119 protein-coding genes and 1 pseudogene (2 of these 120 running past the window's edge) are annotated in these 108,079 nt (G+C 67.7%); 57 read left to right on the top strand and 63 right to left on the bottom strand.

Annotated elements, in window-relative coordinates; translation table 11 throughout:
- The 5 genes from ACSQ89_RS27340 to ACSQ89_RS27320 form a co-directional block, all read left to right on the top strand.
- Nucleotides 1-276 carry the final stretch of a thiol:disulfide interchange protein DsbA/DsbL gene (locus tag ACSQ89_RS27340; RefSeq protein WP_436292171.1) on the top strand. The gene continues 369 nt to the left of window position 1, outside the view, so the window shows 276 of its 645 coding nt (coding positions 370-645); the start codon falls outside the window, past its left edge; its stop codon occupies nt 274-276.
- Nucleotides 277-402: 126 nt separating this feature from the next.
- Nucleotides 403-1,095, top strand: coding sequence for a lipopolysaccharide transport periplasmic protein LptA (gene lptA / locus ACSQ89_RS27335; RefSeq protein ID WP_436292172.1), 693 nt, complete (start codon nt 403-405; stop codon nt 1,093-1,095).
- On the top strand, nt 1,092-1,868 hold the full coding sequence (gene lptB, locus ACSQ89_RS27330; protein ID WP_093109992.1) for an LPS export ABC transporter ATP-binding protein: 777 nt from the start codon (nt 1,092-1,094) through the stop codon (nt 1,866-1,868). The genes lptA and lptB overlap by 4 nt, the downstream gene beginning before the upstream one ends.
- Before the next feature lie 14 nt (nt 1,869-1,882).
- The gene (locus tag ACSQ89_RS27325; RefSeq protein WP_093109993.1) at nt 1,883-3,463 is read left to right on the top strand and encodes an RNA polymerase factor sigma-54; all 1,581 of its coding nucleotides are present in this window, start codon (nt 1,883-1,885) and stop codon (nt 3,461-3,463) included.
- Nucleotides 3,464-3,465: 2 nt separating this feature from the next.
- A complete protein-coding gene (locus tag ACSQ89_RS27320) occupies nt 3,466-5,070 on the top strand; it encodes a phospholipase D family protein (RefSeq protein WP_436292173.1) in 1,605 nt (534 codons plus the stop codon).
- A gap of 6 nt (nt 5,071-5,076) precedes the next feature.
- Here ACSQ89_RS27320 and ACSQ89_RS27315 read toward each other — a convergent pair whose 3' ends face one another.
- Entirely contained in the window at nt 5,077-5,430 is a 354-nt protein-coding gene (locus tag ACSQ89_RS27315; RefSeq protein ID WP_436292174.1) for a hypothetical protein, read from the bottom strand.
- Nucleotides 5,431-5,623: 193 nt separating this feature from the next.
- Here ACSQ89_RS27315 and ACSQ89_RS27310 point away from each other — a divergent pair, with 193 nt between their 5' ends.
- The gene (locus ACSQ89_RS27310) at nt 5,624-6,667 is read left to right on the top strand and encodes a GSU2403 family nucleotidyltransferase fold protein (RefSeq protein WP_436296584.1); all 1,044 of its coding nucleotides are present in this window, start codon (nt 5,624-5,626) and stop codon (nt 6,665-6,667) included.
- Here the strand turns inward: ACSQ89_RS27310 and ACSQ89_RS27305 are convergent.
- The 7 genes from ACSQ89_RS27305 to ACSQ89_RS27275 all read right to left on the bottom strand — a co-directional run bounded on the left by ACSQ89_RS27305 (nt 6,648) and on the right by ACSQ89_RS27275 (nt 11,614).
- Nucleotides 6,648-7,274, bottom strand: coding sequence for a YceI family protein (locus tag ACSQ89_RS27305; RefSeq protein ID WP_436292207.1), 627 nt, complete (start codon nt 7,272-7,274; stop codon nt 6,648-6,650). The genes ACSQ89_RS27310 and ACSQ89_RS27305 overlap by 20 nt on opposite strands.
- 49 nt (nt 7,275-7,323) lie before the next feature.
- Nucleotides 7,324-7,911, bottom strand: a complete 588-nt coding sequence (locus tag ACSQ89_RS27300; protein ID WP_436292176.1) for a YceI family protein — start codon at nt 7,909-7,911, stop codon at nt 7,324-7,326.
- Nucleotides 7,908-8,516: a cytochrome b gene (locus ACSQ89_RS27295; protein WP_436292177.1), complete on the bottom strand. Its 609-nt coding sequence runs from the start codon at nt 8,514-8,516 to the stop codon at nt 7,908-7,910. Before ACSQ89_RS27295 ends, ACSQ89_RS27300 begins: the two co-directional genes overlap by 4 nt.
- 28 nt (nt 8,517-8,544) lie before the next feature.
- Entirely contained in the window at nt 8,545-8,667 is a 123-nt protein-coding gene (locus tag ACSQ89_RS27290; RefSeq protein WP_280142663.1) for a hypothetical protein, read from the bottom strand.
- A 2-nt stretch (nt 8,668-8,669) separates the two neighbouring features.
- Nucleotides 8,670-8,963 (bottom strand): hypothetical protein, encoded by a 294-nt coding sequence (locus tag ACSQ89_RS27285; protein ID WP_436292178.1) that lies wholly within the window; start codon nt 8,961-8,963, stop codon nt 8,670-8,672.
- 132 nt (nt 8,964-9,095) lie between these two features.
- On the bottom strand, nt 9,096-10,955 hold the full coding sequence (locus ACSQ89_RS27280) for an ATP-binding protein (RefSeq protein ID WP_436292179.1): 1,860 nt from the start codon (nt 10,953-10,955) through the stop codon (nt 9,096-9,098).
- Nucleotides 10,955-11,614 (bottom strand): response regulator, encoded by a 660-nt coding sequence (locus ACSQ89_RS27275; RefSeq protein WP_093110001.1) that lies wholly within the window; start codon nt 11,612-11,614, stop codon nt 10,955-10,957. Before ACSQ89_RS27275 ends, ACSQ89_RS27280 begins: the two co-directional genes overlap by 1 nt.
- A 105-nt stretch (nt 11,615-11,719) precedes the next feature.
- Between ACSQ89_RS27275 and ACSQ89_RS27270 the strand changes: the two genes are divergently transcribed.
- A complete protein-coding gene (locus ACSQ89_RS27270) occupies nt 11,720-12,952 on the top strand; it encodes a THUMP domain-containing class I SAM-dependent RNA methyltransferase (RefSeq protein WP_093110002.1) in 1,233 nt (410 codons plus the stop codon).
- 13 nt (nt 12,953-12,965) lie between these two features.
- On the opposite strand, the gene ACSQ89_RS27265 is transcribed toward ACSQ89_RS27270, so the two are convergent.
- Nucleotides 12,966-13,916, bottom strand: coding sequence for an alpha/beta fold hydrolase (locus ACSQ89_RS27265; RefSeq protein ID WP_436296583.1), 951 nt, complete (start codon nt 13,914-13,916; stop codon nt 12,966-12,968).
- Nucleotides 13,917-13,927: 11 nt separating this feature from the next.
- A complete protein-coding gene (locus ACSQ89_RS27260; RefSeq protein WP_093110004.1) occupies nt 13,928-14,125 on the bottom strand; it encodes a hypothetical protein in 198 nt (65 codons plus the stop codon).
- Between the two features lie 291 nt (nt 14,126-14,416).
- Between ACSQ89_RS27260 and ACSQ89_RS27255 the strand changes: the two genes are divergently transcribed.
- Complete coding sequence (locus ACSQ89_RS27255; RefSeq protein WP_436292181.1) at nt 14,417-14,680, top strand: hypothetical protein; 264 nt, start codon at nt 14,417-14,419, stop codon at nt 14,678-14,680.
- Here the strand turns inward: ACSQ89_RS27255 and ACSQ89_RS27250 are convergent.
- Both ACSQ89_RS27250 and ACSQ89_RS27245 read right to left on the bottom strand, forming a co-directional pair.
- On the bottom strand, nt 14,677-15,003 hold the full coding sequence (locus tag ACSQ89_RS27250; protein WP_093110006.1) for a hypothetical protein: 327 nt from the start codon (nt 15,001-15,003) through the stop codon (nt 14,677-14,679). The two genes, ACSQ89_RS27255 and ACSQ89_RS27250, sit on opposite strands and share 4 nt — an antisense overlap.
- 90 nt (nt 15,004-15,093) lie before the next feature.
- Nucleotides 15,094-15,522: a CBS domain-containing protein gene (locus tag ACSQ89_RS27245; RefSeq protein ID WP_093110007.1), complete on the bottom strand. Its 429-nt coding sequence runs from the start codon at nt 15,520-15,522 to the stop codon at nt 15,094-15,096.
- A gap of 208 nt (nt 15,523-15,730) precedes the next feature.
- Between ACSQ89_RS27245 and ACSQ89_RS27240 the strand changes: the two genes are divergently transcribed.
- The 5 genes from ACSQ89_RS27240 (at nt 15,731) to ACSQ89_RS27220 (ending at nt 18,336) form a co-directional block, all read left to right on the top strand.
- On the top strand, nt 15,731-16,141 hold the full coding sequence (locus ACSQ89_RS27240) for a hypothetical protein (RefSeq protein ID WP_436292182.1): 411 nt from the start codon (nt 15,731-15,733) through the stop codon (nt 16,139-16,141).
- 11 nt (nt 16,142-16,152) lie between these two features.
- Nucleotides 16,153-17,046, top strand: a complete 894-nt coding sequence (locus tag ACSQ89_RS27235; RefSeq protein ID WP_436292183.1) for a C1 family peptidase — start codon at nt 16,153-16,155, stop codon at nt 17,044-17,046.
- Between the two features lie 40 nt (nt 17,047-17,086).
- The gene (locus ACSQ89_RS27230; protein WP_093110009.1) at nt 17,087-17,488 is read left to right on the top strand and encodes a PIN domain-containing protein; all 402 of its coding nucleotides are present in this window, start codon (nt 17,087-17,089) and stop codon (nt 17,486-17,488) included.
- 218 nt (nt 17,489-17,706) lie between these two features.
- The gene (locus ACSQ89_RS27225; RefSeq protein WP_436292184.1) at nt 17,707-18,027 is read left to right on the top strand and encodes a calcium-binding protein; all 321 of its coding nucleotides are present in this window, start codon (nt 17,707-17,709) and stop codon (nt 18,025-18,027) included.
- An 84-nt stretch (nt 18,028-18,111) separates the two neighbouring features.
- Nucleotides 18,112-18,336, top strand: a complete 225-nt coding sequence (locus tag ACSQ89_RS27220) for a hypothetical protein (RefSeq protein ID WP_436296582.1) — start codon at nt 18,112-18,114, stop codon at nt 18,334-18,336.
- A 25-nt stretch (nt 18,337-18,361) separates the two neighbouring features.
- Here the strand turns inward: ACSQ89_RS27220 and ACSQ89_RS27215 are convergent, their stop codons facing one another.
- Together ACSQ89_RS27215 and ACSQ89_RS27210 are read right to left on the bottom strand one after the other, a co-directional pair.
- Nucleotides 18,362-19,279: a hypothetical protein gene (locus ACSQ89_RS27215; RefSeq protein WP_436292186.1), complete on the bottom strand. Its 918-nt coding sequence runs from the start codon at nt 19,277-19,279 to the stop codon at nt 18,362-18,364.
- Nucleotides 19,276-19,422, bottom strand: coding sequence for a hypothetical protein (locus ACSQ89_RS27210; RefSeq protein WP_436292187.1), 147 nt, complete (start codon nt 19,420-19,422; stop codon nt 19,276-19,278). The genes ACSQ89_RS27215 and ACSQ89_RS27210 overlap by 4 nt, the downstream gene beginning before the upstream one ends.
- On the opposite strand from ACSQ89_RS27210, the gene ACSQ89_RS27205 reads away from it, so the two are divergent.
- Nucleotides 19,421-20,206 carry a UPF0149 family protein gene (locus ACSQ89_RS27205; RefSeq protein WP_436292188.1) on the top strand — a complete coding sequence of 262 codons (786 nt, stop codon included), beginning with the start codon at nt 19,421-19,423 and terminating at the stop codon, nt 20,204-20,206. The two genes, ACSQ89_RS27210 and ACSQ89_RS27205, sit on opposite strands and share 2 nt — an antisense overlap.
- Before the next feature lie 25 nt (nt 20,207-20,231).
- Entirely contained in the window at nt 20,232-21,416 is a 1,185-nt protein-coding gene (locus tag ACSQ89_RS27200; RefSeq protein WP_436292208.1) for an MFS transporter, read from the top strand.
- On the opposite strand, the gene ACSQ89_RS27195 is transcribed toward ACSQ89_RS27200, so the two are convergent.
- The 5 genes from ACSQ89_RS27195 to ACSQ89_RS27175 form a co-directional block, all read right to left on the bottom strand.
- Nucleotides 21,406-21,714, bottom strand: a complete 309-nt coding sequence (locus ACSQ89_RS27195; protein ID WP_436292189.1) for a GNAT family N-acetyltransferase — start codon at nt 21,712-21,714, stop codon at nt 21,406-21,408. The genes ACSQ89_RS27200 and ACSQ89_RS27195 overlap by 11 nt on opposite strands.
- The gene (locus ACSQ89_RS27190) at nt 21,711-22,196 is read right to left on the bottom strand and encodes a nuclear transport factor 2 family protein (protein ID WP_436292190.1); all 486 of its coding nucleotides are present in this window, start codon (nt 22,194-22,196) and stop codon (nt 21,711-21,713) included. The genes ACSQ89_RS27195 and ACSQ89_RS27190 overlap by 4 nt, the downstream gene beginning before the upstream one ends.
- A 16-nt stretch (nt 22,197-22,212) precedes the next feature.
- Nucleotides 22,213-22,710 (bottom strand): CinA family protein, encoded by a 498-nt coding sequence (locus ACSQ89_RS27185; protein WP_436292191.1) that lies wholly within the window; start codon nt 22,708-22,710, stop codon nt 22,213-22,215.
- A gap of 8 nt (nt 22,711-22,718) precedes the next feature.
- A complete protein-coding gene (locus tag ACSQ89_RS27180; protein ID WP_436292192.1) occupies nt 22,719-23,252 on the bottom strand; it encodes a phosphatidylglycerophosphatase A family protein in 534 nt (177 codons plus the stop codon).
- Between the two features lie 104 nt (nt 23,253-23,356).
- A complete protein-coding gene (locus ACSQ89_RS27175) occupies nt 23,357-23,632 on the bottom strand; it encodes a hypothetical protein (protein WP_093110019.1) in 276 nt (91 codons plus the stop codon).
- Nucleotides 23,633-23,780: 148 nt separating this feature from the next.
- Between ACSQ89_RS27175 and ACSQ89_RS27170 the strand changes: the two genes are divergently transcribed.
- Both ACSQ89_RS27170 and ACSQ89_RS27165 read left to right on the top strand, forming a co-directional pair.
- On the top strand, nt 23,781-24,404 hold the full coding sequence (locus ACSQ89_RS27170; RefSeq protein WP_436292193.1) for a response regulator: 624 nt from the start codon (nt 23,781-23,783) through the stop codon (nt 24,402-24,404).
- Nucleotides 24,404-26,209 carry an ATP-binding response regulator gene (locus tag ACSQ89_RS27165; RefSeq protein ID WP_436292194.1) on the top strand — a complete coding sequence of 602 codons (1,806 nt, stop codon included), beginning with the start codon at nt 24,404-24,406 and terminating at the stop codon, nt 26,207-26,209. Before ACSQ89_RS27170 ends, ACSQ89_RS27165 begins: the two co-directional genes overlap by 1 nt.
- A 48-nt stretch (nt 26,210-26,257) precedes the next feature.
- Here the strand turns inward: ACSQ89_RS27165 and ACSQ89_RS27160 are convergent, their stop codons facing one another.
- The 6 genes from ACSQ89_RS27160 to apaG form a co-directional block, all read right to left on the bottom strand.
- Entirely contained in the window at nt 26,258-27,130 is an 873-nt protein-coding gene (locus ACSQ89_RS27160) for an HDOD domain-containing protein (protein ID WP_436292195.1), read from the bottom strand.
- A 73-nt stretch (nt 27,131-27,203) separates the two neighbouring features.
- Nucleotides 27,204-28,121, bottom strand: a complete 918-nt coding sequence (locus tag ACSQ89_RS27155) for an aspartyl/asparaginyl beta-hydroxylase domain-containing protein (protein WP_436292196.1) — start codon at nt 28,119-28,121, stop codon at nt 27,204-27,206.
- Between the two features lie 119 nt (nt 28,122-28,240).
- Nucleotides 28,241-29,221, bottom strand: a complete 981-nt coding sequence (thiL, locus tag ACSQ89_RS27150) for a thiamine-phosphate kinase (RefSeq protein WP_436292197.1) — start codon at nt 29,219-29,221, stop codon at nt 28,241-28,243.
- 7 nt (nt 29,222-29,228) lie between these two features.
- Nucleotides 29,229-30,353, bottom strand: coding sequence for a YbdK family carboxylate-amine ligase (locus tag ACSQ89_RS27145; RefSeq protein ID WP_093110042.1), 1,125 nt, complete (start codon nt 30,351-30,353; stop codon nt 29,229-29,231).
- A 74-nt stretch (nt 30,354-30,427) separates the two neighbouring features.
- Entirely contained in the window at nt 30,428-31,696 is a 1,269-nt protein-coding gene (locus tag ACSQ89_RS27140) for a cation:proton antiporter (protein ID WP_436292198.1), read from the bottom strand.
- A gap of 64 nt (nt 31,697-31,760) precedes the next feature.
- Nucleotides 31,761-32,156 (bottom strand): Co2+/Mg2+ efflux protein ApaG, encoded by a 396-nt coding sequence (gene apaG, locus ACSQ89_RS27135; RefSeq protein WP_093110026.1) that lies wholly within the window; start codon nt 32,154-32,156, stop codon nt 31,761-31,763.
- A 156-nt stretch (nt 32,157-32,312) separates the two neighbouring features.
- Between apaG and rpe the strand changes: the two genes are divergently transcribed.
- On the top strand, nt 32,313-33,008 hold the full coding sequence (rpe, locus tag ACSQ89_RS27130; RefSeq protein ID WP_436292199.1) for a ribulose-phosphate 3-epimerase: 696 nt from the start codon (nt 32,313-32,315) through the stop codon (nt 33,006-33,008).
- Here the strand turns inward: rpe and ACSQ89_RS27125 are convergent.
- Nucleotides 32,998-33,261, bottom strand: a complete 264-nt coding sequence (locus ACSQ89_RS27125) for a hypothetical protein (RefSeq protein WP_093110028.1) — start codon at nt 33,259-33,261, stop codon at nt 32,998-33,000. The genes rpe and ACSQ89_RS27125 overlap by 11 nt on opposite strands.
- Before the next feature lie 92 nt (nt 33,262-33,353).
- Between ACSQ89_RS27125 and ACSQ89_RS27120 the strand changes: the two genes are divergently transcribed.
- The 3 genes from ACSQ89_RS27120 (at nt 33,354) to ACSQ89_RS27110 (ending at nt 35,327) form a co-directional block, all read left to right on the top strand.
- Entirely contained in the window at nt 33,354-34,343 is a 990-nt protein-coding gene (locus ACSQ89_RS27120) for a succinylglutamate desuccinylase (RefSeq protein WP_436292200.1), read from the top strand.
- An 85-nt stretch (nt 34,344-34,428) separates the two neighbouring features.
- Nucleotides 34,429-35,055: a sensor histidine kinase gene (locus tag ACSQ89_RS27115; protein ID WP_093110030.1), complete on the top strand. Its 627-nt coding sequence runs from the start codon at nt 34,429-34,431 to the stop codon at nt 35,053-35,055.
- Nucleotides 35,056-35,078: 23 nt separating this feature from the next.
- On the top strand, nt 35,079-35,327 hold the full coding sequence (locus ACSQ89_RS27110; protein WP_139191740.1) for a hypothetical protein: 249 nt from the start codon (nt 35,079-35,081) through the stop codon (nt 35,325-35,327).
- On the opposite strand, the gene ACSQ89_RS27105 is transcribed toward ACSQ89_RS27110, so the two are convergent.
- Both ACSQ89_RS27105 and bamA read right to left on the bottom strand, forming a co-directional pair.
- Entirely contained in the window at nt 35,305-36,126 is an 822-nt protein-coding gene (locus ACSQ89_RS27105; RefSeq protein WP_436292201.1) for an intradiol ring-cleavage dioxygenase, read from the bottom strand. The two genes, ACSQ89_RS27110 and ACSQ89_RS27105, sit on opposite strands and share 23 nt — an antisense overlap.
- 29 nt (nt 36,127-36,155) lie before the next feature.
- Nucleotides 36,156-38,525, bottom strand: a complete 2,370-nt coding sequence (gene bamA, locus ACSQ89_RS27100; protein ID WP_436296633.1) for an outer membrane protein assembly factor BamA — start codon at nt 38,523-38,525, stop codon at nt 36,156-36,158.
- A gap of 356 nt (nt 38,526-38,881) precedes the next feature.
- Between bamA and pilQ the strand changes: the two genes are divergently transcribed.
- Entirely contained in the window at nt 38,882-40,984 is a 2,103-nt protein-coding gene (gene pilQ, locus ACSQ89_RS27095) for a type IV pilus secretin PilQ (RefSeq protein WP_436296581.1), read from the top strand.
- A gap of 154 nt (nt 40,985-41,138) precedes the next feature.
- Here the strand turns inward: pilQ and ACSQ89_RS27090 are convergent, their stop codons facing one another.
- Nucleotides 41,139-42,296 (bottom strand): porin, encoded by a 1,158-nt coding sequence (locus ACSQ89_RS27090; RefSeq protein ID WP_436293947.1) that lies wholly within the window; start codon nt 42,294-42,296, stop codon nt 41,139-41,141.
- A 344-nt stretch (nt 42,297-42,640) separates the two neighbouring features.
- Between ACSQ89_RS27090 and ACSQ89_RS27085 the strand changes: the two genes are divergently transcribed.
- The 13 genes and pseudogenes from ACSQ89_RS27085 to ligD all read left to right on the top strand — a co-directional run bounded on the left by ACSQ89_RS27085 (nt 42,641) and on the right by ligD (nt 57,485).
- Entirely contained in the window at nt 42,641-43,765 is a 1,125-nt protein-coding gene (locus ACSQ89_RS27085) for a hypothetical protein (RefSeq protein ID WP_436293948.1), read from the top strand.
- Nucleotides 43,766-44,518 carry a nuclease-related domain-containing protein gene (locus ACSQ89_RS27080; protein ID WP_436293949.1) on the top strand — a complete coding sequence of 251 codons (753 nt, stop codon included), beginning with the start codon at nt 43,766-43,768 and terminating at the stop codon, nt 44,516-44,518.
- A 19-nt stretch (nt 44,519-44,537) separates the two neighbouring features.
- Nucleotides 44,538-45,278 (top strand): response regulator, encoded by a 741-nt coding sequence (locus ACSQ89_RS27075; protein WP_436293950.1) that lies wholly within the window; start codon nt 44,538-44,540, stop codon nt 45,276-45,278.
- Between the two features lie 57 nt (nt 45,279-45,335).
- On the top strand, nt 45,336-46,883 hold the full coding sequence (locus tag ACSQ89_RS27070; RefSeq protein WP_436293951.1) for an ATP-binding protein: 1,548 nt from the start codon (nt 45,336-45,338) through the stop codon (nt 46,881-46,883).
- Complete coding sequence (locus ACSQ89_RS27065; RefSeq protein WP_436293952.1) at nt 46,880-47,560, top strand: response regulator; 681 nt, start codon at nt 46,880-46,882, stop codon at nt 47,558-47,560. The genes ACSQ89_RS27070 and ACSQ89_RS27065 overlap by 4 nt, the downstream gene beginning before the upstream one ends.
- 74 nt (nt 47,561-47,634) lie before the next feature.
- Complete coding sequence (locus ACSQ89_RS27060; protein WP_436296580.1) at nt 47,635-47,937, top strand: hypothetical protein; 303 nt, start codon at nt 47,635-47,637, stop codon at nt 47,935-47,937.
- A 128-nt stretch (nt 47,938-48,065) separates the two neighbouring features.
- Complete coding sequence (locus ACSQ89_RS27055; RefSeq protein ID WP_436293954.1) at nt 48,066-49,094, top strand: TRAP transporter substrate-binding protein; 1,029 nt, start codon at nt 48,066-48,068, stop codon at nt 49,092-49,094.
- 4 nt (nt 49,095-49,098) lie between these two features.
- Nucleotides 49,099-50,970, top strand: coding sequence for a TRAP transporter large permease (locus ACSQ89_RS27050; protein WP_436296579.1), 1,872 nt, complete (start codon nt 49,099-49,101; stop codon nt 50,968-50,970).
- A gap of 17 nt (nt 50,971-50,987) precedes the next feature.
- Entirely contained in the window at nt 50,988-52,085 is a 1,098-nt protein-coding gene (locus ACSQ89_RS27045) for a LacI family DNA-binding transcriptional regulator (RefSeq protein WP_436293956.1), read from the top strand.
- Nucleotides 52,082-53,080, top strand: coding sequence for a hydroxyacid dehydrogenase (locus ACSQ89_RS27040; RefSeq protein WP_436293957.1), 999 nt, complete (start codon nt 52,082-52,084; stop codon nt 53,078-53,080). Before ACSQ89_RS27045 ends, ACSQ89_RS27040 begins: the two co-directional genes overlap by 4 nt.
- On the top strand, nt 53,077-53,901 hold the full coding sequence (locus ACSQ89_RS27035) for an amidohydrolase family protein (RefSeq protein ID WP_436293958.1): 825 nt from the start codon (nt 53,077-53,079) through the stop codon (nt 53,899-53,901). Before ACSQ89_RS27040 ends, ACSQ89_RS27035 begins: the two co-directional genes overlap by 4 nt.
- Before the next feature lie 80 nt (nt 53,902-53,981).
- Complete coding sequence (locus tag ACSQ89_RS27030) at nt 53,982-54,935, top strand: Ku protein (protein ID WP_436293959.1); 954 nt, start codon at nt 53,982-53,984, stop codon at nt 54,933-54,935.
- An 8-nt stretch (nt 54,936-54,943) separates the two neighbouring features.
- Nucleotides 54,944-57,485 (top strand): annotated as a pseudogene (ligD, locus tag ACSQ89_RS27025) (DNA ligase D).
- Between the two features lie 4 nt (nt 57,486-57,489).
- On the opposite strand, the gene ACSQ89_RS27020 reads toward ligD, so the two are convergent.
- On the bottom strand, nt 57,490-58,305 hold the full coding sequence (locus ACSQ89_RS27020; RefSeq protein WP_436293960.1) for a transglutaminase-like domain-containing protein: 816 nt from the start codon (nt 58,303-58,305) through the stop codon (nt 57,490-57,492).
- 303 nt (nt 58,306-58,608) lie between these two features.
- Between ACSQ89_RS27020 and ACSQ89_RS27015 the strand changes: the two genes are divergently transcribed.
- Both ACSQ89_RS27015 and katE read left to right on the top strand, forming a co-directional pair.
- Complete coding sequence (locus ACSQ89_RS27015; RefSeq protein ID WP_436293961.1) at nt 58,609-58,755, top strand: hypothetical protein; 147 nt, start codon at nt 58,609-58,611, stop codon at nt 58,753-58,755.
- 49 nt (nt 58,756-58,804) lie between these two features.
- The gene (gene katE, locus ACSQ89_RS27010; RefSeq protein ID WP_436293962.1) at nt 58,805-60,985 is read left to right on the top strand and encodes a catalase HPII; all 2,181 of its coding nucleotides are present in this window, start codon (nt 58,805-58,807) and stop codon (nt 60,983-60,985) included.
- On the opposite strand, the gene ACSQ89_RS27005 is transcribed toward katE, so the two are convergent.
- Nucleotides 60,982-61,902 (bottom strand): LysR family transcriptional regulator, encoded by a 921-nt coding sequence (locus ACSQ89_RS27005; protein WP_436293963.1) that lies wholly within the window; start codon nt 61,900-61,902, stop codon nt 60,982-60,984. The genes katE and ACSQ89_RS27005 overlap by 4 nt on opposite strands.
- Before the next feature lie 129 nt (nt 61,903-62,031).
- Here ACSQ89_RS27005 and ACSQ89_RS27000 point away from each other — a divergent pair, with 129 nt between their 5' ends.
- From ACSQ89_RS27000 to ACSQ89_RS26985, 4 genes are all read left to right on the top strand, one after another.
- Nucleotides 62,032-62,409: a DoxX family protein gene (locus ACSQ89_RS27000; protein WP_436293964.1), complete on the top strand. Its 378-nt coding sequence runs from the start codon at nt 62,032-62,034 to the stop codon at nt 62,407-62,409.
- 38 nt (nt 62,410-62,447) lie between these two features.
- Nucleotides 62,448-63,035 (top strand): NADPH-dependent FMN reductase, encoded by a 588-nt coding sequence (locus tag ACSQ89_RS26995; RefSeq protein ID WP_436293965.1) that lies wholly within the window; start codon nt 62,448-62,450, stop codon nt 63,033-63,035.
- The gene (locus ACSQ89_RS26990; RefSeq protein ID WP_436293966.1) at nt 63,032-63,871 is read left to right on the top strand and encodes a pirin family protein; all 840 of its coding nucleotides are present in this window, start codon (nt 63,032-63,034) and stop codon (nt 63,869-63,871) included. Before ACSQ89_RS26995 ends, ACSQ89_RS26990 begins: the two co-directional genes overlap by 4 nt.
- 63 nt (nt 63,872-63,934) lie before the next feature.
- Nucleotides 63,935-64,936, top strand: a complete 1,002-nt coding sequence (locus ACSQ89_RS26985; protein WP_436296578.1) for a S1C family serine protease — start codon at nt 63,935-63,937, stop codon at nt 64,934-64,936.
- Between the two features lie 6 nt (nt 64,937-64,942).
- Here the strand turns inward: ACSQ89_RS26985 and ACSQ89_RS26980 are convergent, their stop codons facing one another.
- The 10 genes from ACSQ89_RS26980 to ACSQ89_RS26935 all read right to left on the bottom strand — a co-directional run bounded on the left by ACSQ89_RS26980 (nt 64,943) and on the right by ACSQ89_RS26935 (nt 73,995).
- Nucleotides 64,943-65,191: a hypothetical protein gene (locus ACSQ89_RS26980; protein WP_436293967.1), complete on the bottom strand. Its 249-nt coding sequence runs from the start codon at nt 65,189-65,191 to the stop codon at nt 64,943-64,945.
- Nucleotides 65,192-65,199: 8 nt separating this feature from the next.
- Entirely contained in the window at nt 65,200-65,502 is a 303-nt protein-coding gene (locus ACSQ89_RS26975; protein ID WP_436296577.1) for a hypothetical protein, read from the bottom strand.
- 91 nt (nt 65,503-65,593) lie between these two features.
- Entirely contained in the window at nt 65,594-66,646 is a 1,053-nt protein-coding gene (locus tag ACSQ89_RS26970) for an SMP-30/gluconolactonase/LRE family protein (RefSeq protein ID WP_436296576.1), read from the bottom strand.
- Between the two features lie 46 nt (nt 66,647-66,692).
- Nucleotides 66,693-67,577 (bottom strand): 2-hydroxy-3-oxopropionate reductase, encoded by an 885-nt coding sequence (locus ACSQ89_RS26965; protein ID WP_436293970.1) that lies wholly within the window; start codon nt 67,575-67,577, stop codon nt 66,693-66,695.
- Nucleotides 67,578-67,592: 15 nt separating this feature from the next.
- Nucleotides 67,593-68,384: an HpcH/HpaI aldolase family protein gene (locus tag ACSQ89_RS26960; RefSeq protein WP_436293971.1), complete on the bottom strand. Its 792-nt coding sequence runs from the start codon at nt 68,382-68,384 to the stop codon at nt 67,593-67,595.
- Between the two features lie 25 nt (nt 68,385-68,409).
- Nucleotides 68,410-69,744, bottom strand: a complete 1,335-nt coding sequence (gene gudD, locus ACSQ89_RS26955) for a glucarate dehydratase (RefSeq protein WP_436293972.1) — start codon at nt 69,742-69,744, stop codon at nt 68,410-68,412.
- Between the two features lie 8 nt (nt 69,745-69,752).
- Nucleotides 69,753-70,739, bottom strand: a complete 987-nt coding sequence (locus ACSQ89_RS26950; protein WP_436293973.1) for a Bug family tripartite tricarboxylate transporter substrate binding protein — start codon at nt 70,737-70,739, stop codon at nt 69,753-69,755.
- A 120-nt stretch (nt 70,740-70,859) separates the two neighbouring features.
- On the bottom strand, nt 70,860-71,891 hold the full coding sequence (locus tag ACSQ89_RS26945; RefSeq protein WP_436293974.1) for a LacI family DNA-binding transcriptional regulator: 1,032 nt from the start codon (nt 71,889-71,891) through the stop codon (nt 70,860-70,862).
- A 27-nt stretch (nt 71,892-71,918) separates the two neighbouring features.
- A complete protein-coding gene (gene dhaK, locus ACSQ89_RS26940) occupies nt 71,919-72,905 on the bottom strand; it encodes a dihydroxyacetone kinase subunit DhaK (RefSeq protein WP_436293975.1) in 987 nt (328 codons plus the stop codon).
- A gap of 58 nt (nt 72,906-72,963) precedes the next feature.
- Nucleotides 72,964-73,995 (bottom strand): LacI family DNA-binding transcriptional regulator, encoded by a 1,032-nt coding sequence (locus tag ACSQ89_RS26935; RefSeq protein WP_436293976.1) that lies wholly within the window; start codon nt 73,993-73,995, stop codon nt 72,964-72,966.
- Nucleotides 73,996-74,159: 164 nt separating this feature from the next.
- Between ACSQ89_RS26935 and ACSQ89_RS26930 the strand changes: the two genes are divergently transcribed.
- Genes ACSQ89_RS26930 through ACSQ89_RS26890 form a run of 9 tightly spaced genes read left to right on the top strand, consistent with a single transcriptional unit; the run spans nt 74,160 to nt 82,115 of the window.
- Nucleotides 74,160-75,500: an ABC transporter substrate-binding protein gene (locus ACSQ89_RS26930; RefSeq protein WP_436293977.1), complete on the top strand. Its 1,341-nt coding sequence runs from the start codon at nt 74,160-74,162 to the stop codon at nt 75,498-75,500.
- A gap of 23 nt (nt 75,501-75,523) precedes the next feature.
- Nucleotides 75,524-76,474 (top strand): carbohydrate ABC transporter permease, encoded by a 951-nt coding sequence (locus ACSQ89_RS26925; protein ID WP_093108492.1) that lies wholly within the window; start codon nt 75,524-75,526, stop codon nt 76,472-76,474.
- Nucleotides 76,471-77,418, top strand: a complete 948-nt coding sequence (locus ACSQ89_RS26920; protein WP_436293978.1) for a carbohydrate ABC transporter permease — start codon at nt 76,471-76,473, stop codon at nt 77,416-77,418. The genes ACSQ89_RS26925 and ACSQ89_RS26920 overlap by 4 nt, the downstream gene beginning before the upstream one ends.
- On the top strand, nt 77,415-77,585 hold the full coding sequence (locus ACSQ89_RS26915; RefSeq protein WP_170855626.1) for a hypothetical protein: 171 nt from the start codon (nt 77,415-77,417) through the stop codon (nt 77,583-77,585). The genes ACSQ89_RS26920 and ACSQ89_RS26915 overlap by 4 nt, the downstream gene beginning before the upstream one ends.
- A 1-nt stretch (nt 77,586) precedes the next feature.
- A complete protein-coding gene (locus ACSQ89_RS26910; RefSeq protein WP_436293979.1) occupies nt 77,587-78,699 on the top strand; it encodes an ABC transporter ATP-binding protein in 1,113 nt (370 codons plus the stop codon).
- Nucleotides 78,686-79,717 (top strand): ABC transporter ATP-binding protein, encoded by a 1,032-nt coding sequence (locus tag ACSQ89_RS26905; RefSeq protein ID WP_436293980.1) that lies wholly within the window; start codon nt 78,686-78,688, stop codon nt 79,715-79,717. Before ACSQ89_RS26910 ends, ACSQ89_RS26905 begins: the two co-directional genes overlap by 14 nt.
- Nucleotides 79,714-80,346 (top strand): dihydroxyacetone kinase subunit DhaL, encoded by a 633-nt coding sequence (gene dhaL / locus ACSQ89_RS26900; protein WP_093108330.1) that lies wholly within the window; start codon nt 79,714-79,716, stop codon nt 80,344-80,346. Before ACSQ89_RS26905 ends, dhaL begins: the two co-directional genes overlap by 4 nt.
- The gene (dhaK, locus tag ACSQ89_RS26895) at nt 80,343-81,326 is read left to right on the top strand and encodes a dihydroxyacetone kinase subunit DhaK (protein ID WP_436293981.1); all 984 of its coding nucleotides are present in this window, start codon (nt 80,343-80,345) and stop codon (nt 81,324-81,326) included. The genes dhaL and dhaK (ACSQ89_RS26895) overlap by 4 nt, the downstream gene beginning before the upstream one ends.
- A gap of 45 nt (nt 81,327-81,371) precedes the next feature.
- A complete protein-coding gene (locus ACSQ89_RS26890; protein WP_436296575.1) occupies nt 81,372-82,115 on the top strand; it encodes an alpha/beta hydrolase family protein in 744 nt (247 codons plus the stop codon).
- Here the strand turns inward: ACSQ89_RS26890 and ACSQ89_RS26885 are convergent.
- A complete protein-coding gene (locus ACSQ89_RS26885) occupies nt 82,052-83,188 on the bottom strand; it encodes a saccharopine dehydrogenase family protein (protein ID WP_436294114.1) in 1,137 nt (378 codons plus the stop codon). The genes ACSQ89_RS26890 and ACSQ89_RS26885 overlap by 64 nt on opposite strands.
- A 175-nt stretch (nt 83,189-83,363) precedes the next feature.
- Nucleotides 83,364-84,311, bottom strand: coding sequence for a LysR family transcriptional regulator (locus tag ACSQ89_RS26880; protein ID WP_436294115.1), 948 nt, complete (start codon nt 84,309-84,311; stop codon nt 83,364-83,366).
- Nucleotides 84,312-84,508: 197 nt separating this feature from the next.
- On the opposite strand from ACSQ89_RS26880, the gene hglS reads away from it, so the two are divergent.
- Nucleotides 84,509-85,897 carry a 2-oxoadipate dioxygenase/decarboxylase HglS gene (hglS, locus tag ACSQ89_RS26875; protein WP_436293983.1) on the top strand — a complete coding sequence of 463 codons (1,389 nt, stop codon included), beginning with the start codon at nt 84,509-84,511 and terminating at the stop codon, nt 85,895-85,897.
- On the opposite strand, the gene ACSQ89_RS26870 is transcribed toward hglS, so the two are convergent.
- Nucleotides 85,881-86,006: a hypothetical protein gene (locus ACSQ89_RS26870; protein ID WP_436294121.1), complete on the bottom strand. Its 126-nt coding sequence runs from the start codon at nt 86,004-86,006 to the stop codon at nt 85,881-85,883. The two genes, hglS and ACSQ89_RS26870, sit on opposite strands and share 17 nt — an antisense overlap.
- Here ACSQ89_RS26870 and ACSQ89_RS26865 point away from each other — a divergent pair.
- Nucleotides 86,005-86,466 (top strand): Lrp/AsnC family transcriptional regulator, encoded by a 462-nt coding sequence (locus ACSQ89_RS26865; protein ID WP_093108345.1) that lies wholly within the window; start codon nt 86,005-86,007, stop codon nt 86,464-86,466. The genes ACSQ89_RS26870 and ACSQ89_RS26865 overlap by 2 nt on opposite strands.
- A gap of 15 nt (nt 86,467-86,481) precedes the next feature.
- Nucleotides 86,482-87,162, top strand: coding sequence for an aspartate/glutamate racemase family protein (locus ACSQ89_RS26860; RefSeq protein ID WP_436293984.1), 681 nt, complete (start codon nt 86,482-86,484; stop codon nt 87,160-87,162).
- A 53-nt stretch (nt 87,163-87,215) separates the two neighbouring features.
- On the opposite strand, the gene ACSQ89_RS26855 is transcribed toward ACSQ89_RS26860, so the two are convergent.
- From ACSQ89_RS26855 to ACSQ89_RS26795, 13 genes are all read right to left on the bottom strand, one after another.
- Nucleotides 87,216-87,500 carry a hypothetical protein gene (locus ACSQ89_RS26855; RefSeq protein ID WP_436293985.1) on the bottom strand — a complete coding sequence of 95 codons (285 nt, stop codon included), beginning with the start codon at nt 87,498-87,500 and terminating at the stop codon, nt 87,216-87,218.
- A 111-nt stretch (nt 87,501-87,611) separates the two neighbouring features.
- Nucleotides 87,612-88,256 carry an EamA family transporter gene (locus ACSQ89_RS26850; RefSeq protein ID WP_436296574.1) on the bottom strand — a complete coding sequence of 215 codons (645 nt, stop codon included), beginning with the start codon at nt 88,254-88,256 and terminating at the stop codon, nt 87,612-87,614.
- Entirely contained in the window at nt 88,244-88,549 is a 306-nt protein-coding gene (locus ACSQ89_RS26845; protein WP_436296573.1) for a hypothetical protein, read from the bottom strand. The genes ACSQ89_RS26850 and ACSQ89_RS26845 overlap by 13 nt, the downstream gene beginning before the upstream one ends.
- Nucleotides 88,550-88,589: 40 nt before the next feature.
- Nucleotides 88,590-89,195 (bottom strand): helix-turn-helix transcriptional regulator, encoded by a 606-nt coding sequence (locus ACSQ89_RS26840; RefSeq protein ID WP_436293989.1) that lies wholly within the window; start codon nt 89,193-89,195, stop codon nt 88,590-88,592.
- A gap of 218 nt (nt 89,196-89,413) precedes the next feature.
- Nucleotides 89,414-89,887 carry a ferritin-like domain-containing protein gene (locus tag ACSQ89_RS26835; protein WP_436293990.1) on the bottom strand — a complete coding sequence of 158 codons (474 nt, stop codon included), beginning with the start codon at nt 89,885-89,887 and terminating at the stop codon, nt 89,414-89,416.
- A 133-nt stretch (nt 89,888-90,020) separates the two neighbouring features.
- The gene (locus ACSQ89_RS26830) at nt 90,021-91,358 is read right to left on the bottom strand and encodes a cytosine deaminase (protein ID WP_436293991.1); all 1,338 of its coding nucleotides are present in this window, start codon (nt 91,356-91,358) and stop codon (nt 90,021-90,023) included.
- 112 nt (nt 91,359-91,470) lie between these two features.
- Nucleotides 91,471-92,718, bottom strand: a complete 1,248-nt coding sequence (locus tag ACSQ89_RS26825; protein WP_436293992.1) for a phenylacetate--CoA ligase family protein — start codon at nt 92,716-92,718, stop codon at nt 91,471-91,473.
- Complete coding sequence (locus tag ACSQ89_RS26820; RefSeq protein WP_436293993.1) at nt 92,715-93,527, bottom strand: ABC transporter ATP-binding protein; 813 nt, start codon at nt 93,525-93,527, stop codon at nt 92,715-92,717. Before ACSQ89_RS26820 ends, ACSQ89_RS26825 begins: the two co-directional genes overlap by 4 nt.
- A 13-nt stretch (nt 93,528-93,540) precedes the next feature.
- Nucleotides 93,541-94,869 (bottom strand): ABC transporter substrate-binding protein, encoded by a 1,329-nt coding sequence (locus ACSQ89_RS26815; protein ID WP_436293994.1) that lies wholly within the window; start codon nt 94,867-94,869, stop codon nt 93,541-93,543.
- 67 nt (nt 94,870-94,936) lie between these two features.
- On the bottom strand, nt 94,937-96,013 hold the full coding sequence (locus tag ACSQ89_RS26810; RefSeq protein WP_436293995.1) for a branched-chain amino acid ABC transporter permease: 1,077 nt from the start codon (nt 96,011-96,013) through the stop codon (nt 94,937-94,939).
- 16 nt (nt 96,014-96,029) lie between these two features.
- The gene (locus ACSQ89_RS26805; RefSeq protein WP_436293996.1) at nt 96,030-96,959 is read right to left on the bottom strand and encodes a branched-chain amino acid ABC transporter permease; all 930 of its coding nucleotides are present in this window, start codon (nt 96,957-96,959) and stop codon (nt 96,030-96,032) included.
- 1 nt (nt 96,960) lies between these two features.
- Complete coding sequence (locus ACSQ89_RS26800; RefSeq protein WP_093108356.1) at nt 96,961-97,749, bottom strand: ABC transporter ATP-binding protein; 789 nt, start codon at nt 97,747-97,749, stop codon at nt 96,961-96,963.
- The gene (locus tag ACSQ89_RS26795) at nt 97,746-99,698 is read right to left on the bottom strand and encodes an AMP-dependent synthetase/ligase (RefSeq protein WP_436293997.1); all 1,953 of its coding nucleotides are present in this window, start codon (nt 99,696-99,698) and stop codon (nt 97,746-97,748) included. Before ACSQ89_RS26795 ends, ACSQ89_RS26800 begins: the two co-directional genes overlap by 4 nt.
- Before the next feature lie 85 nt (nt 99,699-99,783).
- On the opposite strand from ACSQ89_RS26795, the gene ACSQ89_RS26790 reads away from it, so the two are divergent.
- Nucleotides 99,784-100,524 (top strand): Crp/Fnr family transcriptional regulator, encoded by a 741-nt coding sequence (locus ACSQ89_RS26790; protein ID WP_436293998.1) that lies wholly within the window; start codon nt 99,784-99,786, stop codon nt 100,522-100,524.
- A 4-nt stretch (nt 100,525-100,528) separates the two neighbouring features.
- On the opposite strand, the gene ACSQ89_RS26785 is transcribed toward ACSQ89_RS26790, so the two are convergent.
- Nucleotides 100,529-101,176 carry an SOS response-associated peptidase family protein gene (locus tag ACSQ89_RS26785; RefSeq protein WP_436293999.1) on the bottom strand — a complete coding sequence of 216 codons (648 nt, stop codon included), beginning with the start codon at nt 101,174-101,176 and terminating at the stop codon, nt 100,529-100,531.
- A 97-nt stretch (nt 101,177-101,273) separates the two neighbouring features.
- Here ACSQ89_RS26785 and ACSQ89_RS26780 point away from each other — a divergent pair, with 97 nt between their 5' ends.
- A complete protein-coding gene (locus tag ACSQ89_RS26780; protein WP_436294000.1) occupies nt 101,274-102,038 on the top strand; it encodes an SDR family NAD(P)-dependent oxidoreductase in 765 nt (254 codons plus the stop codon).
- Between the two features lie 17 nt (nt 102,039-102,055).
- Here the strand turns inward: ACSQ89_RS26780 and ACSQ89_RS26775 are convergent, their stop codons facing one another.
- The 5 genes from ACSQ89_RS26775 to ACSQ89_RS26755 all read right to left on the bottom strand — a co-directional run bounded on the left by ACSQ89_RS26775 (nt 102,056) and on the right by ACSQ89_RS26755 (nt 107,017).
- Complete coding sequence (locus ACSQ89_RS26775) at nt 102,056-102,760, bottom strand: B3/B4 domain-containing protein (RefSeq protein ID WP_436294001.1); 705 nt, start codon at nt 102,758-102,760, stop codon at nt 102,056-102,058.
- A gap of 64 nt (nt 102,761-102,824) precedes the next feature.
- Nucleotides 102,825-103,676, bottom strand: a complete 852-nt coding sequence (locus ACSQ89_RS26770) for a helix-turn-helix domain-containing protein (protein ID WP_436294002.1) — start codon at nt 103,674-103,676, stop codon at nt 102,825-102,827.
- Nucleotides 103,677-103,678: 2 nt separating this feature from the next.
- Nucleotides 103,679-104,641: a Bug family tripartite tricarboxylate transporter substrate binding protein gene (locus ACSQ89_RS26765; protein ID WP_436294003.1), complete on the bottom strand. Its 963-nt coding sequence runs from the start codon at nt 104,639-104,641 to the stop codon at nt 103,679-103,681.
- 150 nt (nt 104,642-104,791) lie between these two features.
- Entirely contained in the window at nt 104,792-105,004 is a 213-nt protein-coding gene (locus ACSQ89_RS26760; protein ID WP_436294004.1) for a hypothetical protein, read from the bottom strand.
- Between the two features lie 138 nt (nt 105,005-105,142).
- Nucleotides 105,143-107,017 (bottom strand): potassium transporter Kup, encoded by a 1,875-nt coding sequence (locus ACSQ89_RS26755; RefSeq protein WP_093108365.1) that lies wholly within the window; start codon nt 107,015-107,017, stop codon nt 105,143-105,145.
- A 272-nt stretch (nt 107,018-107,289) separates the two neighbouring features.
- Between ACSQ89_RS26755 and kdpF the strand changes: the two genes are divergently transcribed.
- Both kdpF and kdpA read left to right on the top strand, forming a co-directional pair.
- The gene (gene kdpF, locus ACSQ89_RS26750) at nt 107,290-107,388 is read left to right on the top strand and encodes a K(+)-transporting ATPase subunit F (RefSeq protein ID WP_436294005.1); all 99 of its coding nucleotides are present in this window, start codon (nt 107,290-107,292) and stop codon (nt 107,386-107,388) included.
- Nucleotide 107,389: 1 nt separating this feature from the next.
- On the top strand, nt 107,390-108,079 hold the start of the coding sequence (kdpA, locus tag ACSQ89_RS26745) for a potassium-transporting ATPase subunit KdpA (protein WP_436294006.1). 1,113 nt of this gene lie beyond the right edge of the window; only the first 690 of its 1,803 coding nucleotides appear in the window; the start codon lies at nt 107,390-107,392; its stop codon lies off the right edge, out of view.

Here is a 108,079-nt window from a genome sequence, read left to right as displayed (position 1 = left end):
CAGCAGCGCCAGAACCTCTCGGGCGAGCAGCAGATCATCGACTGGGCCGCGGCCAACGGCCTCGACAAGGCCAAGTTCACCGAGAACTTCAAGTCCTTCAGCGTGGCGAGCAAGATCCAGCGCGCCAAGCAGCTGCAGGATGCTTACCAAGTGGCCGGCGTGCCCGCGATGGGCATCGCGGGCAGGTGGTATACGGACGGCGAACTCGCGCGCAGCATGGACCGCGCGCTGCAGGTCACTGACTTCCTGGTCGGCGAAGCGCGCAAGAGCGCGTAAAAAAGCGCCTCCCGCCGCTCGTCGCGGCAACCAGCAGGAAGCCCGCTTCGGCGGGCTTTTTCATCCGCCGGCGGAAACCGGATCCATGAGGCCGCATACAATCGCCCAGCAAGTTTCGTGCCTTTTATGACATCGTTACATTCCTCCTCCGTTTCTCGCCACCTTTGTCGCGCTTTCGTATTCGCCTTGGGCGTGGCCGGCTTCGTGTCGGCGGCGCAGGCCGAGAAGGCGGACCGCACCAAGCCGATGAACATCGAGGCCGACGCCATGCGCTACGACGACCTCAAGCAGACCAGCGTCTTCACCGGCAACGTGGTGGTGACCAAGGGCACCATCATCATCCGCGGCATCCGCATCGACGTGCGGCAGGATCCCGAGGGCTACCAGTACGGCATCGTCACGGCCGCGCCCGGCAAGCTGGCCTATTTCAAGCAGAAGCGCGACGCCGGCCCCGACGAGTGGATCGAGGGCGAGTCGGAAGTCATCGAGTACGACAGCCGCGCCGACAACGTGAAGTTCATCCGCCGTGCGGTGATGCGTCGCCTGGTCGGCGCGACACCCAACGACGAAAGCAGCGGACCCTTGATCGTCTACGACCAGAGCAACGACACCTTCACCGTCAACGGCTCGCCGCTGCCGCCCAATGCGGGCGTGGCGACCCAGCCCGGCGGCCGCGTCAAGGCCATCCTCACGCCCAAGGCGGCCGCCTCCGCGCCCGCTGCCGGGTCCGCCAGGCCGGCGGCGCCGGCCGCCTCCGCGCCGGCGTCCGGAACGGGCCTGCGCTCGACCACCACGCTCGGCGGAGAGCAGCGCAAGTGAGCGGCGGCAACGAAGTCCTGGGCAGCCGCCTCGAGGCGCGCGGCCTGCAGAAGAGCTACGGCAGCCGCAAGGTCGTCAAGGACGTCTCGCTCGGCGTGCAAAAGGGCGAGGTGGTCGGCCTGCTGGGGCCCAACGGCGCGGGCAAGACCACCTCCTTCTACATGATCGTCGGGCTGGTGCGGGCGGATGCGGGCGAAATCAGCATCGACGGCGAACCGATCGCGCACATGCCGATCCACCGCCGCGCCCGCATGGGCTTGAGCTACCTGCCGCAGGAAGCTTCGATCTTCCGCAAGCTCACGGTCGAGGAGAACGTGCGCGCCGTGCTCGAGCTGCAGCGCGAACTCGACGACGCGGGCCGGCCGGTGCCGCTGTCGAAGCAGCGCATCGAGGAACGCCTCGGCGAACTGCTGCACGACCTGCGCGTCGACCATCTGCGCGATTCGCCCGCGCTGGCGCTGTCGGGCGGCGAGCGCCGCCGCGTCGAGATCGCGCGGGCGCTGGCCACGCAGCCGCGCTTCATCCTGCTGGACGAGCCCTTCGCCGGCATCGATCCGATCGCGGTGATCGAGATCCAGCGGATCATCAGTTTCCTGAAGGAACGCGGCATCGGCGTGCTCATCACCGACCACAACGTGCGCGAGACGCTGGGCATCTGCGATCACGCCTTCATCATCAGCGACGGGCATGTGCTGGCACAAGGCACGCCTTCGGAGATCGTCGACAACGCCGAGGTACGACGCGTGTACCTGGGCGAGCATTTCCGGATGTAGGGGACCGTACTTCGATGAAGCAAGGGCTCTCGCTTCGCGTTTCCCAGCACCTGGCGCTCACGCCGCAGCTCCAGCAGTCGATCCGGCTGCTGCAGCTCTCCACGCTCGAATTGAGCCAGGAAGTGGAGCAGATGCTCGACGAGAACCCGTTCCTCGAACGCACGGCCGAAGAGGCGCCGCGCGAGGAGTTCGGTCTCGAGGCGGCCGATGCGCCGGTGCGCGACGAAGACCGCCAGGCCGAGGGCGAGGCTGACTTCGTCCCCGGCCCGGCCGCGGCGCCGGCCGAGGTGGCGGTCGCCGCCAACGGCGATGCCGAAGCGGCTGCGCCCGCCGACAGCGAACCCGACTGGGAGGGCGACGGTACGGTCGACCTCGCGCCCGACGACAGCGAATGGGGCGGCGATGCGCCCGCGCGCGCCAACAACCTCGGCGACGACGAGCGCACCGATGCGACCGAGCTCGCGCGCAGCCAGGAATCGCTGCAGTCCTTCTTGCACCGGCAGGCGCTGTCGCTGCGCCTGGACGAGAACGACTGCGCCGCGCTGCGCTTCCTGATCGAATCGCTCAACGACGACGGCTACCTCGAGGATTCGCTGCCGGCGCTGGCCTCGGGCCTCGCGGGCGACGACAACGACCAGTTCGACGAACTGGTGCATCACTTCCAGGTCGCGCTGGGCCTGCTGCAGAGTTTGGAGCCGGCCGGCGTCGGCGCCCGCAGCCTCGGCGAATGCCTGACCATCCAGCTGCGCCAGCTGGCGAGCGCCAAGGAGAGCGAGGAGGAGGCCCAGGTGCGCAAGACCGCCATCGCGATCTGCAAGCAGCCGATGGAGCTGCTCGCGCGGCGCGACTTCAAGCGCCTGGCCACGCTCACGCGCAGCAACGAAGACGAGGTGCGCGCCGCACTGCAGCTGATCGCCAGGCTCGAGCCCAAGCCGGGGCGCCGCTTCGTCGACGTCGAGCGCAACATCGTCGTGCCCGACGTGATCGTCACGCGCATCGGCCACGGCACCAACGCGAAGTTCCGCGTCATGCTCAATCCCGAGGTCATGCCGCGGCTGCGCGTGCACGACATCTATGCCGGCGCGCTCAAGCAGCACAAGGGCGAGGGCAGCCAGGCGCTGTCGCAGCGGCTGCAGGAAGCGCGCTGGTTCATCAAGAACATCCAGCAGCGCTTCGACACCATCCTCAGGGTCTCCAACGCGATCGTCGAGCGGCAGAAGAGCTACTTCGTGCACGGCGAGCTCGCGATGCGGCCGCTGGTGCTGCGCGAGATCGCCGACGAGCTGGGCCTGCACGAATCCACCATCAGCCGCGTGACCACCGCCAAGTACATGGCCACGCCCTATGGCACCGTCGAGCTCAAGTACTTCTTCGGCTCGGCGCTCGGCACCGAAACCGGCGGCAACGCCTCCAGCACCGCGGTGCGCGCGCTGATCAAGCAGTTCGTGAGCGCCGAGGACGTGAGGAAGCCGCTGTCCGACAGCCAGGTGTCCGAGATGCTCAAGGAGCAGGGCATCGAGTGCGCGCGCCGCACGGTGGCCAAGTACCGCGAGGCACTGCGCATCGCGCCTGCGAACCTGCGCAAGGCACTCTAGCGATGAGTCGCCGTCCGAGTCCGCTCCCAAGCTGGATTCGCCTCGGCCTGGTCTTGATGGCGGTGCTTCTTCTCGCCAGCGGCTGCGCGATGCTGCCGGCCGAATTCGAGCGCACGCCGTCCAAGGCGATGCCCTTGTCCACCGGCACCGTGCTGGGCCGCATCGCCAAGGCCTCGCAGCCGGATGCGGACTTGAGCGGCTTCCGGCTCATGCCCAGCGGCGACTTCGCGCTCAACACGCGGCTCGAGCTCGCGCGCCGCGCCGAGCGCACGCTCGACGTCCAGTACTACCAGATCGACAACGACGAGACCGGCCGCTACCTGCTGCGCACACTGCGCGACGCGGCCCAGCGCGGCGTGCGCGTGCGGCTCCTGATGGACGATCTCTACACCGCGGGCGAGGACGAGCTGCTGCTCGCGCTGGCCGCCACACCCAACCTCGAGCTGCGGCTCTTCAACCCGTTTCCGGCCGGGCGCGGCAGCATGCTCAGGCGCTTCTCGGCCTCGCTCTTCGACTTCAGCCGCGTCAACCGGCGCATGCACAACAAGCTCTTCATCGCCGACGGCGCGATGGCGGTGGCCGGCGGGCGCAACATCGGCAACCCGTACTTCACGCAGACGGCCGGCGCGAACTTCATCGACCTCGACACCTTCGTCGCCGGCGCCCTGATCCCGCGCCTTTCCAGCCTGTTCGACCTGTACTGGAACAGCGAGCACGTGCGGCCGATCGAAACCGTGGTCGCGCCCACGCTCGCGCGGGAGGAACGGCAGCGGCGCTTCGAGGAGCTGACTGCCCCGGCCACCACCCCGGCACCACGTCCGCCGGCGCCCAATGACCTGCTGGGCTACAGCCCGATCGTCGAGAACCTCAACGCCGGCAAGCTCGACCTCATCTGGACCACCGCCGAGGCGTATGCCGATTCGCCCGAGCGCGTGATCGGCAAACAGGTCACTTACGGCGGCGTGCCGCTGCTCGACGTCGACAGCGTGCGCTACAACGTGGTCGAGCAGATGCGGCGCGGGCGTTCCGACGTGACGCTGGTGTCGCCCTACCTGATCCCCGGCAAGGAGGGGCTGGAGGTGCTGCGCGAGATCCGCCGGCGCGGCATGAAGATCAGCGTGGTCACCAACTCGCTGGCCGCCACCGACGAGCCCGTGGTCCACACCGGCTACCGCCGCTACCGGGCCGACATGCTGCGGCTCGGCGCCGAGATCCACGAGCTGAGCTCGGTGCGCACGCGGCGCAGCGTGCGCCTGGGCCTGTTCGGCACGCAGATCGGACGCCTGCACGCCAAGTCGGCCGTGATCGACGGGCGCACGCTCTTCGTCGGCTCGATGAATTTCGACCCGCGCTCGGAAGTGCACAACACCGAGATCGGCCTCTTCATCTTCAGCCGCGAGATGGCGCAGCAGGTGCTGAAGCTGGTCGAGGTGCTCAAGCAGCAGGGCGCCTACAAGGTGCGCTTCGCGCCCGGCACCGAGAAAATGGAATGGGTGAGCGAGGAGGCCGGCGTCGAACAGGTGCTCACCAGCGAGCCCGATGCGGGCTTCTGGGACCACCTGATGCTTGAGCTGCTGGCGCCGCTGGCGCCGGAGAGCCTGCTCTAGACCTCATTAGTAGCGATAACGGTCATGACGGTCATAACGGTCATGACGGTCATGACGGTAGTGATGGCGATCACCGTGCCGGTACTCGTCGCGGTATTCATGGCGGTAGAAGTGCCGCGGCGGCGGGCGGTGGTAGTCATACACGGGAGCCGGACGGTAGTGCCGCGGCGGCGGGTCGTAGTAGACCGGCGCCGGGGCATAGTGGACCGGGCTGGCAATGCCGACGGCGACCCCTGGCACATGGATGCCCACCGACACGGCCAGGTCCCTGGCGCTGGCGGACGTGGCGCCCAGCACGGCTGCGGCGGAGAAGGCGCCGGCGGCGATCCACTTGAAGAAACGGGTGTGCGCGATGTTCATGAAGAAACTCCTGAAGGCATGAAGTGCCGTTGGGGTCATTGCACCTGGCCCGCGTAAAGCAGGACCCGCCTGTTCCGTGAAGCTTGTTGCTGAATGTTGCAGCGCGGACGTACAGCTCAGGATCGGACTTACCACATAAAATGCAGTTTTGTGGGGTAAGAAATCCATGCCTGTCCAGCACGCCCTGTACCGCATGCATGAGCTGGCTTTCCGCACGCAGTACGCCGAGCTCAAGGAACGCACTGCGTCTGCGGGCCGCCTTCTTCAAGGAACGCCCGGGAGCCTTCAGTTGCGCCGGGGGACAGGCTATGCCTACTGGTATCGGGTCTTCTATCCGGCGCCTGGCAAGAAGGCCGAGCAGATCGTCTGCAAAGACGGGGACACCGCGGCACTCGACGAAGTGTCCCGCGAGATCGAGTTCGCCCAATGGACAAGCGCCCAGGTGAGAAATCTCAGGAAGCTCGATTTCCAGGTGGCGGACAAAGGCGTGGCGAGCGTGCTGGTCGAGCTTCACAACGCGGGCATCCTGGGCGCGTGCCTCGCACTGGTCGGAACCTTGGGCTTCATGGCCTGGTTGAACGAACTCGGAGCGATGGCGGTATCGGCCCGCACGCAGGACGTCGACATTGCCGCCCGGCAAAAGCTGAGGCTTGCAGCGCCGGCGTCCTTTCTTGAAGCGATGGAAGCCACCAGGCTTGGTTTTCATCCTGTTCCCGGGATTCCAAGCCAGGCGCCCTCGACTTCCGTGAAGCTCAAGGGCAGGGATGGATTGCGAGTCGACGTTCTGACGCATGGCGAGGAGCTTGGAAAGACCGTTCCCCTGCCGCAGCTGAAATGGCATGCCGAGACCGTGCCCCACTATGACTATCTGCTCGCGGAGCCAAGTCGCGCCGCATCGCTTGCCGGCGGCCATTGCATCCCTTTGACGTTGCCGCAGCCGGAGCGCTTCGTCTGGCAAAAGCTCTACGCGAGCGCCGAGCGCAAGGCCAAGCCCGAGAAAGCCGAAAAGGACCTGCTGCAGGCAGCGACCCTGGGAGCCGTCCTGGCCGAGCAGCAAGACGAGCTTCTGTCCGATTCGTTTCGGGATGCGCCAGCCGCACTCAAGGAAGTGGCGAGAACCCGCCTGCCTGCTTTGCGCAGGGCCTTGAGTGGGCATCCTCAAGCGCTCGAACAGTTCGAGCTCGCCCTCGGACCGGCAGCGAGGAAGCGATCGCGCCCTAGCTCGGCCGGTCCGTGATGTTGACCGCCTCGACCTGCACCAGGAGCCGCACCTTGTTCTCGAAGCCGAAGTTGATGCCCCAGGTGATGCCCCAGTCGCTGCGCTCCACGATGGTCTCGAAGTCGCCGCCGCAGACCTGGCGCTTGATCAGCGGGCTGAGGTAGCAGCCGAAGCGGCTGGCCTTGAGCTTGATGGGCCGCGTCTGGCCCATCAGCGTGAGCGTGCCGTCGACTTCGGCGACCTTGTCGCCGTTGAAATCGATCTTGTCGGCCACGAAGCGGCCGGTCGGAAATTCCGCGACGTTGAAGAAGTCCTTGCTCAGCACGTGGCGGTTGAGCAGGTCGACGCCGGTGTTGATGGAGCCGATGTCCATCGTGATGTCGATCTTGCCGTTCTTGCCCGTGGTATCGATCTTGACCGTGCCGTCCTTGGTGCTGAAGCGGCCGCGGTTGGTGGTGGTGCCGTAGTGGCCCATCTCGTACATCACGAAAGTGTGGGTCGGGTCGACCACGTAGCTGGCGCCCTTGACCGGACCTCCTGCCGGCAAGGCGGCCATTTCCGGTGCCTGCTGTGCGGCGGCGAGGGTCGCTGCGGCCGCGAGCGCAGCGACGGCAATGGACTTCATCATGACGAGCTTTCGAATGGGGCGATGCAAAGAATGAACGAAGGTCAGGTCAAATCGGACGCAGGCCGGCGAGCACGAGCTTGAAGCGCACCTGCACGTCGTCGCCGACCATCGAGGTGTCGGTCCATTCGCCCTCGCCGATCTTGAAGGCGAGGCGCTGGATCGTAAAGCTTCCAGTCGCCACCGACTGCCCCGAGGCTTGCGTGATGGTCACCGGCACCATGACGTACTGCGTGGTGCCCTTGATCGTCAGCTTGCCCGCGACCTCGAAGTGCCCGCTACCGAGGCTCTTGATGGCGCTCGACTGGAAGCTGGCCTTCGGAAATCGCGCGGTGTCGAACCACGGCGCCTTGGGCAGTTCGGCGTCGCTTTGCGGCACGCCGAGGGTGGCGCTGCCCATGTCGATCTGCATAGAGACCGTGCCGCCCTCGGGCTTCTGCGGGTCGAAGGCGATCTGGGCGTCGAACTTCTTGAACGCGCCTTCGACCGGCACGCCCATCTGCTTGGTGACGAAGACGATCTGGCCGTAGCCGGGGACCAGCTTCGCCATCGGTTCTGCGGCGCTCGCCGGCCCCGCCGTCGCGAGCGCCGCAGCGGCGGCCCAGAGTGCCCGCCAGGCGATTGGAAGTCTTGTCATCTTGGGTGTCCCTGGTGCGAAAAAGGCCACATGCGATCGAGCAGGCCGTCGCGGTCGGCGAAGTGATGCTTGAGCGCCGCCGCCGCGTGCAGCAGCACCACGGCGGCCAGCGTGAAGGCGCTGCCTTTGTGCATCGGCTTCAGCACCGCCTCGGCGAAGTCCTTGTCCACCGGCACGAAGTCCGGCAGCGGCACGAGGCCGAACCAGACGATCGGAATGCCCAGTCCCGAGCTGTAGGCCCAGCCGAACAGGGGGACGGCGAAGAACAGCAAATACAGCAGCAGATGCGTGCCGCGGTGCGCGACGAGCTGCCAGCCCGGCATCGCCTCCACGATGCAGGCTGGCAGCGGCGGCGGCGGGTGTGACAGGCGCCACAGCAGGCGCAAGGCCGAAAGCGTCAGGATCGTGATGCCGGCCCACTTGTGCCAGTTGATGAGCTTGAGCCGCATCGGCGAGAAGGGCAGGCCGGCCATGTAGAGGCCGACGCTGAAGGAGGCGACGATCAGCAGCGCGAGCAGCCAGTGCAGCCCCATGGCGACCGCGCCGTAGCGTGGGGCGTCGGCACGATCGTGGGCAAGCGCGGGATGGAGCGGCTCGGCGGGCATGCACAGAGCATATCGCCCCGCAAGCCGCCTATCCGATGCTCCAGCGCGCGATCAGCAGCAGGCCGAGGCCCAGCACCAGCATCAGCACGAAGGGCACCACGAGCCAGGGCGCGTCGTGCTCTTCTTTGTCGGAGGCGAGCTGGTTGTTCATGATCAGAAGGTCGGAACGTGATCGGCCTGTTCGGGCGTGCGGTCGGTCAGCACCTCGCTCGCGGCGGGAACCGAGGGATCGCTGCTGCGATAGGCGGCCGCAGGCGGGGCCTGGCGCTGCGCCGCGGCGCCGCTGGCCTCGGCTTGCCAGTGGCCGAGCAGGGCCAGGCCGACGAGCAGGATGGCGGCCAGGGCCACCGAACCGAGCAGCAGCCGGGGCATGCGGCTTTCTTTCCGGCTTTTTCCGGCGAGCGCCGAGAGCCGGTATCTGGACGCTGCGTGGGATTGGAACTGCATGCGGGGCCTTCCTTCCTTCGGATGACACGCGATGAAGGCGTGTGCATGCAATCTAGGCAGGAAGCCGTGCGCGGAAAATGCCGCCTTCGCGTTCGGGATCCCGCGTTCGCGGGAGGGGCCGCGCGACAGCGCTCAGGCGACCGGCGCCGTCATCGGCAGGCGCAGCACGACGCAGGTGCCGGTCGGACCCGAGCGCACTTCGAGCGCACCGCCGAGCCGCTGGGCCCGCGAGCGCATGTTGCCGAGGCCGTGGCCCTGGCGCCGGGGTTCGCCGACCAGGCCATGGCCGTCGTCTTCGACTTCCATTTCGAGCATGTCGCCGAGCTGGCGCAGCCGCACCTCGACCCGCGTGGCCCGCGCATGCTTGAGCACATTGGTCAGCGCCTCCTGCGCCACGCGCAGCAGCTGCAGCGCGGCGTGCGGCGCCAGGGGCATCGCATCGTCGGGCAGGTCGATGTCCCAGCGCGGGCGTACGCCGGCCGCGATCAGCTGCGCCTCCCAGCGGAACATGAAGTTGCCGAGCGCGGCGCCGAGGTTGTGCTCGTCGGAGGCCAGCGCATCGAGCGCGAGCCGCATGTCGGCGATGCAGCTGCGCAGCGCGGTGGCGATCTGGCCGTCGTCCATGTCGCCGCGCTCCACGCGCGACAGCGAGGTGAAGAGCTGCGAGCCCAGGCCGTCGTGCAGGTCGCGCATGATCAGCTGGCGCTCTTCCGATGCGGCATGCTCGCGCTCCAGTGCGGCCAGCCGCTCGTAGTTGGCCGCCAGCGCTCGCTCGCGGTCGGCGACGCGCGTTTCCAGCGTGCGGTTCAGGTCCTCCAGCGAGTGCAGCGTGCGCAGGAAGCGCGCCGTCAGAAGGGCTGCCATCGCCAGCAGCAGCATGTTCGAGCCGAAATGCAGCAGGTGGATGCGATGCCCGACCCATTCCGGCAGGAAGCGCCCGAGCAGGCGCGGGTCCCAGGTGATCAGGTAGTCGTGCACGCCCACCAGCACCGCAAAGGCCATCACGGCGGACAGTGCCGCAGAGGTCAGGGTGCCGCGGCGGCGCGCATAACCGATCGAGGTCGCGATGATCAGCAGGCCGACCCCCATCATGCCGCCCAGCCAGTAGCGCGCCACGAACGGCTCCGCCGCGAAGCCGCCGAGCGCGAAGCTGAGCGGGCCCAGCAGCCAGTAAGCCACCAGGCCGCGCTCCAGTCCGGGCCGATGGACGCCGGCATAGCGCAACGTGAACACCGCCATCACGATCACGAAGCCGCCCGTGGCGCTGTTGTAGATCACGCGCCACCACTGCCATTGGGCCATGGGCATCGCATCGATCAGGAAGGTCATGGTGCGGGTGGCCCACAGCGCGGCCGCAAGGCCGAAGAGCCCATAGAGCACCTCGCTGCGGCGGCGCCACCAGATGAACACCACGAAGCCGGCGACCAGCACGGAGACGAGCACCGTGAGCTCGGGCACGGTGCGGGTCCAGAACAGGCGCCGGTCGTGCAGCGGCTGGAGCTCGGTTTGCGGCCCGACGGCGACGCGCGGGAAGCGCAGCGGGTAGCCCTTGGGGGCCGCGACGCGGATCGCCAGCTCGTTGCGGTCGGGGCGCAGCAGCGGTGCCGGAAACACCGTCATCTGCGGCCGGTAGGTGCGCGCGTAGACCTGCTCGGTGTTCTCGGGCACGCTCGCGACCAGGGTGCCGTTGAGCCAAAGGTCGCCGCCGTCGTAGAAGTAGGGCACGTAAGCGGCCCACTGCGCCTGCCGGGCCGGATCGTCGGGATAGTCGAAGCCGACGCGGTACCAGGCGGGCGCTTTTGCGCGGTCCGGGCGCGAATACCCGGCGTCGTCGGGCAGCGTCACCGTTTCCCATGCCGCGTCGGCCGGCGGTGGGGTTCTAGTGACGAGCGGCGCCGCAAACACCGAGGCCTGGCGCGGCTCCTGCAATGCCGCATGGGCGATGCCCGCGATGCAGGCCGCCATCAGCACGGCGACCGCGAGCCGGTGCATCACAGCAATCCCATCTGGCTCGCTTCGTAGACCGCTTCGCCGCGCGAGTGGACGGCGAGCTTGCGGTAGATCTTCTTCACGTGCGCGACCACGGTGTGCGGCGAGATGTCGATCAGCTCCCCGATGGTGTCGAAGCTCAGGCCCTTGGCCGTGAGGCGCAGGATCTCGGTCTCGCGTTCGGTCAGGGGCGAGGGCGCTTCGGGCGTGGGCGGCTGCGTCGCGGGCGCCGGCTGGGCGCTGACGCGGAAGCGCGCCAGCACGCGACGCGCGATGCTCGGGCTGATGGGCGAGCCGCCGGCGCGCACTTCGTGGATGCTGGCGGCAATGCGGTCGGCCCCGGCGTCCTTGAGCAGGTAGCCGGTGGCGCCGGCCTCGATCGAGGACAGCACGTGCTGGTCGTCGCCGAACATCGTGACCACCAGCACGTCGCACTGCGGACGATGGCGGGCCGCGTGGCGGATCACCTCGACGCCGTCGATGTCGGGCAGCCCGAGATCGACCAGCATGACGTCGGGCGCTTGCGCGTCCAGCATCGCCAGCGCCGCGCGCCCGGTGGCCACCGCCGCGATGAGCTGCAGGCCGGGGTCCGCCAGCACCGCGTCCGAAAAACGGCGCATGAACTCCGGTTCGTCTTCGACAATCAGCACGCTGGTGGTCATGTGAGCCCTTCGCGACGCGGTCCGGCGATTTTCGCACCGGGGACTTGCATGGCGATAGCGCAAACGCGGTAGGGCCACATGGGATACTGGCCTTCGAATCCCGCCATGAACGACCTCTCCCTTTTCCTGCCCTGCGCCGCTGGCGTCGAAGACTTTCTCGCGCAAGAGGTGCATGCGCTGACCGGCCGCGTCGGCCAGGACCTGCTGACCCTGCGCGGCGGTGTGCGCGTACGTGCCGACTGGCGCGAAGCCATGAAGCTCAACCTGCACAGCCGCCTCGCGCAGCGCGTGCTGATCGAACTGGCCCACGCGCCGTACCGCAACGAGAACGACCTCTACGCCATCGCGAGCGGCGTGGCCTGGGAGATCTGGTTCACGCCCAAACAGACCTTCAAGATCGAGACCACGGCGCAGCACAGCCCGCTCACCAGCCTCAACTTCGCCACGCTGCGTATCAAGGACGCGATCGCCGACCGCTTCCGCGCCAAGGCGAACGGCGTGCGCCCCAGCATCGAGACCCAGTGGCCCGACGCGCGCGTGTTCGCGCACCTGGCCACCGACCAGTGCACGCTCTACATCGACACCTCGGGCGAGCCGCTCTTCAAGCGCGGCTGGCGGCAGGACAAGGGCGATGCGCCGCTGAAGGAAACCCTGGCCGCCGCCATGCTGGCCGCCAGCGGCTGGTGGAACCCGGAAACCGGCGAAGTCGCCGGGGAGCCGCTCTACGACCCCTGCTGCGGCAGCGGCACGATCGCGATCGAGGCGGCGCAGATCGCGCGCGGCATCGCCGCCGGGTCGCTCAGGCGCTTCGGCTTCGAGAAGCTGCTGCCCTTCCAGGCCCACGTGTGGTCGGGGCTCAAGGCCGAGGCGCAGCGTGCCGCGGCACCTGGGGTCGCGATCTTCGGCTCGGACGTGTCGCACCGCATGGTCGACTTCGCCGAGCGCAATGCCGAGCGCGCCGGCGTGGCCGAAGCGGTGCAGTTCAGGGGCGGCGACGCGCTGCAGCGCATGCCGCCGGCCGAGTCGGGCGTGATCGTGCTGAATCCGCCCTACGGCGAGCGCATCGAGGTCGGCGGCGTCGCGGCGGCAGGCGGCGGCAAGGGCGGCGGCCGCGAAGAGGCGCAGACCGAAGACGGCGGCGAGTTCTTCGTGCAGCTCGCCAGCCACTGGAAGAAGAACTACGCCGGCTGGACCGCCTGGGTGCTGACGCCCGACCTCCAGCTGCCCAAGCGCATGCGCCTGAAGGAATCGCGCCGCGTGCCGATGTGGAACGGGCCGATCGAGTGCCGGCTGTTCCGCTTCGACATGGTGGCGGGTTCGGCGCGCAACCGGGTCTGAGGGCGCCCTTCGATCAGGGAGGGTCGGGGTGCAGCAGCGGCCCGGCCGGATGGTTCGAAACCGGCACCGAGAAGAAGCGGGTCAAGGCTTCGGCTGTGGGCCCTGGCGCTTCCTCCGGGAAGAAATGGCCGGCATCGATGGCGTGGCCCTGCACGTCACCGGCCCATGCGCGCCAGAGCGCGAGCGGCCCGCCCGCTTCGGGATACCAGGTGTCGAGCGCTCCCTGCGCGCCCCAGAGCGCGAGCACGGGGCAGTCCATGCGCCGCCTGCCGGCGACGTCGGCCTGGTCGTGCGTGCGATCGAGGCTCGCGGCCGCGCGGTATTCCTCGCAGATGGCATGGACGCGCTCGGGATCCTGCAGCGTCTCCAGATAGGCCGAGCGCACCGCCGGCGGGAACACCTCCGCGGGAGAGCCCCACTCGCCGAGCGCGGCGTCGAGGATGGCCTCGGGTGCCGCGGCCAGCAGACGCTCCGGCAGCGGCTCGGGCTGGGCCAACAGCGACCAGGGCCAGTAGCCGAGCGCGAAGCGGGCATCGGCGCGGGCCCACACCGTTTCCGTCGGCAGGATGTCGAGGACGGCAAGCCGGTCGATGCGGGTCGGATGGTCGAGTGCCATGCGGTAGGCGACACGGCCGCCGCGGTCATGTCCGGCAACCGAGAAGTGCGGGTACCCCAGCCGCTCCATGACGATCGCCATGTCGCGCGCCATGGCGCGCTTCGAGTACGTCGCGTGGTCGGGCGCGGAGGCCGGGCAGCCGCTTCGCCCATAGCCGCGAAGATCGGCGCAGACGACGGTGAAGTTGCGGGCCAGCAACGGCGCCACGCTGCGCCACATCAGGTGTGTCTGCGGAAAACCGTGCAACAGCAGGATCGGCGGGCCGGAGCCGGACCAGCGCGCAAAGATATGGGTTTCGCCCGTCTGGATCTCGGCGGTCTCGAAGTCGTCAATCGCGGCGGGGCCCATGGGGACAGGCCCTAGCGTCCCTGGCTCAACCGGCTGAGGCCCTGGTCGGTCAGGAAAATGGTGCCCCGCTGGTCCGAGGCGACGAAGCCGTTGGACCGCAGGCGGCTGGAAACCTTGATCGAATCGGTGGGGGATCGCTTGGCAGCGGCCTCGCGCAGCGCCTGAAGCGTTCTCCACTGTTCGTCATTGAGCTGGATTTTCTTTGTCACGGCAACTTCCTTCCATCCCGGCAGTGTGGCAAGGCAGACGTTCTCGCACCTCCTCCAAAGGTGCTCTTGTCAGAAGACCTGTTTCGGACTAGGAGCCGCCGCCGATTGAACTGCGAATGCGGCCTCGTGCCAAGAGGGCTTGCCGCATCAGGCCTGGGCCAAGCCGGTTTCTTGGCCGGCGCCGGACCCATGCTCCGGTTCGACATGACGGTTGTGTGACATCCGCGCGCCCGGCGACCCTGCGCCGGGCAGCGTTATGGCAGCGTCACACGGCTTTTTGAGAATCCGCGGATGGCGCGTCAACTTCTTTCCATCGCCCTTACCGTCGACCAGCACGACGATGGCGATTTCTATTGGATGCTCCTCGAGTCCTTCGACAACTCGATGGAGTTCGAGTCCCTCATGGAATCCGCGAGCGGGTTCGAAACCTATATCGAAGCGCTCGACGCGGGCTACCTCATGCTCAAGCGGCTCTCGGACGATCTGGCCATCGGGCCCCAGGACGAGTTCGACGATCCCGGCGACCCCGCAAATAGCGTTAACAGGCCCTTCTAGCGCAAGAGCGCCGGCGTCGCTGCAGGGTCAGCGTCCTCCCGCGCCCGCTCGGCGCCTGCCTGGCGCGCCACATGCCACCAGAGCAGCATCCGCTCGAAACTGCCTTCGAAGCCGCGGTCGCGCAGCGCGTCGGCCACCAGCGAGCACTGCGCCGCGGTGCCGCGGTCCAGCACTTCGTTCGACGATGTCTCGGCGCACCGGAGGTAGACGTACTTGAGCTGCTGGATCGATGCGGCTGCAATGAAGCTCGGCGCATCGGCGTGGACGACATGCGCGTTGAATGCCAGCGCGAACGCCAGCACCTGGATCGGCAGAATCTTCATGAAGGGCCCCTTCTTCGCGGACCTTCCGCGCAGAAGAATCGTCCCGCGCACGGGGGCGTCCTTCAATCCCGCGAATGCGTAACGGGGCGCTCAGCTCTGGATGTAGGTGCGCAGCTGCTCGATGGTCTGTTCATGGTCGGCGATGATGTCGTCCATCAGGTCGCGGATCGAGATCATGCCGACCACCCTGTCGCCATCGACCACCGGCAAGTGGCGGATACGCTTCTGGCTCATCAGCGTCATGCACTCGCGCGTGCGGGTGGCCGGCGTCACGGTCAGCACGTCGGGCGTCATGAGCTCGGCGACCAGCACCTCTTTGGAGTTCCGGCCCTGCAGCGCCACCTTGCGCGTGTAGTCGCGTTCGGAGATCACGCCGACCAGCTTGTCGTGCGACATCACCATGAGCGCGCCGACCTCGTGACGGGCCAGCGCCTCCAGCGCGTCGAACATCGTGGCGCCCGGTTCGATGCGCCAGACAGCCGAGTCGCGACGCTTGAGCAGTTCGGAGACAGGTTTCATGGAAGGCCCTCCAGGAGAAACGTTTGCGTGCAACCCACGCAAGGGCCGCGCCAGCGCAAATCATAGGCGGCGCGCGCAACAGTCCCAAGGCTAAGCGGAAGGTCTACTCTTTGACCGAAGGTCTACCCATTTCGTGAGATGGACACCCGCATCCGCGCGCATCACCATGCGACGCGCGGCTGCCACTGCCGCCCGAGGAGGAGCTGCGATGCACATCCTGATGAGCAAGGGAAGCGTTGGCGACGATGTGGAGCGGCTGCGCCGCGCACTCGCGAATGCGCTGGGCGGCGACGCGGAGCTCTTCCCTTCGCTGAAGAAGGCGAACACGCCGATCCTGGGCTTGGACCGCATCCACGACGAGGCCTACTCCGGCTGGGACGGCTCCTGCGACACGGGCGAAGCGCTCGCGCTCTGGCGCCAGGCCGCCAGGCTCGACAGCCGCACCAGGCGGGTCAAGGACGAGCGCGTCCAGGTCGCGAAGGATGCGGCGGGCCGGCCCGTGCTGCAAGCTGCGGCACATGGCGGCTTCGACAACGACATCGACGTCGTCACGCGCACCCTCAAGCGCATCACGGGCGCCGAGCTCGCGCTGCCGGTGGACGATCTGCGGGGCTTCTGAGCGCTCGAGGCATGGCCACCTCCAAGCCGACACCCCCGGAAGCCAAGGACGCGCCTGCATATTCGAGTGCGGCACTGGAATGGGCCAGGCTTTTGCTGCCAGTGCTCGTTTCCTGGCCGCTGGTCGTGCTGGTCGTTGCCTATCTTTTCCATGACACGCTGGGCGGGCTCATCACCCGCTTCGCGCAGTCCACCGAGGGCAAGGCCGAACTGGGGCCGTTCAAGATGGAACTCGGCAAGCCGGTACTGCCGCCGCAATACCGGCCGCAAACCGCCGATCCGCGGCAGGACGAGATCGATCTTTCGTCCGCCATCGGCAAGATCGGCGACACGGGCCCCGAAGGCACGACCGTCGGCTTCTCGGTGGCCTATGCCATCCAGGCGGCGGCCAGCGAGGCCGGCAAGGAGGTGGTCGTCTCGCCGCGCGGCATCTATGTGCTGTCGAAGAAATACGACGAGTGGCCCGGCGAGAACTATGAAGGCTCGTCCTTGCTCGGTGCCGTGAAGGCCGCCAAGGAGGAGGGGGTCTACCTCGAGAAGGACTGGCCTTACGATCAGAAAACCGTGCCCGTCGGCAAGAAGCCTGCCTTCAAGCTCAAGAGCTATGCGCAGGCAAAGTCCATCACGGCCATCCTGAACGCGCTGCGCGAGAAGAAGGTCGTCGCGCTGACCGTGCAGGTGACGGAGGACTTCGATCACGTGTCCAAAGAAGGTCGGGTAACCATCAAGCTGCCGCTGCGCGACCTTGGGAGAAAGACGATCACCATCGTCGGCTATGACGCGAAGACCGCGGAGTTCAAGTTCGCCAACGACTGGGGAACGGGATGGGGATCGGGCGGCTTCGGCTGGATCAAGGACACCGACCTGGCCCGCATACTGGACGACGGCTATACGGTCGAACTCTAGTGACTGACGACAGAATGGAAGAAGAAGCAGCAGCGAGCACATGAGCATCGTGATCGACACCAACATCGCCCTCGACCTGCTGGTCTTCGACGACCCCGCCTGCCTGCCGCTCGCCGCGGCCCTCGATGCCGGCGAGCTGCGCTGGCTCGCCACCGCGGCGATGCGCGACGAGTTCGCGCGCGTGCTCGGCTATCGCCTGATCGCCGCGCGCCTGGCGCAGAACGGCCGCGATGCCGAAAGCGTGCTGGCGGCCTTCGACCGCCGGGTGGGGCCGGTGAGCGAGGCGCCGGCGCGCGCGCCCTGCACCTGCAGCGACCCCGACGACCAGATCTTCATTGACCTTGCGGTGGCGCATCGCGCGCGGCTCCTGAGCAAGGACCGGGCGGTGCTCGCGATGCGCAGGCGGCTGGCGGCGCTGGGTGTTGCAGTCTCGGGGATCTAGGGCAGGCCCACTACCCGCTCGACGCGCGCAGCGCGGCGGCCGGCGACGAAGCGGCTCCGACATGACGGCGTTGCCAGGGCAAAAGTACTGCTTTCATCTGAACCGTTCCGGTGCTTGTCGACGAGGAAAGGAGGACATCCATCCCATGCGCTTGAGAGCGATGACCTTGATGATGGTCTTCATATCGCCGGCATTCCCGGTGCTCTTCAAGGAAAAACATGGCGACCATGACCGGGTCCAACGGAGACGACAACCTCACAGGCACCGTCGGCAACGACACCATCAACAGCGGCAACGGCGATGACAGCGTCGATGGCGGTAGCGGGAATGATTCGCTGAATGGTGGAGCGGGATCCGACACCCTCGACGGCGGCAGCGGCAGCGACCAGCTCAACGGGGGCTCGGGGAGCGACACGCTGATCTACAACGTGAGCGAAAACCTCGCGGCGGGCACGAAGGACGTGTACACGGGCGGGTCGGGTGTCGATACGCTTGAACTCCAACTCACTAGGGCGCAGTGGCTGGAGTCTTCCACCTAGACACAAATTGCCGCCTACCTGGCGCATCTTTCCGCTGTCACCAACGCCAGGACGTACCGCACCACGCAGCTGGTGCGTGGCAAGGTGGTCTACGTTTCGGCCGACCGTCTGATCGATCGCGCGACCAATGCCCCTTACTACTCGGTGCTGGTCGAGGCCGACCCGGCTTCATTGGCGACGGCAGGGGACCTGAAACTGCTGGCCGGCATGCCGGCCGAGATCTACGTCAAGGGAGACGAGCGCACGCCACTTCAATACCTGGTGGAGCCGGTCACGCAGGTGCTGCGCCGCGCCGTGCGGGAGCGTTGATGAAGAATTGCCGGCTGCCGGCGGCTTAGTTCGTCGTCGGCGGCGCGGGCAGCTCATGGCCGTACCAGCGCGCCAGCAGCCGCGCCACCGCGCGCGAACGCTGCGTGTCCCGGCCCCAGCGTCGGCCGGCCGGCAGATGCCGCAGCCAGCGCATGCGGCGTGCCGCCAGGGCTAGCCGCTCGCGCACCTCGTCGCTTTCATCTGCCATCGCCGCGTGCCAGCGCGCACCGGCCGCCTGCGGCGAAGCCGCGCGCACCAGCATGGCGGTGGAATGCAGGTAGCTGAGCCAGTCGCGCACCTGGCATTCGGCCAGCGGCAAGGTCTCGCCCGGATCGTCCTCGAAATCGATGTAGCCGATGACGCCGTCCGGGCATCGCACGAGGTTGCGATCGAAGGCCTGGCTCAGGTAGGCGCCGTGCGCATGGACGGTGGCGATGGCGGCCAGGCCTTCGCGCCAGACCGAGAGCAGTGCGACCGGGCCCGCAGCCGCGGCCTGGTCGAGCCGTTCCTGCAGCACCACCGGCGGCCGGCCGCTCCCGCCGAGGTCGGAGATCAGCAGGCCGTCGGGCTGCTGGGCCAGCACCGCCGGCACGCGCAGGCCCGCGGCGCCCAGCGCACGCAGGCGCCGCGCCTCGGTGGCGATGGCCGCCTCGCCGCCCGGATTGGGCACCGGCGTCAGCACGTCCAGCCGCAGCAGGCCGGCAACCGCCGCCATCAGGTGGTAGCCCAGCTTGCCGTGGGGCGGGCCGGCCTTCTTGAGCCAGACGCGCTCGCTGCCGAGACGATGGCTGGCCACCGCCTTCTGCTGCTGCGGCAGCATGGTGCGCAGGAATTCCGCGTAATCGCCGGGTTCCAGCGGCGGCGTGCTCGCCTCCAGCGGCGCCGGCGCCGAAGCCTGGCCCTTGCGCGTCTGCACGCGCGTACCTCGTTTGACAGGGTTCATGAGGCTGGCAGGCTGGCGATCAGGCCGAGCGCGCACAGCGCAAAGGCGCTGTAACGCGTCGGAAACGACGGAATCGTCGGTGTTGAAATGGTGAGTCCCCCAAAGCCTTGCTGCATCATAGAGGGCTGCAGCCGCAACGCCATGACGACCATCGACTCCCCGACGCCCGCCTCCTCGCCCGACAACGCACCCCTCGGCCCCGACGATTTCGACGCCCTCGACCAGGCGCTCGACGCCATGCGCGAGCACGACGACGAGACTCCGCAATGGGAGTTCTGCGAGGGCTTCATGGCCGCGCTGGTGTGCACGCGCCGGCCCATCGAGCCGGCCGAATACTGGCCGGTTCTGCTGGGCGAGAGCTTCGTGCCGGCGCAGCACATGGAATTCGTCTGGCGCTGGAAGCGGCGCTGGCGCGAGATCGAAACCGGGCTCGACGCCGACGTGCAGTCGCTCGACGACGAACGCACCTGGCAGCCCGAAGTGCTGGATACGCGCGGCGCGATTGCGGCGCTGCCCGAGGAGGAGCGCACCGGGATGGAGGGCGAGGCCATCCCGTCCTTTGCGCAGGTCTGGGCGCTCGGCTTCATGTTCGCGGTCGAGAACTGGCCCGAGGACTGGGCGCCGCCGCGCGACAAGGAGGCGGCGCAGATGCTCGACGAGGCGCTCGACACCATCGTCACCCTGACCGAGGACGACCGCGCGAAACCCGAGGTTTCGATGTACAGCGAAGACGGCCCGCCGAGCGTGAGCCAGCAGCGCGTGGACGATTTCGGTGCCGCGATCTGGGCCGTGTACGACCTGCGCCAGCTCTGGCGCAGCATGGGCCCGCGCGTGGAGACGATCCGCAAGGAAGCGACTCCTGGTCGGAACGACCCCTGCCCCTGCGGGAGCGGAAAAAAATACAAGAAATGCCACGGTGCCAGTTGAGCTGACCTCGCGCCGCGCCTGGGGCATGGTGCTGGCGCTGTGCACCGCCTTCGCCTTGAGCCAGGCCTTCCGCACGGTGGGCGCGATCATGGCCGTGCAGCTGCAGGCGGATTTCAAGCTCTCGGCGCAGGCGCTGGGCGTATTTTCGGGCTCTTTCCACTTTGCCTTCGGCGCGATGCAGCTCTTGATGGGCATCGGCATCGATCTGTACGGCGTGCGCCGCACGGTCTTGACGGCCTTTCCGCTCGCCATCGTCGGCGCGGTGGTCTCGGCGCTGTCCGCCGACTACCTCGTGCTGGTGGCCGGCCAGGTGCTGATCGGCGTCGGCTGCGCGCCGGCCTTCCTGGTGTGCACGGTGTTCATCGCGCGGCACTTTCCGGCCGCGCGCTTCGCCTCGGTTTCGGGGCTAGTGCTTGGCATCGGCGGCGTGGGCATGCTCGCGACCGGCACGCCGCTCGCGTGGCTGGTGCAGGCGCATTCGTGGCGCGCGGGCTTCGTCGTGCTCGGCGCGGCTTCGGTGCTGGCCTGGCTGGCGATCCTGCTGTGGGTGCGCGAGCCGGCACGCGAAGGCTCGCAGCCGAAGGAATCGGTGCCGGCGGCGCTGCGCCAGTTCGGCACGCTGTTCGCGATGCCGCACACGCTGGGCATCCTGCTGCTCGGCGCCGTGACCTATGCCGCCTTCATCTCGCTGCGCGGGCTGTGGCTCGGGCCGCTGCTGGTCGAGCGCCATGGCTACTCGCTGGTGCAGAGCGGCAACGTGGCGTTGATCGTTTCCGTCATTTCGCTCGTCGGTCCGCCGCTGTTCGGCCGGTTGGACCGCGACGGCCCGGCACGGCGGCGCCGGATCGTGGCGTGCAGCCTCGCGTATGCGGGCTTGTTCGCCGTCATCGCCTTCCTGAACGCGGCCTGGATCGACATCGCGGCCACCATGCTGATCGGCCTCATTTCCGGCTTCATCGTCTGGCAATACGCCGACGTGCGGGTCGCCTACCCAACGGCGCTCACCGGCCGCGCGATGGCGGTGTTCACGATGGCGATGTTCCTCGGCGTGGCGCTGATGCAGTGGCTCACCGGCGTGGCGGCCTCGGTGGCCGCGGCCTATGGCATCGAGACCTTCAAGGTGGTGCTGGCCACCATCGCGGTCCTGCTGGTGGCCGGGGCGGCGGCCTTCGCCTGGCTGCCGAAACCTGGCGCGGCGCTCAGATCTTGAAGGCGCGCTGAACGTCGGGCCGCACCAGCTCGGCGTACTCGCGGTGCTTGCGGATCCAGCCCGCGATGAACTGGCACACCGGGATCACCTGCTTGCAATGGGCCCGCGCCTCGTCGAGCACGTGCCTGGCGATGGCCGAGCCCACGCCCTTGCCTTCGTGCTCGGGCATGACCTCGGTGTGGGTGAACATCACCGCTTCGCTGAGCAGGTTGTATTCGCAATAGCCGGCGAGCTGGCCGTCGATGTGGGCCTCGTAGCGGTGCCGCTCGGGTTGGTTGGTGATCGTGATGTCGGTCATGGATTGCGGGCCATGTAGGCGGCCAGGTTCTTCGCGGCGCCGGCGCGCACCTTGTTCTTGAGCATCGGCGTCCAGCCGAGCAGCAGGCCCGGCGTGCCGAGCGCCTGGCGCGACCAGGTCCAGAAATCGAAGCGGTCGCGCTGGGTGGCGATCAGGCCTTCGGGCGTGAAGGTGAAGCTGGAGTCGATCGAGTTGTCGACGATGCGGCCGGTGGTGCTGAAGCGGTAGTGCGCATCCCAGTGCGCGCTGCCGGTGGAGGCGTCGGCCTTCACGTCGCGCCAGCTGAGCTTCCAGACATCGGCGCCCTTGGCGCGCGTGGCCTCGCAGAGCATCTTCCACATGCCGCCGACCTCGCGCGCGCCCTTGAGCGAGAAGGCCTCGTCGTCGAAGCGCGCATCCGGCGCGTAGCAGGCGGCCATCGTCTCGGCATCGAGCTTCGCGAAGGCCTGGTAGAGGCGCTGGATGGCTTCTTCGTTGTGCATGGGCGGGCATCGTAGCCTAGGCTGCGCGAACCAGGTTCACCAGCGTCTGCAGCGCATGCCGCACGGTGGCGGCGCGCACCGCGGCGCGATCGCCATCGAAGCGGCGGTGTTCGGTGTGCACGCGGCCCGCCACCGACCAGCCGAACCAGACCGTGCCGACCGGCTTCTCGGCCGTGCCGCCGGTGGGGCCGGCCACGCCGGTCACCGACACCGCGGCCTGCGCCTGCGAGCGCGTCAGCGCACCCTCGGCCATCGCGCGCACGACCGGCTCGCTGACCGCGCCGTGCGCCGCGATCAGCGCCGCGTCGACGCCCAGCAGCTCGGTCTTCGCCGCATTGGAATATGTGACGAAGCCGCGCTCGAACCAGAGGCTGGAGCCCGACAGTTCGGTGCAGGCGCCGGCGATCAGCCCGCCGGTGCAGCTTTCGGCAGTGGCGAGCATCCAGCCCTTCTGCTGCAGCAGCTCGGCCAGGAGGCCCGCCAGCGCAGGCGTGTCGTGTTCGGATTCGTTCATCGTGTAGCTCACCATGCGCGCCAGGCCGCGATCACCAGCAGGGTGCAGAAGGCGGCCACCAGGTCGTCGAAGAGGATGCCGAAGCCCGCCGCGCCCCAGCGCACCGCGCCCGGTGCGCTGTCGCGCTGCTTGAACAGCTTGTCGGCCCAGCCCACCGGCCCGGGCTTGGCGGCATCGAAGAAGCGGAACAGCGCGAACGCGATGGCCTGCGCCAGCAGGCCGGCCGGCATCACCAGCCACAAGATCAGCCAGAAGGCGACCACCTCGTCCCACACGATGCTGCCCGGGTCGGCGATGTTCATGTGGCGCGCGGTCACCGTGCAGGCCCACCAGCCGATCGGCAGCGAAACGAGGATCACCCAGCCGATCGCCGGCGTCGACAGCCAGCGCTGCATGACCAGGAAGGCGACCCAGGCCCACAGCGTGCCCACCGTGCCCGGCGCGCGCCGCGGCAGGCCGGCACCGAAGCCCAGCGCGATCAGGTGCGCGGGGTGTGCGAACAGGAAGCGCAGCGTCGGGCGCTGCAGCGAAGGAACGGGCATGGCACCGGAAGTGGAAGCGGACTGCATCGACCGACAGTGTCGCGCATCTGCGGCTGCAGGAGCGCCCACTACGGCCGCCGGACTCGGCGCTGAAAGAGAGTTGATCAGGCCGGCTGGAAGTGCTGCCGGATGCGCTGGGCCACGCCCTTGGGATTGCGGCGCAGCGTGTCGGTGGAACAGGAGCCCAGGAACATGCCCTCGAGATTGAGTTCCACGCGTGAGAAATAGGTGCCCAGCGAGGCGCCGGCATCGAACAGGCAGTGCTCCAGCGAATCGAAGGCGCCGCTGCCGCTCTTGTCCTGCCCATCGGTGCCTAGAGCACTGATGCGGTAGCCATAGGCGTCCGTTCCGATGCGGTGGATTTCGATGAGGGGCTTCATTCGACAGGGGAAAAGGGCGGGGTTAGTGAACTTTTGGTTACTCGATGGTCGTCGCAACGCGCTGGTGGGTAAATAGTCCATTTGGACCGGGCGCCGGCCCGCCGTACTGACGCAGAATGATCGCGCTTTTCGAGATCGCTTCGCCCTCATGCTGCCACCCAGAATTCTTCTCATCGACGACCACGCGCTGTTCCGCTGCGGGCTGCGCATGGTGCTTGCCGCGGGCATCGCCGATCTGGAGGTGGCGGAGGCGGCTTCGCTCGAGGAGGCCATGCGCTCGCCGATGGAGGGCCCGGCGCTGGTCCTGCTGGACATCCAGCTGCATGGGCTCAACGGCCTGGAAGGCATCGCGCTGGTCAAGCGCAAGTGGCCGGAGGCGGCGGTGGTCATCCTCTCCTCCGACGTCGCGCACCACAACGTCCGGCTCGCCCTGGAGCGCGGCGCGCTCGCCTTCGTGTCCAAGGCCGAGCCGGCCGACAAGATCCTCGCCGTGATCGATCAGCTGCGGCGCGGCCTGCCGGTCGTGCCCGCATCGTCCTCGATGCTCGTGCCGGCAGGCGAAGCCGATGCCTCACGGCAGCTTCTGACGCCGCGCCAGAGCGAGGTGCTCGACCTGATGTGCCAGGGGCTTTCGAACAAGGTGATCGGGCGCCGGCTCAATCTCTCGGAGAACACGGTGCGCGGCCACGTGCAGGCGGTGCTCGCGGCGCTGCAGGTGTCGAGCCGCTCGGAAGCCGGCTTCGCCGCGCGGCGCAGGGGCCTGGTTTCCTAATGGGAGAACCGTCGCGGCTGCCTGAAGAGCGCATGCTGGTCGAGCAGCTGCGGCTGCAGCTGGGCAATATCGGCAGCTCGGTCATTCCGACCATCCTGGTCGCGCTGCTGCTGGTGTGGGTGCTCTCCAACGAGCGCAACGCAGTGGCGCTGCGCGCCTGGTGCGCTGCCATCGTGGTGCTGAAGCTGTACCTGGCGTGGGAGGCGCGGCGCTGGCTGGCTTCCGAGATCAGTCCCGAGCGTGCACGCCGGCTGCTGCGGCACAAGATGGTGCTCAATGCGATCGACGGCGTGGTCTGGGGCGCGCTGGCCTGGGCCGCGCTGGGCACCACCACCGTCGCCGGCAGCATCCTGGTGGTGGCCGTGCTCGCGGGCGTCGCGGGCAGCTCGATGTCCTCCCTGGCGCCGATACTGCCGGTCTTCATCGTCTTCGGCGCCGCCGAGCTGATCGTGCTGGGGGCGAAGCTGTGGACCATGGACGACCCGGCGTACGACGCGCTGGGCGTGGCCGCGATCCTCTACACCGCAGCACTGCTGGGACAGGCACGCAATGGCTCGCGGGCGGCGCGCGCGGCGATCGGGCTGCGCTTCGAGAACCTCGAGCTGATCGAGCGCCTGCGCGTCGAGACCGAGCATGCGCAGGCGGCGCACCGCGCGGCCGAAGAAGCCAATCTCGCCAAGTCCAGATTTCTCGCCGCGGCCAGCCACGACCTGCGCCAGCCGATCCATGCGCAGGGCCTGTTCCTCGAAGTGCTGGCGCGCAGCAAGCTCTCGGCCGGCCAGTACGACGCGCTGGCCAACGCGCGCGCCACATGGCAGGCCTCGGCCGAGATGCTCGACACCCTGCTCGACTTCTCGCGCATCGAGGCCGGCGTGGTCGAGCCGCAGATGCAGTCCTTCCACCTGCAGCCCCTGCTCAACAAGATCGAGAACGAACTCGCGCCCCAGGCCGACGCCAAGGGCATCGTCTACCGTTCGCGCGAAACCGATGCGGCCGTGCACTCGGACCCGGCGCTGGTGGGCCTGATCCTGCGCAACCTGGTGTCGAACGCGATCCGCTACACCGAGCGCGGCGGCGTGCTGGTGGGCTGCCGCGCGCGCGGCGACCTGTTGCTCGTCGAGGTGTGGGACACCGGCATCGGCATCGAGCCCACGCAGCACCAGGCGATCTTTCGCGAGTTCCATCAGCTCGGCAATGCGGAGCGCGACCGCCGCAAGGGCCTGGGACTGGGCCTGGCCATCGCCCAGGGACTGGCACGCGCACTCGGGCAGCAGCTCTCGCTGGTCTCGAAGCCGGGGCGCGGCACCGTCTTCAGGCTCAGCCTGCCCGTGGCGCTGATCGGCGTGGTGGCCGGCAGCGCCGACACCGCGCCCAGCGCCGCGCGCGTGTTTGACGTGCGCGTGCTGGTGATCGACGATGACGAGTCGGTGCGCACCGGCATGAGGCAACTGCTCGGCGCCTGGGGCTGCGCATGCGATGTGGCCGATTCCATCGAGGAGGCGCAGGCGCTTGCGCGCGCCCATCCGCCGGGCCTGGTCATCAGCGACTACCGCCTGCGCGAGCTGCGCACCGGTGCGGAGGCGATCGCGGCGCTGCGCGCGGAGTTCGGCGCCGAACTGCCGGCGCTCCTGATCACCGGCGACACCGCGCCGCAGCGGCTGCGCGAAGCGCGCGCCACCGGCGTGCCGCTCTTGCACAAGCCGGTGCTGCCGAGCGAGCTCTACCGCGCGATGACCTTCGTGCTGAACGGACGCGAGCTCGATTCCTCGTTCGCGGGGCTAGATACGTCGCCGCTGGCGCTTTAGAGCCTGTGAACAGGCCCCAGCCGCGCTGAGCGGCGAGCCTCGACAAGATCAGGCGATCATGACCTCGAGGTCGGCGGCGAGTTCGGCCGGCGCCGGCATCTCCTGGAACATCTCGCGCGACACCTCCGCGGCCTCCGCGACCTCCGACGGCCAGCCCTCGAGCGCCTCGATCGCCGCCGGGCCTTCGCGATCCAGCGCCACCCGCCAGACGGCCAGGTGCACGATGCCGGCGAGCGGATCGAAGGGCTGCACGTCCATGGGCCGCGCGAAGCCGGCGAGGGCCGTGATGAACTCGTCGGAGAAATTCCAGCGCGAAGCCAGCTTGGCGCTGACGTCGCCGAAGTGGTAGCCGAAAGCCTGCTCCTCGGCCTGGATCCGGTTCATGGCATCGATCGGACAGGAGGCGTTGAGCGGGGCCATCTCTTCGGGCATGACGATGGACATGATCAGATGGCCGATCGCGTGCATGCTGCCCACGGTGAAAGCGAGGTTCGGGTCGACGGCGCGCGTTGTGCCGGCCAGGTGGCGCGCGACGGAAGCGACGCGCAGGCTGTGGCGCCAGAACGTCGGCAGATCGACGTTGGGGATCCGCTTGAAAGCGCCTGCGAGGTTCGAGCTGACCACCAGCGTCCGGATCGAGGACAGGCCGAGCATGCGGATGGCTTCCTCGATCGTCGAGATCTTCTTGCGCACGCCGTAGTACGGCGAGTTGGCCAGGCGCAGCATCTTGGCCGTGAGCACCTGGTCGACGTCGATCTTGCGAGCCACCTGCGACAGCGTGGCGTTGTCGTTCTGCAGAACCTCGATCAGATCGCGCACCACCCTCGGCACCGTGGGCAGCGAGTGATTCTCGGCAAACAGCTCGTCAAGGGTTGTCGCGTGCATGCTCGGCGGCACCTGGATGATTTTGAGGGGCTCCATTTTCCAATGATTTCAGGCCCCGGCCCGCTCGCGCACGCGTAACAACGCACACTTGGGTGCGCCGCGCCGGCGCTCAGAAGAAGAGCAGGTAGAACAGCCCGCCGAAGATCAGCCACTTGACGGCGTAGTAGCTCGGCTTGTTCCAGGCCTTCAGGCGCTTGCCCAGCACGCGGATCTTGTAGATCTGGGCGAAAGCCTTGTTCAGGCCGCCGATCGGCTCGCCGTCCACGTTCTGCGTGGCCGCGGCCTTGATCATGCGCCAGCCGATCTCGCGATTGATCCAGCGCGCCAGCGGATTGTTGAGCGGCCGTTCGATGTCGCAGAACAGGATCAGCCGCGTTTCATCAGTGAGGTTCTCGGCGTAGTGGATGTAGGTCTCGTCGAACATCACGGCCTCGCCGTCCTTCCAGTGGTAGGACTGGCCGTCGACGAAGATGCGGCAGCTCGGCGCATCCTGCGGCACCTTGAGACCCAGGTGGTAGCGCAGCGAACCCGCGAAGGGGTCGCGATGCCGCACCAGCTTGCTGCCCGGCGGGAGGATGGCGAACATCGCCGCGCGCACCGAGGGAATGCCGGCGAGAAGGTCGGTGGTCTTCGGGCACAGGCCGCGGGCCGAAGGCAGGAAGTCGCCGTACCAGTTGAGGTAGAAGCGCTTCCAGCCGGTGCGGAAGAAGGAGTTGAAGCCGATGTCGGTGTAGCCGGCCGCAGCGCGGATATGGCCTTCGTCAAACAGGCTCAGGCCCTCGTCGCGGATGGTCTGCCAGTTGTTCTTCAGGACGTCGAGTTCGGGGAACTGCTTGAGGTCGATGTAGGGCTTCGCCGGCACCGACGAGAACCAGTACATCAGCACGTTGAGAGGGGCCAGGAAGGTCGAGTGGTCGCTCAGCTGGCGGCCGATGCGGTGCCGCACCTGGCCGCGGAAGTGCACGTAAAGGCCCGCGCTCAGGAAGGCCAGGGGAATCAGAAGTTTGTAGGAGAGGAAACTGGGCATGGGAGGGGACGCAAGAAGATGCGTCGAAAGTCGGCGGCCGGCAGGCGGGCCGGGCGCCAGCATACCTGCTGCGGCCGGTTTTCGCACGCGAGCCGCCGCCGCTCTTGCCTGGAGCGCGCTCAGGCGAAGTGGTCGAAGGCGCTGAAGCGCTGCGCGATCGCCGTGCCCTGCGCATCGACGATGCGCAGGCCCGGCGCGGCCTCGATGCGGCCGATGCGCGCGACCGGGGTCGCGCTGCGGCGGGCGGCTTCGAGCACCGCGGCGCTCGCGTCCTGCGGCGCGCTGAAGAGGAGTTCGTAGTCGTCGCCGCCGGCGAGCGCGCAGGCTCGCCGCAGTTCCGGGCTGAGCACCGCCGCATTCGCCGGATCGGCGCAGACGGCGATCAACGCGGCCGCGGCGTCGGCGTCGAGCGTCGCGCCCACGCCGCTGGCCGCCAGGATGTGGCCGAGATCGCCGACCAGCCCGTCGCTGAGATCGACCGCCGCCGTCGCGATGCCGCGCAGCGCCTGCCCGAGTGCCACGCGCGGCTCGGGTTGCTCCATGCGCGCGCGCGCCAGTTCGAAGAGCGCGGCTGGCAAGGCGAGCGTGCCGCGGAAGACCTCGAGCGCGAGCCGCGCATCGCCGAGCGTGCCGCTGACCCAGAGTTCGTCGCCGGGTTTTGCACCCGAGCGCAGCAGCGCCGCCCCGGCCGGCACCTCGCCGAAGGCGGTGATGCAGAGATTGAGCGGGCCGCGCGTGGTGTCGCCGCCGACCAGTTCGCAGTCGTGCGCATCGGCCAGCGCGTACATGCCGCGCGAGAAGGCTTCGAGCCAGGCCTCGTCGACCGCCGGCAGCGAGAGCGCCAGCGTGAAGGCCAGCGGCTTCGCGCCGCAGGCCGCGAGGTCGCTCAGGTTGACCGCCAGCGCCTTGTGGCCGAGCCGCGCCGGGTCGACGGTCGAGAGGAAGTGGCGGCCTTCCACCAGCATGTCGGACGACACCGCGAGCTGCATGCCCGCAGCCGGCGCGAGCAGCGCGCAGTCGTCGCCCACGCCGAGCGGGGAGCGCTTCGCGGGGCGCTTGAAGTAGCGTGCGATGAGATCGAATTCGCCGAGGCTGCTCATGCCGATCTCACTCGGCTCCGCCGCGAAAACGCAGGGCCGCTTGTCGCACGACTTCGGCCAGCAGGCGCTCCTTGCCCTGCCGTTCGCGCAACCAGCGCGCGTCGTTGCGATTGGCCTCGACGCTGGTGCGCAGCTCGCCCAGCGCTTGCGTGGCGTCGAGCGCCTCGCTGTGCCATTCGAGCTGCGTCATGGTCATGAGGATGTGGTCGCGCAGCGGCATGTGCTCGCCGCTCGCGGGGTCGACGTAGAGCGCGTCGAGCCCGAAGCGGCAGGCCTGGAAGCGGTTGTAGGTATAGACCAGGTAGTCGTCCTCGGTCGGCGTGAAGGGCTGCTCCTGCAGGAACCAGGCGGCCAGCGACTGCACGTAGCCGGCCAGCGCCGCGGCGCGCTCGACCGTGAGCGGCGTGTCGAACACGCGGATCTCGATGGTGCCGAACTCGGGCTTGGGCCGGATGTCCCAGTAGAAGTCCTTCATGCTGCGCACGACGCCGGTGCGGGTCATGCGCTCGAAGTAGTTGCCGAACTCCTTCCACGACAAGGTGAAGGGCGCGCGGCCAGACAAAGGAAAGGCGAACACCGAGTTGAGCCGCGCCGAGTCGAACTGCGTGTCCTGCCCCTGCACGAAGGGCGAGGAGGCCGACAGCGCGATGAAGTGCGGGATGTAGCGCGACATGCGGTGCAGCATCAGCAGCGCGCCGTCGGCATCGGGGCAGCCGATGTGCACGTGCTGGCCGAAGATGGTGAACTGCTTCGACAGGTAGCCGTAGAGCTCGGACAGCTCGCGAAAGCGCGGCTTGTCGTAGATGCGCCGCTCGTGCCACTGCTGGAAGGCATGGGTGCCGCCGCCGACCACCGCGATGTTGAGCTTGTCGGCGTTCTTCACCAGCGCGTCGCGGATCGGCGTGAGCTGGGCGATCACGTCCTTCGCCGAATGGCAGATGTCGGTCGAGATCTCGATCATGCTCGAGGTCATCTCGGGCACCACGCTGCCGGGCAGCGGGGTCTGCGCCATCAGGCGCAGCATGTCCTCGGCATAGGGCGCGAGGTCGTAGTCGTGGGTGTTGACCAGCTGCAGCTCGAGCTCGACGCCGAGTGAGAGCGCGACCGACTTGTTGAAGGGCTCGAGCGGCACCACGCGGCTCGACGGCGAGGCGGGCAGGGCGGGGGTGCCGTCGGCGCGCAGGTCGGTGGTGGTGGTCACGTCGCTCATCGTTGCGTGTCCTCCGTCGTGCTGAACGCCTCGGGCGTCCAGGGTTGGGAACTCTCGCCGGCGCCGTGGATGGCGATGGTGGCGAGCACGGCGCCCAGCATTTCCATCAAGAGGATCGCCGGCAATGCGATCTGCGTGATCATCGCACCCAGCAGCGGCGATGCCGAGACGAAGGCGGAGGTGATCAGGAGCGCGATCGAGGACAGCGGCGACATCGCGCAGCCGACCCAGAAGGCCTGCTTCCAGCTCGCGCCGCTGCCCGGATTGGCGATCGCGACGCCCGCGATCTTGGCGAAGGTGCGCACGCCGATCACCGCCAGCACCACGCTGGCGACCGGCAGGCTCCAGTCGGCCTGCGCGGCCACGATCGACACCAGCACGAACATCAGCATGGTGAGCAGCGAGGCCGCGGTGCCCAGCTGGCGTGGCCAGGCCCAGGGCTTGGGATGCAGCGCCTTCAGCAGCACGCCGCCGATCAGCGCCGCCAGCGGCGCCGAGCCGCCGAAGTGCGCGGCCAGCGCGGCGCCGGCGGCAATGATCGCGAGCAGCAGGATGGAGGTGTTCTCGCTGGCCGGGCTCATCACGCGCAGCGCCGAGCGCAGCGAGAGCGCCATCAGCGCGCCGACCACGAACGAAAGGCCCAGCACCACCGCCACCGGGTAGAGCTTCTGCAGCAGGCCCAGCGGCGCATGCTCGATCAGCCCGGCCTGCGCATAGCCGAGGGCGAGCGCGTAGAAGGTGTTGAGCGTGGCCAGCGTCATGGCGCGCTCGGTCACCGGGCCCGAGGCGCGGGTGTCCATCACCACTCGGCTCAGCACGGCCGGCGAGGCGACGATCGCCATCAGCGCGATCGGATTGGCCACCGGGTCGGGCACATCGAGCCAGTGCAGCACCCAGAACACGCAGAAGTAGGTCAGCGTCGCTTCCAGCAGGCTCTGCACCAGCACCATCGGGTTGTGGCGGAACCAGCGCAGCGGCAGCCGGCCGCCGGCCTCAAACAGCACGATTGCCACGCCGAGCTCGAGCAGGAACAGGCTGATGCCCTGCAGCGGCCAGATCGCGCCCTCGAAACCGGCAAAGCCGACCACGGTGCCGACGACCGAGTAGCCGACCACCTTGGGCATGCCCATGTAGCGCTGCACCAGGTGGCCGGCCGCGGCGGCGGCCGCCAGCAGCAGCGACCACAGGACCGTGGGCAGGCCGGCCGAGGGCCGCACCCATTCGGCCCAGAAGCCCAGCAGATCGTTGGAAAAGAAGGACGTCATCGGGCGGGCAGATTCAAGACACCAGAGCGCGCACGGCGTTCATGGTTCGAAGAGAAGAGTTGCGTCAGTGCAGCACGCGCGAGACGGGCACACCGCCCGCGTCGGCTTCCAGCACGAACATGGGAATCGGGACGTCGAAGCGTTCGCCGCGCTCGGTCACGAAGAAATAGCTCCCGTGCATGGTACCGCTCGGCCCCTGCAGCCGGCATCCGCTCGTGTAGCGGAAGGACTGCCCCGGCGCCAGCAGCGGCTGCTGGCCGATCACGCCGAGGCCCTTGACCTCCTGCGTGTGTCCGGATGCATCGTTGATGAGCCAGTGGCGCGAGATCAGCTGCGCGGCCTCCTTGCCTGTGTTGGTGACGGTCACCGTGTAGGCAAAGGTGTAGACCCGGTCTTCGGGGGAAGACTGGTCTGGCAGGTAGCGGGGCTCCACCTGAACGTTCATCGGATTGCTGGACATCGCCGGAATGGTACCTTGCCCCCACGCTCCGTCACTGCGTGTACTCGCTGCCCCCCGAGGGGGTCGCTGCAGGCCGCCCGTCTGCGCGAAGCGCGGACTTCGCCGCGCTGGCGGCCCGGCGTCGCCCTGGACAAGCTCCCTGCGACAATCCAGGCCATGAGCAGCCCGTTCCGCATCGCCCCCTCCATTCTTTCGGCCGACTTCGCGCGCCTCGGCGCCGAAGTGAGCGACGTGATCGCCGCCGGCGCCGACTGGATCCATTTCGACGTGATGGACAACCATTACGTGCCGAACCTCACCTTCGGCCCCATGGTCTGCCAGGCGCTCCGCCCGCACGCGAAGACCGCCGAGGGCACGCCGGTGCCGATCGACGTGCACCTGATGATCGAGCCGGTCGATGCGCTGGCCGCCGCTTTCGCCCAGGCCGGGGCCGACTACATCAGCTTCCATCCCGACGCCTCGCCGCACGTGCATCGCAGCATCCAGGCCATCAAGGCGGCCGGCTGCAAGGCCGGGCTGGTGTTCAACCCGGGCGCGGGGCTGGAGCCGCTGGACTGGGCGATCGACGAGATCGACCTGATCCTGATCATGAGCGTGAACCCGGGCTTCGGCGGCCAGAGCTTCATCGATTCGGCGCTGCGCAAGATCGAACTGGCGCGCAAGCGCATCGAAGAGACCGGGCGCGACATCCGCCTCGAAGTCGACGGCGGCATCAAGGTCGACAACATCGCCCGGGTCGCGAGCGCGGGCGCCGACACGTTCGTGGCCGGCAGCGCGATCTTCAATGCCAAGGACTACGCGAGCGTGATCTCGGCCATGCGCGCTCAACTGCAGGCTCCGCTCACGGCTTGAGCTGGTCGTTGTAGACGCGGTCCGTCACCGGCCCGCGGTCGGTGTCGACCACGCCGCGCTCCACGTCCTCCAGCGCCTGGCGGCCCACGCGCGGGGCGCCGCTGCCGTCCTGGTTCTGCTGGCTGTCCGAGGATTGGTCGCGCTCGTGCGGCAGGCGCGGCGCCGATTCGCCGCCCTGTTCGACCTTGGTCTTTCCGCCTACAGCGTCCTTCGCCGGATCGGTCTTCGCGGGGGCTTTGGGCTTGCGGGCCATGGCTTGCTCCTTTGTCATCGGGTGGTTGTCGCACGGCGAAGCGCCTAGCCCGGTAGGACCGCCATGCGCCGCGTTGTAGGATGGCCGACGAGATGAGCCCGCAACCCACCGACACCCTTCGCATCCACGGTTACGCCGCCTTGCAATCGGGCCCGCGGCTCATGGTGCTGGGCGGCGTGCATGGCGACGAGACCTGCGGCACCGCCGGCATCGAACGCGTGGTCGCCGAGCTCGACGCCGGGTTGCTGCAGCTGCTGCGCGGCCAGCTCACGATGGTGCCGGTCGCCAATCCGCTCGCGCGCCGCCTGGGCCGGCGCGAGGGCGAGCGCAATCTCAACCGGCTGTTCCGTCCGAGCCCGCCGGGCCTCGACCCGGCAGACTACGAAGGCCGCATCACCGACTTGCTGTGCCCGCTGCTCGACTGGCACGAGGTGCTGCTCGACCTGCATTCCTTCCAGAGCGCGGGCGAGGCCTTCGCGATGATCGGCCCGCGCGACAACACCGGCACGCTCGAACCCTTCGCACGTGCTTTCGAAGAGGGCCAGCTCGCGCTGCACCTGGGCACCCCGCGCGTGGTTGAGGGCTGGCTCGACATCTATGCGGCCGGGCTCGCGCAGCGCGCCGGCGGGCAGCCGGCCGACGAGGCGGCGCTGGCCTTCGGCTGGGGCACCAACGAGTACATGCGCAGCCGCGGCGGCTATGGTGTCACGCTGGAATGCGGGCAGCACGAGGATCCGGCCGCGCCCGAGGTGGCCCACCGGGCGATCCTGGCGGCGCTGCGCCTGCTGGGCATGATCGCGCCCGATCCTCAGGCAGCGCCGCCGGCGGCACCCTCCCTGCTGCGGCTGGTCAGCGTGACCGATCGTCTCGACGAAGAAGATCAGTTCGTGCGCGAATGGGCCACCTTCGACCCGGTGGCGAAGGGCGAGCCCATCGGCGTGCGCGCCGACGGCAGCGTGGTGCAGGCCGATCGCGACGGCTTCATCGTGTTCCCGAATTCGGCCGCGCTGCCCGGCACCGAATGGTTCTATTTCGCGGTCGAGAGCGAACGCGACCTGAGCCGGCCCCTGCCGGGCGCCTGAGGCGCGAAAGCGCCCGCCGCCTCCCAATTTCCTCCGTTATTGCCGGCGAGCATCGGGTGCCTGTCACCCGTTCGGAGCTATTCCCATGGCACTTTCGCCCGCCGTCGGCGTTGCCCTCAGCCTGAGCTGTTTGTTCGCTGCGCTGCCGCGCGTCATCGCCAGGCGCGAGGCCCGCGCCGCAAGTCCCGCCGACGTGCGTTTCGAGCCCGTCGAGCGCCGCTGCATCGATCTGCGGCAGCTGCTCGAGGAGATGCCCCGCGCAAGCGGTGCGGTGCTGCGAGCCGCCGGCATCGAGATCGATCAACGCTTGCCGGATGGCGCACTCTGCGTCTGGGCCGACGCGGAGGAGTTGCGGCGCATGCTCGCGCACATCGTGCGCCTGGCCTGCGATGCCATGCCGCGCGGCGGCGTGCTGCGAATACTGGCGCGTTCCGAAGGCGCGCAGGCCGCGGTGAGCTTCATGGACTCGAGCCTCGCGTCGGAGCAGCCCCGGCTGGCGCCGATGTTCGATCGCCTGTCTGCCGCGCGGCAGAAGGCGGACCCGGCCGACAGCGAGATCCGCGAGTGCGCCGTGCTGTCGCGGCGGATCGCCGATCGCCATGGCGGCCGCCTGTACGCCGCGCCCTCGTTGCTCGGCGGTCTCGGGATCACCTTGCGCATGCCCTTGGCGAACGTCGATGCGGCACCGGCGCCATGGGGTGCGCTGTCATGATGGCCGGCGATGCCCGGCAGCCCATGCATGCAAAGAGCGGCCCCCCGGATGGGCTCGATGCGCGTGCGATCCTCGAGGCCGTTCTGCCCTATGCGGCAGCGCTGTGCTTCCTGCTGGCGGTCCTCGTCGCGGCGCTGGACGAGCGCCGTTGCGACGGCGCCGCTGCTGACCCCTCGACGCTGGCGCCATTGATGTCGACCGCCCAACCGGCGCCGGCTGCCGACGGCGAATGCAGGCCGCAAGCCGGCGTCAGCGGCGCGCCGACGGAATAAGCGCGGCCGTGCGAGCGCTGCCTTGCAGCGCCTGCGGCCGGCCCGGGCCCGGCATGTCGGGCATCCCGGCGCCGTGGGGCGGGCGCCCGCCCGGGACCGGCGGACGATCGATCGCCGGGCTGGCCGCCGGATCCACCACCAGCGTCAGCGTGGCCACGTACTGCTTGCCTTCCTCGCGCACGGCACCGATCGTCGTGCCGCCGGCCTGGAGCGCGATTCCGTCGTTGCTGTTCAAGGTATCGCGAAGGCTGGCGCGCCGGTACTGTGGCAGCTGGGTGTAGAGGAACTCGCTGAGCGCATCGGGCAGGAAGAACTGCGAGGTGAGCACGGCGCGCGTTCCGTTCCGCACCTTGAAATGGATGTGCGTGGTGCGGCCCGCGTACCAGCCCGGATAGATGGTGCTGAACACGGCGGTACCGTCATTGGCGGTGGGCTGGCTGCCCCGCAGGAAGGTCTTGCCCTGCATCGACAGCCCGCGATCGTCGCCCTGGCCGTCATAGCCCGAATAACGGCCTTGCGCATCGCAGTGCCAGATGTCCACGCGCAGTCCGGGCGACGGCTTGCCGTTCACGTCCAGCACGGCAAAGCGCACCTCGAGCGGTACGCCTTCGAGGCCTTCGGTGACGTCGGAGCGGACTTTGAGCGCGTCGAAGTAGTAGGGGCCCTCGGTCGTTGCGGCGGTCAGCGGCAGCTTCGGGGCCGCGGCTTGCGCGGCGGGGGCGGCGGCGGCCAGGCCCGCGGCGCCCAGGCTTGCGAGCAGGCTGCGGCGGCGCAGCGTGGGGTGTCGGTCTTGTGTCATGGATCTCTTGTTGCTGAAGTTTCGAATGCTCAGAAAGAGGTTCCGATCTGGAACTGGATTCGCTGAGTCCGGTCCGCGGCAATGCCGTTGGCATCGTCCTGCTTCTGGTAGTTGATCGGAACCGCATAGGCCAGGCGCAGAGGACCAAGCGGAGAGATCCAGCTGATCCCCAGCCCCGCGGAGGTGCGGATCCGGTTCTGCGCGCGCCATTGCGCGTCGGTCATGCCGGCCGTGCGCTCGGCGAAGACATTGCCCGCGTCGAAGAAGCTGTAGAGACGCAGGGAGCGGTCGTTGCCCGCGCCGGGAAAGGGCGTGCTGAACTCCATGTTGAAGATGGCCTTGCGCGTGCCGCCCAGCGCGCCGGCCGTGACGGCATCCCGCGGCCCCAGCGAGTTCTGCTCGAAGCCGCGGATCGAGCCCAGGCCGCCTGCATAGAAGTTCTTGAAGATGGGAAAGTCCGTGCCGCCCAGCGCGTTGGCATAACCGAGCTGGCCGTTGACGGCCAGCGTGTACTGCTTCGACAGCGGGAAGTACTGCTGGTACTGGTAGCTGCTCTTCATGTAGCGCACGTCCTTGCCCACGCCCAGCTCGAGGTTGGCGCTCTGCAGCTTGCCGCGGGTCGGCACCAGTGCGCTGTCGCGGTCGTCGCGCGACCAGCCGATGGTGAAGGGAACGGTGTAGATGCTGTTGTTCGCGCAGGTGACGCTGGGTGCAGTGCCGGTGCACTGGAAGTAGTCGAGGTAGGCCTGCGGCGTGGCGGTGTAGACATAGCTGCCGTTGACCAGCGTGTAGCTGCCATTGCTGCCCGGCGTGAAGACGTAGCGCTCCAGGCCGGCGCCGAAGTAGACCGTGTCCAGTTCGCCGAAGGGCACGCCGAACTTCACCGAGCCGCCCTGGCTCACCAGCTTGTAGTTGCCGTCGGCCTCGTAGTACGGGCGCGTCGAGGTGTGGAAGAGATTGATCGTGCGGGAGATCCCGTTCATCGTGAAGTAGGGGTCGGTGGCGGTGAGCGAGACGGTCCTGCTGTAGGAGCTCGTGTTGACCTGCAGCCCCAGGTAGTTGCCGGAGCCGAACACGTTCTCCTGGGTGATGCCGAAGCTGAGCGAGATCTTGTCGGTGCTCGAATAGCCCGCGCCGAGCTGCAGCGCGCCCGTGGGCTTCTCGGCCACGTTGATCGTCAGGTCGACCTGGTCCGGCGAGCCCGGCACCTCCTGCGTCTCCACATTCACCTCGGTGAAGAAGCCCAGGCGGTCCACCCGGTCGCGCGACAGCTTGATCTTGTCGCCGTCGTACCAGGACGCCTCGTACTGGCGGAACTCGCGCCGGATCACCTCGTCGCGCGTGCGGTTGTTGCCCCCGATGGCCACCCGCCGCACGTACACCCGCCGCGAGGGCTCCGCCTTCAGCGTCAGCGACACGCGGTTGTTGGTGCGGTCGATCTCCGGCTCGGCCTGCACCCGCGCGAACGCGTAGCCGAAGGTGCCGAAGTAGTCGGTGAAGGCCTTGGTGGTCTCCGTCACCTGCTCGCCGTTGTAGGGCTCCCCGGGCTGGATCGTCACCAGCGACTTGAACTCCTCCTCGCGCCCGAGGTAGTTGCCCTCCATCTTGACCCCGGCCACCACGAACTTCTCGCCCTCGGTGAGGTTCACCGTGATCGCGAGGTCCTGGCGGTCCGGCGAGATCGCCACCTGCGTGGAGTCGATGCGGAACTCCAGGTAGCCGCGCGTGATGTAGTAGGAGCGCAGCGTCTCCAGGTCGGCGTTGAGCTTGGCGCGCGAGTACTGGTTGCTCTTGGTGTACCAGCTCATCCAGCCGCCCGCGTCCTGGTCGAAGAGATCCAGCAGCGTGCCTTCGCTGAAGGCCTTGTTGCCCACGATGCGCACTTCGCGGATGCGCGCGGCCTCGCCTTCGGTGACGGTGAAGGTCAGGTTGACGCGGTTGCGCTCGATCGGCGTGACGGTGGTGACGACCTGGGCGTTGTACAGGCTGCGGCTGACGTACTGGCGCTTGAGCTCCTGCTCGGCGCGGTCGGCCAGGGCCTTGTCGTAGGGGCGGCCGTCGGCCAGGCCGACCTCGCGCAGCGCCTTCTGCAGCACGGCTTTGTCGAACTCCTTGGTGCCCACGAAGTCGACGTCGGCGATGGTGGGGCGCTCCTCGACGATCACCACCAGCACGTTGCCGCTGACGTCGATGCGCACGTCCTTGAACAGGCCCAGGTCGAACAGCGCGCGGATGGCAGCCGTGCCGCGCTCGTCGCTGTAGGTGTCGCCCACGCGCAGCGGCAGCGAGGCGAAGATGGTGCCGGGCTCCACGCGTTGCAGGCCTTCGACCCGGATGTCGCGTACCGTGAAGGGCTCGACGGCCCAGGCGGCCCAGGCGGCGCATGCGGACACGGCCATGCCGATGAACGCCGCCACGCGACGGAGGCGGAAGCGAGTGCCTGTTGCAGGGATGAATGGGGCGAAGCACGGCGCCGCAGGGGCGGTGCCGTCGGGTGAGCGGCGCACATGCCGAGCGAAGTTCATGGCACCGATGATCGATGCCGAGTTCGGAGAAATCTGGGAGCTGCTCCGCACCGCCGGCGTGGGGCCGCGGCAACAGCGATCGAAGGCTGACGGCGCCGATCTGCGAATTCCTCAATGTCTCCGCAGTTGACACACAAAGTCACAGGGCGAAGACCAGTGCGCTGGAGAGGGGTCACACCCAATCAATGCCGGCACTGGCTGTCCATAACCGCTGCCAACATGAGCTCCAAGTGAACGAACAAAACTCGCCCATCGCGCCATTGCTGCGCACCGTATCTCTTCTGCTCGCGATGGCCGGTGCCGCCGTCGCAGCCCAGGCGCAGAACGCGATCGAATCGGTCACGAGTTCGATGCAATCCGGCTCGGAAGTCATCCGTGTCGATTTCGCGCAGCCGCTGGCCGCGCCGCCGAACGGCTTTTCCGTCCAGTCGCCGGCGCGCATCGTGCTCGATTTCCCGGAGGTCGCGAACGCCGTCGGCCGCTCGGCCATCGAGATCAACCAGGGCAATCTGCGTTCGGTCAACGTGGTGCAGGCGGCTGAGCGAACGCGCCTGGTGCTGAACCTGAAGCAGGCTACCGCGTACAAGGCTGAGATCCAGGGCAAGTCCTTGTTGATTTCGCTGGAGCCCGTTCCGGGCGCCGCATTGGTTGCTTCCACGCCTTCCGCATTTGCCGAGAACCGCAACCGGGACACCTTGCCCTTGCGCGACGTCGATTTCCGCCTGGGCTCGGACAACACCGGCCGCGTGATCGTCGACCTGGCCAACAACCAGGTGGGCGTCGACATTCGCCAGCAAGGCAAGAACCTGGTGGTCGAATTCACCAAGTCGACCCTGCCCGAGGGCCTGCGCCGCCGTCTGGACGTTTCGGACTTCGGCACGCCCGTCCAGTTGGTGACGACGCAGCAGTCCGGCGACCGCGTGCGCATGACCATCGAGCCCAAGGGCGACTGGGAGCACAGCGCCTACCAGAGCGAGAACCAGTTCGTCGTCGAAGTGCGCCCGCGCAAGGTCGACCCGACCAAGCTCACCCAAGGCGCCGGCTACAGCGGCGAGAAGCTCTCGCTGAACTTCCAGAACATCGAGATCCGCTCGCTCCTGCAGGTGATTGCCGACTTCACGAACTTCAACATCGTGACCTCGGACTCCGTCACCGGCACGCTCACGCTGCGCCTGAAGGACGTGCCCTGGGACCAGGCGCTGGACATCATCCTGGAGGCCAAGAACCTGGGCATGCGCAAGAGCGGCAGCGTGCTGCGCATCGCACCCGAGGACGAGATCAACGCCAAGGAGAAACTCAAGTTCGAGGCGCAGGCCACGATCCAGAACCTGGAGCCGATGCGCACCCAGTCCTTCCAGCTGAATTACACCAAGGCCATCGCGATCGCACAGGGCCTGACCGGCACCGGCACCGGCACGTCCAGCGGCGGTGGCGCGGGCACGACGACGCGCATTCTCAGCGCGCGCGGCAGCGTGATCGCCGAATCGCGCACCAACCAGCTCTTCGTTTCGGACATCCCCTCGCGCCTCGCGCAGGTGGCCGAGCTGATCCAGAAGCTCGACGTCCCCGTGCGCCAGGTGCTGATCGAGGCGCGCATCGTCGAGGCGTCGGACACCTTCAGCAAATCGCTGGGCGTCAAGTTCGGCGGGTCGTCCAGGGGCAGCCGCAGCTCGATGGGCACCCAGCCCACGACGAGCAGCGACGGCACCGCCTCCTTTTCGGAGACCTCCACCAGCAATTTCGTCAACCTGCCGGCGAGCAGCTCAAGCGGCGCCTCGGTGGGAAGCTTTGCCGTCTCCCTCTACAACGCCAGCATGTCGAAGATCCTGAACCTCGAAATATCCGCGCTGGAAGAGGATGGCAAGGGCAAGGTCGTGGCGAGCCCGCGCGTCGTCACCGCCGACCAGACCAAGGCCCTGATCGAACAGGGCACCGAGCTTCCCTACCAGGTGGCCACTTCGAGCGGTGCCACCTCGGTCGCGTTCAGGAAAGCGAACCTCAAGCTCGAGGTCACGCCGCAGATCACGCCGGAAGGCAACATCATCCTGACGCTGGACGTGAACAAGGATTCCGTCGGGCAATCGACAGCCGCCGGCTACGCGATCAACACCAAGCATGTGCAGACCGAAGTGCTGGTCGACAACGGCGGGACGGTCGTGATTGGCGGCATCTTCGAACTGACGGACAACAACGACGAGTCGCGCGTTCCGGTGCTGGGCGAACTCCCGGTCGTCGGCACCTTGTTTCGATCGCGCACGCGCGAGATGAAGAAGACCGAGCTCCTGATCTTCATCACGCCGAAGATGATTGCCGACCGCAACGCGGCCAGGTAGGCATCCAGCCCGAAACCTCCGGGGTTTCTCGCCTTGGCAATCGGCAGGGGCGCCGTGATGCCAGGCACGGCAAATGGCGCCACTCAGGGCGCCAGGTTGATGACAAGGCCGGGTCGCGACGGGGCAGAGTCCCGTCGCGACTCACAGTGAGCTATCAGAAAGCGTGGCGGATGCCGAAGTCGTAGCCGGTGGAGGAGCGCGGCAGGCCCGTGTAGCTCACGCCGTTGCTGCTGTAGCCCGTGGTGATCGCCGAACTCAGGCTGCCGGTGTAGGCCGCATCGTTGCGGTTGTTCACGCGCGCGACGGTGGCGTACAGCGCGGTGCGCTTGGACAGGTTGTGCACATAGCCCAGGGCCAACTTCTGAACGCGCGGATCCTCGCCGGTGATGCCGGCGGCGCCTTCGTTGTAGCGGACCGTGGAGTACGACGCGCGGATCAGGCCTGCACCCACGGGAACGGTCGCGCCGATCAGGTAGCCGTTGTAGCTGTCATGAGTGTTGCCGAGCGCGGTATCGAACTTGTTCTGCACGTTCGAGAGTTCACCGAACAGCTTGACCGGCCCGAAGTCGTAGGACGCGCCGAGGTTGATGGTCTGCACCTTGCGCGTGAGTGCCAGGGTGTCGACGGCGATGTTCTGGCCCGCCGACACTGCGACGTCCAGCGGCCCGTTCGCCCAGCCGAAGCGCCCACCGATGTAGCGCCCGGCGTTGCTGTTGGTCGACGCCGTGTCGGCCGCCGTGCTGCTGTCGGTGTTCTCGTGCAGGCTGTACTGGAGCTGGCCGTAGAAGCCGCCCAGGTTCGGCGGCAGGAAGTAGCCGATCGAGTTGCTGGCGCGCACGTAGTTCGTGTTGTTCAGGCCGGTGCTGCCGTTGACGGAGCTGATCACGTTGGTGCCCGATCCGTTGGTGCCGAAGGGGTCGAACACGGTGTCGTTCCAGAAGGTGGGCGTGTAGTCGCGGCCCAGGCGCAGTTCGCCGAAGCCGCCGGACAGGCTCACCGTCGAGCGGCGGTTGAAGGTGGAGATGCCCGTCGCGCCGTCGTCGTTGGTGATCGGCGCTTCGAGCCAGAAGCTGGCGGCGAGGCCGCCGCCGAGGTCTTCGGTGCCGCGGAAACCGATGCGGCTCGAGTTGTAGCCGGAATTGGAGAGCGTCGTCCTGGTCTGCTTGGAGCTGGCGCCGGTCGCCGCATCTCGTGAAGTCGCAGATTGATAGCTGACGCCGGCGTCAACGACGCCGAACATCGTGACGGACGACTGCGCAGCGGCCAGGCCGGTCGCAGCGAGAGCGGCGATTGCCGTAAGGGATTTTTTCATTCAGGTTTTCTCCGGTTTCGAACGAGGCACGACCTCTTCGAGCCATGACCCGCTCAACAGGCCGAAATTGGTCCAGGTGCGAGGCGATCCTGGACAACATCGCGACCGCCCTCATCGGGCAGCTGGTCGGATGGTCTCGTTCAAAGTTGGAGGAATCTGGTAAGTGCGGGATGCATCGCATTGCCCGTTGTTTGTACGCACCATCTGCAAAGCGTCGGCTTGGAACCTCGTCTCAACGAGCCGCTTAGATTTCTCCCCATTCGCACGAAATGATGTCGGCATCGCCCGCTGTCGAAACGCGAAAGCGCGAGCGGTTGAAGACCGACTGCTGGAGATCCACACACATGATTCGCTCCTGGCCACTGATGGCCGTGATCTGCGGCACGCTGGCGCTTGGCTGCGCCGACACAAGCCGCGCTACGACGAGTTCCAATTCGGCCCTCGAAGTCGGATCGTTCCTCGACGGCGCGATGCCCTCCCGTTCGCAGTCTTGGTGGTCCGGCTTTGACGACGAGACGATGAACGAGCTGATCGGGATGGCACGCCGGCATTCAGCTTCGACGAGCGCTGCGAGGCCGCTGAATGCAGTGCCTGTCGAGATCGGTGTTGCCGCCGCATACGTCTCGCTCAGGGTACAGGCCTTCAGCCTGACGTACCTGGAGAACGCGCGGTCCGCCGTCACACGGCAGTTGCAGCTGATGATTGCGAGCAATCCGGAGCACGATGACTTCATCAAGGAACTCGTCGGCCGCAAAACCAAGGCTGACGATGCGATCAGGAAGATCAGGGCGCAGCGCGAAATCCATATCGCGTTTCTTGCCGCCCAGTGCGGCATGTCGGAAGCGGCCCTGACCGACGTCATCGGCGCCGCCCTCGCAGACCGGACGAGAACGCTTCCCAAGTTCCTTGCGCCGGTGCCGAGTGCGCTGCCGGAGGCGTTGCTCGCAAACCGCGACGATGTCAATCTCGCTGCGGCGCTCTACGGCATCGACTCGGCGGCAGCACTCGCCGACGCGATCGAGACCACGAATGCGTCGAGCGAGCGCGCGGCGAACGATGAGGCTCAGGCGGCGCTCCTCGGCCATCCCCTCTATCTCGCCATCGTGGCCCAGGCGCGAAACGAAGTGTCCGAGGCCTTGCAGCGCCTGCGAACGCAAAGCGATATCGCGAACGCCGCATACAACCGGATGCGCGACGCGAATGCCGAATTCGAGGCGGCCAAGAAGCGCCGCGATCGGGGCGAAATGTCGGAAATCCAGCTCATGGAGGATTTCCTGGGACTGTTGCAGCATCTGCAAATGGTCGCCGTCGCCAACGGCGATCTCGCGGTCGCTTGGATCGCACTCTTTGCTCGGCTGGGCAACGGAACGTCGATCGACGGCAGCCCGGCTTCGAGATCGGCGCTGCTCGATGCTCTACCTAAAGTCTCCCAAAAGACGCGTGATCCTCGGGATTCGAGGGAGCCCTGAATGACCACCATTTCCTTGCAGAGAACGCACGGCGGCGCAGTGTCCATGCTGCCCCGCCACGGATACCCGACATCGGACCCGGTCCAGAGCCCATACCGCATCCCCGGCACAGCGTCTTTCCACGAGCTGGCGGCATCGCTGGGCGTGCAGCAGCTCGTCCGTACATTCGGTCCTGCGTTCCCTCACATGCGCATCTTGCGGGACCTCGTCATCCCGATGCCCGCAGCTTGCCCGGTGCGCACCGCCAGGATCGATGCCGTGATCGTGTGCGAAACCGGCGTCTATCTCTTCGAGATCAAGGCTTGGCGAAATGCCTTTGTCTACCGGAAGAACTCCGACCAGGCGCCGCCGCGCTGGTTCTTGCGCCTCCATGGGTGCAGCAGGGCTCGCGAGGTCTCGGACCCTGCCTTGCAGGGCGGCCGCAAGACCACGCAACTGCGAAGCCTGCTGCCCGACGACCTGAGGCTGCAGTATTTCGTCCTGCTGCCTTGCGAAGGCGTCGAACTCGAAGGCGTGATGCCGGCCGCCATCGTCACGCATCAGGACCTGTCCTATATCGCGCGCCTGGCACGCAACAACGGCCGTACCGCGCGAAGCTATCCGCTCCTGAGTGCCGATGCCATCGAACGGACGGTGCAATTGCTGGTGGACATCCAGGGCGAGCTGACGATCGACGACCACATGCACAACTGCCGGGAAGGCAGGGAAGGCAGGGAAGGCAGGGAAGGAGCTTCGGCCCTGACGACTCAATGAGTCGCGTCCCGGCGTCCTGATGGCCCGCATCGTCATCGTCGAGGACCAACTCGACATCGCATCGGTCGTTCAGGACTACCTGCGCGCTGCGGGTTACGAAACCACGCATTTCGCCGATGGCCAAGATGCGCTCGATCACATCGTCGAATCGCCGCCCGACCTGACACTGCTCGATATCTGGCTGCCACGCCTCGATGGCATCGAAGTACTTCGCAGCGCGCGCGAGCACACCGACCACCCGGTCATCATGGTCACTGCCCGGATCGAGGAGCTCGACCGCCTGCTCGGCCTCGAGCTCGGTGCCGATGACTATGTGTGCAAACCCTTTTCTCCGCGCGAGCTGGTCGCACGCGTGGGCGCCGTGTTGCGGCGCTTTTCCCCCAACGATGCAAGGACCCGAACCAGGCAGGACCTGCCAGGCCTGGTGCTCGACGGCGTGTACTGGCGAGCCTCGCTCGACGGAACAGCGCTCAATCTGACGCGCCGCGAGTTCAGCCTCCTGCAGGTGTTGTCGCGGCATCCGGGCCGCATCTATTCGCGAGCACGCCTGCTCGAACTCACGTTCAGCGCCGGAGCCGACGTGACCGATCGTGCGATCGACAGCCACGTCAAGAACCTGCGGCGCAAACTTGGCGTCGTCACGCCCACGCACGAGTGGATCCGATCGGTCTATGGCGCAGGGTTTGCGTGGGAGCCTCCGCTCGGACCTTCTCCCAATTTCCTCCCAATTCGGCTTCCAACATCCGCCCGCCGCGCGTGATGGAACTGCCGCCACGCGCGTGCCGCAGAATGCGGCCATTCGCCGACCTCCCCACCAATGCCACGCCTGACGCTCAGCAGAAAGATCTTCTTCGCCCTGGCCACCCTGCTGGTCGTCCTGCTGCTGCTTTCCGCGGCCTTTTCCATCTTTGCGCTGCAGCGCGGCCTGGGCCCCTATGTCGCGGAGATCGAGATCCGCCGCATGGACTGGCTGGCGCAGTTGCTGCAGAAGCACTACGCCGCCAACGGCAGCTGGGACAAGCTGCGCAAGGACGAGGGCGCCTGGCATCGGCTGCAGATGGGGGATCCGGGCACGGCGCAGGTCGAGACCCGCGACAAGGACGATGCCCGGCTGCCGCCGTGGTACGCACGGCCGCGGCGCTTCGAAGACCGTCCTCCGCCTGGTTTCGCGCCGCAGCTGGAGCTCTTGCCCAGGCATTTCATGCCTCCGCCTCCGCCCGGCTTTTTCGCCGATCCGCGAGAAGCGGCAGATTCGATCTACCAGCGGCTGGGCGTGGTGGACGCATCCGGCGCACGGGTCGCCGGCGCCAGCGTCGATATGGCGTCGGCCGCCCAGCTGCCGATACGCAGCGGCCGCCTGGTCATCGGCCATCTGGTGCTGGCGCCCGTCGAAGGACTCGACAGCGAAGCCGACCGGGCGTTCTTCGCGCGCCAGTCGGGGGTCATCGTGCTGACCGGCCTCGTCGGCCTGGTCTTCGCGCTGGTGCTGTCCTGGCAGTTGGCGCGGCGCTGGCTCAGCCCGATCGATGCGCTCACGCAGGGTGCGCAGGACGTGGCGCGCGGACGGCTCGGCACCCGCGTGCAGGTGCGCGGTTCGGACGAACTGGCCTTGCTGGGCCGCACCTTCAACAACATGGCCGAGCGCCTGGACACGGTCGAGACCTCGCGGCGCGCCTGGCTGGCGGACGTGGCGCACGAGCTGCGCACGCCGCTCGCCGCCATGCGCGCTGAGATCGAGGCCTTGCAGGATGGCGTGCGCAGCTTCGACGATCGCACCGCATTGCGGCTGCACCGGCAGGTCATGCGGCTGGGCCAGCTGGTCGACGACCTGCGCAGCAGCATGCGCGATCCGCCGGCCGAATCGTTGACGAAGGCGCCCGTCTTTCCGCTCACCTTGCTGAAGGAGGCCTTGGCCATGACGCGCAATCGCTTCGCCCAGCACCGCATTGCGGTGGATGCGCAGGCTATCGAGGCCCTGGCGGCACAATCGCAACCGGTGGTCGACGGCGATGCGCATCGCCTGCACCAGGTCTTCATGAACCTGCTCGAAAACACACTCTCCTACACCGATGCGGGCGGCGCTCTGCGCATCGGCGCCGCCGTCGAAGGCAGCAGCGGCACGCAGCGGCTGGTGCTGCGCTTCGACGACAGCGCGCCGGGCGTCGCGGCCGACGAGCTGCCGCGGCTGTTCGAGCGGCTGTTCCGCGCCGAAGGGTCGCGCAGCCGCGCGCTGGGCGGCTCCGGCCTCGGCCTGTCCATCTGCCGCGCCACGATCGAGGCGCACGGCGGCGAGATCGACGCCTCGGCGTCTCCCCTCGGCGGCGTGCAGATCACGCTGTGGCTCCCGCTGGCGCCAACGTCATGAGCCGAATCCTCATCGTCGAAGACGAAGCCGACATCGCCTCGGTGCTGCAGGACTACCTGCGCCATGCCGGCCACGAGACCGAGCACGTGGCCGATGGCCACAGCGCGCTGGCCCGCATGCTCGAGGCGCCGCCCGACCTCAGCCTGCTGGACATCATGCTGCCGGGCCTCGATGGCCTGAGTGTGCTGCGGCAGGCCCGCGTGCACACCCGGCACCCGATCATCATGCTCACCGCGCGCATCGAGGAGGTCGACCGCCTGCTTGGCCTGGAACTGGGCGCCGACGACTACGTGTGCAAGCCCTTCTCGCCGCGCGAAGTCATAGCGCGCGTGAAGGCTGTTCTGCGGCGCGTTCAAACCGAAGAGGCGGCGGACAAGGCGACCGCGTCCCTCCAGCTGGACGACGTGCACTGGCGCGCGTCGCTGAACGGCACCGCGCTCAACCTGACGCGGCGCGAGTTCCGTCTGCTGCAGGCGATGTCTCGGCACCCCGGCCGCATCTTCTCGCGCGCCCGGCTCCTGGAACTGGCCTACGAGGACGACGCCGACGTGTCCGAACGGGCCGTGGACAGCCACGTCAAGAACCTGCGCCGCAAGCTCTCGAGCGCCGCACCCTCGCACGACTGGATCCGTTCCGTCTACGGTGTGGGCTTCGCGTTCGAGGCGCCGCTCGAATAGGAATAGGAAACCCTTCCCAGATTTCTCCCAAGTCGATTCGCACACTTCGTCCCATCCCTCGACTGGATGAACGAATGAAAACGACACACGCCTGCACGGCCCTTCTGCTGGCCGCGACCTTGACGGGTTGCATCATGCTGCCGCCCCCGCCCCCGCCTCCACCTCCACCTCCACCGTTCGCGCCGCCGCCCCGGCCCGGCGCTTCGATGCCGCCCTTCGCCTACCGCGGACCGCCTCCGGAAGTGTCGGACGCCTGCGCCGGCCAAGCCGAAGGCGCGCGCTTCGAGATGCCGGGGCGGCGCGGCGACACCCTCTCGGGCACCTGCGAGCGAGCTCCCGATGGCAGGCTGATCCTGAGGCCGGACGGTTCGCGCTGACATTTCCCCGCGGAGGGCGGGAAAACCCTGATCGGCAGCCAACTTGTATATCGATATAGTAAACCGGTACAGTAAATCGATACACCACGATTCTGTGCACTCTTTCGATACAAGACTGGAGACAAAGCATGGTTTCGATCCCACGCCGCCGATTCGTGCATGCGGGCGCTGCCGCATCGCTGGCCGCCCTTGCAGGATTTCCTGCCCTCGTCCGCGCGCAATCGACCATTGCGCTGCGCTTCTCCTCCTCGATGCTGGCGGACGACAACGCCGCCCACTACGTGTGGTGCCAGCGCCTGCAGGCCAATCTCAAGGCGGCCGTCGGCGACGCCATCCGCATCGACTACTTCCCCAACAACCAGCTGGGCAAGGAAAGCGACGTGGTTCAGCAGGTCAAGGTCGGCTCGGTCGACATGATGGTGACCGGCTCCTCCATCTTCGCCACCATCTCGCCCGAGATCGGCATGCTCGACCTGGGCTACCTGTTCGACAGCTACGCCCATGCCGGCAAGGCGCTCGAAGGCCCGGCCGGGACAACCCTCAACGAACTGCTGCAGAAGCGCTCGGGCTGCACCATCCTGACCTGGGCCTCGCACTTCGGCGCGCGCAGCGTCTACACCAAGGCACCGGTCAAGTCGCTGGCGGAGATCAAGGGCGTGAAGCTGCGCGTGCTGCCCACGCCGGCGTTCATCGAGACTTTCAAGCTGATGGGCGCGATCCCCACCCCGATTCCCTTCGGCGAGCTCTACATGGCGGCGCAGACCGGCGTGGTCGACGGCTTCGAGCACGATGCGGCCACGGTGCTGGCCAGCAAGCTCAACGAGGTGGTCAAGTCCTGCTGGCTCACCGAGCACCTGTTCAGCCCGATGGTGGTGGTGATCGGCAAGCGCGGCATGGACAAGATCCCCGCCAGCCTGCGCCCGGCCTTCCTGAAGGCGGTCCACGATGCGACCACGCAGCAGCGCGCCATCGCGAGCGACAAGGGCAAGGCCGCGATCGAGGAACTGCAGCGCAAGGGCATGAGCTTCTTCCCGATGGCCGCGGCCGACCGCGCCGCTGTGCGCAAGGAGATGGAAAGCAGGCTCTGGGCCGACTTCGCCAAGCAGTACCCGGTGACGGCGCCGCTCTTCGCTGCCGTCAACGCGGCCAGGGTCTGAGACCATGTCCGCGGCTGCCGCACCCGCGCTGGGTTTTCGCCACGACACCGTATCGGGCGGCTGGCTCAGCGCACTGAACCGCTGGACCGAGATCCTGTCGGCCGTCGTGCTGGCGGCCGACGTGGTCGTGGTCTTCCTCTCGGTCGTGTTCCGCTACTTCCTGCACGACCCGGTGGACTGGGCCGAGGAGATCGCACGTGCGCTGATGATCGTGCTGGTCTTCTTCGGCGCTGCCACCGTGCTCGCGCGCAGCCAGCACGTGGGCATCGACCTGTTCCGCCACCTGCTGCCCGCGCACTGGCAGCCGGCGCTGATGCAGGTGAGCCACTGGATCATCGCGGGCGTGGCCGCGAGCCTCTTCGTCTCGTCGACCCTGCTGCTCGTCGACACCTACGGACAGACCACCTCGATCGGCCTGCCGCAATGGCTCTACGTCTATCCGGTGGTGATCGGCAGCCTGTTCATGACGCTGTTCGGCCTGGCCAATGCGCTCAACGGTCCGCGCCGCGTGGTGCTCGGTACGCTGGCTGCCTGCGTGCTGCTCGCGGCGACGGTCTTCGGCTGGAACGCGCTGGTGCCGCAGCATGCGATCCCGAGCGGCCTGCTGCTGGCGGCCGGCTTCATCGGCGGGCTGGTGCTGGGCGTGCCGATCGGCTTCGTGCTGGCCTTCTCGGCGCTGCTCTACTTTCTCTCCGATCCTTCGCTGCCGATGCTGATCTACTCGCAGCAGGTCATGGCCGGCACCGACCACTTCGTGCTGCTGGCCATTCCCTTCTTCGTGCTGGCCGGCCTGCTGATGGAGTCCAACGGCATGTCCTCGCGGCTGATCGAGCTGCTGCTGCGCATCTTCGGCCGCGTGCGCGGCGGGCTGGGCCTGATCACCATCACCGCGACCGCCTTCTTCTCGGGCGTGTCGGGCTCCAAGCTGGCCGACATCGCCGCGGTGGGCGGCATCGTGATGCCGGCGGTGCGCCGCACCAAGCAGGACCCGAACGAAGCCGCGGGCCTCTTGGCCTGCACGGCCGTGATGGCCGAGACCATCCCGCCCTGCATCAATATGATCATCATGGGCTTCGTGGCCAACATCTCGATCGCCGGCCTTTTCATGGTCGGCCTGGTGCCCGCGGCCGTGATGGCGCTGGCGCTGGGCGCGCTGGCGATCATCGTCGGGCGCAAGATCAATCCCGACGATGCCTTCGAAAAGCGCACGCCGCTTTTCAAGCTGCTCGGCGGCGCGCTGGTCGCGATCGTCATGGTGGGCATGATCGGCAAAGGCGTGACCTCGGGCGTCGCGACCTCGACCGAGGTCTCGGCCTTCGCCGTGGTCTATGCGCTGGTGGTCGGCAGCCTGGCCTTCCGCGAGCTCAGCGCGCGCGCCATGGCGCAGCTCTTCGTGCGCTCGGCCTCGATGGCGGGCAGCATCCTGTTCATCGTCGCGGCCGCGTCCAGCGTGTCCTTCGCGCTGACCATCGAGCAGATCCCGCAGCTGGTGTCGTCCACCATGATCGCCTGCGCGCAGCAGTACGGCAGCGTGATGTTCATCCTGCTGTCGGTGGCGATCATGATCGTCTTCGGCGCCGTGCTCGAAGGCGCGCCGGCGCTGATCATCTTCGGCCCGCTGCTGACGCCGATCGCGCAGCAGCTGGGCATCAACCCGCTGCACTTCGGCACGGTGATGGTGATCGCGATGGGCCTGGGCCTGTTCGCGCCGCCCATCGGTCTCGGCCTGTTCGCCACCTGCGCGATCACCGGCACCGAGGTGAAGAACGTGGCCCGGCCCATGATGAAATACCTGGCAGTGCTCCTGGTGACGCTGGTCGTGCTGGTGCTCGTCCCGTCGTTCTCCTTGTGGCTCCCGAACCGGCTCGGGCTGTAGCCGAGAAAACCGAATTCATGACCACCATCCAGGACGTCGCCCGCCATGCCGCCGTGTCGGTGAGCACCGTGTCCAACGTGCTCAATGGCCGCACCGACCGCATGCGCGCCGAAACGCTGGCGCGCGTCGAGGCGTCGATCCAGGCGCTGCAGTTCCGGCCCAGCAAGCTGGCCCAGCAGCTGAAGACCGGACAGACGCCGCTCCTGGGCCTGCTGGTGCCGTCGATGGCGAACCCGATGTACGGCTACATCGCGCGCGAGATCGAAAGCATCGCGCAGGAGCGCTTCGGCTTTCGCCTCCTGATCGGCAGCACCTACCGCGACCGCGAGAAGGAAAGCGCCTTCTTCGAAGACCTGCTGGCGCACGGCGTGCGGCGCGTGATCGTGATCTCCTCGCTGGCCGACGAGCGCCACTTCGAGTCGGCGGTGGAGCGCGGCATGGTGGTGGTGAGCTACGACCGCGGCGCGACGCCGGGCAAGCCTTCGAAGGTGGGCCACGTGATGCCCGACAACTTCGAGGCCGCGCGCCTGGCGACGCAGCACCTGATCGACAAGGGCCACCGGCGCCTGGCCTTCGCCACCGTGGCCGGCATGACCATGAGCCGCAGCGCCAAGATCGACGGCTTCTTCGCCGCCGCCGAGGCCGCAGGCCTGCGTGCGAGTGCTCAGGTGCTCGACGGCGGCGCGCTCAACGAATACGGCGATTCGGTGATCGCCGAGGTCGGCCGCGCGACCGCGCTGCAGATCGCAGGCCTGCCCGAGCATCCGACAGGCATCGTCGCGCTCAACGACCTGATGGCCCTCGGGCTGATGGCGGGACTGCGCGAAGCCGGCCTGCGCGTGCCGGAGGAGGTTTCGGTGGTGGGCATCGACGGCCTGTTTCTCGCGACCTTGTCGAACCCGATGCTGAGCACGGTGCAGTTGCCGGTGCGCGAGATGGCGCGCGCCATGGTCGAGCGCGTGATGCAGCACCCGAGCGAGGCCGGCGAGGACGAACGCGAGCAGGTCTTCACCGAAGTTCAACTGATCGAACGCGAGTCCGTCGCGCCGCCGCCGCCCGCGGCCGGCCGGCCCCGCAGCACAAGAAAAACCAAGCCCGAGAAGGCAGCCACATGACGACCGTTTTCGTGACGCATCCAGCCGACAAGCTGACGCAGTACTTCGGCCCCAAGGCCACCCAGGCGCTGGAGGCGATCGCCGAAGTGCGCTTCAATCCCGAGGCGCGCGAGCTCTCGACGCCCGAACTGGTGGCCGCGGCGCAGGGCTGCGATGCGCTGATCGCGTACCGGCAGACGCCCGGCCCCGAATCGCTCTTCCGCGACCTGCCGCAGTTGGCCGCCTTCGTGCGCTGCGCGGTCGACATCCGCACCGTCGACGTCCAGGCCGCGAGCCGGCACGGCGTGCTGGTGACGCAGGCCAGCCCGGGCTTCGTGCCGGCGGTTGCCGAGTGGATCGTCGCCGCGATGGTCGACCTCGCCCGCGGCATCGGGCGCTACACGCATGCCTATCACCGCGGCGAGCCGCCGGCGCCCTTCATGGGCCGGCAGTTGCGCGCGTCGACGCTGGGCATCATCGGCTTCGGTGCGATCGGCCGTTATCTCGGCGACCTGGCGCAGGCCTTCGGCATGCGGGTGCTGGTCAACGATCCGCAGCCGATCGCCAGGCAGCCGATGCGCGAGCAGGTCGCGCTGCCGACGCTGCTGGCGCAGTCCGACTTCGTCGTCTGCCTGGCGCCGGCCAACGCGCAGACCGAGAAGCTCATGAACGCCGAAGCCTTCGCGGCCATGAAGGCGGGCGCCTTCTTCATCAATGCGGCGCGCGGCGAGCTGGTTGACGACGAGGCCCTGCTCGCCGCGCTCGAATCCGGCCGCCTGGCCGGCGCCGCGCTCGACGTCGGGCGCGCGCCCGACCAGATGCCCGCGCCGGCGCTCGCGCGCCATCCGCGCGTCGTCGCCACGCCGCACATCGGCGGGCTCACGCTGCCGGCGGTGGAGCACCAGGCGCTCGAGACCGTGTCCCAGATCGCCGCGCTGATGCGCGGCGAGATGCCGCCCGGCGCCGTGAATGCGGCGCATGCCACGCGGATTGCGCAATGGAGGCTTGCCGCATGACGATTGCTCCCATCGACTACGCCGGCGCCTGCGATTGCCATGTCCACATCTACGAAGACGCCTGGCCGCTCGCGCCGACCGCGACCTTCAAGCCGCCGCATGCGCCGGCCTCGGCCTACCGCGAGGTGCAGCAGGCGCTCGGCCTCACGCGCACCATCGTGGTCCAGCCCACGGGCTACGGCTTCGACAACCGCTGCACGCTGTCGGCGCTGGAGCAGCTGGGCGCCGAGGCGCGCGGCATCGCGGTGGTGCCGCCCGAGGTGGCCGATGCCGAGCTCGAGCGCCTGCACCGTGCCGGCATGCGCGGCGTGCGCTTCATGATGTTGTCGGGCGGCCTGCTGCCCTGGTCCAGTCTGGAGGGCATGGCCGCGCGGATCGCGCCGCTTTCCTGGCACATCAACCTGCAGCTCGACGGGCGCGAGCTGCCGCAGCACATGGCGATGCTGGAGCGCCTGCCGGGGCGCTTCGTCATTGACCACATCGGCAAGTTCCTCGGACCCGTGGCGCTCGACGGCGAGGCCGTGGGCGCGCTTTGCCGCCTGCTCGACAAGGGCAACTGCTGGATCAAGCTGGCCGCGCCCTACGAGACCTCCAAGAGCGGCCCGCCCGCGTACGCCGACGCAGTGCCGCTCGCGCGCCTGCTGGCCCGGCGCTATCCCGAGCGCTGCGTCTGGGCCAGCAACTGGCCGCATCCCAACGTCAAGCCCGAGCCCTCCAATGCGGCCCTGCTCGACTGGGCGCTGGCGCTCTTCGACAGCGAAGCCGCGCGCCGCAAGCTGCTGGTGGACAACCCGGCCGAGCTCTACGGCTTCGCCGCCTAGGCCTTACGACGCGCAACGCCGCGTTCCTACATGCGGCGCCGGCCGCCCGCCCTACGGTGGCGCTCCGGAGGATCGCCGTCATGCCCACATCCAAAACCCCCGCACCGCGCGTCCTGTGGAAGGGCGCCATCAGTTTCGGCCTGGTCCACATCCCGGTGGCGTTGTACTCGGCCACCGTCGACCACAGCATCGACTTCGACTGGCTCGACAAGCGCACCATGGACCCGGTGGGCTACAAGCGCGTCAACAAGAAGACCGGCAAGGAGATCGCGCGCGAGCAGATCGTGAAGGGCATCGAGTACGAGGACGGCGAGTACGTGGTGCTGAGCGACAAGGAAATCGCCGACGCCTACCCCAAGACCACGCAGACCATCGAGATCGAGACCTTCGTGCCGGCCGACAGCATTCCCTTCGTCTACCTCGAGCGGCCCTACTACGTCGCGCCGATCAACCGCGGCGGCAAGGTCTACGCGCTGTTGCGCGAAACGCTCAAGCGCGCCGGCCGCATCGGCGTCGCCCGGGTCGTGATCCAGACCAAGCAGCATCTCGCGGCGCTGGTGCCGGTGGGGCCGGGGCTGGTGCTGAACCTGCTGCGCTGGGGTGCCGACATCCGGCCATGGAAAGACCTGCCCCTGCCTTCCGAAAGCGCCAAGCAGGTGGGCCTTTCGGAGCGCGAACTCAAGATGGCCGGGGAACTGGTCAAGGACATGAGCTCGGACTGGGACCCCGATGAATTCAAGGACTCGTTCAAGGACGAGATCATGCGGCTGGTCGACCAGAAGGTCGAAGCGGGCCAGACCGAGGAGGTCACGAAGCTCGAGCCGATCGAGGAACAGGCAGGGCGTTCTGGCGCGAAGATCCTCGACCTCACCGAGCTGCTGCAGCGCAGCCTGCGCAAGGGCGGCAAGGCGGCGGCTGAAGACGAGGAGGAAGAGCCGGAAGAAGCCAAGCCGACCCGCAAGCCGGCCGCCAAGGCCACGGCCCGCAAGCGCGCGCCGGCCCGCAAGTCCGCATCGCGCCACAAGGCGGCCTGAGGCAGCGCGTGGCGAGCAAACCGAGTGCGCGCGAAGCGCTGGCGCGCTATCACGGCAAGCGCGATTTCAAGAAGACGCCGGAGCCGCACAAGTTCGGCCGCGGCAGCCGAGGCGCGCATTCCTTCGTGGTCCAGAAGCACCATGCGAGCCGCCTGCACTACGACTTCCGGCTCGAGCTCGACGGCACGCTCAAGAGCTGGGCCGTGCCCAAGGGCCCCTGCCTCGATCCGAGCGTCAAGCGCATGGCGGTGCACGTGGAAGACCATCCGGTCTCCTACGCCGACTTCGAAGGCACCATCCCGCCCAAGCAGTACGGCGCCGGCACGGTGATCGTCTGGGACCGCGGCGAGTGGGCGGCCGAGGGCGATGCGCGCCAGGGGCTGGCCGAGGGCAAGCTCAAGTTCGAGCTGTACGGCGACAAGCTGCGCGGCCATTGGACGCTGCTGCGCATGCGCGGCAAGGACGAGAAGCAGGAGCCCTGGCTCCTGATCAAGGAGAACGACGATGAAGCGCGCCCGCTGGCCGACTTCGACGTGGTGGAAGAACTGCCCGACAGCGTGCTGAGCGGCCGCGGCGTCGACGACCCGGTGCCGCCGGCCGCAAAGACGACGACGAAGCAGCCGCCTGCAGCGAAGAAGGCGAAAGCCGCACCCAGGGCCGCGCTGCCGCGCGGCCTCGAACCCCAGCTCGCCACGCTGGTCGCGGCGCCGCCCGCGGCGGCCGAGGACTGGCTCTACGAACTCAAGTTCGACGGCTACCGCCTGCTGGCGCGCATCGACGGCGACAAGGTGCAATGCATCACGCGCAACGGCCACGACTGGAGCGCGAAGCTTCTCGGCCTGGTGAAGGCGCTCGCGAAGCTGCCCACGCGCTCGGCCTGGCTGGACGGCGAGATCGTGGTGCATGGCGAGAACGGCGCGCCGGATTTCCAGGCGCTGCAGAACGCCTTCGAACGCGGCGCCACCTCATCGATCGTCTACTGGCTCTTCGATGCGCCCTTCCTCGACGGCCGCGACCTGCGCGAGACGCCGGTGGAAGAGCGCCGCGCGTTGCTGGCGAAGTTGCTGGGCAAGAAGCCGCCGGCGTCGCTGCTGCTGTCCGAGGCCTTCGAGGCCGCGCCGCGCGCTCTGCTGGCGTCGTCCGCGCAGCTCGGCTTCGAGGGGATCATCGGCAAGCTGAAGGGTTCGGGCTATGTCTCGCGCCGCTCGCCGACCTGGATCAAGCTCAAGAACCAGCAGCGGCAGGAGTTCGTGATCGGCGGCTACACCGCACCCAAGGGCGCGCGCACGGGTTTCGGCTCGCTGCTGCTCGGCGTGTGCGACGACCAGGGCGCGCTCAAGTACTGCGGCAACGTCGGCACCGGCTTCGACGCCGATCGCCTGGCGGACATCAAGGCCCGGCTCGACAAGTTGGCGAGCGACGACTGCCCCTTCGACGAGCGGCCCGCCGGCGTCAAGGCGCAATGGGTCAAGCCGAAGCTGGTGGCCGAGATCTCCTTCGGCGAGTGGACGCGCGATGGTCGCGTGCGCCAGGCCGTCTTCCAGGGCTTGCGCACCGACAAGCCGGCCACCGAGATCCGCCGCGAGAAAGCGCAGGCGCCGCCCAAGCCGGCTGCCGCCGCGCGCGCCGGCAGCAGCAGCAACAAAGGAGCGAGCCGCACCATGGACCTGCGCATCACCCACGCCGAGCGCGTGATCGACAATAAGAGCGGCACCACCAAGGGCGAGCTCGTCGCCTTCTATCACGAGGTGTCGGCGCTCCTGCTGCCGCATCTGAAGGGCCGGCCGGTGGCACTGGTGCGCGCGCCGGAGGGCGTCGGCGGCGAGCTGTTCTTCCAGAAGCATGCCAACCAGAGCGAGCTGCCGGGCGTGAAGCTGCTGGACCCGGCGCTCGACCCCGACCACGAGCCGATGCTGCAGATCGACAGCGCCAAAGGCGTGCTTTCGGCCGCGCAGATGAACGTGATCGAGCTGCACACCTGGAATGCCACCTCGAATGCGATCGACAAGCCGGACCGCATGACCTTCGACCTGGATCCGGGCGAGGGCGTCGAATGGCCGAAGATGCTGGAGGCCAGCGATGCTGGTGCGCACGCTGCTCACCGAACTCGGCCTGCCGGCCTTCCTGAAGACCAGCGGCGGCAAGGGCCTGCACGTGCTGGTGCCGATCCGGCGCCACCACGGCTGGGATGCGGTCAAGGGCTTCTCGCAGGCGGCGGTCCAGCACCTGGCGCAGACCATCCCCGATCGCTTCGTCGCCAAGAGCGGGCCGCGCAACCGGGTCGGCAAGATCTTCGTCGACTACCTGCGCAACGGCTTCGGCGCCACCACGGTCAGCGCCTGGTCGGCGCGTTCGCGGCCGGGGCTGGGCGTGTCGGTGCCGCTCGAATGGGACGAGCTGCCCGAGCTGAAGAGCGCCTCGCAATGGACGATCAGGAACATCGGCGAGCGCATCGCCATCGGCAACAAGCCGTGGGCTGCGATGGAGAAGAGCCGAAAGGGCCTGGGCGCGGCGATGAAAACGCTGGGCTACGCGCCGCCGCCGGACTGAAGCTTCAGACCACCTCCTCGGTGGTCACCTCGAAGCGCTGCAGCGTGTTCTCCCCGAACACCATCGTGATCGGCACATCGGCCGCGTCGCGGCCGCGCGCGATGGTGATGCGGCCGATGCGCGGCGTGTTGTGGCGCGCATCGAAGGTGTGCCAGCGCTCGCCGAGGTAGATCTCGAACCAGGCGCTGAAATCCATCGGGTAGGGCACGGGCGGAATGCCGATGTCGCCGAGGTAGCCGGTCACGTAGCGCGCCGGAATGTTCATGCAGCGGCACAGCGTGATCGCCAGGTGGGTGAAGTCGCGGCACACGCCGACGCGCTCGCGCCACGCTTCGAGTGCGGTGCGCGTGGCGCGTGCACGCTGGTAGTCGAAGCGCAGGTGCTGGTGCACGTAGTCGCAGATGGCTTGCGCCAGCGGCCAGCCCTTGGGCACCTGGCCGAAGGTGTTCCATGCGAACTGCAGCAGTTCGCTGTCGACCTCGCAGTAGCGGCTGGGCAGCAGGAAGGGCAGCGTTTCAACCGGCAGATCGGCCGGCATGTGCTCGACGGCCCCCAGGTCGATCGGGTCGGCCCAGCCGGTGTCGAAGACCACCGCTTCGTTGCGCAGACGCACGCTGCTCACGCCGGCGGGCACCTGCACGCGCGCGCAATGGTTGTCGAAGGCGTCGCGGTAGTGGTCGGTGTAGAGCGGCGGACTGATCGTGATGTGCTCGCCGTGCGCGATGTCGGCGGCGCGCGAAGGATGCACCTGCAGCATGTAGAGCAACGCCGTGGGCGCCGTGACGCCGAGTTCGATGTCGAAACCGATTTTGATGAGCATGGTGGCGCGGGCCGGTTGCGAAGGTCAGAGGTGTGATGCCGCACAAGCAGGTTTGGTGCCGAGCGCAGCCGCTTCATCCTATAGCCCGCCGCGGCTGGCGGGCATAGATGGGTACGCGAAGCGGCGTAGGCAAGCCCACAAAGCCGTCAGTGCGGTCCTACTGTGTACTCCTCGCCGCTCCCACACGCCGGAGCGCGCGGCCACTACGGGGTTTGCGCGGTGCCAAATCTAAGCTCATGGCTTGCTCGCAGCCGGCATGCAGCGCCTGTCGAACCGTCCCGCAACGATGATCTGGAGCGAATCATGGAGTTTTCCTCACTGTTCGGCGCGCTCGGAGATGCCTGGATCGACGATGTCCTGTTCTGGGCCATAGCGGCTGCGGCCGGCGTCGTCGGACTCGTGGCGGTGGTCAGCGCACTGGACGTGCTCTTCGACGCGGAAGCCGGCTGATCCTGCGGCGCTTCGAGGCGCCGCATTCCAAGAGAACGGAGGAATCTCGATGACGCCACAGAACAAGGCGGCCGCCGCCCGTCGCCCCAAGCCGGGGGACGGCAGCAATGCCAAGCAGGAACAATTGGCCGCCTTCACGAGCGACAACACCCCGCAGCTCAGCACCAATCAGGGCCTGCAGATCCCGGACAACCACAACTCGCTGAAGGCGGGCGCGCGCGGGCCGACGCTGCTCGAAGACTTCATCCTGCGCGAGAAGATCACGCACTTCGACCACGAGCGCATTCCCGAGCGCGTGGTGCATGCACGCGGCGAGGCGGCGCACGGCTACTTCGAGGTCTACAAGTCGATGTCGCAGTTCACCTCTGCCGATTTCCTGCAGGATCCGGCGATCCGCACGCCCGTTTTCGTGCGCTTCTCGACCGTGGCGGGTTCGCGCGGCTCGGCCGACACGGTGCGCGACGTGCGGGGCTTCGCGGTCAAGTTCTACACGCGCGAGGGCAACTACGACCTGGTGGGCAACAACATCCCGGTGTTCTTCATCCAGGATGCGATCAAGTTCCCCGACCTGATCCACGCCGTCAAGCCCGAACCGCACCACGAGATGCCGCAGGCCGCGAGCGCCCACGACACCTTCTGGGACTTCGCCTCGCTGATGCCCGAGACCACCCACATGCTAATGTGGATCATGTCGGACCGCGCGATCCCGCGCAGCCTGCGCATGATGGAAGGCTTCGGCGTCCACACTTTCCGCTTCGTCAATGCGCGCGGCGAGAGCCACTTCGTCAAGTTCCACTGGAAGCCCAAGCTCGGCATCCACGGGCTGGCCTGGGACGAGGCGCAGAAGATCGCCGGCAAGGATGCCGACTTCCACCGGCGCGACCTGTGGGAGGCCATCGAGCGCGGCGATTTCCCCGAGTGGGAGCTGGGTGTGCAGCTGATTCCGCAGGACAAGGAGCATGCCTTCGGTTTCGATCTGCTCGACCCGACCAAGATCGTGCCCGAGGAGATGGTGCCGGTGCAGCGCATCGGCCGCCTGGTGCTCAACCGCAACCCCGACAATTTCTTCGCCGAGACCGAGCAGGTGGCCTTCCACCCGGGCCACGTGGTGCCGGGCATCGATTTCACGAACGATCCGCTGCTGCAGGGCCGCCTGTTTTCCTACACCGACACGCAGATCTCGCGCCTGGGCGGCGCCAACTTCCACGAGCTGCCGATCAACAGGAGCGTCTGCCCCTTCCACAACTTCCAGCGCGACGGCATGCACCGCCAGACCATCGCGCGCGGCCAGGTGGCCTACGAACCGCACTCGCTCCTCGACGGCAAGGAATTTCGCATCGACGGCGCGAGCGGCGGCTTCCAGTCCTTTCCCGAGGAAATCGACCCGCCCAAGCTGCGGCGCCGCAGCCCCTCCTTCGACGACCACTTCACGCAGGCGCGGCTATTCTTCAACAGCCAGAGCGCGGCCGAGAAGGAGCACATCATCGCGGCCTTTCGCTTCGAGCTCTCGAAGGTCGAGGCGCCGGCGATACGCCAGCGCATGGTGGACAACCTTGCGCACGTCGACGAGAAGCTCGCGCGCCGCGTGGCCGAGTCGCTGGGCATCGACGCCCCCGATGCCAAGGCGGCCGCGGGCCGGGCCGGTTATCGCGAACACCGCATGACGCTGCCGATCGAGGAATCGCGCGCGCTCAGCATGGCGGACACCGGCGATGGCTCGATCAAGACGCGCAAGGTGGCGGTCCTGGTGATGGACGGAATCGACTCAGCCTCGCTGAAGCCGATCCGCGAAGCCCTCGAACAGGCGGGCGCGCAGTGCAAGGTGGTCGGCCCGCGGCTCGGCACTGTCGCGAGCGCGTCCAGGCGCCAGCTCGGTGTCGATGCCACCTTCGCCAACATGCCTTCGGTGATGTTCGACGCCGTGCTCGTGCCGGCCGGCGCGCAGGGCGCCGAGGCGCTGGCGCGCAACGGCGATGCGCTGCATTTCGTGCTCGAGGCCTACAAGCACTGCAAGGCCATCTGCACGGTGGGCGAGGGCGTGAAGCTGCTCGCGACGCTGGGCGTCGGCGCCGATCCGGGCAAGGCGCCGGCCGGCGTGGTGGTGGCCGCCACGCCCACCACCAACCTGGGCGACACCAGCGCCGCCACGCAGATCGCGCAGGACTTCATCGCGGCGATCGCGAAGCACCGGCACTGGGACCGGGCGAACGTGGACGGCGTGCCGGCCTAGGACCGGAGCACCTCCGGCAACGTCTCTACCGCACTCAGCTTCTCCAACACCAACCCGATGAACGCCGACACCGCCAGCGGCAGGTGCCGCCGGCTCGGGTAGAGCACGCTCAGGCCTTGGCTGGTGCGCTGGTATTGCGGCAGCACCGGCACGAGCAGGCCGGCCTGAATGTCGAGCCTGGCCATGGCGGGCGGCAGCAGCGCGATGCCGAGGCCGGCCAGGGTGGCTTTGCGCAGCGCCTGGGCCGTGTTGCCGCTGAAGCGGCCGGCGACCTGCACTTCCTCCTGCACCCCATCGGGGCCGGCCAGGCGCCAGGTGGTGCGGCCGCTGGGGTGGGCGGAGCTCACGCAGTCGTGGTTCGCCAGGTCTTGCAGCGTGGCGGGCGCGCCGCGCGCGGCGATGTAGGCGGGGCTGGCCACCATGCCGCCGCTGCGGGCGCCGAGGAGCCGGCGGCCGACATAGCCCGAGTCGCGCAGCGGGCCGCCGCGAAACGCGACGTCGATCTGCTCGGCAATCAGATCGGCCTTGGCATCACTGAGCACGAAGTCGAGCCGCACCAGCGGATGCGCGGCCAGAAAGTCGGCCACCCACTCCATCGGGAAGAAGTCGAAGAAATCGGCTGTCGCCGCCACGCGCACCAGGCCACTGGGTTCCTGGCTGCCCGTCAACAACGCCTGGCCGGCTTCGACCAGCCCGTCGACCGCACCTGCGCAGCGCTCGTGGAAGGCCTGGCCGGCGCTGGTGAGCGTGAGCTTGCGGGTGGAGCGTTGCATCAGCCGCGTGCCGAGCCGGGCTTCGAGCTGCTGGATGCGCCGGCTCACGGTGTTGGGCGGCACGCCCAGCCGCCGCGCCGCCTCGGCAAAGCTGCCGCAGCGCACCACCTGCACAAACATGGCGATGTCGTTCAGGTCGAACACGAGGCGATTCCTTCTATCTGTGGACGAGTGCAATCAGATTGTGCCGTCTAGTCGATCAATGGGTGCGACCCTAATCTTCTGCGCATCGGGCTCCCACGCCTCAACGCACACGCAAGGACACCTCTTTCCATGGCTCTTTTTCCGGTTTCCCCCACGCAGCGCCGCATCGTCTGGGGCGTTCGCATTCTTCTGGCGCTGGCTTTCGGCGCGGCTGGCCTCTCCAAGCTGGCCGGCGTGCCGCAGATGGTCCAGGTGTTCGATGCCATCGGCTTCGGCCAGTGGTTTCGTTACCTGACGGGCGCGGTCGAAGTCGTGGGCACCGTGCTGCTGCTCGTACCTGCAACCGGCTTCTTCGGCGGCCTGCTGCTCGCCGCAACCATGGTCGGTGCGGTGGCGACGCACGTGGTGCTGATCGGCGGCAATCCCGCGCCGGCCGTGGTGCTCGGTGCGCTCACTGCCTTCGTGGCCTGGCGGCTGCGGCCCGTCTCGCTCTTGGCGGCGGGCTGACCCTTTCATTTCCCCTCATCAACTTGTCAGAAGTACCCATGACCCAACAGCAACAACCCCGCATCGGCATCGTCATCGGCTCGACCCGCGAAGGCCGCTTCGGCGAAAAGCCCGCGCACTGGATCCACGAGATCGCCAGGCAGCGCACCGACCTCGCCTTCGAGCTGATCGACTTGCGCGATCACCCGCTGCCTTTCTTCAACGAGCCGATGTCGCCGGCCTGGGCGCCGGCGAAGAATGAGGCCGCGCGGCGCTGGGCCGACAAGCTCGCGACAACCGACGGCCTGATCGTGGTCACGCCCGAGTACAACCACGGCCCGAGCGCGGTGCTGAAGAACGCCTTCGACTACGCGTACAAGGAATTCATCCGCAAGCCGATCGGCTTCGTGGGCTATGGCGGCGTGGGCGCGGCACGTGCCGTCGAGCAGCTTCGGCTGGTGGCTACCGAGCTTCAGATGGCGCCGGTGCGCAATGCCGTTCACATCGGCATGGTGGAGTTCCTCGGCATCTGGCAGCAGGGCAAGAGCTTCGAAGACTTTCCGCACCTGGCGCAGGCCGCCAACGGGTTGCTAGACGACATGGCCTGGTGGGCGAAGGCGCTGAAGTCGGCGAGGGAAGCGGTATGACGACCGACGTTGCCACCGAAGCCCGTGCCATCGTCTACCGCACAAGCGGCAGCACGCACGGGCCGATCACGCGGCTCGTGAGTCCGGGCGACCTCGGCGAGTTTCTCAAGCCCTTCGTCTTTCTCGACCTCTTCGGCTTGCAGCCCGAGCCCGACCACAAGGGCTTCGGCATGCACCCGCACTCGGGCATCGCGACGCTGACCTTCATGATCGAAGGCGAAGTGGGCTATGAAGACACGACCGGCAAGAAGGGTGTGCTGCCCGCTGGCGGCGTGGAGTGGATGCGCGCCGGCAACGGCGTGTGGCACACCGGCGCGCCGGTCGGCAACTCGCCGGTCCTGGGCTTCCAGCTCTGGGTGGCGTTGCCCGCTTCGGAAGAGAACGCACCGGCCCAGAGCCTCTACCTCGCGCCCTCCCAGGTGCCGCAAGAGGGCCCGGTGCGCGTGCTCCTCGGGCGCTACGGCAAGGCGCAAAGCGCCATTCCGGCGCCGGCGTCGATGAACTATCTGGCCGTGCGCCTGAAAGACGGCGAGCGCTGGCGCTACACGCCGCCCGCCGGCCACACGGTGGGCTGGGTCGCGGTCAATGCGGGCGGGCTCGATGCGGGTGGGCCGGTCGTTACCGGCGAGCTCGCGGTGTTCGAGGAATCCGAAGACGCCATCGACTTCGTGGCCCACGGCGACACGGCCTTCGTTCTGGGCTCGGCCGTGAAGCATCCGCACGAACTGGTGATGGGCTACTACTCGGTGCATACGAGCAAGGCGGCGCTCGATCAGGGCGAGGCCGAGATCCGACGCATCGGCGCGCGGCTGCGGGAGGAGGGGCGGCTGGGCTGATCGACGCTGCGAGCGGGTACCTGCCCATCCGGGCAGTGGCTTCAGCCCTTGTGGCTTCACGCAATGAAGCCATCTGAAGCCATGCTCAACACGGAAGGCACCGGCCCCGAGCCGGCCCAGGACGCCCTGATCGACGCCTACTCGCGCGCGGTCGCCGCAGTGGCCGACAGCGCCGGACCGGCCGTCGTGCGGGTGCAAAGCGCAGCGCCCGGCCGGCGCGGCGGCGGCCTCGGATCCGGCGTGGTCATCGCCGGCGACGGGCTGGTGCTCACCAACAGCCATGTGGTGGCAGCGGCGCGGCGCGTGCGTGTCGGGCTCCCGGAAGGCGGCGACCGGGAGGCCGAGGTGCTCGGCGACGATCCGGCCACCGACCTGGCGCTGCTGCGCGTCGAACTCCCGCGCGGCGCCGCGACTGCGACGCTGGGCGATTCGAAGGTGCTGAAGCGCGGCCACCTGGTGGTGGGCATCGGCAATCCGCTGGGCTTCGAATCCACCGTCACGGCCGGCATCGTCTCGGCGCTGGGCCGCTCGCTGCGCTCGCAAAGCGGGCACCTGATCGACGATGTCATCCAGACCGACGCGGCGCTCAACCCTGGCAACTCCGGCGGCGCGCTGGTGGCTGCGTCGGGCCAGGTGGTCGGCATCAACACCGCCATGATCGCCGGCGCGCAGGGGCTCGCCTTCGCCGTCTCCAGCAACACGGCCCGCTTCGTGATCGGCGAATTCATCGCCCATGGCCGGGTTCGGCGCGCGCATCTCGGCATCGCGGCGCAGACGGTGCCGCTGGCGCGGCGCGTGGCCCTGGCCATTCATGCGGGCGCCAACGCGGTGCGCATCGGCGAAGTGCAGGCCGGCGGCCCCGCGGACCTGGCAGGGCTGAGGGTGGGCGACATCCTCGTCGCGCTGGAAAGCGTGACGATCGCCGGTGCGGACGATCTTTTGCGATTGCTCAATGCGGAGCGCATCGGGCGGCCGGTCCAGGTGTCGCTGCTGCGGGAAGGGCGGCTCGTGACACGCACGGTCACGGCGCAGGAGCGCGTGCAGCCGGCGGCCGCGCGGCGCTGAGCGCCTTCAGGCGCGCGCGACGGAAAGCAGGCCGTCGATCGCGAGCACCACGCCCTGCTGGGCATCCTTGCTGGGCGGGCCTTCGGCGAGCATCTTGCGCACCAGGCTCAGCGTGTTGAGCAGTTCCGCTTCCATGTCGGTCAGCAAGGGAATCATTTCGTAGTCGGGGTATCTACCTCGCGCTCCCAACGGCCGGCCGGGTCCGGACAGATCGACTTCGTAGCCTTCGCGAATGGCTTCGGTCTGGGTCTTCATGGCGCGCCTCAACTCAGTTGCATCAGTTGCGAAAGCCGCTTGCCCATCGCCTGGATCCGCTCGCCTCTTTCCCGCGCGCGGCGCGTGGCGATGTAGTCCAGTGCGGCCGCCACGGATTCTGCCCCTTCGTCGCCCGACTCCGAACGCCTGCGCCACTGGCTGGCCACCTCGGTCAGCTGACGGCTGTCGAGGCGCGCCGGGGGCGCAGGGAGTGGGGTCGCCCCGGGTCCCGCAGGCGGCAGGCTGGCGCGCAAGAGACTGAGCAGCCCCTCGGGGGACCACCGCGGTTGGGAGAGGTTTTGACGTTTCATGTAATACATTGTGCCTAGCTGTGCACGCCGTAACAAGGTATTTCAAGAGCTTTTTACTTACTTCTTGATGAAGACTTGCTCCGGTCGCCATTCAAGCCGCGCCATGCGTTTCCACATAGAGCGCATAAAGCGAGTGGCAACTTGCCATGTAAAGCCGGTTGCTCTTGGCCCCGCCGAAACTGAGGTTCGCACAGCGCTCCGGCAGGCGGATGAAACCGATCGCCTTGCCCTGCGGGTTGAACACCATCACGCCGTCCAGGTCCGCCGGGTTTGCGCCGGGCGCGCCGTTGCTGCCCCAGCCGCACCACAGGTTGCCGTCGACGTCGACCTTGAAGCCGTCGATCGAACCGGGCCCGTTGGCGTCCACCAGCCGGGTCTTGTTGGACAGGCTGGCGCCGCTGCCGACGTCGTAGCTCCAGATCACGCGGTGGGGCTGGGCACGTCCCTCGACGATGTAGAGCTTCTTCTCGTCGGGCGAGAAGGCCAGGCCGTTGGGGCCGTTCAGGTCGGCGGTGACGAGGCCGATCTTGCCGTCCGGCGCGATGCGGTAGACGGAGTGCGGCAGTTCGGAGGCGGCCTTGTCGCCCTCCCAGTTGCCGCCGATGCCGAAGGGCGGATCGGTGAACCAGATGGAGCCGTCGGACTTGCAGACGATGTCGTTGGGCGAGTTGAGCTTCTTGCCGTTGAAGCTGTCGGCCAGCACGGTGATCCTGCCGTCGTACTCGGTGCGCGTGATGCGCCGGGTCAGGTGTTCGCAGGCCAGCAGCCGCCCCTGCCGGTCGCGCGCCAGGCCGTTGGAATAGTTGGACGGCTGGCGAAACACGCCGAAAGTCCCGGTGGCCTCGTCGAAACGCATGATGCGGTTGTTGGGGATGTCGCTCACCAGCAGATAGCGTCCGTCGCCGAACCACACCGGGCCTTCGGCCCAGCGCATGCCGGTGCCCAGCTGTTCGACCGTGCTGCTGTAGATGCGGTACTTGCCGAAGCTCGGGTCCAGCACCTGCACCGCCGGATCGGGGTAGCGCTGGCTGGGCTTGAAGTCGAAGGCCTGCGCGGCGGCGGTGCCGCCGAGCGCGGCCAGCGTGCTGCCCGCGGCCGTCTTCAGGAAAGCGCGGCGCGCGCTCGCGCCTTGTTGTTCTTGCATGCTCGTCTCCACGGTTGTTGTTCTTCGTCGGCGGCGCGATGCGGCTTCAGGTCTGCGGGTTCGCCACCTCGTGCGCCGCCATCTGCTCCAGCGCCTTGACCAGCGCCGAATGATCGAGCTGGTCCCAGCCGTGGGCGGCGCAGGACTGCATCAGCTGCGCGGCCGAAGCCGTCTGCGGCAGCGCGACGCCCATCGACTTGGCGCCGGCGAGCGCGAGGCTCAAATCCTTCTGGTGCAGCGCGATGCGGAAGCCCGGGTTGAAGGTGCGCTTGATCATGCGTTCGCCATGCACTTCGAGGATGCGGCTGGCCGCGAAGCCGCCCATCAGCGCCTGCCGCACCTTGGCCGGGTCGGCGCCGGCCTTGCTTGCGAACAGCAGCGCCTCGCCGACCGCGGCGATGTTGAGCGCGACGATGATCTGGTTGGCCACCTTGGTGGTCTGGCCGTCGCCGTTGCCGCCCACCAGCGTGATGTTCTTGCCCATGGCTTCGAGCAGCGGCTTCACCTTGTCGAAGGTGGCTTCGGAGCCGCCGCACATGATGGTCAGGCTGGCGGCCTTGGCGCCGACTTCGCCGCCGGAGACTGGCGCGTCGAGGTACTCGCAGCCGAGCGCGTTGATCTTGCTGGCGAAGGCCTTGGTCTCGATGGGCGAGATGCTGCTCATGTCCATCACCGTCTTGCCGGCGCTCAGGCCGTCGGCGACGCCGTCCTTGCCGAACAGCACCAACTCGACATCGGGCGTGTCCGGCAGCATGAGCACGATGACATCGGCGGCGCGCGCGACGTCGGCGTTGGTTTTGCACTGCGTGGCCTTGGCCAGCGCCTCGGGCACCTTGCTGCGCGTGCGCACGAACATCTCGTGGCCGGCGGCCAGGAGGTTCTGCGCCATCGGCGCGCCCATGATGCCGAGGCCGATGAATCCGACTTTCATTTCGATTTCCTTGGTTCAGTAGGTGGAAGAAGATGCCGCAGGCGCCGGCGTGGCCCGCATCGCTGCGAGCATCTGCTGGGCGCCGGCGGCCATGAGCCGCGCGTCCGAACTCACGGTGACGAACTGGAAGCCCTTGGCAATGCGCGCGAGCGCCACGTCGGGCCTGCCGTTGTGGATGCCGGCGACCAGGCCGTGCGCCTTGGCCCGTTCGAGGATGTGGTCGATGGCCTGCGCGACCGGCGGGTCCACGTCGTCGAAGACGGGACGGCAACCGAGCGCGAGCGAGAGGTCCGACGGGCCGATGTACACCGCATCCAGCCCTTCGACCGAGAGGATGTCGTCCAGGTTGTCGAGTGCCTGTGCCGTCTCGATCATCGCGAAGGTGACGATGGTGTCGTTGGCATGCTCGGGATAGTCGGCGCCGCCGTAGAGCAGCGCGCGCACCGGGCCGAAGCTGCGCGTGCCGCGCGGCGCGTAGTGTGTGTAGGCCACCAGCCGCTGCGCGTCCTCGCGTGTGTTGACCATCGGGCAGATCACGCCGTAGGCGCCGGCGTCCAGCGTCTTCATGAGGATGCCCGGCTCCAGCCACGGCACGCGCACCACGGGCACCGTGTTGGTGGTCGAGATCGCCTGCAGCATGGGGAGCATGGCCTGGTAGTCGACCACGCCGTGCTGCAGGTCGATGGTCAGCGAGTCCCAGCCCTGGTGGGCCATGGTCTCGGCGGAGAAGCTGTTCGGTATGGCGAGCCAGCCGTTGACGGCAGCCCCACCGGATTTCCACAGCGTGCGCAGGCGGTTTTCTCTCATGGGGCGTCCTTGATGGATGGTGGGTTCAGCGGTCGAAGGCCGGCCGCTTGGGGTCGAATTTCCAGCCGGGGATGAGGGCTTGCATCGCGACGGCGTCGTCGCGCGAACCCAGCCCGTGCTGCTGGTAGAGCTGGTGCGCCTTCTCGACCTCGGCCATGTCGAGCTCGATGCCCAGGCCCGGCTTCTTCGGCACCTGCACCAGGCCGCCCTGGATCTGCAGCGGCTCCTTGGTGAGGCGCTGGCCGTCCTGCCAGATCCAGTGCGTATCGATCGCGGTCACGCGGCCGGGCGCGGCGGCGCCGACGTGCGTGAACATCGCCAGGGACACGTCGAAGTGGTTGTTCGAATGTGAACCCCAGGTGAGGCCCCAATCGCGGCAGGTCTGCGCCACGCGCACCGAGCCGCCCATGGTCCAGAAATGCGGATCGGCCAGTGGGATGTCGACCGACTGCAGCGCGAGCGCATGGCTCATCTGGCGCCAGTCGGTGGCGATCATGTTGGTGGCGGTCGGCAGGCCGGTGGCGCGCCGGAACTCGGCCATCACCTCGCGGCCGGAGAAACCCTCTTCAGCGCCGCAGGGGTCTTCGGCATAGGCGACCACGCCGCGCATGTCGCGCATGAGCCGGATCGCGTCCTTCAGCAGCCAGCCGCCATTGGGGTCCAGCGTGACGCGCGCCTGCGGAAAGCGCTCGTGCAGCGCGGTCACGGCCTCGATTTCTTCCTCACCGCGCAGCACGCCGCCCTTGAGCTTGAAGTCGTTGAAGCCGTAGCGCTCGCGCGCCGCTTCGGCCAGGCGCACGATGGCCTCGGGCGTCATCGCCTTCTCGCGGCGCAGGCGGAACCAGTCGTCGCCGGCATCGGCTTCGCGCGCATAGGGCAGATCGCTCTTGTCGCGGTCACCGACGTAGAACAGGTAGCCCAGCATCTCGACCGCCTCGCGCTGCTGGCCTTCGCCGAGCAGCGCGGCGACCGGCACGTCCAGGTGCTGGCCCAGCAGGTCGAGCAGCGCCGATTCGACCGCGGTCACCGCGTGGATCGTGGTGCGCAGGTCGAAGGTCTGCAGGCCGCGGCCGCCGGCATCGCGATCGGCGAACTGCTTGCCCATGTGCTGCAGCACGCGCTGGTGCGCGCCGATCGGCTGGCCGACGACCAGCGGCCGCGCATCTTCGAGCGTCTGGCGGATCTTCTCGCCGCCGGGCACCTCGCCGACGCCGGTGCGGCCGGCGTTGTCGGTCAGGATCAGCAAATTGCGGGTGAAGAAGGGGCCGTGGGCGCCGCTCAGGTTCAAGAGCATGCTGTCGCGGCCGGCGACGGGGATCACGCGCAGTTCGGTGATCAGGGGGGTGGTGTTGAAGGGCATGGGCTGGCTCAGTCGATGGTTATCTTGCCGGTCTCGATGACTTTCTTCCAGCGGGCGAACTCCTGTTGCTGGAAAGTCGCGAACTGTGCCGGCGTGTTGCCGACCACCTCGAGGCCGATGGAAGTGAACTGCTGCTTGATGGCCGGGTCGTTGAGCGCGGCCACCACCGACTCGGCGGCCTTGGTGCGCAGCGCCGGCGGCAGGCCCTTGGGCGCGACGACGGCCTGCCAGGAATAGACCTCGACGTTCTTCACGCCGGCTTCGCTCATCGTCGGCACCTCGGGCAGCACCGGGGAACGCTTGTCGCCGGTGACCGCGAGCGCCCTGAGCTTGCCGGACTTGATGTGCGGCACCACCGCGTTGACGTTCTGGAACGAGGCATCGACCTGGCCGCCGAGCAGGTCGGTCATGGCCGGCGCGCCGCCCTTGTAGGGCACGTGCAGGCCGGTGGTGCCGGTCTGCTGCCAGAACAGCTCGGCCGTGAGGTGGTCGCTGGAGCCGTTGCCCGAGGAGGCGAAGGTCATCTTGCCGGGGTTCTTCTTCTCGTGCGCGATTACGTCGGCCACCGTCTTGTGCGGCGAGCTGGCCGGCACCACCAGCACGTTGGGCGCCTGCACGGCCACCGTGATCAGGTCGAAGTCCTTCAGCGCGTCGTACTGCATGCCCTTGATGAGGTGGGGTGCGATCACCAGCGGGCCGAGCGAGGTGACGAGGAAGCTGTAGCCATCGGGTGCCGCGCGCTTGACCAGCGTCGCGCCGATGGTGCCGGTGGCGCCGGCCTTGTTGTCGACCAGGAAGGGCTGGCCGAGCTTCTCCGTGAGCTTGGGGCCGATGGCGCGCGCCACCATGTCGGTGGAGCCGCCGGGCGGGAAGGGAACGACCAGCGTCACGGGCTTCTGGGGCCAATCCTGTCCTGAGCTTGTCGAAGTGGCCTGGGCGTAGGCGGCTGCACTGGCGGCCAGGCCGATGGCGAGGGCGCCGAGTAGCTTCTTCATGGGTTTGTCTCCTTGAAATTGAAAGAGGTCGATGGCTTAGGTAGCGCTACCATCCGATGGTCTGAATGATAGCGCTACCAAATGCGGCGTCAAGCAGCCGAATCTAGGGGTTTATACGGATCAGGCGCTGTCGCGGTCGACAATCGAGAAGCCGATGTCGACTACACGGGGGTCGACCTGGCGGCCTTCCGCGCGGTCCACGATGAAGCGCGCGGCCTGCCGGCCGATGGCCTTGCTGTCGATGCGCACCGTGCTTAGCGCCGGATTCAGGTCGGCCGCGAACTCGAGATCGCCGAAGCCGACCACCGCCAACTGCGCCGGCACCGCGATGCCGCGCGCCTGCGCCTCGGTCATCACGCCGAGCGCGAGCAGGTCGGAGCTGCAGAACACGGCGTCGATGTCCGGCGCGACCGCGAGCAGTTCGGCCAGCGCGCGGCGGCCGCTCTTCATCGTGGTGGGCGCCGGCACGTAGATCAGGCGCACCTCGCGCAGGCCGGCGGCGCGCGCCGCATCCTGGAAAGCCTGGTGACGCCGCCGCGAGCGTTCGTCGTCGCCGGCCACCACCGCGAGCCGGCTGCGCCCCTTGCTGCGCAGAAAGTCGACCACCGCGCGCCCCACCTCGACGTGCGAGAAGCCGACCAGCATGTCCAGCGGCGTGGGCGTGAGGTCCCAGGTCTCGACCACCGGAATGCCCGCGGCCAGCAGGCGCTTGCGTCCCTCGACCGAATGCATGATGCCGGTGAGCACGATGCCATCCGGCCGGCGGCCGATGATGGCCTCGAGCAACGCATCCTCGCGCGATTCGGCATAGCCGCTCTGGCCCAGCATGAGCTGGTACCCGCTCTCGGCGAGCGCCTCGGTCAGCGCCTGCACGGTCTGCAGGAACACCGGCCCGGCGATGGTCGGCACCACCGCGGCCACCAGCCGGCTGCGCGTCGATGCCAAGCCACCGGCCAGGCCGTTGCGCACATAGCCCGTGCGGGCCACCGCGTCGGTGACTTTCTTCAGCACCTCGGCCGACACCTGCGCCGGCGTGTTGAGCGCGCGCGACGCGGTGATGGGCGCCACGCCGGCGAGCTTGGCGACGTCATGCAGCGTGACGGCACCGCTGCCGCGACGGGTGCGGCGCGCCGGGGTGGCCTCGGGGTTCATGGGCCGGATTCTAGCGGCGCGATAGCGCTACCAATGCAGTGTCGCCGTATGCACAGGTGCGTCCCACAGCCGCTTGGCTTCTTCGTCGAGCGCGGTCACGGTGAGCGAGGCGCCCGCCATCTCGAGCGAGGTCGTGTGGTTGCCCACCAGCGTGCGCGCCACCGTCAGCCCTTCGGCGGCGAGCCGCCGGCGCGCATGGTGCTGCAGTAGGTAGAGCTCCATCAGCGGCGTGCCGCCCAGGCCGTTGACGTGCAGCAGCACCTCGCGGCCACGCGCGAGCGAAAGATCCTTGAGGATCGGGTCGAGCAAGAGGTCGACGATCTCGACCGCCGGCGCGAAGGGCAGGCGCTGGCGCCCCGGTTCGCCGTGGATGCCGACGCCGAGCTCCATCTCCTGCTCGCCGATCTCGAAGGTCGCCACGCCCGAGGCCGGCACGATGCAGCTGTTGAAGGCCACGCCCATCGACGCGGTGCAGCTGTTGATGCGGTCGCCCAGCGCCTTGCAGTCGAACAGGTCGGCGCCGGCCTCGGCCGCGGCGCCGACGATCTTCTCGACGATCACGGTGCCGGCCACGCCGCGGCGGCCGCTCCCGTGGGTCGAATGGTCGATCGCGACGTCGTCGTCGACCACCACCATCAGGTGGTCGAGATCGACCAGCATGTCGCTCGCCATCTGGAAGTTGAGGCGGTCGCCGGCGTAGTTCTTGACGATGAAGAGCACGCCGCGGCCGGCGTTCACGCGGTGCGCCGCGGCCATCCACTGGTCGGGCGTGGGCGAGGTGAAGACCTGCCCCGGGCAGGCCGCGTCCAGCATGCCGCGGCCCACGTAGCCGGTGTGCAGCGGCTCGTGCCCCGAGCCGCCGCCGGACACCACGGCCACCGCGTCCTTCTTGGGCACGCGCCGGCACACGAAGGTCGGGTCGAACTCGACGGCCAGCAGCGCCTCGTGCGCCGACGCGAGGCCCGACAGGCTTTCGACGACCGCGTCGTCGACGTAGTTGATGAATTTCTTCATCGCGTGTCCTCGCGGGGCGAACATGAAGAGGGCATCGTGGGGCGATCGGGTGCGGCTGTCATGCGAGGTTCTCCGCAGTGAGGATGTCGACCCGCGGATTGCTGACCGCCAGCGCCCCGCGCACGCCTTCGCACAGCGCGCGCAGCACGCGCGCGGCGGTGGTCACCACGTAGTGCACGTCCTGGTGCAGCACGAAGCTCAGCGCACCGGAGATCAGCATGGCGCGATGCATGTCGAGCAGGTCGTGCGCGATCACGCCGAGCGAGGCGTCGTAGCCGTGCTCGGCCAGCGCGCGGTGCACGCCATGGCTGCCGGGGCCGACGTTGTAGACCGCGGTCAGACGCCCGCCGGTGGCCTGGGGGTCCAGCGCCTCGCGCGCGCGCCGGTAGGCCTCGTCTTCCGATTCCGGCATGTCGTCCACTCGCAGCAGCCGGGCGCCCGCGAAGCGCTCTTCCAGCACCTGCGCGAAGCCGATGCCGCGATCGATCTCGGCCGCATAGCGCGTGGCCGGCGACAGCAGCGCGCAGTGACCCTGGCCGGCCGGCGCCTCGCGCCCGAGCAGCAGGCCCGCGGTGCGGCCGGCGGCACGGTTGTCGGCGCCGATGAAGGTCTCGCGCATCGAGCCCGCGACGTCGGAGAACAGGGTGACCACATGCACGCCGGCGCGCACCAGTTCGTTGACGGCCAGTTTCACCGCAGGCGTGTCGGGCGCCAGCAGGGCCACGCCGTCCATGTCCGAGAGGCGCGCGAGCTCCTCGGCGAAGGCCGCCGCATCGTGGGCCGGCAGGCGGCGCGTGACTTCGGTGATGTGCTGGTGCCGGAAATCGCCGGCCGCCTGCGCGATCACGCGATCCACCAGGTCGAAGAAGCCGCGCCGGGTCGAAGGCAGCACGAAGGCGAAACGGTAGCTCTCGGTCGAGCGCGGCCGGCCGCGCATCGGCACGGCGCCGCCCAGTTCCTTCATCGCGTCGCGCACGCGCTGCACGGTGACGGGGTTGACGCCGGGGCGGCTGTTCAGCACGCGGTCGACGGTGGCGGTGCTGACGCCGGCCGCTTCGGCGATCTGGGTGATGGTGACGGTAGTGGCCAAGTGCGGAAAGCGCCTCAATAAATCAATCAGGAGTGTCGCCGATGTCGATCGCAGGATTCACCGGGCTATCCCGATCCGTATGAGGCCTTAGGGTTTGCGTTGATTGATTTATTTATTGCAATCTTTATTCTTCAATCGTCCCATGACCAACAGGAGATGAAGCAATGAAGTGGCTGACGAACAAGCGATCGACTTTCGGCACGGCGCTCCTCGCGGCGCTGACGCTGGCCTCCGGTGCCGCGCAGGCCCAGACCAAGCAGCTCACGCTGTGCTGGGCGGCCTGGGATCCGGCCAACGCGCTGGTGGAGCTGTCGAAGGACTTCACCGCCCAGACCGGCGTGCAGATGAAGTACGAGTTCGTGCCCTGGCCGAATTTCGCGCAGCGCATGCTCAACGAGCTCAACTCCAAGGGCAAGCTCTGCGACCTGTTAATCGGCGACAGCCAGTGGATCGGCTCGGCCGCGACCGAGGGCCACTACATCAAGCTCAACGAGTTCTTCGACAAGAACGGCATCAAGATGAGCGACTTCATGCCCGCCACCGTCGAGGGCTACTCGACCTGGCCCAAGGGCACGAAGAACTACTGGGCGCTGCCCGCGATGGGCGATGCCGTGGCCTTCACCTACCGCAAGGACTGGTTCGCCCGGCCCGAGCTGCAGGCGGAGTTCAAGGCCAAGTACAACCGCGAGCTCGCGCCGCCCAAGACCTGGGACGAGTTCAAGCAGATCGGCCAGTTCTTCCAGAACCGCACGATCGACGGCAAGAAGGTCTACGGCGCGGCGCTCTACACCGAGCGCGGCTCCGAGGGCATCACCATGGGCGTGACGAACACCCTGTACGCCTACGGCATGCAGTACGACAACCCGAAGAAGCCGTACGACATGAAAGGCTTCATCAACGGCCCCGAGGCCGTGGCCGGCCTCAAGTTCTACAAGGAGCTGTTCGACTGCTGCACGCCGCCCGGGCATTCCAACGCCTACATGACCGAGGACCTCGACTCCTACAAGTCGGGCCAGGTCGCGATGCAGATGAACTTCATCGCTTTCTTCCCCGGCATCGCGAAGGACCCGAACGTGGGCGGCGAGAAGACCGGCTTCTTCACCATGCCCAAGGCCAAGGTCGCCGCGGCGCAGCTCGGCGGCCAGGGCATCTCGGTCGTCAAGTACTCCGACAAGAAGGAGCTCGCGCTCGACTACATCAAGTGGTTCGCGCAGCCCTCGGTGCAGCAGAAGTGGTGGGACGCGGGCGGCTTCTCGTGCCACAACGCGGTGCTCGGCAAGCCGGGATTCGAGAAGAGCACCTCGTACGCGCCGGTGTTCCTCGACTCGATGAAGATCGTGCGTGACTTCTGGCAGGAGCCGAGCTACGCGCAACTGCTGCTGGCGATGCAGAAGCGCACGCACGACTACGTCGTAGCTGGCAAGGGCACGCCGCAGGAAGCGCTCGACGGTCTGCTCAAGGACTGGACCGAGGTCTTCAAGGAAGACGGGAAGATCAAGCCTTGAAGCGTGAGACGTCGGAGCCGACCATGAGCGCCCTCCCGTTGGCCACCACCGTTCGCGCCGAGCCGGGCATCGCCGTTCGCGGCAGGGTGCCCGGCCAAGGCCTCTCCGACCGCGCGCTGGCATGGCTCTTCGTCGGCCCGACGATCCTGCTGCTGCTGGCCTTCAACATCTTCCCGCTCATCTGGACGATCTGGCTGTCCTTCACCAACTTCCGCGCCAACCGGCCGGGCGCCGAGGTGCTGTGGGTCGGCATCGGCAACTACTCGCGGGTGCTCAACGACGAGTCGATCTGGGAGAACATGCGCGCCACCGCGCACTTCCTCACCTGCTCGATAACGCTGCAGCTGCTGCTCGGCTTCGGCCTGGCGCTGATGCTGAACCGGCGCTTTCGCACGCACAGCTTCTGGAGTACCGCGATCCTGCTGCCGATGATGCTGGCGCCGGCGGTGGTCGGCACCTTCTGGAAGTATTTCTTCGAGCCGCAGTACGGCATCTTCAACTACATCGTCAACTTCTTCGGCGGGCCCGGCACCTTCACGATGCTGGGTGACACCAAGCTCTCGCCCTGGGCCATCGTGCTGGTCGACACCTGGATGTGGACGCCCTACGTGATGCTGCTGCTGCTGGCCGGCCTGCGCTCGATCCCGCCCTATCTCTACGAGGCCGCGGAGATCGACCGTGCGAGCGAGTGGACCAAGTTCTGGCGCATCACGCTGCCGATGGTGATGCCCTTCATCATCCTCGCGGTGCTGTTCCGCGTGATCGAGAACTTCAAGATGTTCGACCTCGTGGACCAGCTCACCAACGGCGGCCCGGGCTCGGTGACCGAGCTGGCGTCGATCAAGCTCAAGCGCGAGGCCTTCGAGAAATGGCGCACCGGCTACAGCTCGGCGCTGGCCATCATCCTCTTCGTGGCCATCTACGGGCTCTCGCTCGTGACGGTGCGATTCCTCGATCGGGTGAAGCAACGATGAAGAACGCCGTCCACAGCCCGCTCGACCCGACGCCGCGCGCGAAGGCTTTCGCCGGCATCGTCGTGATCGGCTACGCGCTGATCTCGCTGATCCCGCTGGTGTGGATCCTGCTCACCAGCTTCCGCACGCCGCAGGATGCGATCGCCTATCCGCCGCAGGTCATCACGCAGCCTTCGCTGATCGGCTATGTCAACCTCTTCACCACCCGCTCGCGCGTGGGCGCACTGGAACTGGCCGCGCTGCCGCCGCCCGCCACCTGGTACGAAGGCCTGGTGCGCGAGCAGCAGATGATCCTGGCCGGGCCCTCGCGCTTCTCGGACCGCTATCTCAACTCGGTGCTGATCGGTTTCGGCTCGACGCTGCTGTCGGTGGTGCTGGGCACGCTCGCGGCCTATGCCTTCTCGCGCTTTCGCGTGCCGGGCAAGGACGATCTGCTGTTCTTCATCTTGTCGACGCGGATGATGCCGCCGATCGCGGTGGCGATCCCGATCTACCTGATGTACCGCGCGGTCGGCCTGTCGGACACGCACCTCGGGCTGATCCTGCTCTACACGGTGGTCAATCTCTCGCTCTCGGTCTGGCTGCTCAAGGGCTTCATGGACGAGATCCCGCGCGAGTACGAGGAGGCCGCCATGGTCGACGGCTACACGCGCTTCCAGGCCTTCATCAAGGTGGTGCTGCCGCAGGCCGCCACCGGCATCGCGACCACCGCGATCTTCTGCCTGATCTTCGCGTGGAACGAGTACGCCTTCGCGCTGCTGCTCACCAGCGGCACGGCGCAAACCTCGCCGCCCTTCATCCCGACCATCATCGGCGAGGGCGGCCTCGACTGGCCGGCCATGGCCGCGGGCACCACGCTGTTCCTGCTGCCGGTGCTGGTGTTCACCGTGCTGCTGCGCAAGCACCTGTTGCGCGGCATCACCTTCGGAGCGATTCGGAAATGAAGAAGAACTGGTTGTCCCGCGCGCGCTGGGAGCCCGCCAGCATCGCCCTCATCGGGCTCGGCCTCGCGATGCTGATGCAGCCCTGGTCGCTCGAGATCTACAGCTGGTCCTTCGCCGTTCTGCTGGCCGGGGTCGCGGGCTACACGGTCGCCGGAAAGCTGCACTGACATGGCCGAGATCCGCATCGAAAAGCTGCACAAGCGCTTCAGCGATTTCGTCGCCGTGCGCGACTCCACACTGACGCTGGAAGATGGCAAGTTCGTCGTGCTGCTCGGCCCCTCGGGCTGCGGCAAGACGACCACGCTGCGCATGCTGGCCGGCCTCGAGTTCCCGACCTCCGGCTCGATCACGCTCGCGGGCCAGGACGTGACCTACCTGCGCCCGCGCGAACGCGACATCGCGATGGTGTTCCAGCTCTTCGCGCTCTACCCGCACCTGGGCGTGCGCGGCAACCTCGAGTTCCCGCTGCGCAACGAAGGCTTGAAGCGCGCCGAGATCGACCGGCGCGTGGCCGACGTCGCGGCCATCCTGCGCATCGAGCACCTGCTCGGCGCGCGGGTGGGCGGGCTTTCGGGCGGCGACCGGCAGCGCGTCGCGCTGGGCCGCGCGATCGTGCGGCAGCCGCAGGCCTTCCTGATGGATGAGCCGCTGGGCACACTCGACGCCGAGTTCCGCGAGCTGATGTGCGTGGAGCTGCGCAAGCTGCACGAGCGCTTGCGCACCACCACCGTCTTCGTCACGCACGACCAGAACGAGGCGATGGCGCTGGCCGACCACATCGTCGTGATGAACCAGGGCGAGATCCTGCAGGCCGACGAGCCGGGCGGCATCTACAACTTTCCGAGCTGCATGTTCGTCGCGCGCTTCATCGGCCGGCCGCCGATGAACTTCGTGCCGATCTCGGGCGCGGTGCGCCCGGGCGATGACGCGGTCTCGCTAGCCGGCTTGCCGGTGACGGTGCCGCGCATCGAGCAAGGCGCCGGCGCGGCGGTGCTCGGCGTGCGGCCGGAGCACGTTCAGGTCGGCGCGCCGGGCGAAGGGCTCGCGGCCGAGGTGCGGCATGTCGAGTACTTCGGCTCGCACTGGATCGCCGAGCTGGCGACGGCGGCCGGCACGCTGAAGGCGCTGATCGACAAGTCGCAACGGCCGGCATTGGGCGACCGTGTCGCCATCGGCTTCAACACCGCGCGCATCGTGCTCTTCGACGCCGGCACCGAACAATTGCTTGCCAGCGCGACCACGCGCCACCACCGGGAGGCCTTGCGCCATGGCCAGCATTGAACTTAGCGGCGTGAGCCGCGCCTTCGGCGAGGTCAAGGCGGTGACGGAGCTGAGCCTCCACGTCGCCGACGGCGAATTCCTCGTGCTGCTGGGCCCCAGCGGCGCCGGCAAGACCACCACGCTGCGCCTCATCGCCGGCCTGGAGCGTCCCGATGCCGGGCGCATCCGCATGGACGGCCACGACATCACGGACAGCCTGCCCGCGAGCCGCGACTGCGCCTTCGTGTTCCAGCAGTACTCGCTCTACCCGCATCTCACCGTCTTCGACAACCTCGCCTTCCCCTTGCGCTCGCCGCTGCGGCGCAGCGAGCCGGTCGAGGTCAAGCGCCGGGTGGAGGAAGTGGCGGCCATGCTGCACATCGAGGCCAAGCTCACGCGCCGCGCCACCGAGCTCTCGGGCGGCGAGATGCAGCGCGTGGCCATCGGCCGCGCGCTGGTGCGCCGGCCGCGCGTGTTCCTAATGGACGAGCCGCTCTCCTCGCTCGATGCGCAACTGCGCGAGGAATTGCGCGTCGAGCTCCGGCGCCTGCAGCGCAGCACCGGCGCCACCGTGATCTACGTGACGCACGACCACGTGGAGGCCACCACCATGGCCGACCGCATCGGCATCCTCGAACGCGGCGTGCTGCAGCAGGTGGGCACGCCGCTCGCGGTCTACGGCGACCCGCACACGCTGCCGGTGGCGCAGCGCCTCGGCTCGCCGGCCATCAACGTGCTGCCGGCGCAGTGGTTCGACGGCCGCTCGCCGGCCGGCACCGCGCACGTTGCGATCCGCCCCGAGGACGTGCTGCTCTCGCCGGAGGGCGAGGCGGCCGGCTTCCAGGTCATCGAGTGCTCGCTGGTCAAGCACCAGCTGGTGGCCGAGCGGCAGGGCGTGGAGGTGCATGCGCGCGTGATGCTCGACGCGCCGCTCGCGCCGGGTTCCGAGGCGCGCTTCGGCTTTCCCGCCGAGCGCTGTCTTTTCTTCGATGCGGCCGGATGCCGCATCGCCGCACCCCGAATCCAGGAAGTCCCATGAAAACGGTACACATCATCGACGCGCTGGAAGCCGTGCAGGCGGCGATCCTCGCCAACGAGAGCCAGATCGAATCGCTGGACCGCGCGATCGGCGACGGCGATCACTTCATCAACGTGCGCCGCGGCTGCGATGTGCTGATGGCGATGCGCGACGAGCTGGCGCCGCTCGCGCCCGGTGCGGCCTTCGGCAAGATCGGCCTGAAGCTGCTGTCGACCATCGGCGGCGCCTCGGGTCCGCTGATATCGAGCTTCTTCATCGCGATGGGCAAGACCCTCGCCGGCATCGACGAGCCCGACCGCCGGCAGTTCGCCGCCGCCTTCGCGGATGGCGTCGAGGCCATCAAGAGCCGCGGCAAGGCCGACCTCGGCGAGAAGACCATGCTCGACGTGCTGATCCCGGTCTCGCGCCTGCTGCAACGCCTCGCCGAAGAAAACACGCCGCTGCCGCAGGTGTGCGAGCAGCTCACGGCCGAGGCCCACCGCAACATGCTCGCCACGCGCGACATGACCGCCACCAAGGGCCGCGCCTCCTTCCTCGGCGAACGCGCGCTCGGCCACATCGACCCGGGCTCGAAGACCTGCGAAGTCGCCATTACCGCGGTGTGCGACACATGGAAGGAAATCGCATGAAGAAGTTCGTCAACGACGTGGACGCGATGCTGCGCGAGGCGCTGGCCGGCATGGTGGAGGCGCATCCGCAGCTGCTGCGCGTCGAGTTCGAGCCCACCTTCGTCGCCCGGCGCGAGCGCGCAGCGAACAAGGTGGCGCTGATCTCCGGCGGCGGCTCGGGCCACGAGCCGCTGCACGCCGGCTTCGTCGGCCGCGGCATGCTCGATGCGGCCTGCCCGGGCCAGGTGTTCACCAGCCCCACGCCCGACCAGATGCTGGCCGCCGCGGCCGCCACCGAAACCGGCCAGGGCGTGCTCTTCATCGTCAAGAACTATGCCGGCGACGGCATGAACTTCCAGATGGCGAGCGAGATGCTCGAAGCCGAGAACGCGACCGTGCTGGTCAACGACGACGTGGCGGTGGAGAACTCAACCCACACGACCGGCCGCCGCGGCGTGGCCGGCACGCTGGTCGTCGAGAAGATGGTCGGGGCGCTGTCCGAGCAGGGCGCGACGCTGGCCGAGTGCAAGGCGCTGGGCGACCGCGTGAACGCGGCCACCGCATCGATGGGCGTGGCCTTCACGAGTTGCACGGTGCCGGCGGCCGGGCGGCCCACTTTCGACATCGGGCCCGACGAGATCGAGATCGGCGTCGGCATCCATGGCGAGCCCGGGCGGCGGCGCGCCGCCCACATGCCGGCCGACGAGATCGTGCGCACGCTGATGGATGCGATCCTCGGCGACCTGAAGGCCCAGGCCGGGCGCCAGGTGCTGCTGCACGTCAACGGCTTCGGCGGCACACCCTTGATGGAGCTCTACCTGCTGCACCATGCGGCGAACCGGCGCCTCGAGGCCGAGGGACTCAAGCCGGTCCGATCGCTGGTCGGCAACTACACGACTTCGCTCGACATGGCGGGCGCCTCACTGACCGTGAGCTTGCTCGATGACGAACTGGTGTCGCTGTGGGATGCGCCGGTGCACACGGCGGCGCTGCGCTGGTAGGGGCGGTGCGCTGCATACTTGGGGTTCAACTCCCTCCCACTCTGCATGACGCCTGAAACGCAGAAGATCTCCATTCCCGTCGACGGCAGCGTGAGCGTCTCCGCGCTCGTGCAGGCGCCGGCTGATCCGACTGCCTGCTATGTGTTCGCTCACGGCGCGGGTGCGGGCATGGCGCATCCGTTCATGGGCGCGGTATCGGACGGCTTGGCCGCACGAAGGATCGCGACCTTGCGCTACCAGTTTCCGTACATGGAGCTTGGCAGCAAACGTCCTGATTCACCTCGCGTTGCCCATGCCGCGGTTCGGGCCGCTGCCGCGCGGGCCTCCGAGATGTTCGGCGCGCTTCCCCTCTTCGCGGGCGGCAAGTCGTTCGGCGGCCGGATGACGTCGCAGGCGCAGGCGCTGGCGCCGCTGCCCGGCGTGGCCGGCCTCGTCTTCCTGGGTTTTCCGCTGCATCCGGCAGGGGTGCCTTCGACCGAACGCGCGGCGCACCTGTTCGACGTGCAGTTGCCCATGCTGTTCATTCAAGGCACGGAGGACAAGCTCGCCGAGCTCTGCAGGATTCGCTCGGTGGTCGAGGAACTGGGAGACCGCGGGTCGCTGATGGAGATCGCCCATACGGACCACTCCTTTCACGTGCGCCGGCGCTCAGGCCGCAGCGACGGCGAGGCGATGGAGGAGCTGCTCGACGGAATGGCGATCTGGATGCAGGCGTGCGATCCGGATCAGGCGTGTGCGAACTCGCCCGTTGGCCGGGTGGCCGACGACGGCACGCCGAGGCCCTTGTAGTAGTGCCCGACCTTGGTCGCGAGGAACTGCTGGAGAGAGACCTGCTCCTGGCCGACGAAGCCGCTCGCGGGAAGCTTTCCCTGTTGCAGCAACTCGAACACGCCAACGACGCCGGCGGCGGTGGTGAGTTCGATGGCAGTGCGTTCCTTTCCGCGCAACGCAGCGCCGAACACGCGTCCGACGCGCGTTTCCTGTTCGAACCGGCTGTCGCGAAGGCCCGATGCCGAGGCAAACAGAATCACGACGTCTTCGCGGCTGTGCGGGACTGCGTGCTCGAGCACCTGGCGCAGCAGGTCGCGTCGCTCGATCAGGCGAAGATCGTGCAGGAGGAAGTTCATCGCATCGCGGTGACCAGGGTACCGAATGGTTTTGTAGTCGAGGTTCCTGACTTTTCCCTCCAGGCTTTCGCACAGGGTACCCAGGCCACCCGAGGTGTTGAAGGCTTCGAACGCTTCGGCGTCGAGCGTGAAGGTCTCGTGCCCTTCCAGCGGCTGCACCGACACCAGCTGGCCGTTGACGATGGCGTTGCACGGGTTGCAGTACTCGTTGATGACGCCGTCGATGCTCCACGTGAAGTTGTAGCGCAGGCTGTTCGTTGCGTTGCGGGTGAGGGCGCCGACGCGCAGGCGCAGGTCGTAGAGTTCGTCGAAGCGGTTGGCCAGGTAGCTTCCGAGCATGCCGATCACGCCTGGCGCCAGGCCGCTTTGCGGCATCAGGACCGACGTCGCTTGCCTGGAGATCTCGCGGATGGCTTTTGTTGCAGCCACGTCTTCGGTGAGGTCGAAGTAGTGGACGCCGCAACTTGCGGCCGCGGTGGCCACGCGCTGGGCGAGGTAGAAGGGCAAACAGTTGATCACAACCGAATGGGCCGACAGCGCCGCATCCAGCTCTTCGCTGCTTTCGACGTCGAGAGAAATCCTGCGCACGAGCACATCGCTCTCATCGCCGCGGCCCGGCTTCAGGTCGGCGAGCGTGACCGGCAAGCGGTGGTACTCGGCAATCATGTCCGCCACCGTGCTGCCTACCTTGCCGGCACCAAGAACCAGCACCTTTTCAATCGCTACCTTCGTCATTTCATTTCTCCTGGAGCTGCCTGCCCGTTGAAAGAAAATGTAGAACTGAGTGTTGGCAGATGGCAGAGAGCAGATCGTCGAAAGAGTGATTCGCTTCGTCGATCCGACGAAGGCATTCGTCGAGTTGGGGCTTGCCGAAGTTCGCTGCAGGTCTGCTGGAGCGCAGCCATTGCGCTCAGCGCACGACGGTCGCAGCTGGCTCGCGTGATTTCGTCCGGCCGCGCGGCCGCGACGCGGCCGCCTCGCCGACGAGCCAGTCCCGAAATGCCAGCACCAGGCGATTTTCTGCACCGAACTCCGGAACGACAACGTAGTACGCCCGTTGGGTGATCAGCGCCTCACGAAACAGGATGATCAATCGATCGGATGCGAGCTCTTCCTCGACCAGAAATTTAGGCACCAGCGCGATCCCGAGCCCGTGGGCCGCGGCCTGCGCGAGCATTGCGAATTGCTCGAAGCGCGGGCCGCGCATGGCGTGAGGCGCCGAGACCTTGACCTGCTCGAACCATTCCGCCCATTGCATGGGCCGCGACGACTGATGAAGAAGGCACTGGCCTGCCAGGTCCTCGCGGGTGTGGATGCCGCTGCGGCGTTTGAATTCAGGACTGCACACGGGGACGACGCTCTCGCCAAGTAAATAGTCGCAGGAGGCGCCCGGCCAGAAGTCGACGCCGAAGTGGATGGCCGCGTCGAAGGGCTCGCGCGCGAAGTCGAAGGGTTCCGTTCTTGACGCGAAATTGACCGTGACGCCAGGCTGCAGCGCAGCGAAGCGCCTCATCCGGGGAATGAGCCATCGCGTCCCGAACGTCGGCAGCACGGCCAGATTGAGAACCTCGCCGATGCCACCCATGGTCATCACCCGCTGGGTTGCGTTCGACAGCGTCTCAAGGCCCGTGCGGAGCTCCGCCGCGTAGACGCGGCCTGCCTCCGTCAGCACGATGCGCTGACGCACGCGGTGAAAGAGTGCTGTGTCGAGCTGATCCTCCAGCTGCTTGATCTGGCGCGAGATCGCACTCTGCGTGAGATGGAGTTCGTGTGCCGCGCGCGAAACGCTGGCATGGCGTGCAGCACTTTCGAAGGCCATGAGCTGCCCCATGGATGGAAGGAATTCTCGTCTGTACATGATGACTAAAGTGCAATACGTAGAAAGACGGTCACGGATAGAAGATGCGAACCTGAGTGCGCAAGTTGATTCCATTTTTGCATTAAATCGTTCCGACTTATCGCTATCCACCGTCCGTCGTCTTGACGATAGTTGGGCAACGGCATCAGCGCTTTTCCGCTGTGCCCAACCTTCTGAAATCTTCTGTCGAGCCACACATGACGACGAACGCTTTTGTTGAACCTGACGACATCCGTACCTTGTTTTCGCGGGCGCTGTCCGGCATGTACAAGACCGAGGTGCCTCAGTACGGCGCCTTGCTCGATCTCGTCGCCGACATCAATGCCGAAGTGCTGCACGAGAACAAGAGGCTCGCTGATCGCTTGCGCGAAACGGAACAGCTCGATCGGCTGGACGTTGAGCGTCATGGCGCGATTCGTCTCGGGACCGTCGAGGAGCTCGCGGTCGTGCGCCGCTTGTTCGCGGTCATGGGCATGCGAGCGGTCGGCTACTATGATCTTTCGGTGGCCGGCGTTCCGGTGCACGCGACAGCCTTCCGTCCCGTCGAAGATTCTTCGCTCAAGCGAAACCCCTTCCGGGTGTTCACGTCGCTCTTGCGTCTGGACTTGATCGACGACGCCGCACTGCGCGAGCGTGCCGCGAAGATCCTCGTCGGGCGCAGCATCTTCACGCCGCGTTGCCTTGATCTCATTGACCGGGCGGAGCGCGATGGCGGCCTGTCCGGCCGGGACACGCAAGAGTTCGTCGCGCAGGCGCTCGAGACCTTTCGCTGGCACAGCGAGGCGACCGTCGACATCGAGACTTATCGGCAGCTGAGAGCGTCGCATCCGCTCATCGCCGATGTGGTGTGTTTCAAGGGGCCGCATATCAACCATCTGACCCCCCGCGTGCTCGACATCGACCAGGCGCAGGCGGCGATGCTGGAGAATGGCATCCGTGCGAAAGACGCGATCGAAGGTCCGCCGAAGCGCAAGTGCCCGATCCTGTTGCGCCAAACGAGCTTTCTCGCCCTGGAAGAGCCGATCCGCTTCCAGGGAGCCGAAGGCGCTGACGGCACCCACACGGCCCGGTTCGGCGAGATCGAACAGCGCGGTTGCGCGCTCACGCCCAAAGGGCGTGCGCTCTACGACGATCTATTGAAAGCTTCTTTGGAGTCCGGGCGCGATGCAGGGTCGAGGGCATCGGCTCTGGCGCGAGTCTTCGAAGCCTTCCCGGATGATGCACGGGCGCTGCAGCGGGCGGGACTTGCGTATTTCCGTTATTCGGTCGACCGACGCAACCTGGTCCGTTCGAGGCCGGTATCGGCGAACGCGAGCGTCGACGAGCTTCTGGACCAGAGCCTGGTGCGTGCGGAGCCGCTTGTGTATGAAGACTTCCTCCCTGTCAGCGCCGCAGGCATCTTCCGCTCGAACCTGGGATCGGAAGGAGCCGCGCACTACGTCGCCGGCGGCAACCGGGAAGCCTTCGAAGCCGCGTTGGGCACGAGCGTCATGAACGAGTTCGCCTTGTACGAGGCCGCGCAAGCAGCCTCACTCGAAGAGTGCAGGCGCGAACTGGCCAACGTGCCGGTCACGGCGTCAGCTTGACCCCCAGGGTCGACTCGGGAACGTTCGGCTCGCGCTGCGCTTCCTGTAGACCCACGAGCGCCTGCTCGGCCGCGCCACAATCGCTGATCTCCGCTGCAAGGCCGCCCATGGACCTACGACTCGATGACCTTGATCGCCACCTTCTGACCTTGCTGCAGGCCAATGCCCGCGAGCCGGCGGCCAACCTGGCGCGCAAGCTGAAGATAGCCAGGACCACGGTGGTCGCGCGAATCGCGCGACTGGAGCGGGAGGGCGTCGTCTCGGGTTATGGGGTTCGCCTCGGACAGCGGCTCGAGCAAGCGGCGGTTCGAGCGTTCTGCGGGCTCAGCGTCAACGCCAAGGCTGCGCCCGCGGTCATCAAGGCGCTCGAGCGTCTGCCCGAGGTGGAGGAGGTCTGGGCCGTGAGCGGCCAGTTCGACTACATGGTCCTTCTCCGGTGCGAAACGCCTGAACAATTGGACAAGCTGCTCGATCAGCTGGGTCAGATCGACGGCATCAACCAGACACAAACCTCCATCGTGCTCAGTCGAAAGATCGATCGTCGCAGCACCGTCTCGAAAAGCGGATAGCCATCCCAGCCAGAAATGACCCCCAGCCCTGACAGATTCCTTGGCGTTCTGATGCTCGATACGCGGTTCCCGCGGCCGCCTGGCGACATCGGCAATCCGGAGACCTTCAGCCGCAACGGCATCCCGGTTCGTTTCCGGGTTGTCGAGGGGGCGTCACCCCGACGGATCGTGAAGGAGGCAGATCCCGCGTTGCTTCGACCATTCGCCGACGCCGCCTTGCAGCTGGTCGAGGAGGGTGCCGCGATGATCACGACCAGCTGCGGTTTCCTGGCCGCCTACCAGAACACGCTGGCCGAAGCAGTGCCCGTGCCGGTCTTCACCTCGAGCCTGTTGCATTGCCGGGAGTTCGCGCGTCCCGGTATCGTCACCTTCGACGCGGCTGCGTTGAACGCAAGCATTCTCAAGGCGGTCGGCGTTCCGGAGGCGACGCCTGTGCAGGGCGTGGAGCCAGGATGCGAGTTCCACCGGCGCATACTCAACAACGAAGATCGGCTCGATCTTGTCGAAGCGCGCAGGAACGTGGTCGACGCCGCACGGCGCCTTGTGAATCTGTTTCCCTCGGTCGAAGACATCGTGCTCGAGTGCACCAACATGCCACCCTACCGCGAGGCTGTTGCGCGAGCGACGGGGCGCCACGTGCATGACATCGAAACCTTGGTGGTTGCCCGGTGGAGGATCTCCACCGCGTCGTCATAGCAGGTGGGCGAAAAGAGATGTCCTGGACGCGCGACGCACCCGCGCAAGCGCGCTCAGGCGTACCGGATGCGCCGGTTGGAGCGCTTCACTAGGAGTTCGTCGGCAACCTCGACGGCGCGGCGTCCCATGACCGCGACCGGATAGCTGCCGATCATGACGTTGTCGTAGGTGATGGTGGCGTAGCTGAATTCGGCGCCCAGCGCAGCCGCCGCGTCCTGCAGGCATTCGGCCACCGAGGGCAGGCCTTCGCGCTCGTAGCGCCGTGTGCCGTCGCCGATCCCGACATACGAGTTGAAGTTTCTTTCGCCGCGCTTGGTGATTTCAACGGCAGGTTGCATCGCTTTCTCCCAGAGTTCGCTGCGGCGATTGTGTTCAGGCCTGTCTGCTGTCGGTAGTGGCCATTGGTATTACCCGACCGTCCGTCGTAATCAGGCCGACGCGCATTCACGCTATTGACGCGGCACATCCCCCCGGCCGGGAATCCCGCCGCTGGCGAGCGCGACGCCCAGCACGGCGCTGGCCACCGCCAGGGCATCGACGGCAGTCAACCGATCGTCGAGCCACCACCACCCGCCCAGCGCCGAGACCACGGGCGCCAGCGCGCCGAAGGCCGCCGCCCGTGCAGCGCCCAGCCGGATGATGGCGGCGGAAAAAAACCACACCCCCAGCAGCCCGGCGAGCACGCCCTGCCACAGGGCCTGCCACAGCAGATCGCGAACCGGCGCATCGAAAAGGTGGATCTCGCTGCCGCGCCACCCGAGCCATGGCAACAGGAGCAGCGTCGACCAGGCGTTGACCAGCGCGGCGCCCTGCCATGCGCCGAGGCCGCTCTGCCGGAACGAGAGCGTGAAGCCGGCCCACAACGCGGCGGCCAGCAAGAACATCAGATCGCCCCGCCATGCGCCGCCATGCGCCGCCATGCGCCGCCATGCGCCGGCGTGCCCCGCCGTGCCGAACTTGCTGCCGAGCAGGGCCACGCCCAGGGCCATGCACGCGAGGCCGAGCGTGCGCCAGCGGTCGGGGCGTTCGCGCCAGAGAACCCACGCGAACACCGCTGCGAAGAGCGGCGAGGCGCCCGCCATCAGAACGCCCATGTGGGAGTGGGCGCAAACATCGTTCCGGTCATCGCGATGAGCCCGAAGGGCAGCCCGGCGCCGATCACCATGCCGGCCAGCAACCGGCGCGGCACGCCGCGCGGCAGCAGGCCGGTGCGCAGCAGCAGCGGCAGCAACACCAGCGCGGCGATGCCGTAGAGCAGGATCGCCAGGTCGGGCGGGGCGATCGTGGTCGTCGTCGACTGGCGGGTCACGACCTGCCATACGCCGCCGACCAGCGCGGCGGCGACGCCGGCCAGCATGCCGGCAGCGAGACGGGAAGGGTGCAACAAGATCGGCTCCACAGGCAGCTGCGAAGCCGGCAGTGTCGGGTCAGCGAAGTGCGGGCGCTGCCAGATTCGTGCGCATTCGGCTCGGCGTGAGGCCGAAGCTGCGGCGGAACACGCCCGTGAAGTGGCTGTGGCTGGCATAGCCGAGTTCCGCGGCCAGTGCGCTCAGGTTGCGCTCGCCCTGCCGCAGCCGGTCGAGCGCCAGCGTCATCCGCAGCCGCGTGCGAAAGCCGTGCAGGCTCAGGCCGGTTTGCAGCCGGAAGCGCCGCGCCAGGTGGAATGCCGAACAGTTTGCCGCCCTGGCGATCTCCGTGAGGGTGTCGTCTCGCTGCGGCTCGGCGGCGATGTATTCGCGAGCCCGTTCGACGGCGCGGTGCGGACGCCGCATCGACGCCTCGCCGGTCGTGGGCACCAGCGCGCGCACGACGGCGGCCAGCCGTTCTTCGATATCCAGCCGCTCGAGCTGCTGCGCCGCCAGCGCCCGCGACCAGCCGGCCATCTGCAGATGCACCGCGAGCGGAAGCGGCGATCGGCCCGACGGGCCGAGGTTCTCGCCGACGATCAGCAGCGCGCTGCGCTGGTCCGCCCAGGGCCGACGGAGGCGGTAGGCCTGCGACGGGGAGAGCCACAGAGCGGACGCGGATCGCAAACGAATCCGTGGGCGCCGATACGGCACTCGAAGCAGGCTGATAGCGGCAGCAGCAGGCGCGGGCCGTCGACCCGGTAGCTGTCGCTCCACGCAGGGTCGGGCGCGGCGAGCGTCAGCTGCTGCCAGCTCAGCAAGGCACTCTCGAAAACGATGCGGCGCGAATAGGCCATGGCGCCGACATTGTGGAGCGCCTTGGGCGCGCCGTGCAGCCCCGTCGGTCAGCGGCGCGCGCGCGCCTCGTCGCGCAGCAGCTTGATCTGGTCGTGGTTGCGCTGGGCGCCCTCGGCTTGGCGCTCGACCACCGCGCGCGCATCGACCGGCAGGTTTTGCTTCAAGGCCTTGCGGTAGCGCGCCACGGCCGCGTCTTCGCCGCGTTCGCATTCCTCGAGCATCGAGAGCTCGCTGTTGGCGCCCACCAGGCCCTTCACATGCACCCAGCCGCGGTGCACCGCGCCGCTGGCGGTGCCGCCTTCGGCCGGCTTGCCGCCGTAGCCCAGGATCAACTGCGCCAGTTCGCTGGCCGCCTGGCCGCAGGACGCGGCGCGGTCGTTGAACAGCTGCTTCAGGCTGGCCGATTTCACTTCCTCGGCGCAGGTGCGAAAGCCGTATTCGCCGTCGCGCGCGTTCTCGATCAGGTCGTTCAGCACGTCGACCACCTCGTCGGCGGCCAGAATTCCGGTGTCCATTGCCATGATGAAAATACTCCTTGGTTGCCTCCGCGAGGAGGGTTGCTGGAGCTTTCATGATTGCGCCGCACCGTGCCGGGAACGTCAGTGCCGCCTGACGGCGCGTGTAGGGTTTCGCCGCCCTGGGGCGGGCCGCTGTTCAGGCGCGCATGAGGTCGTCGAGCAGCCTGTAGTCCGGCGAGCGCGTGTCGATTGCACGTCCCGCACGCAGCACCGTGCGGTCGAACTGCGCGCGCGCGAGCATCTCGGAATAGCTGCGCGCCTTGAGGACCAGCAGGTCGGCCACAGCGCCGGCCTTCAGCACGCCGTGGGCGGTGCCCATGATCGCGGCCGGCGTCTCGGTGGCGGCGCGGATCCAGTCGGAAAGCGGATGGTCCAGGTGCAGGATCTTCACTGCCTGGGTGAAGGTGTCGAGCATGTCGTGGTCGCCGTAGGCATAGAAGGGATCGCGGCAGTTGTCGCCGGCCACCGCCACGCGCAGGCCGCGCGCCTTCATCTCGTGCAGCACCGTCACGCCGCGCCAGCGCGGCGTGCGCGCTTCCTGGCTGCGGTCCTGCAGGTACATGTTGACCGTGGGCAGGCTCACGATGTCGATGCCGGCGCCCTTGCAGGCCGCGATGGTCTCTTCGATGAACTCGTCGGTCTGCAACGCGAGTGCGGTGCAGTGGCCGCACAGGATGCGGCCGGCGAAATCCTGCGCCACCGCGGTGTGCGCGACGCGGATCAGCGCGCGCGAGCGCGGATCGGTGGATTCGTCGACGTGCAGGTCGAGGTCGAGCCCGCGCTCGGCGGCGAGTTCGAACACGCGCACCAGCGCCGCGTCCAGGTCCGGCGGCATCGGGTCGCCGGGGTAGGCGCCCGAACGCGTCACGCAACCCAGCCGGCCGCCGCTCTCGGCGACGATGTCGGCGAGCTGGCGGCCTTCTTCGGTCAGGAAGATGTCGAGCGGCGCGATCGACGAGGCCTGCAGCTCGACGCGTCCGGCCCAGCGCTCGCGCAGCTCGTGGAACACGGGAAACGAGATCGCGGCCTGCGGCGCCAGCGAATCGAGGTGCGTGCGGATCGCGACCACGCCCTTGGCATAAGCGGTGGCGAGGCCGAACTCCATGCGCCGGCGCACGTCCTCGGCATGCCAGCGCGCGTTGCGGTCGCGCTGCGTAGCCATCGAGGCGCCAGCGCCATCGCCGGTGGGATTGGCCTGGCGCGGCCAGATGTGGCCCTTGTCCAGGTGCGTGTGGCAGTCGACCATGCCCGGCAGCAGCATCGATGCGTCGAGATCGGGGCCGAGTTCGGCCGGCAGCGTGCCGGCGGGCTCGATGGCGGCAATGCGACCGTGGTCCACCAGCAGGTCGACGGGTGCGAGTTCATCGTCGGCCCCGGTCCTCGGCACATCGGCCTGGACGAGGCAGCGGGGCGCACGCAGATTGCGCAGCGCGAAGCGCGGGGTGGTGGGCGGATGAAAGAAGGCGTGGGTCATCGCAAGAATCGTAACGAGCTCCCGGCGTTGCAAGGAGCATGCCGCGAGGGTTGCGCCGCCGCGCCTTCGTCGATGTCGGCAAGCCGATCGCAGCGTCGCCGGGCGTTCCGTATCAACGGTAGCTGCGCGCGTCCTCGATCACCTTGCCGTCGTTGGGCAGGCTGCCCGGCGCCACGAATTCGACCGTGCCGCGCAGCTTGGTGACGTCGCGGATGGCCTCGGCCACGCGCTCTGCCAGGCCTTGCGCGGCCGCGGCGCATTCGAGCCTGAGCGTCATGCGGTCGTCGCCCATCTCGCCTTCGACCACGAGCCGTGCGCGCTGCACTTCCGGAAAGCGCCGTGCGATCTCCGCCACCTGGCCCGGATGCACGAACATGCCGCGCACCTTGGTGGTCTGGTCAGCGCGGCCGAGCCAGCCCTTGATGCGCGTGTTGGTGCGGCCCGTGGGGCAATGCCCCGGCAGCACGGCCGAGAGATCGCCGGTGCCGAAGCGGATCAGCGGGTAGTCGGGGTTCAGCGTGGTGACGACGATCTCGCCGACCTCGCCCTCGGGCACCGGGTCGCCGGTGCCCGGGCGCACGATCTCCAAGATCACGCCCTCGTCGAGCACCAGGCCTTCGCGCGCCGAGGTCTCGTAGGCCACCAGGCCCAGGTCGGCCGTCGCGTAGCACTGCGTGCCGGCCACGCCGCGCTCGGCGATCCAGTCGCGCAGGCTTGGCGGGAAGGCCTCGCCGGACACCAGCGCCTTGGTCATCGAGGGCAGCGCGACCTTCTTCTCGGCCGCCTTCTCGAGGATGATCTTCAGGAAGCTCGGCGTGCCCACATAGCCCGCGGGCTTGAGATCCGCGATCGCTTCCACCTGCTGCTCGGTCTGGCCGGTGCCGCCCGCGAACACGGTGCAGCCGAGCGCGTGTGCGCCGCTTTCCATGAGCGCGCCGGCCGGCGTCATGTGGTAGCTGAAGCAGTTGTGCACCAGCTCGCCGCCGCGAAAGCCCGCGGCGTGCAGCGCGCGTGCGGTGCGCCAGTAGTCGCGCGCCTCGCCTTCGGGTTCGTAGATGGTGCCGGGGCTGGCGAACACGCGCGTCATGCGCGGCCCGAAGTGGATCGCCGCGAAACCGCCGAAGGGATCGTTCGCGCGGTGCGCCTTCTGCAAGTCGAGCAGTTCGGACTTGCGCGTGACGGGCAGCTTCGCCAAGGCGTCGCGGCTCGTGATGTCGCGAGCCTTGATGCCGTCGAGGATCTTCGCGAAAGCAGGCGCCGCGGTCTGCGCCTGCGCAATCTGCTTGGGCAGCGCGGCCAGCAAGTCCTGCTCACGCTCACCCGGATCACGCACTTCCAGCTTGTCATAGAAATCGGTCATGCGAGCCACCTCTTGCGCCGCTTGTAACTCTTGACTTCGCGGAAGCTCTTGCGGTCCGCGCCGCCGACGCCGAGATAGAACTCCTTGACGTCCTCGTTCTCGCGCAGGCTCTGCGCCTCGCCGTCCATCACGATGCGGCCGTTCTCGAGGATGTAGCCGTAGTCGGCATAGCGCAGCGCCATGTTGGTGTTCTGCTCGGCCAGAAGAAAGGTCACGCGCTCCTTCTCGTTCAGGTCCTTCACGATGCCGAACACCTCCTCCACGATCTGCGGCGCCAGCCCCATGGAAGGCTCGTCGAGCAGCACCATGTTCGGGTTGGCCATCAGCGCGCGGCCGATGGCGCACATCTGCTGCTCGCCGCCCGAGGTGTAGGCGGCCTGCGAAGCGCGGCGCGTCTTCAGCCGCGGGAAGTAGGCGTAGACCTTCTCCAGCGTCTCGGCGACGGCGGCCTTGCCATCGGTGCGCGTGTAGGCGCCGGTCATCAGGTTGTCCTCGATCGTCAGGTGGGCGAAGCAGTGGCGCCCCTCCATCACCTGGATCAGTCCGCGCTTGACCAGCTCGGCCGGCGTGAGCGCCTCGATGCGCTCGCCGCGCAGCTCGATCGTTCCCTTGGTCACCGCGCCGCGCTCGCCGGCCAGCAGGTTCGACACCGCGCGCAGCGTGGTCGTCTTGCCCGCGCCGTTGCCGCCGAGCAGCGCCACGATGCCGCCCTCGGGCACCTGGAGCGAAACGCCCTTGAGCACCAGGATCACGTGGTTGTAGATGACCTCGATGCCGTTGACGTTGAGAACGATGTTCGCTGCGCTCATGAGCTGTGCTTCGTCAGGACTGGCATTCCGCGGGCGTGCGCGCCGTGAGCTTCTTGTCGGCGGCGTACTTGGCGGCCGTGCTCCTGACCAGCGGCTTGATCACCTGCTCGTCGGCCTGCAGCCAGTCGGAGGTGAACTTCCACTCCTTGCCGTCCCAGGTGTGGATGCGCGCCCACGATGCACCCATGTGGTCGACGCACGAGGTGCTGATCGGCCGCATCACGCCCGCGAAGCCCAGCGCGTCGAGCTTGGCCTGCGTCAGGTTCAGGTTCTCCAGGCCCCAGCGCACCTGTTCGCCCGTCATGATCTTGCCCTTGCCGAAGCGCTCCTGCGCCGAGCGGATGCCTTCCAGCGCGAGCATCGCGCTCATGGCGCCGCGCATGTAGAGCACCTGGCCGACATCGCCCTTCGGTCCCGTGCCCTGGCCCTTGTCGTGCACCAGCGCGAGGACGTCCTTGACGAACTTGGATTGCGGCTCCGCACCATGCTGCAGCGCCACCGCGTTGTAGCCCTTGGCGCCGTCGGCCACGTCCTTCACGTCGGGCTCCGAGCCCGACCACCACACCCCATACATCTTCTCGCGCGGGTAGCCCGTGGCCTGCGCTTCCTTCAGTGCGGTGGAGTTCATCACACCCCAGCCCCACAGCAACACGTAGTCGGGCCGGTTCTGACGCACTTGCAGCCAGGTCGCCTTCTGCTCCACGCCGGGCGCCGTCACCGGCAGCAGTTGCAGGTCGAAGCCGTGCATCTTCGCGCGCTCCTGCAGCAGCGGGATCGGCTCCTTGCCGTAGGGGCTGTCGTGGTAGAGCAGCGCGAACTTCTTGCCCTTGAGCTTGTCGAGCCCGCCCTCCTTCTTGGCGATGGCCTGGAGGATGGCGTCGGCGGCCACCCAGTAGGTGCCCGCGATCGGGAAGTTCCACTTGAACACCGTGCCGTCGGCGCTCTCGCTGCGGCCGTAGCCCACGGTCACCACCGGAATCTTGTCGACTGGCGCCTTCTCGGTGATGGCGAATGTCGCGCCGGTGGACAGCGGTTGCACGAAGGAGGCACCGCCGCCCTTGCCCTTCAGGCGCTCGTAGCACTCGACGCTGCGGGCGGTGTCGTAGCCGGTTTCACATTCCTCGAAAGTGAGCTTCACGCCGTTGAGGCCGCCGCGCGCGTTGACCAGCTTGATGTAGTCGACGAAGCCGTTGGCCCATGGCGCACCGTTGGGGGCGTAGGCGCCGGTCCGGTAGGACAGCACGGGAATGAACTGCTCCTTGTCCTGGGCCAAGGCGCCCGTCGTCGTCAGGCAGGCAGCGCCGGCAGCCAGGGCGATCATCAGTTTGCGAAGTTTTTTCATGTGTGTCTCCTAGTCGAATGAATGAACGAAGCACTACCCGGTCAACAGAAAAACATGCGCGGCGGCGTCAATGGGGGAACGGCCATAGCTGCAGCTTCTGCTTGGCGGTCGACCAGAGCTTGGCCAAGCCATGCGGCTCCACGATCAGGAACCAAACGATGAGCCCGCCGAAGATCATCAGCTCGGCGTGCGCAATGCCGGCGGTGGAAATCTCGATCCCGAATGCGCCGGCCAGCATCGGCAGCAGCTGGTTGAGCGCGATCGGCAGCACGACGATGAAGGCGGCGCCGAAGAAGCTGCCCATGATCGATCCCAGCCCGCCGATGATCACCATGAACAGCAGGCGGAACGAGTAGTCCACCGAGAAGGCCGAGGGTTCCCAGGCGCCGAGGTACACGAAGGCCCACAGCGCGCCGGCCACGCCGATGATGAAGGAGCTGACCGCGAAGGCGCTGAGCTTGGCGTACATCGGCCGGATGCCGATCACCGCGGCGGCCACGTCCATGTCGCGGATCGCCATCCATTCGCGGCCGATCGCGCCGCGCACCAGGTTCTTGGCCAGGATCGCGATGATCACCAGCGCCACCAGGCAGAACAGGTACTTGCTCAGCGCGCTCTCCAGCGGCAGGCCGAACACCTGCAGGTTCGACACCGCGACCGAGCCCGAAGGCGTGTCGAGCGTGAACCACTTGATGCGCAGGAACATCCAGTCGGCGAAGAACTGCGCCGCCAGCGTCGCCACCGCCAGGTACAGCCCGCGCACCCGCAGGCTGGGCAGGCCGAACAGGATGCCGAAGGCGGTGGCACACAGCCCGCCCAGGATCAGTGCGGGGATCAGCGGCATACCCGGCACGCGGACGAAGAAGTTGTAGGCGCCGTAGGCACCCACGGCCATGAAGGCGCCCGAGCCGAGCGAGATCTGGCCGCAGTAGCCGACCAGGATGTTCACGCCGACGGCCGCCAGCGAGAAGATCAGGAAGGGAATCAGGATGGCGCGGAACAGGTAGTCGCTTGCCATGAGCGGCACGCCGACGAAGGCGAAAGCCAGCACCAGGGCGATGAAGACGCGGTCCTGCAGGATCGGGAAGACCTGCTGGTCGGCGCGGTAGGTGGTCTTGAACTGGCCGTTTTCGCGGTAGAGCATGTGTGGGTTCCTTCGCTCAAACGCGATCGATGATCTTCTCGCCGAACAATCCCTGCGGCCGGAACAGCAGGAACACCAGCGCCAGCACGTAGGCGAACCAGATCTCGATGCCGCCGCCCACGTAAGGGCCGAGGTAGACCTCGGACAGTTTTTCGCCCACGCCGATGATCAGCCCGCCGAGGATGGCACCCGGCACCGAAGTCAACCCGCCGAGGATGACCACCGGCAGCGCGCGCAGCGCGACCGTCGCCAGCGAGAACTGCACGCCCAGCTTGCTGCCCCAGATCATTCCGGCCACCAGCGCCACCATGCCCGCCACGCACCACACGGTGACCCAGATGCGCGAGAGCGGAATGCCGACGGACTGCGCCGCCTGATGGTCGTCGGCCACGGCGCGCAGCGCGCGGCCGGTACCGGTCTTCTGGAAGAAGAGCGACAGCAGCGCCACCAGCGCGGCTGCGATGGCGGCCGCGATCAGGTCTTCCTTGCTCAGCAGGATGCCGCCCTGGAACACCGAGTCGAAGGCGAAGATCGGATCCTTGGGCATGCCGATGTCGATCTTGTAGATGTTGCTGCCGAAGATCGTCTGGCCCAGCCCGTCGATGAAATAGGCGATGCCCAGCGTGGCCATCAGCAGGGTGGCGCCGTCCTGGTTGACCAGGTGGCGCAGCACCAGCCGCTCGATTGCCCAGGCGAGCGCGAACATCAGCGCGCCCGCGAGCACGAAGGCCGCGATGTTGGCGAACCAGGGGTTGGCGATGCCGCTCCAGACCGGTACCCATTCGGCGAAGCGCGCCATCGCCAGCGCGGCGAACAGCACCATCGCGCCCTGCGCGAAGTTGAACACGCCGGAAGCCTTGAAGATCAGCACGAAGCCCAGCGCGATTAGCGCATAGAGCATGCCGACCATCAGGCCGCCGAACAATGTCTCGAGGAAGAAGGCCATGCTAGTGCTCCGTCCCGAGATACGCCCGGATCACGTCTTCGTTGTTGCGCACCTCGTGCGGCGTGCCGTCGCCGATCTTCTTGCCGTAGTCGAGCACCACCACACGGTCGGAGATGTCCATCACCACGCCCATGTCGTGCTCGATCAGCACGATGGTGGTGCCGAACTCGTCGTTCACGTCGAGGATGAAGCGGCTCATGTCCTGCTTCTCTTCCACGTTCATGCCGGCCATCGGCTCGTCGAGCAGCAGCACCTGCGGCTCCATCGCGAGCGCGCGGCCGAGGTCCACGCGCTTCTGCAGGCCGTAGGGCAGGCGGCCCACCGGCGTCTTGCGGTGCAGCTGGATCTCGAGGAAGTCGATGATGCGCTCGACGAACTCGCGCTGCGCGATCTCCTCGCGCTCGGCCGGGCCCCAGCGCAGCGCCTGGGCGAGCAGGCCGCTCTTCATCTTGAGGTTGCGCCCGGTCATGATGTTGTCGAGCACGCTCATGCCCTTGAACAGCGCCAGGTTCTGGAAGGTGCGCGCCACGCCCATCTCGGCCACCTGGCGCGAGTTCATGTGATGGAAGGTCTGGCCGCGGAAGGTGATGGAGCCCTGCTGCGGCTGGTAGACGCCGTTGATGCAGTTGAGCATCGAGCTCTTGCCTGCGCCGTTGGGGCCGATGATCGCGCGCACCTCGTGCTCGCGCACGTCGAAGCTGATGTCGGCCAGCGCCTTGACGCCGCCGAAGCTCAAGCTGATGTTCTGCACGTCGAGGATGACCTCGCCGATCTTGCGATGACTGCTCATGCCGCCGCCTTCAGGACCGGAAAGGTCTTCGCTTCCACGATCTTCAGCGTGGCATTCACCACGCCCGTGCGCCCGTCCTCGAACTTGACCTGCGTCTCGATGTACTGCTCGGTCTTGCCGCCGTAGAGCGCATCGACCAGCACGCGGTACTTGTCCGCGATGAAGCCGCGCCGCACCTTGCGCGTGCGCGTGAGCTCGTCGTCGTCGGGGTCGAGCTCCTTGTGCAGCACCAGGAAGCGCGCGATCTGCGTCTCGCCCATGCCGTCCTCGCTCGCGAGATCGGCATTGACCTTGGCGATGCATTCGCCGATGAGCGCCAGCGCCTCGGGCTTTCCCGCGAGGTCGACGTAGCCGCCATAGGCCAGGCCGTGCCGCTCGGCCCAGTTGCCCACCGCCTCGAAGTCGATGTTGATCGCGGCGCAGACCTCGTCGCGTGCGTTGCCGAAGCACACGGCTTCCTTGATCTGCGGGAAGAACTTGAGCTTGTTCTCGATGTAGTTGGGCGCAAAGATCGCGCCGCCGGCGAGCCGGCCGACGTCCTTGGCGCGGTCGATGATGCGCAGGTGGCCCTCGGCGTCGATCACGCCGGCGTCGCCGGTGTGGAAGTAGCCGTCGGCATCGAGCACCTCGGCCGTCGCGTCGGGCCGCTTGTAGTATTCCTTGAGCACCGACACGCCGCGCACCAGCACCTCGCCGTCGTCGGCGATCTTGAGCTCGATGCCCGGCGCCGCGCTGCCCACGGTCTGCAGCTTGACCTTGCCGTCCTGCTGCAGGCACACGTAGGCGCAGGTCTCGGTCTGCCCGTAGAGCTGCTTGAGGTTGACGCCGATCGAGCGGTAGAAGCGGAACAGGTCGGGCCCGATCGCCGCACCGGCGGTGTAGGCCACGCGGATTCGGCTCATGCCCAGCACGTTGCGCAGCGGCCCGTAGACCAGCAGGTTGCCGAGCGCATACATCGCCCGGTCGCCGAAGCCGACCGGCGCACCGGTGAGGATGTCGGAGCCCACGCGCCGCGCCAGCGCCATGAACTTCGCATAGAGCCAGCGCTTGGGCGCGGCCGCGTCTTCCATGCGGATCGACACCGCGGTCAGCAGGCCTTCGAAGGTGCGCGGCGGGCCGAAGTAGTAGCTCGGCCCGATCTCGCGCATGTCGTTCATCACCGTCTCGCTCGATTCGGGGCAGTTGAGCGTGAAGCCGCCGACCAGCCATTGCGCCACCGAGAACAGGTGGTCGCCGACCCAGGCCATCGGCAGGTAGCTCATGACGTTGTCGCCGGGGCCGAGCCGATCGGTTTCGACGCCGCCGCGGCCCGCCGCGATGAAGCTCGCATGCGTCTGGCACACGCCCTTGGGCCGGCCGGTGGTGCCCGAGGTGTAGAGGATCACGGCGACATCGCCGGGCTCCACGCTCGCCACGCTCTCGTCGAAGAAGCCCGGATGCGCGGCATCGAAGGCGCGACCCAGTTCGCGCAGCTTGTCGTAGCCCAGCAGGCCCGGTTGCTCGTAGTGGCGCAGTCCGCGCGGGTCGTCGTAGACGATGTGGCCGATGCCGGCACCCTGCTTCTTCAGCTCGCGGCATTCCAGCAGTTTGTCGACCTGCTCCTGGTCCTCGACGATCACGAACTCGATTGATGCGTCTTCCAGCATGAAGACCATCTCGCCGGCCACCGCATCCTGGTAGAGCGGCACCGGCACGCCGCGCAGGCTCTGCGCCGCCAGCACCGCCATATAGAGATGCGGGCGATTGGCGCCCACGATCGCGAGGTTGTCGCCGGCCTTGAAGCCCAGGCTGGCGAGCCCGCAGGCGATCTCGCGCACCTCGCGGGCCACCATCGCCCAGCTCCAGGTTTGCCAGATGCCGAGGTCCTTCTCGCGCACGGCCGGCGCGTCGGGCTGCTGTTGGGCATGGGCCAGCAGCAGGCGGGGAAAAGTGGTGGCTTTGGTCTGCACGATGGGCCGGACTGTAGAACCAAGCTTGTCGTCATCTTGTCGTTTCAACGACAATCCTAGGGACACCCCTCCCCGGAGTTTCCCGATGACCCCCGGCAGTTCCAGCGGCACTTCGTCGATACGCGATCGCGTGCGGCCGGCCACGCTCGAAGAGCTGGCCAACATCCCCTGGCTGCGCACGCTCACGCCCCCCGAGCGGCGCCGCGCAGAGGCGGCCGTGGTGGTCGGCGAGGCCGAGCCGGGCGACCTGGTGTGCCGCATCGGCCGCGCGCCGACCTACTGGTTCGGCGTGGTCGAAGGGCTGCTCAAGATGAGCAACGACAACGCCGACGGCACCTCGATGACCTACAGCGGCCTGCCGCCGGGCGGCTGGTTCGGCGAAGGCACGGCGCTCAAGCGCGAGCCCTACCGCTACAACATCCAGGCGCTGCGCCGCAGTGTGGTGGCGGGGCTGCCGATCGACGACTTCCACTGGCTGCTCGACCACTCGATCGGCTTCAACCGCTTCGTGATGAATCAGCTCAACGAAAGGCTCGGCCAGTTCATCGCCGCGCGCGAGGCCGACCGGCTCAACAACCCCGATGCGCGGGTGGCGCGCAACCTCGCTGCGCTGTTCAACCCGGTGCTGTTCCCCGGCGTGGGCGAGCTGCTGCGCATCACGCAGCAGGAGCTGGCCTACCTCATCGGCCTCTCGCGCCAGCGCGTCAACGAGGCCTTGCGCACGCTGCAGGCGCAGGGCGCGATCCGTGTCGAATACGGCGGGCTTCGGGTGCTCGACCTCGCGGCCCTGCGCGAGGGTACGGTGGGAGGCAAGGGCGCCGCCTGAGGCCTCAGGCGGCGGGCGCCCGCTCCGGCAGGGGAATGCTCGGGTCGTGCACGATGGTCCGGCGCACCAGCTTGTCGAGGGCGTAGGGCCGCAGATAGGCGGCCGTTTCCTCCACCGGGCAGTGCAGCCAGTCGTCGATCCACGCCTCGCGAAGAAAGACCACCCAGCGGAGCTCGCGCTGATCCAGGGCAGGCAGCGTCAGCAAGGCGAAGCTCTCCACGCACTCGCCCTCGGGCGAACGCCACCCGTTCCACAACCCTGCCATCGCCAGCGGCTGGCCGTCGGCACGCGAGACGCGCACCACCGAGTCTTCGCTGTCGCCGCGGCGGAACAGCGCATCGGCCAGGATCACGCAGCGATGCCCGCGCTTCCAGGGCTGGTAGAAGTTGCGCTCGCTCGCGGCGGTCTCGCCGCGCGCTTCGAAGGTGAAAGGGTATTCGCGCTCCTTGGCGAAGAGGGGAATCAGGCCCCAGCGACCCGGGGCGATCTCGAATCGCGCCGCCGCGGCGCTGCCCTCGCGGTCGGCGCGCGGCCGGCGGATGAAGAGCCCTTGCTGGCCGGGCCGGACCAGCGGCGCCTGCGCGGGACACGCGAGGCCGAAGTGCGCAGCGTAGTGGCGCTGATCGCGGGCGGGCTCGTATTGGATCGGCATGGGTGACTTTAGAAAGCCGACTCGCGTTTAGTCAACTCGCCTTTAGCATCAATGCCGCACGGCGCTTCGCCGTCAATGAACCATTTCACGAGAACGCATGAATTCATCCCAGCTCACCGTCATCACCGGTGCTTCCCGCGGCCTCGGCCGCGCCATGGCCGAACAATTGCTGCAGCCCGGACAGCGCCTGCTGTGCATTTCGCGCCAGGCCGACGAGCAGCTCGCCGCGCGCGCCCGCGAGGCCGGCGCCGAGCTCGAACAGTGGCAGCAGGACCTGGCCGACCCGGTCGCGGCCGCGGCGCGGCTGGCCGCGTGGCTGCAAAACCTGGATGCGAAGGCTTTCGCCAGCGCCACCCTGATCAACAACGCCGGCACCATCGGCCGCCCGCGCCCCTTGTCGCAAGCGATCGCAGCGGAGTTGGCGCACGCATTGCGCGTGGGGCTGGAGGCGCCGATGCTGCTGACTTCCGCCTTCCTCGCCGCCACCCAGGGCTGGCACGCCGAGCGCCGTGTGCTCAACATCTCCTCGGGCCTCGGCCGCAGCGCGATGGCCAGCCAGGCGCCTTACTGCGCGGCCAAGGCCGGCATGGACCATTTCTCGCGCGCGGTGGCGCTGGAGGAGGCGGCGCTGGGCGGCGGCGCGAAGATCGTCTCGCTCGCGCCCGGCGTCATCGACACCGACATGCAGGTGCAGCTGCGCGGGGCGGAGGCCGAGATGTTCCCCGACCGCGCGCGCTTCGAGCGGCTGAAGGCCGAGGGCCAGCTCGACACGCCGGCCACCGCGGCGGCGAAGGTGCTCAAGTACCTGGCGCGTGCGGACTTCGGCACCCAGCCGGTGGCCGACGTCCGGGACGCCGGCTGACCCGCCGCATCCGGCTTTCAGCCGGGCAGCGCGATGCGCGGTGCGGCGCGGCTCAGCAGGCTGCACGCCTCGACCGCGCAGCCTGCATCGCCGAGCGCGCGCGAGAGCACGTCCTTGAGGCGCGCGATGTCCGCGCCGGCCGACGCGTGGATGGCTTCCGCCACGATCAGCACCTGCCGCGTCTCGCCGCGCACGGCCGAGCGCGCGCTCTGGCGGTGGCACCAGCGCCGCGCGTGCGCATGCGAATGCGCGTCCGCGAAGATGATCTCGCCGGCGCCGGGCGCCTCGTGCACGCCCGCAAAATCCTCGTGGCTTTCGCTGCCGCTTGCGAAGCGCACCTCCAGCGATCCGGCGATGTGCGCGAGGTCGAAGACCGCGATCGGCGTGGCGAAGGCCATCGAGACGGCATTGCACAGATCCACCAGCGGATGCAGCGGCGGCAAGGCGTCCTCCTTGCGAAAGCGGCGCAGCAGCGATTCCGCCGCGCAGCGCACCTGGGTGGGCTTGAGGCCCATGGACGAGAACACGCGTCGCCAGGCCTGGATCTCCGGGAACTCGCCTTCCGGACCGGCGGCCAGGCGCGCACGCGCGATCGTCTGCTGCGCCTCGACCTGCGCGGCCACGGCCAGCCGGGGCGTCACGCCATCGACCACCCATGCGCAAGGCACGAGCGCGGGATGCGCCGACCAGATCTCGTCTCGATGAAAGAAAGCATTCGGCACGGCGCTTGTCCTGAGTTGATCAGCCGCCGAGTCTCGAACCGCGCGCCCGATCGCGTCTTGAACGTTATTGCAGCCGGCCCGCGGTGGCGACGCGCTGCCAGGCGCCCGGCGTGAAGCCGAACTGCCGCGCGAAGACGCGCGTCATGTGGCTCTGGTCGGCGAACCCGCTTGCCAGCGCGGCCGTGGCCAGCGTGTCGCCCGCGCGGATGCGGCGCCGCGCACGCTCCGCGCGCTGCTGCAGCAGCCACGCGTGCGGCGGCATGCCGTAGGCGGCGGCGAAGCGGCGCAGCAGCTGGTACTTGCCGAGCCCGGCCATGGCCGCGAGTTCGGCGAGCGAGGGCGGCGCGAGCAGGTCGTCGGCGATGCGCTCGCGCACCTGCGCGAGCCCGCGATCCACATCCGCCGGGGGCGGCGCGACGTTGGCGTGGTGCGCGAGCATCAGGCCGCAGGCCTGCACCAGCGATTCCTCGCACGCCAGCGCATCCGCATCCGTGCGCCGGCCCGCGTCCCAGCTGTCCAGCCGCTGCAGCAGGCGGACCAGCACCGCGCGCAGCTGCGCATCGCGGATCACGGGGCGTGTCCATTCCACATCACCGGCCGGCCGCTCCGGCCCGCCCATCGAGGCCAGGACCTCGGGCTCCAGGTGGACCATGTGCCAGCGCCGGGCTGTCTCGCCCCGCGCGGGCCGCCCGTCATGCACTTCGCCGGGATTGCTCGCGAGCAGATCGCCCGCGCAGGCCTCCACCTGCCCGCGTCCGCTGGCGGACTTGTGCGCCCCCTGCGCCAGCACGCCGATGCCGAAGCTCGCATGCGAATGCCTGGCGAAGCTGCGCGCGCTGTCGGTGTGGACGCTGTGGACGCCCGGCCAGGGCGAGGCGATCACGCGGCACCGATGGCGGGGCGCGGAGGAGGACATCACTACTCGATCGTCGCGCCCGAAGCCTTCACGATGTCGCGCCACTTCAGGTAGTCGTTCTTCAGCAGCGTGCCGAACTGCTCGGGCGTCATGCTTTGCGGCTCGGCACCCTGGGCGATGATCGCGGCCTTCATTTCGGGTGTGGCCAGCAGTTTGTTCACCTCGGCGTTCACCGTGACGATGATCTCCTTCGGCGTGCCCGCCGGCACGAAGAGCCCGTACCAGGTGCTGACGTCGAAGTCCTTGTAGCCCAGCTCGGCGACGGTCGGTACCTCGGGCAGCGAGCTGCTGCGGCGCGCCGAGGTCACGGCCAGCGGGCGCAGCTTGCCGGACTTGATCTGCCCCATGGCCGAGGGCAGGGAGGACACCATGAGGTCGACGTTGCCGGCCAGCACGTCCATCATCGCGGGGTTGGAGCCCTTGTAGGGCACGTGCCGCATCTTGATGTTGGCCGCGGTCTTGAAGATCTCGCCGGCCAGGTGGATGGTGGTGCCGTTGCCGGGCGAGCCGTAGGTGATGGTGTCCGGCGCGGCGCGCGCGGCGCTCACCACGTCGGCCAGCGTCTTGAACTTCGACTCGGCGCGGGTCACGATCACGACCGGCGTGTAGGCCACGTGGGCCACGGCCGTCAGGTCCTTGGTCGAGTCGTAGCTGAGGTTCTTGTAGAGCCAGGGCGCGACGACCATGTTGTCCTTCTGGCCCATCACCATGTCGTAGCCGGTGGGCGCGGCGCGCACGGCCTCGGCGATGCCGATGGTGCCGCCGGCGCCCGCGCGGTTGTCGGGCACCACCGTCCACTTGCTGACTTCGGTGAGCTTGGTCGCCACCAGCCGCGAGAGGATGTCGGTGCCGCCGCCGGGCGGGAAGGGCACGATCAGGCGCACCGGCTTGGCGGGATAGGGCTGGGCCTGCACGGCGGCGAACGCCAGTGCCAGGACCGCGGAAGTCAGCAGCTTTCGGATCATGGGGTTGTCTCTTCGTTTCAGGCGCAGCCTGAATGCTGCGCGATGGGCCGGCGAGTGTGCCGGATCGGGGGCAACGAAGAGTACGCGATTCGAGATGGCTGCCTTCTCGAATCGCGAATTCCCGCGCGCGGGGCGCGGGAAGCCGGGGGCTCAGTGCAGGGTCTGCGCGCCGGGGTTGCTGCGCGCATCGCTGCGGCGCTGCAGCGCCGCGATGCCGGCCATCATCGCCGCGCCGTAGGTCGGCATCGGCCCTTCGGCGGCATCGACGGGGCGGCAGTCCGAGCCGTCCTGCTTCTGCAGCACCCAGTAGAAATGGCCGGCGATCGGCTCGTCGACGATCAGTGCAATGGCTTCCGTGTCCATGGTGTCCTCATCTTTCAATCCATGCGTCGGGTTGTACGCAATGAGAGGACGAATCGATAGCAACGAATTCACAGGAAGACACCCGAGGTCGCAAAAAGCCCGCCCATGTGTGCAATACGCACGGGGCAGTGCCTTCATTCATATTTGCACTCGCGTCCCCAGTTCGACCACAGCGTTGTGGGGGAGTCGAAAGAAATCCCCCACGCTGCCGGCATTGCGCGACATCGTGGCAAACAGGGCTTCGCGCCAATGGGCCATTCCGGGTCCGCGCGTAGGAATCACGATCTCACGACTGAGGAAGTATGAAATCGCGGCCTCGTCGACCTTGAGCCCCTCGCGCATGCACAGGCGCAACGCGCGCGGGACGTCGGGCTCGTCCTTGAAACCGTAGTTCACCCGCACTCTCCAGAATCCATCGACCAGGGGCTCCACTTGCAGGCGTTCTTCCTCTGGCACCCACGGCACCTCCTGAAAGCGCACGGTGAGGATCACGTTCTGCTCGTGCAGCACCTGGTAGTGCTTGATGTTGTGCAGCAGGGCCTGTGGCACCGTATCCGGATTGGCCACGGCATAGACCGCAGTTCTGGGAGTGCGGCGCACATGTTCGTCGGCTGCCAGCTCCGTGATGAAGGGCAACAGGTCCGGGTCGTCTTTTTGAATGTGCTCGATCAGGAGTTCGCGGCCACGCCGCCAGGTCGCCATGATCGCGAATATGACGCTGCCGAGGACGATCGGAAACCAACCGCCCTGCCAGAACTTGAGAGCACACGAAACCACGAGCACAGCATCGACCAACAGAAATGCTCCGGTCGCTGCCCAAGCAAGCGGCAGTGGATACCCCCACGCATGCCGAACAACAAAGAAGGTGAGCAAGGTCGTGATGAACATCGTTACCGTGACCGCAATTCCATATGCGGACGCGAGCGCAGAAGAACTTCCGAAGCCCACCATCGCGAGCAGTACCGCAACCATCACGACCCAGTTGACGAAAGGCACGTAGATCTGCCCGAATTCCTTCTCTGAGGTGTGCAGCACCTGCATTCGTGGAAGCAGGCCCAACTGGACGGCCTGCTTGGTCAGCGAATAGGCTCCGGAGATCGTGGCTTGCGATGCGATCACCGAGGCCATCGTCGCGAGCACGACGGCGGGAATCAGCAAGAACGTCGGAAAGAGCCGAAAGAATGGGTTCTCGAGCGCGCTGGCATCGCTGAGGAGCAGGGCTCCTTGTCCCATGTAGTTGAGCGCCAGGGCCGGAAGTACGAAGGTGTTCCAGGCCAAGCGAATCGGCTTCTTGCCGAAGTGGCCCATATCTGCGTAAAGGGCCTCGGCACCCGTCAGCGCTAGGACGATTGCACCCATGACGACGAACAGGTGCCACCCGCGCGCCTGCATGAATTCAATGGCCCGCAACGGATTGAGGGCCGCCAGGATGGCCGGATGCTCGACGATTTGCGCCACACCGGTGATAGCGAGGACAGCGAACCACACGACGACGATGGGGCCGAACAGCTTGCCTACCGCTGCGGTGCCAAAGCGCTGCCCAAGAAACAATCCGATGATGACAGCCGTCGAGATGGGTAGCACATACGGTTTGAGCGCAGGCGTGATGGTTTCCAGTCCTTCCATCGCACCCAGGACGGATATTGCCGGCGTGATGACAGCGTCGCCGTAGAAGAGTGCTGCGCCGAGCACGCCAATCAGGAGGAGAAGCGTGTGACGCTTGGGCGTGCTCCCCGCCGCTTTGGCTGCGAGAGCGGTTAGCGCCATGATCCCTCCTTCGCCCCGGTTGTGCGCACGCAAGATTAGCACCACGTACTTGAGCGTGACGACGACCATCAGCGCCCACAAGATCGTCGAAACGGCGCCGATGACGTTCGCAGCATTGAGGGCGAGCGAATGGGCCGGGTTGAAGACCTCCTTCATGGTGTACAGCGGGCTCGTACCGATGTCGCCATAGACGACCCCCAGCGCGCTCAGCGTGAGAATTCCAAGACCTTGCCGAGGTGGATGCATGCGCAGATACCGTTTGTTGTCGAGACTGCGGTTATAGGCGAGCGCTGGGGATGCGCAGGCGGGGGCTTGCGATTTTTATGCTTTCTTTACGCCTCTCGGCGCACTCTGTTTCCCGCTTTTATGCAACCGTGCGGACACTGACTGCATTGTTTCTCGATGCAGGAGTGGTGAATGGACTTCACATGGATTGCCGCCATTGCGGTGCTTTGGGTCGTGATGGCCGAGGCCGTGGTCGGGCTGTGCAAGCTTGACGCACCCAAGGGAGAGCGCACGTGATCGGCCTCGATGCTCTCTATGGATTCGCGGGCCTCGTCGCCGTGATCCTGTTCGCCTACCTGGTGTTCGCGCTGATCTGCGCCGAGGAGTTCTGAGATGAACAGCTCGGCCTGGGGCCTGCTGGCCCTCTTTCTCATCGTGCTGGGCGTGCTGGCCTGGCCGCTCGGCCGCTACCTGGCGGCGCTGTGCGACGGCCGCCTGCCGCGCTGGATGCAGCGCGCCGAGGCGCCGCTCTACAAGCTTGCCGGCGTTTCGCCCGAGCAATCGATGCACTGGCGCAGCTATGCGCTGGGCTTGCTGGCCTTCAATGCCATCGGTGCGCTCGCCGTCTATGGCCTGCAGCGGCTGCAGGCCGTGCTGCCGCTCAACCCGGCCGGCATGGGCGCCGTGTCGCCCGACTCGGCCTTCAACACCGCGGTGAGCTTCGTCTCCAACACCAACTGGCAGGGCTATGCCGGCGAATCGACCATGAGCTACCTCACGCAGATGCTGGGGCTCTCGGTGCAGAACTTCCTCTCGGCCGCCACCGGCATTGCGGTCGCCTTCGCGCTGGCGCGCGGCTTCGCGGCGCGCAGCACGGACGGCAAGGGCTTCGTCGGCAATTTCTGGGTCGACATCACACGAATCACGGCCTGGCTGCTGCTGCCGATCTCGTTCGTGATCGCGATGGTGTTCGCGGGCCAGGGCGTGATCCAGAACTTCGACACCTACAAGACGGTCACCACCCTCGAGACCACCGCCTACCAGCAGCCGAAGCTGGATGCCGGTGGCCAGCCGCTGAAGGAT

The sequence above is a fragment of the Variovorax sp. LjRoot175 genome, assembly GCF_964253805.1.
GTDB lineage: Bacteria > Pseudomonadota > Gammaproteobacteria > Burkholderiales > Burkholderiaceae_C > Variovorax.
Note: the sequence above shows the minus strand (reverse complement) of the source record. Positions and strands in the feature narration are given on the sequence as shown.

Bases quoted from the DNA above. Each gene is read 5' to 3' on its own strand.
- ACSQ89_RS27105 (WP_436292201.1), bottom strand. From the start codon at position 36,126: ATGACACAAGACCGACACCCCACGCTGCGCCGCCGCAGCCTGCTCGCA.
- ACSQ89_RS27075 (WP_436293950.1), top strand. From the start codon at position 44,538: ATGGCCCGCATCGTCATCGTCGAGGACCAACTCGACATCGCATCGGTC.
- ACSQ89_RS27190 (WP_436292190.1), bottom strand. From the start codon at position 22,196: ATGCACAACGAAGAAGCCATCCAGCGCCTCTACCAGGCCTTCGCGAAG.
- ACSQ89_RS27090 (WP_436293947.1), bottom strand. From the start codon at position 42,296: ATGAAAAAATCCCTTACGGCAATCGCCGCTCTCGCTGCGACCGGCCTG.
- ACSQ89_RS26860 (WP_436293984.1), top strand. From the start codon at position 86,482: ATGACCCCCAGCCCTGACAGATTCCTTGGCGTTCTGATGCTCGATACG.
- ACSQ89_RS26835 (WP_436293990.1), bottom strand. From the start codon at position 89,887: ATGGCAATGGACACCGGAATTCTGGCCGCCGACGAGGTGGTCGACGTG.
- ACSQ89_RS26930 (WP_436293977.1), top strand. From the start codon at position 74,160: ATGAAGTGGCTGACGAACAAGCGATCGACTTTCGGCACGGCGCTCCTC.
- ACSQ89_RS26975 (WP_436296577.1), bottom strand. From the start codon at position 65,502: ATGAAACGTCAAAACCTCTCCCAACCGCGGTGGTCCCCCGAGGGGCTG.
- ACSQ89_RS26870 (WP_436294121.1), bottom strand. From the start codon at position 86,006: ATGGGCGGCCTTGCAGCGGAGATCAGCGATTGTGGCGCGGCCGAGCAG.
- ACSQ89_RS26980 (WP_436293967.1), bottom strand. From the start codon at position 65,191: ATGAAGACCCAGACCGAAGCCATTCGCGAAGGCTACGAAGTCGATCTG.
- ACSQ89_RS27240 (WP_436292182.1), top strand. From the start codon at position 15,731: ATGCACATCCTGATGAGCAAGGGAAGCGTTGGCGACGATGTGGAGCGG.
- ACSQ89_RS27265 (WP_436296583.1), bottom strand. From the start codon at position 13,916: ATGGGCCCCGCCGCGATTGACGACTTCGAGACCGCCGAGATCCAGACG.
- ACSQ89_RS26760 (WP_436294004.1), bottom strand. From the start codon at position 105,004: ATGGACACGGAAGCCATTGCACTGATCGTCGACGAGCCGATCGCCGGC.
- ACSQ89_RS27235 (WP_436292183.1), top strand. From the start codon at position 16,153: ATGGCCACCTCCAAGCCGACACCCCCGGAAGCCAAGGACGCGCCTGCA.
- hglS (WP_436293983.1), top strand. From the start codon at position 84,509: ATGACGACGAACGCTTTTGTTGAACCTGACGACATCCGTACCTTGTTT.
- ACSQ89_RS27050 (WP_436296579.1), top strand. From the start codon at position 49,099: ATGTCCGCGGCTGCCGCACCCGCGCTGGGTTTTCGCCACGACACCGTA.
- ACSQ89_RS27215 (WP_436292186.1), bottom strand. From the start codon at position 19,279: ATGAACCCTGTCAAACGAGGTACGCGCGTGCAGACGCGCAAGGGCCAG.
- thiL (WP_436292197.1), bottom strand. From the start codon at position 29,221: ATGAGCAGCCTCGGCGAATTCGATCTCATCGCACGCTACTTCAAGCGC.
- ACSQ89_RS27315 (WP_436292174.1), bottom strand. From the start codon at position 5,430: ATGAACATCGCGCACACCCGTTTCTTCAAGTGGATCGCCGCCGGCGCC.
- ACSQ89_RS27120 (WP_436292200.1), top strand. From the start codon at position 33,354: ATGAGCCCGCAACCCACCGACACCCTTCGCATCCACGGTTACGCCGCC.
- rpe (WP_436292199.1), top strand. From the start codon at position 32,313: ATGAGCAGCCCGTTCCGCATCGCCCCCTCCATTCTTTCGGCCGACTTC.
- gudD (WP_436293972.1), bottom strand. From the start codon at position 69,744: ATGCCCTTCAACACCACCCCCCTGATCACCGAACTGCGCGTGATCCCC.
- ACSQ89_RS26960 (WP_436293971.1), bottom strand. From the start codon at position 68,384: ATGAGAGAAAACCGCCTGCGCACGCTGTGGAAATCCGGTGGGGCTGCC.
- ACSQ89_RS27180 (WP_436292192.1), bottom strand. From the start codon at position 23,252: ATGCCCGTTCCTTCGCTGCAGCGCCCGACGCTGCGCTTCCTGTTCGCA.
- ACSQ89_RS26965 (WP_436293970.1), bottom strand. From the start codon at position 67,577: ATGAAAGTCGGATTCATCGGCCTCGGCATCATGGGCGCGCCGATGGCG.
- ACSQ89_RS27070 (WP_436293951.1), top strand. From the start codon at position 45,336: ATGCCACGCCTGACGCTCAGCAGAAAGATCTTCTTCGCCCTGGCCACC.
- dhaL (WP_093108330.1), top strand. From the start codon at position 79,714: ATGAAAACGGTACACATCATCGACGCGCTGGAAGCCGTGCAGGCGGCG.
- dhaK (WP_436293975.1), bottom strand. From the start codon at position 72,905: ATGAAGAAATTCATCAACTACGTCGACGACGCGGTCGTCGAAAGCCTG.
- ACSQ89_RS27230 (WP_093110009.1), top strand. From the start codon at position 17,087: ATGAGCATCGTGATCGACACCAACATCGCCCTCGACCTGCTGGTCTTC.
- ACSQ89_RS26885 (WP_436294114.1), bottom strand. From the start codon at position 83,188: ATGACGAAGGTAGCGATTGAAAAGGTGCTGGTTCTTGGTGCCGGCAAG.
- ACSQ89_RS27060 (WP_436296580.1), top strand. From the start codon at position 47,635: ATGAAAACGACACACGCCTGCACGGCCCTTCTGCTGGCCGCGACCTTG.
- ACSQ89_RS26925 (WP_093108492.1), top strand. From the start codon at position 75,524: ATGAGCGCCCTCCCGTTGGCCACCACCGTTCGCGCCGAGCCGGGCATC.
- ACSQ89_RS27115 (WP_093110030.1), top strand. From the start codon at position 34,429: ATGGCACTTTCGCCCGCCGTCGGCGTTGCCCTCAGCCTGAGCTGTTTG.
- ACSQ89_RS27000 (WP_436293964.1), top strand. From the start codon at position 62,032: ATGGCTCTTTTTCCGGTTTCCCCCACGCAGCGCCGCATCGTCTGGGGC.
- ACSQ89_RS27165 (WP_436292194.1), top strand. From the start codon at position 24,404: ATGGGAGAACCGTCGCGGCTGCCTGAAGAGCGCATGCTGGTCGAGCAG.
- ACSQ89_RS27245 (WP_093110007.1), bottom strand. From the start codon at position 15,522: ATGAAACCTGTCTCCGAACTGCTCAAGCGTCGCGACTCGGCTGTCTGG.
- dhaK (WP_436293981.1), top strand. From the start codon at position 80,343: ATGAAGAAGTTCGTCAACGACGTGGACGCGATGCTGCGCGAGGCGCTG.
- lptA (WP_436292172.1), top strand. From the start codon at position 403: ATGACATCGTTACATTCCTCCTCCGTTTCTCGCCACCTTTGTCGCGCT.
- ACSQ89_RS27030 (WP_436293959.1), top strand. From the start codon at position 53,982: ATGCCCACATCCAAAACCCCCGCACCGCGCGTCCTGTGGAAGGGCGCC.
- ACSQ89_RS27320 (WP_436292173.1), top strand. From the start codon at position 3,466: ATGAGTCGCCGTCCGAGTCCGCTCCCAAGCTGGATTCGCCTCGGCCTG.
- ACSQ89_RS27255 (WP_436292181.1), top strand. From the start codon at position 14,417: ATGGCGCGTCAACTTCTTTCCATCGCCCTTACCGTCGACCAGCACGAC.
- ACSQ89_RS26820 (WP_436293993.1), bottom strand. From the start codon at position 93,527: ATGAGCGCAGCGAACATCGTTCTCAACGTCAACGGCATCGAGGTCATC.
- ACSQ89_RS27280 (WP_436292179.1), bottom strand. From the start codon at position 10,955: ATGCACCGGCTCGCGGTCGCCGTGCTGATGGCGGCCTGCATCGCGGGC.
- ACSQ89_RS27170 (WP_436292193.1), top strand. From the start codon at position 23,781: ATGCTGCCACCCAGAATTCTTCTCATCGACGACCACGCGCTGTTCCGC.
- ACSQ89_RS26850 (WP_436296574.1), bottom strand. From the start codon at position 88,256: ATGGGCGTTCTGATGGCGGGCGCCTCGCCGCTCTTCGCAGCGGTGTTC.
- ACSQ89_RS26815 (WP_436293994.1), bottom strand. From the start codon at position 94,869: ATGAAAAAACTTCGCAAACTGATGATCGCCCTGGCTGCCGGCGCTGCC.
- ACSQ89_RS26810 (WP_436293995.1), bottom strand. From the start codon at position 96,013: ATGCTCTACCGCGAAAACGGCCAGTTCAAGACCACCTACCGCGCCGAC.
- ACSQ89_RS27310 (WP_436296584.1), top strand. From the start codon at position 5,624: ATGCATGAGCTGGCTTTCCGCACGCAGTACGCCGAGCTCAAGGAACGC.
- ACSQ89_RS27040 (WP_436293957.1), top strand. From the start codon at position 52,082: ATGACGACCGTTTTCGTGACGCATCCAGCCGACAAGCTGACGCAGTAC.
- ACSQ89_RS26755 (WP_093108365.1), bottom strand. From the start codon at position 107,017: ATGCATCCACCTCGGCAAGGTCTTGGAATTCTCACGCTGAGCGCGCTG.
- ACSQ89_RS27225 (WP_436292184.1), top strand. From the start codon at position 17,707: ATGGCGACCATGACCGGGTCCAACGGAGACGACAACCTCACAGGCACC.
- ACSQ89_RS27305 (WP_436292207.1), bottom strand. From the start codon at position 7,274: ATGAAGTCCATTGCCGTCGCTGCGCTCGCGGCCGCAGCGACCCTCGCC.
- ACSQ89_RS27250 (WP_093110006.1), bottom strand. From the start codon at position 15,003: ATGAAGATTCTGCCGATCCAGGTGCTGGCGTTCGCGCTGGCATTCAAC.
- ACSQ89_RS27160 (WP_436292195.1), bottom strand. From the start codon at position 27,130: ATGGAGCCCCTCAAAATCATCCAGGTGCCGCCGAGCATGCACGCGACA.
- ACSQ89_RS26780 (WP_436294000.1), top strand. From the start codon at position 101,274: ATGAATTCATCCCAGCTCACCGTCATCACCGGTGCTTCCCGCGGCCTC.
- ACSQ89_RS26995 (WP_436293965.1), top strand. From the start codon at position 62,448: ATGACCCAACAGCAACAACCCCGCATCGGCATCGTCATCGGCTCGACC.
- ACSQ89_RS26805 (WP_436293996.1), bottom strand. From the start codon at position 96,959: ATGGCCTTCTTCCTCGAGACATTGTTCGGCGGCCTGATGGTCGGCATG.
- ACSQ89_RS26950 (WP_436293973.1), bottom strand. From the start codon at position 70,739: ATGAAGAAGCTACTCGGCGCCCTCGCCATCGGCCTGGCCGCCAGTGCA.
- ACSQ89_RS27175 (WP_093110019.1), bottom strand. From the start codon at position 23,632: ATGAAGCCCCTCATCGAAATCCACCGCATCGGAACGGACGCCTATGGC.
- ACSQ89_RS27045 (WP_436293956.1), top strand. From the start codon at position 50,988: ATGACCACCATCCAGGACGTCGCCCGCCATGCCGCCGTGTCGGTGAGC.
- ACSQ89_RS27205 (WP_436292188.1), top strand. From the start codon at position 19,421: ATGACGACCATCGACTCCCCGACGCCCGCCTCCTCGCCCGACAACGCA.
- ACSQ89_RS27270 (WP_093110002.1), top strand. From the start codon at position 11,720: ATGAACGACCTCTCCCTTTTCCTGCCCTGCGCCGCTGGCGTCGAAGAC.
- ACSQ89_RS27290 (WP_280142663.1), bottom strand. From the start codon at position 8,667: ATGAACAACCAGCTCGCCTCCGACAAAGAAGAGCACGACGCGCCCTGG.
- ACSQ89_RS26830 (WP_436293991.1), bottom strand. From the start codon at position 91,358: ATGACCCACGCCTTCTTTCATCCGCCCACCACCCCGCGCTTCGCGCTG.
- ACSQ89_RS27020 (WP_436293960.1), bottom strand. From the start codon at position 58,305: ATGCTCATCAAAATCGGTTTCGACATCGAACTCGGCGTCACGGCGCCC.
- ACSQ89_RS27325 (WP_093109993.1), top strand. From the start codon at position 1,883: ATGAAGCAAGGGCTCTCGCTTCGCGTTTCCCAGCACCTGGCGCTCACG.
- ACSQ89_RS27140 (WP_436292198.1), bottom strand. From the start codon at position 31,696: ATGACGTCCTTCTTTTCCAACGATCTGCTGGGCTTCTGGGCCGAATGG.
- ACSQ89_RS27085 (WP_436293948.1), top strand. From the start codon at position 42,641: ATGATTCGCTCCTGGCCACTGATGGCCGTGATCTGCGGCACGCTGGCG.
- ACSQ89_RS26790 (WP_436293998.1), top strand. From the start codon at position 99,784: ATGACCCCCGGCAGTTCCAGCGGCACTTCGTCGATACGCGATCGCGTG.
- ACSQ89_RS27200 (WP_436292208.1), top strand. From the start codon at position 20,232: ATGGTGCTGGCGCTGTGCACCGCCTTCGCCTTGAGCCAGGCCTTCCGC.
- ACSQ89_RS26800 (WP_093108356.1), bottom strand. From the start codon at position 97,749: ATGAGCAGTCATCGCAAGATCGGCGAGGTCATCCTCGACGTGCAGAAC.
- ACSQ89_RS27295 (WP_436292177.1), bottom strand. From the start codon at position 8,516: ATGCCCGCCGAGCCGCTCCATCCCGCGCTTGCCCACGATCGTGCCGAC.
- ACSQ89_RS26990 (WP_436293966.1), top strand. From the start codon at position 63,032: ATGACGACCGACGTTGCCACCGAAGCCCGTGCCATCGTCTACCGCACA.
- ACSQ89_RS27275 (WP_093110001.1), bottom strand. From the start codon at position 11,614: ATGACCACCAGCGTGCTGATTGTCGAAGACGAACCGGAGTTCATGCGC.
- ACSQ89_RS26770 (WP_436294002.1), bottom strand. From the start codon at position 103,676: ATGTCCTCCTCCGCGCCCCGCCATCGGTGCCGCGTGATCGCCTCGCCC.
- ACSQ89_RS26920 (WP_436293978.1), top strand. From the start codon at position 76,471: ATGAAGAACGCCGTCCACAGCCCGCTCGACCCGACGCCGCGCGCGAAG.
- ACSQ89_RS27300 (WP_436292176.1), bottom strand. From the start codon at position 7,911: ATGACAAGACTTCCAATCGCCTGGCGGGCACTCTGGGCCGCCGCTGCG.
- ACSQ89_RS26880 (WP_436294115.1), bottom strand. From the start codon at position 84,311: ATGTACAGACGAGAATTCCTTCCATCCATGGGGCAGCTCATGGCCTTC.
- ACSQ89_RS27055 (WP_436293954.1), top strand. From the start codon at position 48,066: ATGGTTTCGATCCCACGCCGCCGATTCGTGCATGCGGGCGCTGCCGCA.
- ACSQ89_RS27125 (WP_093110028.1), bottom strand. From the start codon at position 33,261: ATGGCCCGCAAGCCCAAAGCCCCCGCGAAGACCGATCCGGCGAAGGAC.
- ACSQ89_RS26985 (WP_436296578.1), top strand. From the start codon at position 63,935: ATGAAGCCATCTGAAGCCATGCTCAACACGGAAGGCACCGGCCCCGAG.
- ACSQ89_RS27185 (WP_436292191.1), bottom strand. From the start codon at position 22,710: ATGAACGAATCCGAACACGACACGCCTGCGCTGGCGGGCCTCCTGGCC.
- ACSQ89_RS26890 (WP_436296575.1), top strand. From the start codon at position 81,372: ATGACGCCTGAAACGCAGAAGATCTCCATTCCCGTCGACGGCAGCGTG.
- ACSQ89_RS27155 (WP_436292196.1), bottom strand. From the start codon at position 28,121: ATGCCCAGTTTCCTCTCCTACAAACTTCTGATTCCCCTGGCCTTCCTG.
- ACSQ89_RS27285 (WP_436292178.1), bottom strand. From the start codon at position 8,963: ATGCAGTTCCAATCCCACGCAGCGTCCAGATACCGGCTCTCGGCGCTC.
- bamA (WP_436296633.1), bottom strand. From the start codon at position 38,525: ATGGCCGTGTCCGCATGCGCCGCCTGGGCCGCCTGGGCCGTCGAGCCC.
- katE (WP_436293962.1), top strand. From the start codon at position 58,805: ATGACGCCACAGAACAAGGCGGCCGCCGCCCGTCGCCCCAAGCCGGGG.
- ACSQ89_RS26910 (WP_436293979.1), top strand. From the start codon at position 77,587: ATGGCCGAGATCCGCATCGAAAAGCTGCACAAGCGCTTCAGCGATTTC.
- ACSQ89_RS26825 (WP_436293992.1), bottom strand. From the start codon at position 92,718: ATGACCGATTTCTATGACAAGCTGGAAGTGCGTGATCCGGGTGAGCGT.
- ACSQ89_RS27035 (WP_436293958.1), top strand. From the start codon at position 53,077: ATGACGATTGCTCCCATCGACTACGCCGGCGCCTGCGATTGCCATGTC.
- ACSQ89_RS26905 (WP_436293980.1), top strand. From the start codon at position 78,686: ATGGCCAGCATTGAACTTAGCGGCGTGAGCCGCGCCTTCGGCGAGGTC.
- ACSQ89_RS26970 (WP_436296576.1), bottom strand. From the start codon at position 66,646: ATGCAAGAACAACAAGGCGCGAGCGCGCGCCGCGCTTTCCTGAAGACG.
- ACSQ89_RS27080 (WP_436293949.1), top strand. From the start codon at position 43,766: ATGACCACCATTTCCTTGCAGAGAACGCACGGCGGCGCAGTGTCCATG.
- apaG (WP_093110026.1), bottom strand. From the start codon at position 32,156: ATGTCCAGCAATCCGATGAACGTTCAGGTGGAGCCCCGCTACCTGCCA.
- ACSQ89_RS26765 (WP_436294003.1), bottom strand. From the start codon at position 104,641: ATGATCCGAAAGCTGCTGACTTCCGCGGTCCTGGCACTGGCGTTCGCC.
- ACSQ89_RS27015 (WP_436293961.1), top strand. From the start codon at position 58,609: ATGGAGTTTTCCTCACTGTTCGGCGCGCTCGGAGATGCCTGGATCGAC.
- ACSQ89_RS26785 (WP_436293999.1), bottom strand. From the start codon at position 101,176: ATGCCGATCCAATACGAGCCCGCCCGCGATCAGCGCCACTACGCTGCG.
- ACSQ89_RS26945 (WP_436293974.1), bottom strand. From the start codon at position 71,891: ATGAACCCCGAGGCCACCCCGGCGCGCCGCACCCGTCGCGGCAGCGGT.
- ACSQ89_RS27210 (WP_436292187.1), bottom strand. From the start codon at position 19,422: ATGGCGTTGCGGCTGCAGCCCTCTATGATGCAGCAAGGCTTTGGGGGA.
- ACSQ89_RS26915 (WP_170855626.1), top strand. From the start codon at position 77,415: ATGAAGAAGAACTGGTTGTCCCGCGCGCGCTGGGAGCCCGCCAGCATC.
- ACSQ89_RS26855 (WP_436293985.1), bottom strand. From the start codon at position 87,500: ATGCAACCTGCCGTTGAAATCACCAAGCGCGGCGAAAGAAACTTCAAC.
- ACSQ89_RS27195 (WP_436292189.1), bottom strand. From the start codon at position 21,714: ATGACCGACATCACGATCACCAACCAACCCGAGCGGCACCGCTACGAG.
- ACSQ89_RS27110 (WP_139191740.1), top strand. From the start codon at position 35,079: ATGCATGCAAAGAGCGGCCCCCCGGATGGGCTCGATGCGCGTGCGATC.
- ACSQ89_RS27065 (WP_436293952.1), top strand. From the start codon at position 46,880: ATGAGCCGAATCCTCATCGTCGAAGACGAAGCCGACATCGCCTCGGTG.
- ACSQ89_RS26865 (WP_093108345.1), top strand. From the start codon at position 86,005: ATGGACCTACGACTCGATGACCTTGATCGCCACCTTCTGACCTTGCTG.